The organism is Pseudomonas sp. R1-43-08 (assembly GCF_003852255.1).
GTDB lineage: Bacteria > Pseudomonadota > Gammaproteobacteria > Pseudomonadales > Pseudomonadaceae > Aquipseudomonas.
Genome location: NZ_CP027734.1, coordinates 3,777,981 through 3,893,323, shown reverse-complemented (window position 1 = coordinate 3,893,323; position 115,343 = coordinate 3,777,981). Strand labels below are relative to the sequence as shown.

At 61.5% G+C, this 115,343-nt stretch carries 99 protein-coding genes and 4 pseudogenes (2 of these 103 cut by a window edge); 62 read left to right on the top strand and 41 right to left on the bottom strand.

Features of this window, described 5'->3' with window-relative positions:
- The 17 genes and pseudogenes from flhB to yegS all read left to right on the top strand — a co-directional run.
- Positions 1 to 1,076, top strand: the 3' portion of a protein-coding gene (gene flhB / locus C4J87_RS17770; protein ID WP_124363769.1) for a flagellar biosynthesis protein FlhB. The gene continues 61 nt to the left of window position 1, outside the view; the window shows 1,076 of its 1,137 coding nt (coding positions 62-1,137); its start codon lies beyond the left edge, outside the window; its stop codon occupies positions 1,074 to 1,076.
- A gap of 533 nt (positions 1,077 to 1,609) precedes the next feature.
- Positions 1,610 to 1,822, top strand: coding sequence for a hypothetical protein (locus tag C4J87_RS17760; protein ID WP_256657507.1), 213 nt, complete (start codon positions 1,610 to 1,612; stop codon positions 1,820 to 1,822).
- Between the two features lie 258 nt (positions 1,823 to 2,080).
- Entirely contained in the window at positions 2,081 to 4,195 is a 2,115-nt protein-coding gene (flhA, locus tag C4J87_RS17755; RefSeq protein ID WP_124369002.1) for a flagellar biosynthesis protein FlhA, read from the top strand.
- A gap of 12 nt (positions 4,196 to 4,207) precedes the next feature.
- On the top strand, positions 4,208 to 5,524 hold the full coding sequence (flhF, locus tag C4J87_RS17750; protein WP_124363767.1) for a flagellar biosynthesis protein FlhF: 1,317 nt from the start codon (positions 4,208 to 4,210) through the stop codon (positions 5,522 to 5,524).
- 105 nt (positions 5,525 to 5,629) lie between these two features.
- The gene (fleN, locus tag C4J87_RS17745; protein ID WP_003192912.1) at positions 5,630 to 6,463 is read left to right on the top strand and encodes a flagellar synthesis regulator FleN; all 834 of its coding nucleotides are present in this window, start codon (positions 5,630 to 5,632) and stop codon (positions 6,461 to 6,463) included.
- The gene (gene fliA / locus C4J87_RS17740) at positions 6,460 to 7,200 is read left to right on the top strand and encodes an RNA polymerase sigma factor FliA (RefSeq protein WP_124359259.1); all 741 of its coding nucleotides are present in this window, start codon (positions 6,460 to 6,462) and stop codon (positions 7,198 to 7,200) included. Before fleN ends, fliA begins: the two co-directional genes overlap by 4 nt.
- A gap of 167 nt (positions 7,201 to 7,367) precedes the next feature.
- Positions 7,368 to 7,742 carry a chemotaxis response regulator CheY gene (locus C4J87_RS17735; protein ID WP_005790040.1) on the top strand — a complete coding sequence of 125 codons (375 nt, stop codon included), beginning with the start codon at positions 7,368 to 7,370 and terminating at the stop codon, positions 7,740 to 7,742.
- Between the two features lie 18 nt (positions 7,743 to 7,760).
- Entirely contained in the window at positions 7,761 to 8,549 is a 789-nt protein-coding gene (locus C4J87_RS17730; RefSeq protein ID WP_124367838.1) for a protein phosphatase CheZ, read from the top strand.
- 11 nt (positions 8,550 to 8,560) lie between these two features.
- Positions 8,561 to 10,768: a chemotaxis protein CheA gene (locus C4J87_RS17725; RefSeq protein ID WP_124367837.1), complete on the top strand. Its 2,208-nt coding sequence runs from the start codon at positions 8,561 to 8,563 to the stop codon at positions 10,766 to 10,768.
- 48 nt (positions 10,769 to 10,816) lie between these two features.
- Positions 10,817 to 11,944, top strand: coding sequence for a chemotaxis response regulator protein-glutamate methylesterase (locus C4J87_RS17720; RefSeq protein WP_124367836.1), 1,128 nt, complete (start codon positions 10,817 to 10,819; stop codon positions 11,942 to 11,944).
- Positions 11,944 to 12,684 (top strand): flagellar motor protein, encoded by a 741-nt coding sequence (locus C4J87_RS17715; protein ID WP_124363763.1) that lies wholly within the window; start codon positions 11,944 to 11,946, stop codon positions 12,682 to 12,684. Before C4J87_RS17720 ends, C4J87_RS17715 begins: the two co-directional genes overlap by 1 nt.
- Before the next feature lie 187 nt (positions 12,685 to 12,871).
- Positions 12,872 to 13,759 carry a flagellar motor protein MotD gene (gene motD / locus C4J87_RS17710; protein WP_124363762.1) on the top strand — a complete coding sequence of 296 codons (888 nt, stop codon included), beginning with the start codon at positions 12,872 to 12,874 and terminating at the stop codon, positions 13,757 to 13,759.
- 50 nt (positions 13,760 to 13,809) lie between these two features.
- Positions 13,810 to 14,598 carry a ParA family protein gene (locus C4J87_RS17705; protein WP_124367835.1) on the top strand — a complete coding sequence of 263 codons (789 nt, stop codon included), beginning with the start codon at positions 13,810 to 13,812 and terminating at the stop codon, positions 14,596 to 14,598.
- The gene (locus tag C4J87_RS17700) at positions 14,598 to 15,389 is read left to right on the top strand and encodes a CheW domain-containing protein (RefSeq protein ID WP_124367834.1); all 792 of its coding nucleotides are present in this window, start codon (positions 14,598 to 14,600) and stop codon (positions 15,387 to 15,389) included. The genes C4J87_RS17705 and C4J87_RS17700 overlap by 1 nt, the downstream gene beginning before the upstream one ends.
- 79 nt (positions 15,390 to 15,468) lie before the next feature.
- Positions 15,469 to 15,951, top strand: coding sequence for a chemotaxis protein CheW (locus tag C4J87_RS17695; RefSeq protein WP_124363759.1), 483 nt, complete (start codon positions 15,469 to 15,471; stop codon positions 15,949 to 15,951).
- On the top strand, positions 15,952 to 16,344 hold the full coding sequence (locus tag C4J87_RS17690) for a DUF2802 domain-containing protein (protein WP_124363758.1): 393 nt from the start codon (positions 15,952 to 15,954) through the stop codon (positions 16,342 to 16,344). It begins immediately after the preceding gene.
- Positions 16,345 to 16,655: 311 nt separating this feature from the next.
- Positions 16,656 to 17,575: pseudogene (gene yegS, locus C4J87_RS17685) on the top strand (lipid kinase YegS).
- Here the strand turns inward: yegS and C4J87_RS17680 are convergent.
- From C4J87_RS17680 to C4J87_RS17670, 3 genes and pseudogenes are all read right to left on the bottom strand, one after another.
- A pseudogene (locus tag C4J87_RS17680) lies at positions 17,534 to 18,192 on the bottom strand (response regulator). The pseudogenes yegS and C4J87_RS17680 overlap by 42 nt on opposite strands.
- Entirely contained in the window at positions 18,189 to 19,082 is an 894-nt protein-coding gene (locus C4J87_RS17675) for a sensor histidine kinase (protein ID WP_124369001.1), read from the bottom strand. The pseudogene C4J87_RS17680 and the gene C4J87_RS17675 overlap by 4 nt, the downstream one beginning before the upstream one ends.
- 322 nt (positions 19,083 to 19,404) lie before the next feature.
- Positions 19,405 to 19,854 carry a hypothetical protein gene (locus C4J87_RS17670; protein WP_177412752.1) on the bottom strand — a complete coding sequence of 150 codons (450 nt, stop codon included), beginning with the start codon at positions 19,852 to 19,854 and terminating at the stop codon, positions 19,405 to 19,407.
- A 547-nt stretch (positions 19,855 to 20,401) separates the two neighbouring features.
- On the opposite strand from C4J87_RS17670, the gene C4J87_RS17665 reads away from it, so the two are divergent.
- A complete protein-coding gene (locus tag C4J87_RS17665) occupies positions 20,402 to 21,337 on the top strand; it encodes a chemotaxis protein CheV (RefSeq protein WP_124367833.1) in 936 nt (311 codons plus the stop codon).
- A 40-nt stretch (positions 21,338 to 21,377) separates the two neighbouring features.
- A complete protein-coding gene (locus tag C4J87_RS17660; protein ID WP_124367832.1) occupies positions 21,378 to 22,181 on the top strand; it encodes an MOSC domain-containing protein in 804 nt (267 codons plus the stop codon).
- Between the two features lie 49 nt (positions 22,182 to 22,230).
- Here C4J87_RS17660 and C4J87_RS17655 read toward each other — a convergent pair whose 3' ends face one another.
- The gene (locus tag C4J87_RS17655) at positions 22,231 to 22,512 is read right to left on the bottom strand and encodes a pyrimidine/purine nucleoside phosphorylase (protein ID WP_124367831.1); all 282 of its coding nucleotides are present in this window, start codon (positions 22,510 to 22,512) and stop codon (positions 22,231 to 22,233) included.
- Between the two features lie 200 nt (positions 22,513 to 22,712).
- Positions 22,713 to 23,255 carry an exonuclease domain-containing protein gene (locus C4J87_RS17650; protein WP_057700884.1) on the bottom strand — a complete coding sequence of 181 codons (543 nt, stop codon included), beginning with the start codon at positions 23,253 to 23,255 and terminating at the stop codon, positions 22,713 to 22,715.
- A gap of 187 nt (positions 23,256 to 23,442) precedes the next feature.
- Here C4J87_RS17650 and C4J87_RS17645 point away from each other — a divergent pair, with 187 nt between their 5' ends.
- Both C4J87_RS17645 and C4J87_RS17640 read left to right on the top strand, forming a co-directional pair.
- The gene (locus C4J87_RS17645; RefSeq protein WP_124367830.1) at positions 23,443 to 24,066 is read left to right on the top strand and encodes a TetR/AcrR family transcriptional regulator; all 624 of its coding nucleotides are present in this window, start codon (positions 23,443 to 23,445) and stop codon (positions 24,064 to 24,066) included.
- A 90-nt stretch (positions 24,067 to 24,156) separates the two neighbouring features.
- Complete coding sequence (locus C4J87_RS17640; protein ID WP_124363750.1) at positions 24,157 to 24,945, top strand: ABC transporter substrate-binding protein; 789 nt, start codon at positions 24,157 to 24,159, stop codon at positions 24,943 to 24,945.
- 122 nt (positions 24,946 to 25,067) lie between these two features.
- Here the strand turns inward: C4J87_RS17640 and C4J87_RS17635 are convergent, their stop codons facing one another.
- A complete protein-coding gene (locus C4J87_RS17635) occupies positions 25,068 to 25,619 on the bottom strand; it encodes an RNA polymerase factor sigma-70 (protein ID WP_124363749.1) in 552 nt (183 codons plus the stop codon).
- Between the two features lie 301 nt (positions 25,620 to 25,920).
- On the opposite strand from C4J87_RS17635, the gene C4J87_RS17630 reads away from it, so the two are divergent.
- The 4 genes from C4J87_RS17630 (at position 25,921) to C4J87_RS17615 (ending at position 45,460) form a co-directional block, all read left to right on the top strand.
- Positions 25,921 to 26,673 carry a thioesterase II family protein gene (locus C4J87_RS17630; protein ID WP_124367829.1) on the top strand — a complete coding sequence of 251 codons (753 nt, stop codon included), beginning with the start codon at positions 25,921 to 25,923 and terminating at the stop codon, positions 26,671 to 26,673.
- A 51-nt stretch (positions 26,674 to 26,724) separates the two neighbouring features.
- Positions 26,725 to 39,621 carry a non-ribosomal peptide synthetase gene (locus tag C4J87_RS17625; RefSeq protein ID WP_124367828.1) on the top strand — a complete coding sequence of 4,299 codons (12,897 nt, stop codon included), beginning with the start codon at positions 26,725 to 26,727 and terminating at the stop codon, positions 39,619 to 39,621.
- A gap of 151 nt (positions 39,622 to 39,772) precedes the next feature.
- Positions 39,773 to 42,466 (top strand): hypothetical protein, encoded by a 2,694-nt coding sequence (locus C4J87_RS17620; RefSeq protein WP_124367827.1) that lies wholly within the window; start codon positions 39,773 to 39,775, stop codon positions 42,464 to 42,466.
- A 276-nt stretch (positions 42,467 to 42,742) separates the two neighbouring features.
- Complete coding sequence (locus C4J87_RS17615) at positions 42,743 to 45,460, top strand: hypothetical protein (protein WP_124367826.1); 2,718 nt, start codon at positions 42,743 to 42,745, stop codon at positions 45,458 to 45,460.
- A gap of 69 nt (positions 45,461 to 45,529) precedes the next feature.
- Here the strand turns inward: C4J87_RS17615 and dsbG are convergent, their stop codons facing one another.
- The 3 genes from dsbG to dsbD are packed head-to-tail and all read right to left on the bottom strand — an operon-like array spanning position 45,530 to position 48,839.
- Positions 45,530 to 46,291 carry a thiol:disulfide interchange protein DsbG gene (gene dsbG, locus C4J87_RS17610; protein WP_124367825.1) on the bottom strand — a complete coding sequence of 254 codons (762 nt, stop codon included), beginning with the start codon at positions 46,289 to 46,291 and terminating at the stop codon, positions 45,530 to 45,532.
- Positions 46,267 to 47,112, bottom strand: coding sequence for a TlpA disulfide reductase family protein (locus tag C4J87_RS17605; protein WP_124367824.1), 846 nt, complete (start codon positions 47,110 to 47,112; stop codon positions 46,267 to 46,269). The genes dsbG and C4J87_RS17605 overlap by 25 nt, the downstream gene beginning before the upstream one ends.
- Entirely contained in the window at positions 47,112 to 48,839 is a 1,728-nt protein-coding gene (dsbD, locus tag C4J87_RS17600) for a protein-disulfide reductase DsbD (protein ID WP_124367823.1), read from the bottom strand. The genes C4J87_RS17605 and dsbD overlap by 1 nt, the downstream gene beginning before the upstream one ends.
- Positions 48,840 to 49,015: 176 nt before the next feature.
- Here dsbD and C4J87_RS17595 point away from each other — a divergent pair, with 176 nt between their 5' ends.
- From C4J87_RS17595 to C4J87_RS17575, 5 genes are all read left to right on the top strand, one after another.
- Entirely contained in the window at positions 49,016 to 49,696 is a 681-nt protein-coding gene (locus tag C4J87_RS17595; RefSeq protein ID WP_124367822.1) for a response regulator, read from the top strand.
- Positions 49,696 to 51,015, top strand: a complete 1,320-nt coding sequence (locus tag C4J87_RS17590; RefSeq protein ID WP_124367821.1) for an ATP-binding protein — start codon at positions 49,696 to 49,698, stop codon at positions 51,013 to 51,015. The genes C4J87_RS17595 and C4J87_RS17590 overlap by 1 nt, the downstream gene beginning before the upstream one ends.
- Before the next feature lie 120 nt (positions 51,016 to 51,135).
- Positions 51,136 to 51,903 carry an N-acetylmuramoyl-L-alanine amidase gene (locus tag C4J87_RS17585; RefSeq protein WP_124367820.1) on the top strand — a complete coding sequence of 256 codons (768 nt, stop codon included), beginning with the start codon at positions 51,136 to 51,138 and terminating at the stop codon, positions 51,901 to 51,903.
- Between the two features lie 246 nt (positions 51,904 to 52,149).
- Positions 52,150 to 53,550, top strand: a complete 1,401-nt coding sequence (locus C4J87_RS17580; protein WP_124367819.1) for an aspartate aminotransferase family protein — start codon at positions 52,150 to 52,152, stop codon at positions 53,548 to 53,550.
- 82 nt (positions 53,551 to 53,632) lie between these two features.
- Positions 53,633 to 53,854: an MbtH family protein gene (locus tag C4J87_RS17575; RefSeq protein ID WP_124367818.1), complete on the top strand. Its 222-nt coding sequence runs from the start codon at positions 53,633 to 53,635 to the stop codon at positions 53,852 to 53,854.
- 272 nt (positions 53,855 to 54,126) lie between these two features.
- On the opposite strand, the gene C4J87_RS17570 is transcribed toward C4J87_RS17575, so the two are convergent.
- From C4J87_RS17570 to minC, 7 genes are all read right to left on the bottom strand, one after another.
- Complete coding sequence (locus tag C4J87_RS17570) at positions 54,127 to 56,298, bottom strand: mechanosensitive ion channel family protein (protein WP_124367817.1); 2,172 nt, start codon at positions 56,296 to 56,298, stop codon at positions 54,127 to 54,129.
- 72 nt (positions 56,299 to 56,370) lie between these two features.
- On the bottom strand, positions 56,371 to 56,547 hold the full coding sequence (locus tag C4J87_RS26165; protein ID WP_164487669.1) for a hypothetical protein: 177 nt from the start codon (positions 56,545 to 56,547) through the stop codon (positions 56,371 to 56,373).
- 224 nt (positions 56,548 to 56,771) lie between these two features.
- Entirely contained in the window at positions 56,772 to 58,061 is a 1,290-nt protein-coding gene (locus C4J87_RS17565) for a M18 family aminopeptidase (protein ID WP_124367816.1), read from the bottom strand.
- A 181-nt stretch (positions 58,062 to 58,242) separates the two neighbouring features.
- Complete coding sequence (locus C4J87_RS17560; RefSeq protein ID WP_124367815.1) at positions 58,243 to 58,878, bottom strand: RluA family pseudouridine synthase; 636 nt, start codon at positions 58,876 to 58,878, stop codon at positions 58,243 to 58,245.
- A 201-nt stretch (positions 58,879 to 59,079) separates the two neighbouring features.
- Positions 59,080 to 59,334 (bottom strand): cell division topological specificity factor MinE, encoded by a 255-nt coding sequence (minE, locus tag C4J87_RS17550; protein WP_003175252.1) that lies wholly within the window; start codon positions 59,332 to 59,334, stop codon positions 59,080 to 59,082.
- 3 nt (positions 59,335 to 59,337) lie between these two features.
- Positions 59,338 to 60,150: a septum site-determining protein MinD gene (gene minD / locus C4J87_RS17545; RefSeq protein ID WP_124363734.1), complete on the bottom strand. Its 813-nt coding sequence runs from the start codon at positions 60,148 to 60,150 to the stop codon at positions 59,338 to 59,340.
- Between the two features lie 199 nt (positions 60,151 to 60,349).
- Positions 60,350 to 61,087, bottom strand: a complete 738-nt coding sequence (minC, locus tag C4J87_RS17540; protein WP_124363733.1) for a septum site-determining protein MinC — start codon at positions 61,085 to 61,087, stop codon at positions 60,350 to 60,352.
- A gap of 118 nt (positions 61,088 to 61,205) precedes the next feature.
- On the opposite strand from minC, the gene C4J87_RS17535 reads away from it, so the two are divergent.
- Both C4J87_RS17535 and C4J87_RS17530 read left to right on the top strand, forming a co-directional pair.
- Positions 61,206 to 62,141, top strand: coding sequence for a lipid A biosynthesis lauroyl acyltransferase (locus C4J87_RS17535; RefSeq protein WP_124367813.1), 936 nt, complete (start codon positions 61,206 to 61,208; stop codon positions 62,139 to 62,141).
- Between the two features lie 29 nt (positions 62,142 to 62,170).
- Entirely contained in the window at positions 62,171 to 63,301 is a 1,131-nt protein-coding gene (locus tag C4J87_RS17530) for a patatin-like phospholipase family protein (RefSeq protein ID WP_124367812.1), read from the top strand.
- Positions 63,302 to 63,410: 109 nt separating this feature from the next.
- On the opposite strand, the gene C4J87_RS17525 is transcribed toward C4J87_RS17530, so the two are convergent.
- The 7 genes from C4J87_RS17525 to puuE all read right to left on the bottom strand — a co-directional run bounded on the left by C4J87_RS17525 (position 63,411) and on the right by puuE (position 70,344).
- Positions 63,411 to 64,196 carry an outer membrane protein OmpK gene (locus C4J87_RS17525; protein WP_124367811.1) on the bottom strand — a complete coding sequence of 262 codons (786 nt, stop codon included), beginning with the start codon at positions 64,194 to 64,196 and terminating at the stop codon, positions 63,411 to 63,413.
- Positions 64,197 to 64,424: 228 nt separating this feature from the next.
- Positions 64,425 to 65,771, bottom strand: coding sequence for a nucleobase:cation symporter-2 family protein (locus tag C4J87_RS17520; protein ID WP_124367810.1), 1,347 nt, complete (start codon positions 65,769 to 65,771; stop codon positions 64,425 to 64,427).
- 175 nt (positions 65,772 to 65,946) lie between these two features.
- Positions 65,947 to 67,230 carry a urate hydroxylase PuuD gene (locus C4J87_RS17515; protein ID WP_124367809.1) on the bottom strand — a complete coding sequence of 428 codons (1,284 nt, stop codon included), beginning with the start codon at positions 67,228 to 67,230 and terminating at the stop codon, positions 65,947 to 65,949.
- A gap of 51 nt (positions 67,231 to 67,281) precedes the next feature.
- Positions 67,282 to 67,785, bottom strand: coding sequence for an ureidoglycolate lyase (locus C4J87_RS17510; RefSeq protein ID WP_124363727.1), 504 nt, complete (start codon positions 67,783 to 67,785; stop codon positions 67,282 to 67,284).
- Positions 67,786 to 67,868: 83 nt separating this feature from the next.
- Positions 67,869 to 68,864: an allantoicase gene (gene alc / locus C4J87_RS17505; RefSeq protein WP_124367808.1), complete on the bottom strand. Its 996-nt coding sequence runs from the start codon at positions 68,862 to 68,864 to the stop codon at positions 67,869 to 67,871.
- 41 nt (positions 68,865 to 68,905) lie between these two features.
- A complete protein-coding gene (gene uraD / locus C4J87_RS17500; RefSeq protein ID WP_124367807.1) occupies positions 68,906 to 69,421 on the bottom strand; it encodes a 2-oxo-4-hydroxy-4-carboxy-5-ureidoimidazoline decarboxylase in 516 nt (171 codons plus the stop codon).
- Complete coding sequence (puuE, locus tag C4J87_RS17495; protein ID WP_124367806.1) at positions 69,418 to 70,344, bottom strand: allantoinase PuuE; 927 nt, start codon at positions 70,342 to 70,344, stop codon at positions 69,418 to 69,420. The genes uraD and puuE overlap by 4 nt, the downstream gene beginning before the upstream one ends.
- A gap of 77 nt (positions 70,345 to 70,421) precedes the next feature.
- Here puuE and C4J87_RS26160 point away from each other — a divergent pair, with 77 nt between their 5' ends.
- Both C4J87_RS26160 and uraH read left to right on the top strand, forming a co-directional pair.
- Positions 70,422 to 70,736, top strand: a complete 315-nt coding sequence (locus tag C4J87_RS26160) for a hypothetical protein (protein ID WP_164485267.1) — start codon at positions 70,422 to 70,424, stop codon at positions 70,734 to 70,736.
- Between the two features lie 47 nt (positions 70,737 to 70,783).
- Positions 70,784 to 71,137 (top strand): hydroxyisourate hydrolase, encoded by a 354-nt coding sequence (gene uraH, locus C4J87_RS17485; protein WP_124367805.1) that lies wholly within the window; start codon positions 70,784 to 70,786, stop codon positions 71,135 to 71,137.
- 80 nt (positions 71,138 to 71,217) lie between these two features.
- Here uraH and C4J87_RS17480 read toward each other — a convergent pair whose 3' ends face one another.
- Both C4J87_RS17480 and C4J87_RS17475 read right to left on the bottom strand, forming a co-directional pair.
- Entirely contained in the window at positions 71,218 to 71,859 is a 642-nt protein-coding gene (locus C4J87_RS17480; RefSeq protein WP_124367804.1) for a LysE family translocator, read from the bottom strand.
- Between the two features lie 64 nt (positions 71,860 to 71,923).
- A complete protein-coding gene (locus tag C4J87_RS17475) occupies positions 71,924 to 73,270 on the bottom strand; it encodes an NCS2 family permease (protein WP_124367803.1) in 1,347 nt (448 codons plus the stop codon).
- Positions 73,271 to 73,578: 308 nt separating this feature from the next.
- Here C4J87_RS17475 and C4J87_RS17470 point away from each other — a divergent pair, with 308 nt between their 5' ends.
- A complete protein-coding gene (locus tag C4J87_RS17470; RefSeq protein WP_124367802.1) occupies positions 73,579 to 74,181 on the top strand; it encodes a glutathione S-transferase family protein in 603 nt (200 codons plus the stop codon).
- Positions 74,182 to 74,224: 43 nt separating this feature from the next.
- Here the strand turns inward: C4J87_RS17470 and C4J87_RS17465 are convergent, their stop codons facing one another.
- The gene (locus tag C4J87_RS17465; protein ID WP_124367801.1) at positions 74,225 to 75,121 is read right to left on the bottom strand and encodes a LysR family transcriptional regulator; all 897 of its coding nucleotides are present in this window, start codon (positions 75,119 to 75,121) and stop codon (positions 74,225 to 74,227) included.
- 126 nt (positions 75,122 to 75,247) lie between these two features.
- On the opposite strand from C4J87_RS17465, the gene C4J87_RS17460 reads away from it, so the two are divergent.
- Genes C4J87_RS17460 through C4J87_RS17450 form a run of 3 tightly spaced genes read left to right on the top strand, consistent with a single transcriptional unit; the run spans position 75,248 to position 78,184 of the window.
- Entirely contained in the window at positions 75,248 to 76,540 is a 1,293-nt protein-coding gene (locus tag C4J87_RS17460; RefSeq protein ID WP_124363718.1) for a CitMHS family transporter, read from the top strand.
- A 1-nt stretch (position 76,541) separates the two neighbouring features.
- Entirely contained in the window at positions 76,542 to 77,867 is a 1,326-nt protein-coding gene (locus C4J87_RS17455; RefSeq protein ID WP_124367800.1) for an acyclic terpene utilization AtuA family protein, read from the top strand.
- Positions 77,864 to 78,184 (top strand): hypothetical protein, encoded by a 321-nt coding sequence (locus tag C4J87_RS17450; RefSeq protein ID WP_124367799.1) that lies wholly within the window; start codon positions 77,864 to 77,866, stop codon positions 78,182 to 78,184. Before C4J87_RS17455 ends, C4J87_RS17450 begins: the two co-directional genes overlap by 4 nt.
- A gap of 108 nt (positions 78,185 to 78,292) precedes the next feature.
- Here C4J87_RS17450 and C4J87_RS17445 read toward each other — a convergent pair whose 3' ends face one another.
- The 5 genes from C4J87_RS17445 to C4J87_RS17425 form a co-directional block, all read right to left on the bottom strand.
- Entirely contained in the window at positions 78,293 to 78,664 is a 372-nt protein-coding gene (locus C4J87_RS17445) for a glutathione S-transferase N-terminal domain-containing protein (RefSeq protein WP_124363715.1), read from the bottom strand.
- Positions 78,665 to 78,764: 100 nt separating this feature from the next.
- Entirely contained in the window at positions 78,765 to 79,310 is a 546-nt protein-coding gene (gene folE / locus C4J87_RS17440; protein WP_124363714.1) for a GTP cyclohydrolase I FolE, read from the bottom strand.
- 78 nt (positions 79,311 to 79,388) lie between these two features.
- Positions 79,389 to 79,946, bottom strand: a complete 558-nt coding sequence (locus C4J87_RS17435) for a Smr/MutS family protein (protein ID WP_003175227.1) — start codon at positions 79,944 to 79,946, stop codon at positions 79,389 to 79,391.
- Between the two features lie 75 nt (positions 79,947 to 80,021).
- Positions 80,022 to 80,342, bottom strand: coding sequence for a hypothetical protein (locus C4J87_RS17430; protein ID WP_124363713.1), 321 nt, complete (start codon positions 80,340 to 80,342; stop codon positions 80,022 to 80,024).
- A gap of 141 nt (positions 80,343 to 80,483) precedes the next feature.
- Positions 80,484 to 81,074 carry a cysteine hydrolase family protein gene (locus tag C4J87_RS17425; protein WP_124363712.1) on the bottom strand — a complete coding sequence of 197 codons (591 nt, stop codon included), beginning with the start codon at positions 81,072 to 81,074 and terminating at the stop codon, positions 80,484 to 80,486.
- Positions 81,075 to 81,313: 239 nt separating this feature from the next.
- Between C4J87_RS17425 and prmB the strand changes: the two genes are divergently transcribed.
- A complete protein-coding gene (gene prmB, locus C4J87_RS17420) occupies positions 81,314 to 82,222 on the top strand; it encodes a 50S ribosomal protein L3 N(5)-glutamine methyltransferase (RefSeq protein WP_124367798.1) in 909 nt (302 codons plus the stop codon).
- Positions 82,223 to 82,348: 126 nt separating this feature from the next.
- Here prmB and C4J87_RS17415 read toward each other — a convergent pair whose 3' ends face one another.
- A complete protein-coding gene (locus C4J87_RS17415) occupies positions 82,349 to 83,152 on the bottom strand; it encodes a hypothetical protein (protein WP_124367797.1) in 804 nt (267 codons plus the stop codon).
- Between the two features lie 99 nt (positions 83,153 to 83,251).
- Entirely contained in the window at positions 83,252 to 84,214 is a 963-nt protein-coding gene (locus C4J87_RS17410; protein ID WP_124367796.1) for an alpha/beta hydrolase, read from the bottom strand.
- Between the two features lie 143 nt (positions 84,215 to 84,357).
- Between C4J87_RS17410 and aroC the strand changes: the two genes are divergently transcribed.
- The 4 genes and pseudogenes from aroC (at position 84,358) to C4J87_RS17390 (ending at position 87,624) form a co-directional block, all read left to right on the top strand.
- Complete coding sequence (gene aroC / locus C4J87_RS17405) at positions 84,358 to 85,449, top strand: chorismate synthase (RefSeq protein WP_124367795.1); 1,092 nt, start codon at positions 84,358 to 84,360, stop codon at positions 85,447 to 85,449.
- A gap of 10 nt (positions 85,450 to 85,459) precedes the next feature.
- A pseudogene (locus C4J87_RS17400) lies at positions 85,460 to 86,619 on the top strand (MFS transporter).
- A complete protein-coding gene (locus C4J87_RS17395; protein WP_124367794.1) occupies positions 86,616 to 87,146 on the top strand; it encodes an acireductone dioxygenase in 531 nt (176 codons plus the stop codon). The pseudogene C4J87_RS17400 and the gene C4J87_RS17395 overlap by 4 nt, the downstream one beginning before the upstream one ends.
- A gap of 208 nt (positions 87,147 to 87,354) precedes the next feature.
- Positions 87,355 to 87,624 carry a response regulator transcription factor gene (locus C4J87_RS17390; protein ID WP_124367793.1) on the top strand — a complete coding sequence of 90 codons (270 nt, stop codon included), beginning with the start codon at positions 87,355 to 87,357 and terminating at the stop codon, positions 87,622 to 87,624.
- A 60-nt stretch (positions 87,625 to 87,684) separates the two neighbouring features.
- Here C4J87_RS17390 and C4J87_RS17385 read toward each other — a convergent pair whose 3' ends face one another.
- Entirely contained in the window at positions 87,685 to 87,963 is a 279-nt protein-coding gene (locus C4J87_RS17385) for a DUF3509 domain-containing protein (protein ID WP_003172952.1), read from the bottom strand.
- Positions 87,964 to 88,393: 430 nt separating this feature from the next.
- Between C4J87_RS17385 and C4J87_RS17380 the strand changes: the two genes are divergently transcribed.
- The 4 genes from C4J87_RS17380 (at position 88,394) to C4J87_RS17365 (ending at position 92,294) form a co-directional block, all read left to right on the top strand.
- Positions 88,394 to 88,909: an ankyrin repeat domain-containing protein gene (locus C4J87_RS17380; protein ID WP_124367792.1), complete on the top strand. Its 516-nt coding sequence runs from the start codon at positions 88,394 to 88,396 to the stop codon at positions 88,907 to 88,909.
- 41 nt (positions 88,910 to 88,950) lie between these two features.
- Entirely contained in the window at positions 88,951 to 89,481 is a 531-nt protein-coding gene (locus C4J87_RS17375) for a hypothetical protein (protein ID WP_124367791.1), read from the top strand.
- A gap of 67 nt (positions 89,482 to 89,548) precedes the next feature.
- Positions 89,549 to 89,740: a PLDc N-terminal domain-containing protein gene (locus C4J87_RS17370; protein WP_003172956.1), complete on the top strand. Its 192-nt coding sequence runs from the start codon at positions 89,549 to 89,551 to the stop codon at positions 89,738 to 89,740.
- A 466-nt stretch (positions 89,741 to 90,206) separates the two neighbouring features.
- Positions 90,207 to 92,294 carry an LTA synthase family protein gene (locus tag C4J87_RS17365; RefSeq protein WP_124367790.1) on the top strand — a complete coding sequence of 696 codons (2,088 nt, stop codon included), beginning with the start codon at positions 90,207 to 90,209 and terminating at the stop codon, positions 92,292 to 92,294.
- A gap of 61 nt (positions 92,295 to 92,355) precedes the next feature.
- Here C4J87_RS17365 and C4J87_RS17360 read toward each other — a convergent pair whose 3' ends face one another.
- Complete coding sequence (locus C4J87_RS17360; protein WP_003192767.1) at positions 92,356 to 92,508, bottom strand: DUF3309 family protein; 153 nt, start codon at positions 92,506 to 92,508, stop codon at positions 92,356 to 92,358.
- Positions 92,509 to 92,837: 329 nt separating this feature from the next.
- On the opposite strand from C4J87_RS17360, the gene C4J87_RS17355 reads away from it, so the two are divergent.
- Both C4J87_RS17355 and csrA read left to right on the top strand, forming a co-directional pair.
- A complete protein-coding gene (locus C4J87_RS17355; RefSeq protein WP_124367789.1) occupies positions 92,838 to 93,653 on the top strand; it encodes an SDR family oxidoreductase in 816 nt (271 codons plus the stop codon).
- 127 nt (positions 93,654 to 93,780) lie between these two features.
- Positions 93,781 to 93,984, top strand: a complete 204-nt coding sequence (gene csrA, locus C4J87_RS17350; protein WP_124367788.1) for a carbon storage regulator CsrA — start codon at positions 93,781 to 93,783, stop codon at positions 93,982 to 93,984.
- Positions 93,985 to 93,992: 8 nt separating this feature from the next.
- Here csrA and C4J87_RS17345 read toward each other — a convergent pair whose 3' ends face one another.
- From C4J87_RS17345 to mnmC, 5 genes are all read right to left on the bottom strand, one after another.
- Positions 93,993 to 94,220 carry a YheU family protein gene (locus tag C4J87_RS17345; protein ID WP_124367787.1) on the bottom strand — a complete coding sequence of 76 codons (228 nt, stop codon included), beginning with the start codon at positions 94,218 to 94,220 and terminating at the stop codon, positions 93,993 to 93,995.
- Positions 94,221 to 94,279: 59 nt separating this feature from the next.
- Complete coding sequence (locus C4J87_RS17340) at positions 94,280 to 95,479, bottom strand: osmoprotectant NAGGN system M42 family peptidase (RefSeq protein ID WP_124367786.1); 1,200 nt, start codon at positions 95,477 to 95,479, stop codon at positions 94,280 to 94,282.
- Between the two features lie 136 nt (positions 95,480 to 95,615).
- Positions 95,616 to 97,361 (bottom strand): N-acetylglutaminylglutamine synthetase, encoded by a 1,746-nt coding sequence (ngg, locus tag C4J87_RS17335; protein ID WP_124367785.1) that lies wholly within the window; start codon positions 97,359 to 97,361, stop codon positions 95,616 to 95,618.
- A gap of 3 nt (positions 97,362 to 97,364) precedes the next feature.
- Complete coding sequence (locus C4J87_RS17330; protein ID WP_124367784.1) at positions 97,365 to 99,137, bottom strand: N-acetylglutaminylglutamine amidotransferase; 1,773 nt, start codon at positions 99,135 to 99,137, stop codon at positions 97,365 to 97,367.
- Positions 99,138 to 99,261: 124 nt separating this feature from the next.
- Positions 99,262 to 101,280 (bottom strand): bifunctional tRNA (5-methylaminomethyl-2-thiouridine)(34)-methyltransferase MnmD/FAD-dependent 5-carboxymethylaminomethyl-2-thiouridine(34) oxidoreductase MnmC, encoded by a 2,019-nt coding sequence (gene mnmC, locus C4J87_RS17325; RefSeq protein ID WP_124367783.1) that lies wholly within the window; start codon positions 101,278 to 101,280, stop codon positions 99,262 to 99,264.
- Between the two features lie 162 nt (positions 101,281 to 101,442).
- On the opposite strand from mnmC, the gene pap reads away from it, so the two are divergent.
- Positions 101,443 to 102,957 (top strand): polyphosphate:AMP phosphotransferase, encoded by a 1,515-nt coding sequence (gene pap / locus C4J87_RS17320; RefSeq protein ID WP_124367782.1) that lies wholly within the window; start codon positions 101,443 to 101,445, stop codon positions 102,955 to 102,957.
- Between the two features lie 254 nt (positions 102,958 to 103,211).
- On the top strand, positions 103,212 to 104,396 hold the full coding sequence (locus C4J87_RS17315; RefSeq protein ID WP_124367781.1) for a thiolase family protein: 1,185 nt from the start codon (positions 103,212 to 103,214) through the stop codon (positions 104,394 to 104,396).
- A 144-nt stretch (positions 104,397 to 104,540) separates the two neighbouring features.
- On the opposite strand, the gene C4J87_RS17310 is transcribed toward C4J87_RS17315, so the two are convergent.
- Positions 104,541 to 105,410 (bottom strand): LysR substrate-binding domain-containing protein, encoded by an 870-nt coding sequence (locus tag C4J87_RS17310; protein WP_124367780.1) that lies wholly within the window; start codon positions 105,408 to 105,410, stop codon positions 104,541 to 104,543.
- Positions 105,411 to 105,521: 111 nt separating this feature from the next.
- On the opposite strand from C4J87_RS17310, the gene C4J87_RS17305 reads away from it, so the two are divergent.
- The 11 genes and pseudogenes from C4J87_RS17305 to C4J87_RS17255 form a co-directional block, all read left to right on the top strand.
- Complete coding sequence (locus C4J87_RS17305) at positions 105,522 to 106,289, top strand: TSUP family transporter (RefSeq protein ID WP_124367779.1); 768 nt, start codon at positions 105,522 to 105,524, stop codon at positions 106,287 to 106,289.
- A gap of 444 nt (positions 106,290 to 106,733) precedes the next feature.
- On the top strand, positions 106,734 to 107,255 hold the full coding sequence (locus C4J87_RS17300; protein ID WP_124367778.1) for a fimbrial protein: 522 nt from the start codon (positions 106,734 to 106,736) through the stop codon (positions 107,253 to 107,255).
- Between the two features lie 51 nt (positions 107,256 to 107,306).
- Positions 107,307 to 107,867 (top strand): fimbrial protein, encoded by a 561-nt coding sequence (locus C4J87_RS17295; RefSeq protein ID WP_124367777.1) that lies wholly within the window; start codon positions 107,307 to 107,309, stop codon positions 107,865 to 107,867.
- Between the two features lie 20 nt (positions 107,868 to 107,887).
- Positions 107,888 to 110,490 (top strand): annotated as a pseudogene (locus C4J87_RS17290) (outer membrane usher protein).
- Positions 110,487 to 111,248, top strand: a complete 762-nt coding sequence (locus C4J87_RS17285) for a fimbria/pilus periplasmic chaperone (RefSeq protein ID WP_124367776.1) — start codon at positions 110,487 to 110,489, stop codon at positions 111,246 to 111,248. Before C4J87_RS17290 ends, C4J87_RS17285 begins: the two are co-directional and overlap by 4 nt.
- A gap of 17 nt (positions 111,249 to 111,265) precedes the next feature.
- Entirely contained in the window at positions 111,266 to 111,847 is a 582-nt protein-coding gene (locus C4J87_RS17280; RefSeq protein ID WP_124367775.1) for a fimbrial protein, read from the top strand.
- A gap of 10 nt (positions 111,848 to 111,857) precedes the next feature.
- Entirely contained in the window at positions 111,858 to 112,340 is a 483-nt protein-coding gene (locus C4J87_RS17275; RefSeq protein WP_124367774.1) for a fimbrial protein, read from the top strand.
- Positions 112,341 to 112,383: 43 nt separating this feature from the next.
- Positions 112,384 to 112,863, top strand: a complete 480-nt coding sequence (locus tag C4J87_RS17270; RefSeq protein WP_124367773.1) for a fimbrial protein — start codon at positions 112,384 to 112,386, stop codon at positions 112,861 to 112,863.
- 11 nt (positions 112,864 to 112,874) lie between these two features.
- Positions 112,875 to 113,411: a fimbrial protein gene (locus C4J87_RS17265; protein ID WP_124367772.1), complete on the top strand. Its 537-nt coding sequence runs from the start codon at positions 112,875 to 112,877 to the stop codon at positions 113,409 to 113,411.
- Between the two features lie 38 nt (positions 113,412 to 113,449).
- Positions 113,450 to 114,418, top strand: a complete 969-nt coding sequence (locus C4J87_RS17260; RefSeq protein ID WP_124367771.1) for a fimbrial protein — start codon at positions 113,450 to 113,452, stop codon at positions 114,416 to 114,418.
- Positions 114,419 to 114,562: 144 nt separating this feature from the next.
- On the top strand, positions 114,563 to 115,343 hold the 5' portion of the coding sequence (locus C4J87_RS17255; RefSeq protein WP_124367770.1) for a fimbrial protein. 176 nt of this gene lie beyond the right edge of the window; only the first 781 of its 957 coding nucleotides appear in the window; its start codon is at positions 114,563 to 114,565; its stop codon lies beyond the right edge, outside the window.

Here is a 115,343-nt window from a genome sequence, read left to right as displayed (position 1 = left end):
ACTCCAGGGAAAAGGGCGAGATCGCACGCTCCAAGGAGCTCAATACCGTTGCGACCATGATGGCCGGTGCCGGCGCCTTGCTGATCTATGGCGGTGGCCTGGCGCTGGACTTGCTGGAGCTGATGAAGCACAACTTTACCTTGCCCCGCGAGGTGTTGCTCAACCCGGATTCCATGGGGCTCTACCTGCTGCATTCGGGCAAGATCGCGCTGCTGGCGGTGCAACCGATCCTGATCACCTTGCTGCTCGCCGCGCTGATCGGCCCGGTCGCCCTCGGCGGCTGGCTGTTTGCCGCCAGCAGCATGGCGCCCAAGTTCAGCCGCATGAACCCGGCGGCCGGGCTCAAGCGCATGTTTTCCACCAAGGCCCTGGTGGAGCTGCTCAAGGCCTTGGCCAAATTCATCCTGATTCTGTTCGTGGCGTTGTCGGTGTTGTCGTCCGACATCGACGACCTGCTGCGCATCGCCCATGAACCGCTGGAGTCGGCGATCATCCACAGTCTGCAAGTGGTGGGTTGGAGCGCGTTGTGGATGTCTGCCGGGCTGATCATCATCGCGGCGGTGGACGCGCCGATCCAGCTGTGGGAAAGCCACAAGAAACTGCTGATGACCAAGCAGGAAGTGCGTGACGAACACAAGGACCAGGAAGGGCGCCCGGAGGTCAAGCAACGCATCCGCCAACTGCAGCGGGAAATGTCCCAGCGCAAGATGATGGCCTCGGTGCCCGACGCCGATGTGATTATCACCAACCCGACCCACTACGCCGTCGCCCTCAAGTACGACCCGGAGAAGGGCGGCGCGCCGATGTTGCTGGCCAAGGGCAGCGACTTTACCGCGCTCAAGATTCGTGAAATCGCCGTGGCCAACGACATCCTGCTGCTGGAATCACCGGCGCTGGCGCGGTCGATCTTCTATTCCACCGACCTCGATCAGGAAATCCCCGCCGGGCTGTACCTGGCCGTGGCGCAGGTATTGGCCTACGTCTACCAGATCCGCCAGTACCGGGCGGGCAAGGGCAAGCGGCCCGATCCGCTCAAGGACCTGCCGATTCCGCCGGATTTGCGTCGCGACTCCTGAAAACGCGCTTTTATGTCTGCCTCTGTAGGAGCGAGCTTGCTCGCGAAAAACTCCGAGTCGCCGCGTTCATCCTGATTTGCGCGTTATCGTTACCCACCTTCGCGAGCAAACTCGCTCCTACAGGAGGGTGCCCATTACCTGTCAACTTTGACAGTAGCCAATGCGCCGCCTTCACTGTTTGATACAGCGATGAGCTGCGCAGCCATGCGCGGCTCGGGAGGCGGTGATGGATAGGACTACGGTCAAGTGGTTCGATGCGGTCAAGGGCATTGGTTTTATTGCCCGGGATCGTGATGGCAACGCGGTTGCCGTGCAGTCGACAGATGCCAAGTGCGGTGAAGTCCCGCCAGCCGCTCCCACCTTGCGAAAGCCCCGCAAGCGGAAAAAAACACCGAAAGCCCCTCGCTAGCACCCATGGTCGTTTACGTCTACCTGTCAACTTTGACAGTAGCCAGCGCCAGCGTCTCACGGTTCTATTGCACCAGGCACTGCGCGCAGGCTGTGAACGAGATGCAGGGAGAACGGTATTGAAAGTGACGACGGGTACAGTCAAACGTGAGCTGGCCAGGGGCAAGTGGCTGATTGCGCTGGATGACGGGCATGACTGCGTCTTTATCGATTGGAGCGATTGGCGGGGGGCTGCACTGTCGATTGGTAAGAAGTTAACGTTTCAAATGATCCATAAACCCCAGGGCGTTTATGCGCTCCCCGTCAGTGCGCGCAACGATACCGGGACGGGTCCATAAGTGTGTGGAGAGCGGCAAGTGTTCAGGCCTCGAATATACGGCCTATTTAAAGACCACCCCGGGTGCAAATGTGGGAGGGGGCTTGCTCCCTCCCACCTTTGACCTGAGTCACACCCGCTAGGCTGCGTCGCTTCCAAGGTCATCCCGGGCCCAAAAGCAAAGTTGGAAGGCTTCTTGCAATACCGCCTGCAGGACGCGCCCCAGCGTCAAAACTTTGCTTCAAGGACACGAGGAAGACCGGTGGTAGATCGCTCTCAAATGCTCAGCACGGCCCGTGGCACCCTGACTGACCTGTCGCGGGGCAACCTGGGTGTGCCATTGTTGTTGCTGGTGATGCTGGCAATGATGATGTTGCCGATGCCGCCGTTCCTGCTCGACGTGTTTTTCACCTTCAACATCGCCCTGTCGGTGGTGGTGCTGTTGGTGTGTGTGTACGCCCTGCGGCCGCTGGATTTCGCGGTGTTCCCGACCATCCTGCTGGTGGCGACCCTGCTGCGCCTCGCGCTGAACGTGGCGTCCACCCGCGTGGTGATGCTCCACGGCCAGGACGGTCACGCCGCCGCCGGTAAGGTGATCCAGGCCTTCGGTGAAGTGGTGATCGGCGGTAACTACGTGGTCGGTATCGTGGTGTTCGCGATCCTGATGATCATCAACTTCGTGGTGGTCACCAAGGGCGCCGGGCGGATTTCCGAGGTGAGCGCGCGGTTTACCCTGGATGCGATGCCCGGTAAGCAGATGGCTATCGACGCCGACCTCAATGCCGGCCTTATCGACCAGAACCAGGCCAAGAGCCGTCGCCTGGAAGTGGCCCAGGAAGCCGAGTTCTACGGCTCCATGGACGGCGCCAGTAAGTTTGTGCGCGGTGACGCCATCGCCGGCCTGCTGATTCTGTTCATCAACCTGATCGGCGGCATGGCCGTGGGCATTTTCCAGCACGGCATGACCTTCGGCGATGCGGGCAAGGTCTACGCCTTGCTGACCATCGGTGACGGTTTAGTGGCGCAATTGCCATCACTGTTGTTATCCACAGCTGCTGCGATCATGGTGACCCGTGCTTCGGGCTCCGAAGACATGGGCAAGCAGATCAGCCGGCAGATGTTCGCTTCGCCCAAGGCGCTGGCCGTGGCCGCCGGCATCATGGCCGTCATGGGCATCGTGCCGGGCATGCCCCACGTTTCGTTCCTGAGCATGGCGGCCATGGCCGGCGGCGCGGCCTACCTGTTCTGGAAGAAACAGAATGCGGTCAAGGTCCAGGCCCTGCAGGAAGTCGCCCGCCAGCAGGAATTACTGCCATCCCCGGCCCGCGCCCAGGAAACCAAGGAACTGGGCTGGGACGACGTGACCCCGATCGACATGATCGGCCTGGAAGTCGGTTACCGCCTGATCCCGTTGGTGGACCGCAACCAGGGCGGCCAACTGCTGGCGCGGATCAAGGGTGTGCGCAAGAAGCTGTCCCAGGACCTGGGCTTTTTGATGCCCACCGTGCATATCCGCGACAACCTCGACCTGGCCCCCAGCGCCTACCGCCTGACCTTGATGGGCGTGATCCTGGCCGAAGCCGAGATCTACCCGGACCGCGAACTTGCGATCAACCCAGGGCAAGTGTTCGGTTCGCTCAACGGCATCACCGCCAAAGATCCGGCTTTCGGCCTGGAAGCGGTGTGGATCGAAGTCAGCCAGCGCAGCCAGGCGCAGTCCCTCGGTTATACCGTGGTGGACGCCAGTACCGTGGTCGCTACCCACCTCAACCAGATTCTCTACAAACACTCCCACGAGCTGATCGGCCACGAGGAAGTCCAGCAATTGATGGGTTTGCTGGCCAAAGCCTCGCCAAAACTGGCCGAAGAGCTGGTGCCGGGCGTGCTGTCGTTGTCGCAGTTGCTCAAGGTGCTGCAAGCCTTGCTCGCCGAACAGGTGCCCGTGCGGGATATTCGCAGCATCGCCGAGGCCATCGCCAACAATGCCGCCAAGAGTCAAGATACTGCCGCTCTGGTGGCGGCGGTACGGGTCGGTTTGTCCCGCGCCATCGTGCAAAGCATTGTAGGCGTTGAGCCTGAGCTGCCTGTTATCACCTTGGAGCCAAGGTTGGAACAGATATTGCTCAATAGTATTCAGAAGGCAGGGCAAGGCCAGGAAGAGGGCGTTCTGCTGGAGCCAAGCATGGCTGAAAAGCTGCAGCGTTCGTTGATCGAAGCCGCGCAGCGCCAGGAAATGCAGGGCCAGCCGGTGATTCTGCTGGTGGCCGGTCCGGTCCGCGCGATGTTGTCGCGCTTCGGGCGCCTGGCAGTACCGAATTTGCACGTGTTGGCTTACCAGGAAATTCCTGACAATAAGCAAGTGACTATCGTCGCGACAGTAGGGCCCAACGGCTGAGGGTAGTGGGTTATGCAAGTAAAGCGTTTTTTCGCCGCCGATATGCGTCAGGCCATGAAGTTGGTCCGCGATGAGCTGGGCGCCGATGCCGCGATTATCGGTAACCGTCGTATCGCTGGCGGTGTCGAGCTGACGGCTGCCCTGGATTACACACCTCAGGCCCTGGCTCCGCGTGTGCCGAACATGGAACTCGAAGACGAGCTGCGCAAGACCGCTTCGCGCATCGTCTCGGCCCAGGCCGAACTGAGCATGCGCGGTGACAGCGACGCCACCACCAACCGCCAATTGTTCGCCGGCCTGCCACTGACCGCCGCCGAGCCGCTGGTGGAACCTACGTTTGTCGAGCCGCCACGTCCTGCAGCGCCAGCCCCGGCCGCCGCAGTCGACCAGCGTGTGTTCGATTCGATGCGCTTTGAACTCAACGGCCTGCGCGAGCTGCTCGAAGTGCAGCTGGGCTCGCTGGCCTGGAGCCAACTGCAAGGCAGCAAGCCGCAACAAGCCAACCTGTGGCGCCGGCTGCAGCGCATCGGCCTGTCCGGGCCGTTGTCCCGCGACCTGCTGGCGCTGACCGCCGAAGTCGAAGAGCCGCGCCAAGCCTGGCGCATGCTGCTGGCGCACCTGGCGCGGATGATTGCCACCCCGGAAATCGAACCCCTGGAAGAGGGCGGTGTGATCGCCATGGTCGGCCCCGCCGGCATGGGCAAGACCACCACCCTGGCCAAGCTGGCCGCGCGTTATGTGCTCAAGTACGGCGCGTCGAATATCGCGCTGGTGAGCATGGACAGCTACCGCATCGGCGCCCAGGAACAGCTCAAGACCCTGGGCCGTATCCTCAATGTGCCGGTGACCCACGTCGACCCGGGCCAGTCCCTGGCCAATGCCCTCGACCCGCTGCTGCGCAAGCGCGTGGTGTTGATCGATACCGCCGGCCTGCAAGCCAGCGACCCGGCCCTGCGCATGCAGCTTGAAAGCCTGGCCGGACGCGGCATCAAGTCGAAAAATTACCTGGTGCTTGCAACCACCAGCCAGAAACAGGTTCTTACCGCTGCCTATCACAGCTACAAACGCTGCGGCCTGGCCGGTTGCATCCTGACCAAACTGGATGAAACCGCCAGCCTCGGCGAAGTGCTGAGCCTGGCGATCAGTCATGAATTACCGGTCGCCTACCTGACCGACGGGCCGCGGATCCCGGATGATTTGCATCTGCCGCGCCGTCATCAGTTGGTCAGCCGTGCTGTCAGTGTGCAAATGCAAGACGAGCCTAGCGAGGAAGCGATGGCCGACATGTTCGCCGACCTTTATCACAACCCGGCAAAGCGGGTGGGATAAGGCAGGATGAACACCGTGAAATGTACCTACATCGATGGTCTGCAAGCGATACACGCGACCAAGCCATGTAGCCTGCGTCTAAGCAAGACAAGGTAAAGAAATAAAATGGGCAGCATGCATCCCGTACAGGTGATCGCGGTGACCGGCGGCAAAGGTGGCGTCGGCAAAACTAACGTGTCAGTGAATTTGTCCCTGGCCCTGGCAGAGCTTGGCCGTCGCGTCATGCTGCTGGATGCTGACCTGGGCCTGGCGAACGTGGACGTTCTGCTGGGGCTGACACCCAAACACACGCTCGCCGATGTGATCGAAGGCCGCTGTGAGCTGCGCGATGTGCTGCTCCAGGGCCCCGGTGGTATCCGCATCGTGCCGGCCGCCTCGGGCACCCAGAGCATGGTGCACCTGAGCCCGGCGCAGCATGCCGGCCTGATCCAGGCCTTCAGCGATATCGGCGACAACCTCGACGTGCTGGTGATCGACACCGCCGCCGGGATCGGCGAGTCGGTGGTCAGCTTCGTACGCGCCGCGCAAGAAGTGCTGCTGGTGGTCTGCGACGAACCCACATCGATCACCGACGCCTACGCCCTGATCAAACTGCTTAACCGTGACTACGGCATGAACCGCTTCCGCGTGCTGGCCAACATGGCCCAGAGTCCGCAGGAAGGGCGCAACCTGTTCGCCAAGTTGACCAAGGTCACGGATCGTTTCCTCGATGTCGCCTTACAATACGTTGGCGCAGTTCCCTATGACGAGTGTGTGCGCAAGGCCGTGCAAAAGCAGCGTGCGGTCTACGAAGCGTTCCCTCGTTCCAAGTGCGCACTGGCGTTCAAGGCGATAGCCCAGAAGGTCGATACCTGGCCGTTGCCTGCCAACCCTCGGGGGCATCTGGAGTTTTTTGTCGAACGATTGGTGCATCAGACGAGCGCGGGACCTGTGCTATGACATCCAGCGGCTACAACCTTTACAAAAAGTCGGCCCGTGACAGCCAGGGCGAATTGATCGAGCGCTATGCGCCACTGGTCAAACGCATCGCCTATCACCTGCTGGCGCGCCTGCCTGCCAGCGTGCAGGTGGAAGACCTGATCCAGGCCGGGATGATCGGCCTGCTCGAAGTGTCGACCAAATACGACGCAAGCAAGGGCGCGAGTTTCGAGACGTATGCGGGTATCCGCATCCGTGGCGCGATGCTCGATGAAGTGCGTAAAGGGGATTGGGCGCCGCGTTCGGTACACCGCAATACGCGCATGGTCAGTGACGCAATTCGTGCAATTGAAGCAAAAACCGGTCGTGACGCTAAAGATCATGAAGTTGCGGCCGAACTCCAATTGAGTCTCGACGATTATTACGGGATTTTGAACGATACCTTGGGCAGCCGCCTGTTCAGTTTCGACGACCTGTTGCAGGACGGCGAACACGAAGGGCTGCACGAGGACGGCGCGAGCGCGCATATGGAACCGTCGCGCGATCTGGAAGATGAACGTTTCCAGGGAGCGCTGGCGGAGGCCATTGCCAATTTGCCGGAGCGCGAGCGCCTGGTGTTGGCGCTGTACTACGACGAGGAGCTGAACCTCAAGGAAATCGGTGAGGTCCTGGGGGTCAGCGAATCGCGTGTCAGCCAGTTGCATAGCCAGTGCGCGGCCCGCTTGCGGGGGCGGTTGGGAGAGTGGCGCGCGCGCTGACAGGCAGTGTGGGGACACTGCAGACGCTACCGCGAAGGTTTCGGCCTTCGCGGGTTCGCTCCGTGGTGCCCTGGGCAGTCCTTTTTGTGTAACGCCTGTTGATTGAAGTGGCGCGTCCAGGTGCTGGGCGCGTTTAAGACTGCTTGGAGGTCGAATTGGACAAGAACATGAAAATCCTCATCGTTGATGACTTCTCAACGATGCGGCGGATCATAAAAAACCTGTTGCGTGACCTTGGGTTCACTAACACGGTCGAGGCGGATGACGGCATTACGGCGATTCCGATCCTCAACAGCGGGAGCATCGACTTTCTGGTAACCGACTGGAACATGCCCGGCATGACCGGCATCGACTTGCTGCGCCATGTGCGCGCCGATGAAAAACTGCGCAGCCTGCCGGTGTTGATGGTGACCGCCGAAGCCAAGCGTGAACAGATCATCGAAGCCGCCCAAGCCGGGGTAAACGGCTATGTGGTCAAGCCATTCACTGCCCTGGCCTTGAAAGAGAAGATCGAAAAAATCTTCGAACGCATCGGCCATTGATGCTGCCACGGGGGAGCTATGGACCATAACGAAACGTCACAGGGCGATTTTGAGTCGACCCTGAAAAAACATGCTCACCAGTTGGTCGAATGCCTTGAAAAGGGCCAGTTCGGCGATGCGGTGCAGTTGATCCATGAGCTTAACCAGACCCGTGACCGCGGCCTGTACCAGGAAGTGGGTAAGCTCACGCGTGAGCTGCACAGTGCGATCGTCAATTTCCAGATTGATCCGCGCATGCCCCAGGCCGAAGAAATTTCCCAGATCACCGATGCCACCGAACGCCTGTCCTATGTGGTCAGGCTGACCGAGGCTGCGGCCAACCGCACCATGGACCTGGTGGAAAACGCCACGCCTCTGGTCAATGGCATGGCCAATGAAGCCCAGGCCTTGAGCGTTGACTGGGGCCGCTTCATGCGCCGCGAAGTGGGGGCTGAAGAGTTCCGTGAACTGGCGCGTCGGGTCGACGGTTTTCTGTCGCGCAGCGAACAGGAAAACCGCACGGTGGCCGGCAACCTCAACGACATTCTGCTCGCCCAGGATTACCAGGACCTCACCGGTCAAGTGATCAAGCGTGTGACCCAACTGGTCACCGAAGTGGAAAGCAACCTGCTCAAACTGGTGCTGATGGCCGGCCAGGTCGACCGTTTTGCCGGCATCGAACATGACCGCGAAGCGATCCTCTCGGAAAAAGATCCACAAAAACACCTCGCCAAGGGTGAAGGTCCGCAGATTCATGCCGATAAACGTGAAGACGTCGTATCCGGTCAAGATGACGTAGACGATTTGCTGTCCAGTTTAGGCTTCTAAGGAGCACCCACATGAGCTTCGGCGCCGATGAAGAAATCCTTCAGGATTTCCTTGTAGAGGCCGGCGAAATTTTAGAGCAACTGTCCGAACAACTGGTCGAGCTGGAAAGCCGTCCGGATGATGCGAACCTGCTCAATGCAATTTTTCGCGGTTTTCACACTGTAAAAGGGGGCGCCGGCTTCCTCCAGCTCCATGAGCTGGTGGAGTGCTGTCACATCGCCGAGAACGTGTTCGACATCCTGCGCAAGGGTGAGCGTCAGGTTGACTCGGAATTAATGGACGTGATTCTCGAAGCACTGGATGCGGTCAACGCCATGTTCAGCCAGGTGCGTGAACGTGCACCGGTCACCGCCGCCACGCCGGAACTGCTGGCCGCCCTGGCGCGCCTGGCCGAACCGGCTGCGCAAGCACCGACTGTGCAAGCCGTGCCTGAGCCAGTGGTGGAAGCCGAGGCGGATGTGACTGACAGCGAGTTCGAGCAACTGCTCGACTCGCTCAATGCGGTCAAGGCCGAGGCTGAAGCACCGGCTGCAACGGCGCCGGTTGCCACACCGACCAGCGAAGACATTACCGACGCAGAATTTGAATCCCTGCTCGACCAGTTGCATGGCAAAGGCCAGTTCGCGGCCGACGCCGTGGCACCGGCGGCTGCGCCAGCGGCACCGGCGGCCAACGCCAGTACCGATATTACCGACGATGAATTCGAGGCGCTGCTCGACCAACTGCATGGCAAAGGCACGTTCGTCGCCGAAGCCTTGCCGCAGGTCGCTGCCACTGCCGCCGTCGCTCCGGCGGCCAGTGCAGCACCTGCCGGTGACGGGCTGATTTCGGATAACGAGTTCGAGGCCTTGCTGGACGAGTTGCACGGCAAAGGCAAGTTCACCGAAGTGGCCCCGGCTCCGGCCGCCGCCGCAGCGGTCGCTACAGCCGCACCGGTTGCCGCCGCCAAAGCCGCAGCGCCGGTCGCCAAGCCAGCGCCTGCACCGGCTGCCGCGCCAGCTCCGGCGCGTCCTGCCGCTGCGCCGGTTGCCGATAAACCTGCCACTGAAGCCGAAACCACGGTGCGCGTAGACACTGCGCGCCTGGACGACATCATGAACATGGTCGGCGAGCTGGTGCTGGTGCGTAACCGCCTGGTGCGCCTGGGCCTGAACAGTGGCGATGAAGCCATGCAGAAGGCCGTGTCGAACCTCGATGTGGTCACCGCCGACCTGCAAACCGCCGTGATGAAAACGCGGATGCAGCCGATCAAGAAAGTCTTCGGCCGTTTCCCGCGCCTGGTGCGCGACCTGGCGCGCCAGCTCAAGAAAGAAATCAACCTGGAACTGGTGGGCGAAGAAACCGACCTCGACAAGAACCTCGTCGAGGCCCTGGCCGACCCGCTGGTCCACTTGGTGCGCAACGCCGTCGACCACGGCGTGGAAACCCCGGAAGAACGCGAAGCCTCGGGCAAATCGCGGGGCGGCAAGGTGATCCTGGCGGCGGAGCAAGAGGGCGATCATATCCTGCTGTCGATCACCGATGACGGCAAAGGCATGGACCCGGCGGTTTTGCGCAATATCGCGGTCAAGCGCGGTGTGATGGACAAGGATGCCGCCGATCGCCTCACCGACACCGAATGCTACAACCTGATCTTCGCCCCCGGCTTCTCGACCAAGACCGAGATCTCCGACGTGTCCGGCCGTGGCGTCGGCATGGACGTGGTGAAGACCAAGATCAGCCAGCTCAACGGCTCGATCAATATCTACTCGACCAAGGGCCAGGGCTCGAAAATCGTCATCAAGGTGCCGTTGACCCTGGCGATCATGCCAACCCTGATGGTGATGCTGGGCAACCAGGCCTTCGCCTTCCCGCTGGTCAACGTCAACGAGATCTTCCACCTCGACCTGTCGCGCACCAACGTGGTGGACGGTCAGGAAGTGGTGATCGTGCGTGACAAGGCCCTGCCGCTGTTCTACCTCAAGCGCTGGCTGGTGGCATCGGCCAAGCATGAAGAGCAGCGCGAAGGCCATGTGGTGATTCTGTCGGTGGGCACCCAGCGCATCGGCTTTGTGGTCGACCAACTGGTGGGCCAGGAAGAAGTGGTCATCAAGCCGTTGGGCAAAATGCTGCAGGGGACCCCCGGCATGTCCGGCGCGACCATCACCGGTGACGGTCGCATCGCATTGATTCTCGATGTTCCGAGCATGCTCAAGCGTTACGCCGCACGGCGTATTTGATTCTGGCGGGGCAGGGCGGTAGCGCCCGCCCCGTCTAACGGAGTGTTTATGGTAGTCAAGGTCCTGGTGGTGGACGATTCGGGTTTCTTCCGCCGCCGCGTCTCGGAGATTCTTTCCGCCGATCCAACGATCCAGGTAGTCGGCACGGCCACCAATGGCAAAGAGGCGATCGATCAAGCCATTGCGTTGAAGCCGGACGTGATCACCATGGACTACGAAATGCCGATGATGGATGGCATCACGGCCGTGCGTCACATCATGCAACGCTGCCCCACACCGGTATTGATGTTCTCCTCGCTGACCCATGAAGGCGCCCGGGTCACCCTGGATGCGCTGGATGCCGGCGCGGTGGATTTCCTGCCGAAGAATTTCGAAGACATCTCGCGTAACCCCGATAAGGTCAAGCAGATGCTGTGCGAGAAGGTGCACAGTATTTCGCGCAGTAACCGCCGCAGTCTGTTCAGCGCGCCCGCGCCGACTCCTGCGCCTGCACCCGTGGCCGCGCCGACATCATCGTTCAGCCGCCCGGCGCCCGCACCCGTCGCTCGGCCCGCGCCGACAACGCCTACCCGCGCTACTGCATCAAGCGCCCATTCGCCCGCGCCCAAGCGCAAGGCCTACAAACTCGTGGCGATCGGTACGTCCACCGGCGGGCCGGTGGCCTTGCAGCGTGTATTGACCCAACTGCCGGCCAACTTCCCGGCGCCGATCGTGTTGATCCAGCACATGCCTGCCGCGTTCACCAAGGCCTTTGCCGAGCGCCTGGACAAGCTGTGCCGCATCAGCGTCAAGGAAGCCGAGGATGGCGACATCCTGCGCCCTGGCCTGGCGCTGCTGGCCCCGGGTGGCAAGCAGATGATGGTGGATGGCCGTGGCGCGATCAAAATCCTGCCGGGCGACGAGCGCCTCAACTACAAGCCGTGCGTGGATATCACCTTCGGTTCGGCGGCCAAGTCCTACGGTGACAAAGTTCTGGCGGTGGTGCTCACCGGCATGGGTGCCGATGGCCGTGAGGGCGCGCGCCTGCTCAAGCAGGGCGGCAGTGCAATCTGGGCCCAGGACGAAGCCAGTTGCGTGATCTATGGCATGCCCATGGCGATCGTCAAGGCTGACCTGGCCGACGCGATCTACAGCCTGGACGACATCGGCAAGCATCTGGTGGAGGCCTGCCTCTGATGGATGTCTTGAGCCTGATCGGCATCACCCTGGCGTTTGTCGCCATTATCGGCGGCAACTACCTCGAAGGCGGCCACCTCGGCGCCCTGGCCAACGGCCCGGCGGCGCTGATCGTGATCGGTGGCACCGTAGGCGCGGCGTTGTTGCAGGCGCCGGTGAGCTCGTTCAAGCGCGCCATGCAGATCCTGATTTGGATCATTTTCCCGCCACGGGTCGACCTGCCAGGCGGCATCGACCGCGTGGTCAACTGGAGCCTCACCGCACGCAAGGAAGGCCTGCTGGGCCTGGAAAGCGTGGCCGATGCCGAGCCCGACAGCTACGCCCGCAAAGGCCTGCAACTGCTGGTGGATGGCGCCGAGCCGGAGGCGATCCGCAGCATCCTCGAGGTGGATTTCTACACCCAGGAAAGCCGCGACATCAACGCGGCCAAAGTCTTTGAAAGCATGGGTGGCTACGCGCCGACCATCGGCATCATCGGTGCGGTAATGGGCCTGATCCACGTGATGGGCAACCTGGCCGACCCTTCGCAACTGGGCAGCGGCATTGCCGTGGCATTTGTCGCCACCATCTACGGTGTGGCGAGCGCCAACCTGGTGTTGTTGCCGGTGGCGAGCAAGCTCAAGTCGATTGCCATGCGCCAGTCCCGTTACCGCGAGATGTTGCTCGAAGGCATCCTGTCGATCGCCGAGGGCGAAAACCCGCGGTCCATCGAATTGAAGCTCCAGGGCTTCATGGATTGATGCACATGGGCATGGGCATGTGGCGAGCGAGCTTGCTCGCGCTGGGCTGCGAAGCAGCCCCACTCCAGGCAACACGGTCTTTCAGACAGGTCGCAGCGTCTGGGTTCAGGGCCGCTTCGCGCCCCAGCGCGAGCAAGCTCGCTCGCCACAATGAAGTGTTCGCTGTTGGTCAGAGAGGGAAGTGCCTGTGAGCCGTCGCCGTCGCGAGCCTGAAGAGCACGTCAACCATGAACGCTGGCTGGTGTCCTACGCGGACTTCATCACCTTGCTGTTTGCGTTTTTCGTGGTGATGTACTCGATCTCGTCGGTGAACGAAGGCAAGTACAAGGTTATTTCCGAAGCGTTGATCGGGGTGTTTTCCGACTCTGATCGCGCGCTCAAGCCTATTCCTATAGGCGATGAACGACCCAAGACGGTGACCCCGGCCAAGCCGTTGGTCAACGACAGCGATGAAACCGCCGCCGGTGTCGGCGGCACCAGCGACCCGCTCAAAAGCATTGCCGACGATATCAGCGCCGCATTTGGCGACCTGATCAGCTCCAACCAGATGACCGTGCGCGGCAATGAACTGTGGGTGGAGATCGAGCTCAACTCCAGCCTGTTGTTCGCCAGCGCCGATGCGCTGCCGAGCGACCAGGCCTTCACCATCATCGACAAGGTGGCAGCGATCCTCAAGCCGTTTGAAAACCCGATCCACGTCGAAGGCTTTACCGACAACCTGCCGATCAGTACGGCGCAGTACCCGACCAACTGGGAACTGTCCTCGGCCCGGGCGGCGAGCATCGTGCGCATGCTCGCGATGCAGGGCGTGAACCCCCAGCGCCTGGCGTCGGTGGGCTACGGTGAATTCCAGCCGGTGGCCAATAACGCCACGCTCGAAGGCCGCGCGCGCAATCGGCGGGTGGTGCTGGTGGTGTCGCGCAACCTGGATGTACGCCGCAGCCTGACCGGCACCGGCACGGCGAATGCAACACCGGATGCGGCGTTGAGGCGCGCTGGCACACAAACTGCACCGGCCCCTGCAAAGCCGCTGGTGCGGGCCAGCTCCGTCAATTCTCCGTCACCGGCTCACTAACCTATGCAATGTCTCGGTCGCGCTTGTGCCCACCGGGAGGAATCAACCGAATGAGAGTCTGGGCAGTTGCCAATCAAAAGGGTGGAGTCGGCAAGACCACCACGTCCATCGCGTTAGCCGGCTTGCTGGCCGAGGCGGGCAAGCGCGTGGTCGTGGTCGACCTGGACCCCCACGGCTCCATGACCAGCTATTTCGGTTACGACCCGGATGCGCTGGAACACAGCTGCTACGACCTGTTCCTGCACAAAGGCAGCGTGCCCAGCGATTTGCCTGGGCAACTGCTGCTGCCCACCAGCAGCGACAGTATTTCGCTGTTGCCGTCCAGCACCGCTCTGGCCACCCTTGAGCGCCAGTCGCCGGGCCAGAGCGGCCTGGGCCTGGTGATCGCCAAGACCCTGGCGCAACTGTGGCAGGACTTCGACTACGCGATCATCGACAGCCCGCCCTTGCTCGGCGTGCTGATGGTCAACGCCTTGGCGGCCAGCCAGCAGTTGGTGATCCCGGTACAGACCGAACACCTGGCCGTCAAAGGCCTGGAGCGCATGGTCAGCACCCTGGCGATGATCAACCGTTCGCGCAAGCAGGCGTTGCCGTACAGCATCGTGCCGACCTTGTTTGACCGGCGTACCCAGGCCTCCCTCGGCACCCTGCGCGTACTGCGCGATGCCTACCCGGACACTATCTGGAACGGCTACATCCCGGTAGACACGCGCCTGCGTGACGCCAGCCGCGCCGGGCTCACGCCGTCGCAATTCGACGGCAAGAGCCGTGGCGTGCTGGCTTATCGGGCGTTGCTCAAGCACCTGCTGTCCCAGCAGCTTGTGGCGCAGGTGGCCTGATGAACCGTCCCCTCGACTTCAAGACCCGGCCGCAACTGGCACTGGAATCCTACCTGGATGCCTTGCTGCAGGATGCGACCGCCGAGGAACTGCCGGAACCGATCCTGGTGCTGGAGCCGGCCGTCGAGCCTGACGCTGCGCTGGATGAGTTCCAGTTGGCGGTGCTTGAGGAGCAGGCCCGCGATGCACACGTGGAAGTGGCGCCGGTGGTGGTGCCGATCACGCCTGACGTGATGGCGCCGGTGGTGGTCGAGCCGATCGTGGAAGTGCACCTGCCGCCGAGCATCACGCCGCCGCCGGTGACCGGCGATGGTCGCCCGTCGTGGGCCGCCGAGCCGTTCGAATGCCTGCTGTTCGACGTCGCCGGGTTGACCCTGGCGGTGCCGCTGGTGTGCCTGGGTTCGATCTATTCCCTGGAAGGCCAGGAGCTGACGCCGTTGTTCGGGCAACCGGAGTGGTTCCTCGGCATCCTGCCCAGCCAGGCCGGCAATCTCAAGGTGCTGGACACCGCGCGCTGGGTGATGCCCGACCGCTACCGCGACGACTTCCGCCAGGGCCTGCAGTACGTGATCTCCGTGCAGGGCTACGAGTGGGGGCTGGCGGTGCATCAAGTCAGCCGCTCGTTGCGCCTGGACCCGAACGAAATCAAATGGCGCAGCCACCGTGGCCAACGGCCGTGGCTGGCGGGCACCGTGATCGAACACATGTGCGCGTTGCTTGACGTCGCCGAACTGGCCGAGTTGATCGCCAGTGGCGCGGTCAAGGAAATGGCGCAGAACAAACGCAGTTGATTGAACAATAAAGGTCGTGCGGTTGCGCGGCCCATTAGCACACACGCCGTCGATAGCGGCATTTGAAGGGGTCAGAAGCATGAACAAGTCAGCGTCCGCACAAGGTTTGGATGATCCGATCCTGCAATGGGTGACCTTCAAACTGGACAACGAGTCCTACGGCATTAACGTGATGCGCGTGCAGGAAGTGCTGCGCTACACCGAGATCGCCCCGGTACCGGGTGCGCCGAGCTATGTGCTGGGCATCATCAACCTGCGCGGCAACGTGGTGACGGTGATCGACACGCGCCAACGCTTCGGCCTGGCGCCGACCGATGTCAACGACAACACGCGCATCGTCATCATCGAAGCCGACAAGCAAGTGGTCGGGATCATGGTCGACAGCGTGGCCGAAGTGGTCTACCTGCGCCAATCGGAAGTGGAAACCGCACCGAACGTGGGCAACGAAGAATCCGCCAAGTTTATCCAGGGCGTGTGCAACAAGAACAACGAGCTGTTGATTCTGGTTGAGCTGGACAAAATGATGAGCGAAGAAGAGTGGTCGGACCTGGAGAGCATCTGATTGTTCCTTGAGGCGGCGGTGATCGTCCTGGCCCTGTTGTGGGCCGGGACTTTGGCGTTTGTGCTGCGCTATGTGCGCCAGCAACGGGAGTTGGCCTTGCAACAGGCCGAGCGCGATGCGGTGCGTGACCGGCGCATTCTGGAGTTGGTCAAGCGTGTCGATCATTTCCAGCAGAGTGCGGTGCGGGTTGGGGATGAAGTGCATGAACTGCGCGCGATTCTCGGGCCGTTGCCGGACAAGTTGGTGCAGTTGGAACAGCGTGATCCTGCGAACCTGTCGTTCGCCCAGGCCGCCAAGCTGGTGGGCATGGGCGCGACGGTGGATGAGCTGACCCAGTCGTGCGGGTTGACCCAGGCCGAGGCGCAGTTGATGAGCAAGTTGCACAAGAGCTGATCAGCGCCGGGCGCAATGTGGGAGGGGCTTGCCCTAATGCCAGTCAGTTAAGGCTTTTTGTAGGAGCGAGCTTGCTCGCGAAGAACTCACAGGCACCGCGTTTATTCAGGAAGCACGCGTTATCGTTGACGTTTTTCGCGAGCAAGCTCGCTCCTACAGACGGCGGTGTACGCTTAACTGACTGGCATTAGGGCAAGCCCCCTCCCACATTTTGATCTCCGTACATCTGCCAAATTTGTCCAGCCACAGACTTTTCCTCATCCCCAAGGGTCAACATCCTGCAAGCACCTTGACCCAGGAGAGTTCCCCAAATGACCACCGCCAGAGCCCTGTTGATCCTCCACGGCAAACAAGCCCTCAACGAGGACGTGCGCGCGGCTGTGCTGGCCCGGCGTGAGCAGGGTTGGGAGCTGGCAGTGCGGGTGACGTGGGAAGGTGGCGATGCCCAGCGCCTGGTCAATGAAGCCCTGGCCGACGGTTACACCCACATCATCGCCGGCGGTGGCGACGGCACCTTGCGCGATGTGGCCGAAGCCATGGCTCACGCCAATACCGATGCCAGCCTGGTGCTGATGCCGCTGGGCACCGCCAATGACTTCGCCAAGGCCGCCGGCGTGCCGTTGGAGCCGGCTGGTGCGCTGGCGTTGCTGGATGTTGAACCGAGGGCGATTGACCTGGGCCAGGTCGGCGGGCAGATATTCTTGAACATGGCCACCGGCGGTTTCGGCAGCCAGGTCACCGCCAACACCTCCGAAGACCTGAAGAAAATCCTCGGCGGTGCCGCCTACCTGTTCACCGGTTTGTCGCGTTTCAGTGAATTGAAGGCTGCCTACGGTGAGCTGGAAGGCCCGGATTTCCATTGGAAAGGCGAACTGCTCGCGCTGGGGATCGGCAACGGGCGCCAGGCCGGGGCGGGCATGTGCTGTGCCCGGGTGCGCTGGCCGATGATGGCCTGCTGGACATCAGCATCCTGCCGGCGCCCCAGGAGGTGGTCGGCACCTTGCGCGAATTGATGAGCAACGGCTGGGGCCTGGACACCATGTTCGTGCGGGCACGCCTGCCGTGGGTCAATATCAAGGTGGCGCAGGGCTTGTACATCAATCTCGATGGCGAGCCGCTGGAAGGCGATGATCTGCATTTCGAGGCCTTGCCCAAGGCCCTGCGCGTGCACCTGCCGCTGGGTTCGCCCTTAGTCGTCCAGGCTGATGATCTGCTCGCGCACAGCGAATAACACCAGGCCCGCCACGTCGAAAATCTGCAGGCGCTTCATGATCTGCGAGCGATGCGCTTCTACCGTCTTGATGCTCAGGCCCAGGCCGTGGGCGATTTCCCGGGTGGACTTGCCGCGCACGATCAGGCGCAGGATTTCCAACTGGCGCGCCGTCAAGTTGTGGCTATGGGGCGCGGGCGTCGCAGGGCCGTTGCTGCGGATCAGTGCTTGATTGATCACGGTGTGGGCGATCGCCGGGCTCAGGTAGCGCTCGTTGTTGCGCAAGGCATGCAGGGCGTGTTCCAACTCGTTGGCGGTCATGTCCTTGAGCAGGTAGCCGTGGGCACCTGATTCCAGCGCGCGCATGATCAGGTCGGGGTCGGTGTGCATCGACAGGATCAGCACTTTGCTCAGGGGTAGGCGCCCTTGAGTTCCTGCAAGGCATCCAGGCCGCTGGTGTGTTTCATCGACAGGTCCAGCAGCACGATGTCCGGCTGCAGGGCGCGAAATTGCGCGAGCACTTGCGCGCCATCGCTGGCCTCACCGATCACGTCGTAGCCGGGCATGTCCAGGATCAGCGCACGCACGCCTGCGCGAATCAGTGCGTGGTCATCCACCAGGAGTAAATTGCAGGTCACTCGAAACCCTTAGGGGAACTGGCCCGTTCGAGGGCGCGGGGCGCCCAGGGGAAAAGCGCGTCGATCCGCGTGCCTTGGCCTGGCTGACTGCTGACCGACAAGGTGCCGCCCAGTTGGTCTATCCGCTCGGCCATGCCGGCCATGCCGCGTTGGCCCGCAAGGCCTGGGTCGGTAGCCGGCGAAAAGCCCTGGCCGTCATCGCAGATCATCAGCGACAAGCCTTCGGGCAGGCGTCGCAGGCGCACCCGCAGGTTGTGTGCCTGGGCGTGACGGAGCATGTTGGTCACCGCTTCCTGGGTGATACGAAACGCCGCCACGGCCATTTCTTCAGGAATACCGGTCAGGCGTTGCTGGCATTCCAGGCTCCAGCACACCGAGGTGTTTTCCAGGGTCTTGAGCAGGTGTGCGCGCAAGCTGGCTTCCAGGCCCAGGCTGGCCAACTGGCGCGGGTTGAGAATGGCCGACACGTCGCGCACTTTGGCCAGGGTTTCGTCGAGGGTGTTGCACAGCACGGTGCAGTGCTCGCGCAGCTCTGGCGGCAGGCGACGCTGCAGCCATTCGCTTTGCAGCTTGGCGGCGGTCAGCAGTTGGCCGATGTCGTCGTGCAGCTCGCGACTGAGGCGATGGCGTTCGTTTTCCTGGACCTGCAACAGTCGGTCGGCCAATTCCTGGGGTTGGAATTTGATGGATTTGCGCGAACGCCATTGGTGCAGGCCCACCACCGCCAGCGTGGCCAGGTTGACCAGCAGGATCAGCAGCGACCAGGGCGAAGCATGCGCGTAGGCCCACACGCTGACCGACAACGAACACAGGCACAGCGCAAGGACGATGCGGCGTGCGTTGCTGCGCGACACAGACCTTGAGAAAAGGGGCTTGAGGTTGGCGTACATAGCGGATGGAGCCACTGAGGGTTCGCTGCGGGGAGACCGGTTGGCCGGGCTCTGTTTGGAATACGCTGCCGAATCGTGTTTAACCATGATGAAGTTGAGTCACTTCGAGTGGGGCATAGTACCACCCCTGTTACCGTTGGTCGCCTGATTGGTTTATGGCCCGCGCAAATACTCTGGGGGGTAATCCCAGAGTTGAAAAAGTTGTATTAGTAAAGTTGGTTTGTATAGTTATTGCGTAGATGGCTAATTGATATTTCTGCCTTTCTCGCCGTTATCGGTCGTTTTTGGACAGGTCAGCTATCGTCGGTGACATGCTTGGGACTCAGGACGCATGATGCAACCGCTGCTGTGGTTTATGCCGGAAATCCTTTTGCGGAATCTGCAAGGTAACCGTCGCGATCAACGACGTTTGCTCGGTCTCGTCCAGGGCCAACTCGCCGGTGCGTGTGTCGATCAGCTCCAATTGCCAGGCCAGCAGCGTCAGGCAGTCATGTAACGCATCCAGTGCCTGGTCATGCAGTTGCATCGGGTTTTCGGCGTTGGCAATGAGGTCCTGCAGGTGCCGCGAGAACTCGCTGATCGCCTGCAGCGCCAGGCTGTCGGCCTTTTCAGCCAGTTTGGCGAGGCTGGTTTTCATGCAGTCGATGGCGTCGCTGTCGTTGCGGATCAAATGCAGGTGGCTCAAGCACTCTTGGGACTTGATCAGCAGCATTTCGGCCTCCAGCAGAAACTCGGGAAGTGCCGTTTGCCATTCTTTCGCGCTATTCATCATGCATGTCTCCGCAACTCAAGCTCGGGTGATGAGATGTCGCACCGGGTGAATAGCTTAAAACTAGCGCTGAAATATGATTTGAGCTTGTAGGCTGATTCCGATATTCCAGTAGGACATTTATTGAAATGCTCACGAAAGTCGTGCGTAGTCCCAGTTGAGCGGGATGACACGACTTCAGTTGCCGATACGTGAGTGCCTGGAAGGCCCATGGGCCTAGGGCGTGGGATGGCAAACAAAAGCCTGACTCCATTCATGCAATGAGAATGGCGTCACATTAATGGCTATTAGATATCGCGAATATCAGGTCGGGCCTGATTGCGCATAGGGGAATCCCCTACGTCATGGAACCGCACGCCGATTGGAGTGTCGTGCAAGGCCCACGCAGCCCGAGGACAGGGCTGATGCAGTAAAGCATGATGTCAGTGTGACATCAATGTATTTACATGGCATTTTAGCGGGGTCAAGGTCTGGCGCTTGCCGCCGATAACTTGCCTATACGAACTGCACACCCTCAGCGCGCAACCCATGTGCACACCAGGAGCTCTTAATGGCCGGCATTCTCGACACCGTAGATCAACGCACGCAATTGGTGGGTGAGAATCGCCTGGAGATTCTCATGTTCCGCCTGTTCGGGCGGCAGCTGTTCGCGATCAACGTGTTCAAGGTGCAGGAAGTGCTGCAGCTGCCCAAGCTGACCCTGATGCCGCAGCGCCATCCGTTTGTCTGCGGCGTGGTCAACCTGCGTGGCCAGACCTTGCCGGTGATCGACTTGTCCCAGGCCATCGGCATGCGCCCCCTGGTGCCAGGGCCCAACAGCACCATCATCGTCACCGAGTACAACCGTTCGGTGCAGGCGTTCCTGGTGGGCGGCGTCGACCGCATCGTCAACATGAATTGGGAAGCCATCCTGCCGCCGCCGGCCAGCGCGGGGCGCCAGCACTATCTCACCGCCATCAGCAAGGTCGATGACCAGTTGGTGGAAATCATCGACGTGGAAAAAGTCCTGGCGGAAATCGTGCCTTATAACGCCAAGGTCTCCCGGGAAAAGCTCGAGGACCCAGTGCTGGAACGCGCCCGTGGCCGTGAAGTGTTGCTGGTGGACGACTCCAACGTAGCGCTGTCGCAGTTGAAGGACACCCTGGGCCAGTTGGGCGTGAAGATGCACATCGCCAGCGACGGCCTCAAGGCGCTGAACATGCTCAAGGCCTGGGCCGACAGCGGCCAGGTGATGACCGACAAGCTGCTGATGATCTTCACCGACGCCGAAATGCCCGAGATGGACGGCTACCGCCTCACCACCGAAATTCGCAATGACCCGCGCCTGCGTGGCCTCTACGTGGTGCTGCACACCTCGCTGTCGGGGAGCTTCAATGACTCGATGGTCAAGAAGGTCGGCTGCGACAATTTCCTCTCCAAATTCCAGCCGGACAAGCTGGTGGATGTGGTGCGTCAACGACTGATGCTGGACGAAGTGCCTGCATGACACTAGGGTATGCCACTTTGTTCCCCAGGAATGCAGGCTCATGCTCCGTCTCAGCGCGTTGTACCGTTACCCCTTGAAATCCGGCAAGGCCGAGGCCTTGCAGCAGAGTGGCCTGGATAAACTCGGGCTGGCAGGGGATCGACGCTGGATGCTGGTGGACGAAGCCAGCGGGCGCTTCCTTACGCAACGCGCCGTGGCGAAGATGAGCCAGTTGACGGCGCTGTGGAACGCGGCGGGCGGCCTGACCCTCAGCTCGCCTGGCTATGGGACGCTCGACGTGGCATTGCCCGGCGCCGATGCATTGCGCGGTGTGACCATCTGGCACGACACCCTGCGCGTGCCGGACGCGGGCGATGCGGCGGCGGCCTGGGTCAGCGCCTTCATCGGCAAGCCCACGCGCCTGGTGCATATGCCCCTGGAGCGTGCACGCTCGACCCAGGCCGGTTTTGGCCGGGATGACGATCAAGTGGGGTTTGCCGACGGCTACCCCTTGCTGCTGATCGGCCAGGCTTCCCTGGACGATTTGTGCGCGCATATTGGCCGGCCGATGGAAATGCTGCGCTTTCGTCCCAACCTGGTGATCGAAGGCGGCGAGGCCTTTGCCGAGGATGGCTGGAAACGCTTGCGCATCGGCGATGTGGAGTTTCGCGTGGTCAAGTCTTGTTCACGCTGCATTCTCACGACCGTCGACCCCCAGACCGGCGAGCGCAGCCCGGACCGCGAGCCGTTCGCCACCCTGCAGGCCTATCGCAGCACCGAGAAGGGCGCGATGTTCGGTCAGAACCTGGTCAACGATGGGGTTGGCCAGTTGGAAGTCGGGATGCCGGTAACGGTGCTGGAATAAAAAATGCCCGTCTCGCAGGAGACGGGCATTTTTTTGCGCCGAGTCAGGCTCAGCTGCGGTATTCGCACAGGTAAGCGGTGTCTACGCCAACCTTCAACTGGAATTTGCTGTTGGCCGGGACGTTGAACTGGCTGCCGGCGGCGAAGGTTTCCCACTCGGCGTCAGGCAGTTTGACGATCAGCGCGCCGGAAACGACGTGCATGATTTCACGCTGGTCGGTGCCGAATTCGTATTCACCCGGGGCCATCACGCCGATGGTCGCCGGGCCTTCCTCGGTGCCGAAAGCGATCGACTTGACGGTGCCGTCGAAGTATTCATTGACTTTGAACATGAGTGAATCCTCGGAAAAAAGGGTCAGAACTTACGCCAACCACTGTAGGAGCGAGCTTGCTCGCGAAAAACCTGAGAGCACCCCGTCAAACCAGATGCGCTGCGTTATCGTTGGCGATCTTCGCGAGCAAGCTCGCTCCTACAGGTGGGCAGCATTAAGGCAAAAAGGTTGATCAGTATGCCCAAGCCTTTCAGAGCTGCCTAGACCGGCAAAATCAGCGGCAACAGGCGTGCGGTGTTGCGCGCATCCTCCAGCGCCCGATGCTGCTGGCCGTTGAACTGCATCCCCGCCAATTGCAGCGCGCCATTAAGCCCCAAGGGCTTGTCCAGCCGCCGGGCCTTGGCGAACCGTTGCTTGAGGTTGACATGGGGCGTCTGGCCGAGCGCGCTGGCCAGGCCATGGCGTTGCCATTCCAGCTCAAGTTGCACACGGTCGTAATCGCCCCAGCTGGCCCAGCCTTCCAGGCGTGCCTGATGCTGGCCCAGCCAGCGCTCGAACAGCGGCCACACCTCGGTGATCGGCGTTGCCGCGTCGATATTGGCCTGGGTGATATGGGTCAATTGGCGGCAAAAAGGCGTCAGCAGCGGCCGCCGCAGCGGTCGCACGAAGCGCTGGAAGTGATCCAGCTCGCGGCCCTGGCGATTGACCAGGCTCGCGCCGATTTCGATGACTTCCATCTCCGTCACGGGCCAGCCGCCGTCATCCGTGGTGGCTTCAAGGTCAATAATCAGCCAATGAGGCATGCGCAGGTTCCCGTACTGTTCCTGTCCTGATGGGGATAGAGCGTAGCCGGGCCTTGTAGTTCCGCCCAGGGGGCTGATTCGCCTGGTTGGTAAACCCCGTACACAAGTTTTACCCAAGCGCTTGCTCGGGTGGCGGCCACGGCCTAAATTGCCGCCCAAGACGATAGTAGACATGAGGGACAGCAGCATGGACGACCCCCAAGCCCTGCGGGTGATGCGCACCCTGGTCGACGCTGGACAATTGACCGACCCCGAGAGTGCCCGGGGCAAGTTGCTGCAAACCGCGGCGCACCTGTTTCGCAACAAGGGCTTCGAGCGCACCACTGTGCGCGACCTGGCCAGTGCGGTGGGCATTCAGTCCGGCAGCATCTTTCATCACTTCAAGAGCAAGGACGAGATCCTGCGCGCAGTGATGGAAGAAACCATCCTCTACAACACCGCGATGGTGCGGGCTGCGCTGGAAGCAGCGAGCACGGTGCGCGAGCGCGTGTTGGCGCTGATCCGCTGCGAATTGCAGTCGATCATGGGCGGCAGCGGTGAGGCGATGGCGGTGCTGGTGTACGAATGGCGTTCGTTGTCTGCCGACGGCCAGGCCCAGGTACTGGCCCTGCGTGATGTGTATGAGGACATCTGGCTGCAGGTACTGGGCGAAGCCAAGGCCGCCGGTTATATCAGGGGCGACGTGTTCATCACCCGGCGCTTCCTGACCGGCGCGTTATCCTGGACCACCACGTGGTTTCGCACCCAAGGCAGCCTGACCCTCGAAGAGCTGGCCGACGAAGCGCTGTTGATGGTGCTCAAGGCGGACTGAAGTGCGGCTATTAATTTGCGGGTGAACATTGTCTCCCCAGGGAAAAACGCCTAGCTTATCGCCATCATAGAATTCACGGTGTGTGCCTAGATGTTTTCGCCATGGCGGCTGGCTGCAGGACTGACATTTTGGGCATTGGGTACCGCAGGGTGGACGCAGGCCAGCGCCGCGCAGTTGGTGAGGATCGGCGCGGCACATTTTCCGCCGTATACCGTACGCCCTGAGCAAGGCGCCGATACCGGATTGCTGCCGCAATTGGTCGAAGCGCTGAACGCCGTGCAAAGCGACTATCAGTTTGTGCTGGTGCCCACTTCGATTCCCAGGCGTTTTCGCGATTTCGAGCAAGGCCGGGTCGACATGGCGATCTTTGAAAACCCGTCCTGGGGCTGGAAAGACGTGGCCCATACCAGCGTCGACATGGGCCTGGAAGACGCTGAAATCTTCGTCGCCGAGCGTGAGCCCGGTCGCGACCAAAGCTATTTCAGCGACCTTGCCGGCAAACGCCTGGCGGTGTTCAGCGGCTATCACTACGCCTTCGCCAACTTCAACCCCGACCCCAAGTACCTGGCCGAGCACTTCAACGCAACGTTGACGTACTCCCATGACAGCAACTTGCTGATGGTCGCCCGCAGGCGTGCTGATATCGCCTTGGTCACCCGTTCGTACCTGAGTGACTTCATGGTGCGCAATGCCGAGATGGCGGGGACATTCCTGGTGTCGGAGCGCATCGACCAGGTCTATCACCATTACGCGTTGCTACGGCCCAAAGCCCCGATCACCGGGCCTGCGTTTGCCGGGTTGCTCAAGCAGCTGCGGGATAATGGCCAGATGCTCAAGATCTTCGAGCCTTATCGCATCGATGTAATGCCAGTTCCCTGAGAGCGCAGGAAATCAAATGTGGGAGGGGGCTTGCCCCCGATGGCGGTGGGTCAGTAACAGATGTGTTTACTGACACTCCCCCATCGGGAGCAAGCCCCCTCCCACATTTGTTTCTGTTGCTTTCAGACCCTGCGCGCAAACGTATCGCTGTGGTTGCCCGACACCTTGCGGCAGTGCACCAGCGCATCGCGGATCATGAAGTTCACCAAGGTCGGCGAAACCCCGAGTTCCTTGGCGATATCCTTCTGCGGTACGCCGTGCAGGCGGTACATCTCGAAGGCGTAGCGGGTGCGCTGCGGCAGCTCGGTCAGGGCGTCGGCGATGTTTTCCAGGGTGTTGAAATTGATATGGGAAGTTTCCGGTGAAGCGCCGTGGATCACCACATTCAAGCCTTCCTCTTCGGTGCCGGAATACTTGAGTTCCAGGGCCTGCTTGCGGTAGTGATCGATCGCCAGGTTGCGCACGATCTGGAACAGATAGCTCAGTTGGGCCTTGAACGACGAAGTGATCGTCGGGGCCGACTGCAGCCGAAAATAAGCGTCCTGCACCACATCCTCGGCGCGGGAACGACAGCCGGTAATACGTGCCGCGATCTTCACCAGGATCAGTCGATTGTCGACGAACGCCTGGAGAAGTGGTGAGTCGCACCTGCCTGTGGATACTGGTTCCGTCATGGAAATCACCTGGTTGCAAAAGAGGTTAGGGGAGGGCGTCCTTGCTGAGGCCTCCTACACATCGGGCAACAAATTATGCTGAATGATAATGATTGTCAAATGAGAAGGCGAACTAATCTTATGCCTTCCGGTAAGGTGTGAACCGCGTCTCGCTCGCCCCCGGCGACTAATTATTTGCCGGGGCCGTCCGTTCTTCTGGGTGACAGGCCTGTAAACAAACGGCCAAGGATCAGCACCCGCAGGAGGGCGAAATGGGTTTTTATCGTGCACACAGCGTGTTTCAGCTTGGAGTCCTCGGGTGATGAGTACGCCAACGCCGCTGCGCCTGTTCTGCCTGCCCCATTCCGGCGCGAGCGCCTCGGTCTACGCACGTTGGCGCCGCGTGCTGCCGGATTGGTTGCAGGTGTGCCCACTGGAATTGCCGGGGCGTGGCATGCGCATGGGCGAGCCGCTACAGCGCGATATCAAGGCCTTGGCTGCCCAGCTCGCGACTGAAATCAGCCGCGACCTCAATGGTCCCTATGCGTTGTTCGGCCACAGCCTCGGCGGCCTGTTGGCGTTCGAACTGGCCCATGCATTGAAAGCGCGCAATGTGCCGGCGCCGCTGGCGTTGTTCGCCTCCGGCACCGCCGGCCCGGCGCGGCGCGATGTCAGCGAATACGCCATCGAAAAGACCGACGAACAACTGATCGCCCGCTTGCGCGAACTGCAGGGCACCTGCGACGCCGCGTTGGCCAATGCTGAATTGATGGAGTTGATGCTGCCGATCCTGCGCGCCGATTTCCTGCTGTGCGGCAGCTTCACCTATGGCGAGCGCGAGCCCCTGGGCGTGTCGATCCATGTGTTCGGCGGCAAGCAGGACAGCGTGCGCGCCGACCAATTGCTCGACTGGCAGCTTGAGGCCGCCAGCGGCTTTTCCCTCGACATGTTCGACGGTCACCACTTCTTCCTCGTGCAGCACGAAAGCGCCGTGCTGCGCTGTGTGCGCCGCTATGCCGACGAGCACCTGGCCCGCTGGCGCCTTGGCGCGGCGCGGCAACTGGCCGCCGGCTGAATCTCACCGACTTCCCGACTTTCCCGTAAGCCGATTTCAGGCAGGAACCCCATGATGGACGCCTTCGAACTTCCCCGCACCCTGGTCCAGTCCCTCCAACGCCGTGCCGCACAGACGCCGGACCAGATAGCCCTGCGCTTTCTGGCCGAGTCCGCCGAGCACAGCGTGGTGCTCAGCTACCGTGACCTGGACCAACGCGCCCGCACCATCGCTGCCGCCTTGCAAGCCGATGTCGCGATGGGCGAGCGCGCAGTGCTGTTGTTCCCCAGCGGCCCGGACTATGTCGCAGCGTTCTTCGGCTGCCTGTACGCCGGGGTAATCGCGGTGCCGGCCTATCCGCCGGAATCCACCAAGCGGCATCACCAGGAGCGCTTGCTGTCGATCATCAGCGATGCCGAGCCGCGCCTGCTGCTGACCATCGCCAGTCTCGGCGAAAGCCTGGCGCAGGTTGACCACGCACCACCGGTCTTGAGCGTAGACACCCTCGACGCACAGCTGGCCGATCACTGGGTCGCCCCCGCGCTGCAAGCCGACGACATTGCCTTCCTGCAATACACCTCCGGCTCCACCGCGTTGCCCAAGGGCGTGCAAGTCAGCCACGGCAACCTGGTGGCTAACGAAGTGCTGATCCGTCGCGGCTTTGGCATCGACCTCAACCCGCACGATGTCATCGTCAGCTGGCTGCCGCTCTACCACGACATGGGGCTGATCGGCGGCCTGCTGCAGCCGATCTTCAGCGGCGTGCCGTGCGTGTTGATGTCGCCGGCCTACTTTCTGGCGCGGCCGTTGCGCTGGCTGGAAGCGATCAGCGAATACGGCGGCACCATCAGCGGCGGCCCGGATTTCGCCTACCGCCTGTGCAGCGAACGGGTCAGCGAGTCGGCCCTGGAACGCCTGGACCTGAGCCAGTGGCGCGTGGCCTATTCCGGCTCCGAACCGATCCGGCTGGACACCCTGGAACGTTTTATCGACAAGTTCTCCGCCTGCGGTTTCACCTCAAGCAATTTCTTTGCTTCCTACGGCCTGGCCGAGGCGACCCTGTTCGTCGCGGGCGGCACCCGTGGCCAAGGCATCCCTGCGCTGCACGTCGATGAGCACGCGCTGGCCGCCAACCGCGCCGCGCCGGGGCAGGGCAGGGCCGTCATGAGTTGCGGCACTCAGCAGCCGGACCACGCCGTGCTGATCGCCGATCCCCACACGCTGAGCGAGTTGGCCGACAATTGCGTGGGCGAACTCTGGGCGAGCGGCCCGAGCATCGCCCAGGGTTACTGGCGCAACCCTGAAGCCACCGCCAAGACATTCGTCCAGCACGCCGGCCGGACCTGGCTGCGCACCGGCGACCTGGGGTTTATCCGTGACGGTGAGGTGTACATCACCGGGCGCTTGAAAGACCTGCTGATCGTGCGCGGGCACAACCTGTATCCACAGGACATCGAGCAAACCATCGAGCGTGAGGTCGAGGTGGTGCGCAAAGGCCGGGTGGCGGCCTTTGCGGTGAATGATCAGGGCCTGGAAGGCATTGGCATCGCTGCGGAAATCAGCCGCAGCGTGCAGAAAATCCTGCCGCCCGAAGCGCTGATCAAGGCGATTCGCCAAGCGGTGGCCGAGGCTTACCAAGAGGCGCCTAGCGTGGTGGTGCTGCTCAACCCTGGCGCGCTGCCGAAAACCTCCAGCGGCAAGGTGCAACGGGCGGCGTGTGCGCTGCGCCATGCCGATGGCAGCCTCGACCGCTATGCGCAGTTCCCCGAGGTGCAAGCGCCGGCGAGTGAGGTCGCGCTGGCGTCGGCCCTGCAACAGCAGATCGCGGCGATCTGGTGTGAGCAGCTGCAAGTGGCCACGGTTGCCGCCGATGATCATTTTTTCCTGCTTGGCGGCAACTCCATCAGTGCCACCCAGGTGGTCGCGCGCCTGCGTGAAACCCTGGGCCTGGAGCTGAACCTGCGCCTGCTGTTCGAGGCGCCCACCCTGCAAGGCTTTGCCGCCAGCGTCGCGCAGGTGCAGCAGGCCGGCGGCGTTGCACAAGGCGCAATGGATGCGCTGTCGCGCCAGCACGAGCTGCCGCAATCCCTGGCCCAGAACCGCTTGTGGATCACCTGGCAGCTGGACCCTCACAGCAGCGCCTACACCATCCCCGGCGCCCTGCGCCTGCGCGGCGCGTTGGATGAAGACGCGCTGCGCTCAAGCTTCCAGCACCTGGTCCAGCGCCACGAAGCCCTGCGCACGCGTTTCTATGAGCGTGACGGCGAAGGGTTCCAGCGCATCGAGTCCAGTGCGGTGTTCGACCTGCACACCATCGACCTCAGCGACCTGCCCGGCGCCGAGCGCGAAGCCCGTGCGCAGCAAATCCGTGAAGACCAGGCACGTACTTCGTTCGACCTGGAAAAAGGCCCGCTGCTGCGGGTGACCCTGGTGCGCCTGGATGAAGAAGACCACCAGTTGCTGGTCACCCTGCACCACATCATCGCCGATGGCTGGTCGCTGACTATTCTGATCGACGAGTTCTCCCGTCTCTACGCGGCCGCGTCCCAGGGCCAGCCCCTGGAGCTGCCGCCACTGAGCCTGCAATACGCCGACTACGGCAGTTGGCAGCGCCAATGGCTGGCCGCAGGTGAAGGCCAGCGGCAACTGGCGTACTGGCAGGCAACGCTTGAGGGCGATCACCCGACGCTCGACCTCGCCACTGACCACCCGCGCTCGGCGCAGCGTCTGAACAGCGCCTCGCGCCATACCGTACGCCTGAGCGCCAAGCTCAGTGACGCGATTCGCCAGACCGCACAGGCCCATGAAGCCACCCCCTTCATGCTGCTGCTGGCCGCGTTCCAGACGCTGTTGTATCGCTACAGCGGCCAGCGCGATATCCGCATCGGCGTGCCCAACGCCAATCGCTCGCGCCAGGAAACCCAAGGGCTGGTCGGGTTCTTCATCAACACCCTGGTATTGCGCGCCGAGCTCGACGGGCTCCAGCCTTTCAACCAGCTGTTGGCCGCGACACGCCAGGCTGCATTGGACGCCCAGGCGCATCAGGACCTGCCGTTCGAACAACTGCTGGAGGCCTTCCCCCAGGCGCGGGAACAGGGCCTGTTCCAGGTCATGTTCAACCACCAGCAACGTGACCTCAGCGCCCTGCGCCGCCTGCCGGGCCTGCTCGCCGAGGAACTGCCGTGGCACAGCCGTGAAGCCAAGTTCGACCTGCAACTGCACAGCGAAGCAGACCGCACCGGGCGCTTGAGCCTGGCCTTCGACTACGCCGATGAGCTGTTCGAGCCGGCAACCGTGCAGCGCCTGGCCGAGCATTACATCCACCTGCTGCAAGCGGTCTGCGAACAACCGCAGCAAGCCTTGGGCGAGCTGAAACTGACCGCAGAGGACGAGCAACAGGCATGGAGCCAGGCACCCTGCGCGCCGGCCCGGCAGTGGTTGCCCGAGCTGCTCAACCAGCACACTTCGCACGCCCCCGCGCTGGTCTGGCAAGCTGGCAGCCTGAGCTTTGCCCAGTTGCATACCCAGGCCAACCGTCTGGCACATTACCTGCGCGACAAGGGCGTCGGCCCGGACGTCTGCGTGGGCATCGCCGCCGAGCGTTCGCCGCAGTTGCTGATCGGCCTGCTGGCGATCCTCAAGGCCGGCGGTGCTTATGTGCCGCTCGACCCGGAGTACCCCGCCGAGCGCCTGGCCTACATGCTCGAGGACAGCGGCGTGCACCTGCTGTTGACCCAAACCGCACTGCTGGAACAACTGCCGACGGTGGCAGGCGTGTGTGTGATCGCCATGGACAGCCTGCACCTGGACCGCTGGCCGACCCAGCCACCGGGCCTGCACCTGCACGGCGACAACCTCGCCTACGTGATCTACACCTCCGGCTCCACCGGCCAGCCCAAGGGCGTGGGCAATACCCATGCGGCGCTGGCCGAGCGGTTGCAGTGGATGCAGGCCACCTACACGTTGGATGCCAGCGACGTGCTGATGCAAAAGGCGCCGATCAGTTTCGACGTGTCGGTGTGGGAGTGCTTCTGGCCGCTGATCACAGGGTGCCGTCTGGTACTGGCCGGCCCTGGCGAGCACCGTGATCCTCATTGCATCGCGCAATTGGTGCAGGAACATGGCGTGACCACGTTGCACTTCGTGCCGCCGCTGTTGCAGTTGTTTATCGATGAACCCTTGGTTACCGAATGCACCAGCCTGCGCCGGCTGTTCTCCGGCGGCGAAGCCTTGCCCGCGCAGTTGCGCAACCGCGTCCTGGCACGCCTGCCGGCGGTGCAGTTGCACAACCGTTATGGCCCGACCGAAACCGCGATCAACGTCACCCATTGGCACTGCGCCGTGGAGGATGGCGAGCGCTCGCCGATTGGCCGGCCACTGGGCAATGTGATCTGCCGGGTGCTGGACGAACAGCTCAACCCGTTGCCGGCCGGTGTGCCGGGTGAACTGTGCATCGGCGGCATCGGCCTGGCGCGCGGTTACCTCGGCCGTGCGGGGCTCACCGCCGAACGCTTTGTCGCCGACCCGCTGGGCGCAGCCGGGACGCGTCTGTATCGCACCGGTGACCGTGCGCGCTGGAGTGTCGATGGCGTGCTTGAATATCTGGGCCGTCTCGATCAGCAGGTCAAGCTGCGCGGCTTTCGGGTGGAACCGCAGGAAATCGAAGCCCGCCTGTTGGCGTTGGACGGCATCGCCCACGCCGTGGTGCAGGTACGGGACGGCCAGTTGATCGGTTACTACACCGGCCCGGCCGAACTGGATGCACAGGCAGTGAAAGCCGCCCTGGCCGTTGACCTGCCCGAGTACATGGTGCCTGCCTACCTCATGCGCCTGGACGCGATGCCCCTGAGCCCCAGTGGCAAACTCGACCGCCGCGCACTGCCCGAACCGGTGTGGCAAACCCGCGAACACGTCGAACCCGAAACGCCGTTGCAGCAGCAAATTGCCGCGATCTGGCGCGAAGTGCTCGGCCTGCCCCGTATTGGCCTGCGCGACGACTTTTTCGCCCTCGGCGGCCACTCGCTGCTGGCAACGCAAATCGTCTCCCGCACCCGCCAGGCCTGCGATGTCGAACTGCCGTTGCGCACCTTGTTCGACGCCAGCGAGCTGGGTGCGTTTGCCGAGCAGGTCGGGTTGATCCAGGCCTCGGGCCAACGCAACCAACAGACTGCAATCGCCAAGGTCGACCGCAGCCAACCCGTGCCGCTGTCCTATTCCCAGCAGCGCATGTGGTTCCTCTGGCAGATGGAACCGGACAGCCCGGCTTATAACGTTGGCGGCATGGCGCGCTTGCGCGGGGTGCTGGACGTGGGGCGTTTCGAGGCGGCGTTGCAGGCCTTGATCATGCGTCACGAAACCCTGCGCACCACCTTCCCGAGCGTCGATGGCGTGGCCTGTCAGAAAGTCTCGCCACAGACCGGCCTGCGCATGGACTGGCAGGACGTCTCGGCGCTGACTGAAACCGAGCGTCAGCAGCGTTTGCAGCAACTGGCGGATCAGGAAGCGCATACGCCATTCAACCTGGAAACCGGGCCGTTGCTGCGCGCCTGCCTGGTCAAGGCCGGCGAACAAGAGCATTACCTGGTGCTGACCCTGCACCATATCGTCACCGAAGGCTGGGCCATGGACATCTTTGCCCGTGAACTCAGTGCGCTCTACGAAGCCTTCATCGACGAGCGCGACTCACCGCTGGCGCCGCTGCCGGTGCAATACCTGGACTACAGCGTGTGGCAGCGCCAGTGGTTGGAAGCGGGCGAGCGGCAACGCCAGCTGGATTACTGGACCGCGCAACTGGGCAGCGAACACCCGCTGCTGGAGCTGCCTGGTGACCGCCCGCGCCCAGCGGTGCAAAGTCACCGGGGCGAGCTGTACCGCTTCGACCTGAGCGACGCATTGGCCACCCGTGTTCGCGCGTTCAACGCCGAGCATGGCCTGACTCTGTTCATGACCATGACCGCCACCCTGGCCGTGTTGCTCTACCGCTACAGCGGCCAGACCGACCTGCGCATCGGCGCGCCGGTAGCCAATCGGATCCGTCCGGAAAGCGAAGGGCTGATCGGTGCGTTCCTCAACACCCAGGTAGTGCGTTGCCAACTCGATGGGCAGATGAATGTCGCGCAGCTGTTCGAGCAGGTGCGTCACACCGTGATCGAAGGCCAGTCCCATCAGGACCTGCCGTTCGACCATCTGGTGGAGGCGCTGCAACCGCCGCGCAGCGCCGCATATAACCCGCTGTTCCAGGTGATGTGCAACGTGCAGCGCTGGGAGTTCCAGCAACGCCGCCAACTGGCCGGCATGAGCGTCGAGTACCTGGCCAACGATGCCCGCGCCACCAAGTTCGACCTCAACCTGGAAGTCACTGACCTCGATCATCGCCTGGGCTGCTGCCTGACCTACAGCACCGATTTGTTCGACGAGCCGCGCATTGCCCGCATGGCCGCGCATTGGCGCAACCTGCTGGAAGCGCTGATCGACAACCCGCAGCAACGCCTCAGCGAATTGCCCCTGCTCAGCGCCACCGAGCAGTGCGCCGTGCAGGACAGCCTCGGGGTGGAGGCCGGTGAGCATCGGCTCGACCAGTGCATTCACCCACTGTTCAGTGAGCAGGCGCGCAAGCGTGCCGATGCGCCGGCGCTGACCTTTGCCGGGGTGACGCTCACTTACGCCGAGCTTGACGCCCGCGCCAATCGCCTGGCCTGGATGCTGCGCGAGCGCGGCGTTGGCCCGCAGATGCGCGTCGGCCTGGCGCTGCCGCGTTCGCTGGAAATGGTCATCGGCCTGCTGGCGATCCTCAAGGCCGGCGGCGCCTACGTGCCGCTGGACCCGGAATACCCGCTGGACCGCCTGCATTACATGATCGAAGACAGCGGCATCGGCCTGCTGCTCAGCGATGCGCCGATGTTCGAAGCCCTCGGCCCGTTGCCGGCGAGCGTCGCGACCTGGTGCCTGGAACACGACCTGCCGCTGCTGAGCAACTACCCGGCCGGCGAGCTGCCGATGATCAGCCTGGCGCAACACCCGGCGTACCTGATCTACACCTCAGGTTCCACCGGCAAGCCCAAAGGCGTGGTGGTGTGCCATGGCGAAATCGCCATGCATTGCCAGGCGGTGATCGAGCGTTTTGGCATGCGCCCGGACGACTGCGAACTGCACTTTTATTCGATCAACTTCGACGCCGCCACCGAGCGCTTGCTGGTGCCGTTGCTCAGTGGTGCTCAGGTGGTTTTGCGTGCCCAGGGCCAGTGGGATGCCGAGGAAATCTGCGCGCTGATCCGCACCCACCGCATCAGCATCCTCGGGTTTACGCCCAGCTACGGCAGCCAGTTGGCGCAATGGCTGGCCACGCAACAGCAGACCCTGCCGGTGCGCATGTGCATCACCGGCGGTGAAGCCTTGACCGGCGAACACCTGCAGCGCATTCGCAGCGCGTTCCAGCCACAGGTGTTCTTCAACGCTTATGGCCCGACCGAAACCGTGGTGATGCCGCTGGCCTGCCTGGCGCCGGAGCAACTGGAAGAGGGCGCCGCCAGCGTACCGATTGGCAGCATCATCGGCGCACGCGTGGCTTACATTCTTGATGCCGACCTGGCCCTGGTGCCGCAAGGCGCAAGCGGTGAGTTGTATGTCGGCGGGGCAGGCCTGGCCCAGGGGTATCACCAGCGTGCGGGGATGACGGCGGAGCGTTTTGTCGCTGACCCGTTCGCGGCGAATGGCGGGCGTCTGTACCGCACCGGTGACCTGGTGCGCCAACGTGCCGATGGGTTGGTGGAATACTTGGGGCGTATCGACCATCAAGTGAAGATTCGCGGGTTCCGCATTGAGTTGGGCGAGATCGAAACCCGCCTGTTGGAACATGACGCCGTGCGCGAAGCGGTGGTGCTGGCGCTGGATTCACCGAGTGGCAAACAGCTGGTGGCGTATCTGGTCAGCGACGCTGAGCACGGCGCGTTGCGTGACGCGGTGAAGGCCCGGCTCAAGGCGCAACTGCCGGACTACATGGTGCCCGCCCATGTGATGGTGCTCGACAGCATGCCGCTGACCGCCAACGGCAAGCTCGACCGGCGTGCCTTGCCCGAGCCGGACCCCGAGGCGAATCGCCAACACTACGTGGCGCCACGCAACGCGTTGGAGCAAAGCCTGGCAGCGATCTGGTGCGCGGTGTTGAACCTGCAGCAAGTCGGCCTGGACGATAACTTCTTTGAGCTGGGCGGCGATTCCATCCTGTCGATCCAGGTGGTCAGCCGTGCGCGGCAGGCGGGCATTCATTTCAGCCCGCGTGACCTGTTCCAGCACCAGACCGTGCAAAGCCTGGCCGCCGTTGCCACGCGCGCCGAGCAGGTCAGCGCCGAGCAAGGTGTGATTACCGGAGCTTCGGGCCTTACGCCGATCCAGCAGTGGTTCTTCGACACTGACATTCCGGCGCGTCAGCACTGGAACCAGGCGCTGCTGCTCAAGCCGCTGCAACTGCTCGACCCACACCGCCTGGAGCAGGCCCTGCTGGCGGTGCTGGAGCATCACGACGCGCTGCGCCTGAGCTTCACCCGCCGCGACGCCCAATGGCACGCCGAACACCTGGCCGTGCCGCAAGGCGGCGTACTGATGCAGGCGCAAGTGCGCGACATGGCCGACTGCACCGCGCTGTGCACCGACACCCAGCGCAGCCTCGACCTGGAACACGGCCCGCTGCTGCGTGCCTTGCTGGTGGACGGCCCCCAAGGCCAGCAGCGCCTGCTGATCGTCATCCATCACCTGGTGGTGGACGGCGTGTCATGGCGCGTGTTGCTCGAGGACCTGCAAACTGTTTATCGCCAACTGAGCGATGGCCAGTCCGTCAGCCTGCCGGCCAAGACCAGCGCGTTGCGCGAGTGGGCGGCGCGTTTGCAGGCGTATGCCCACAGCGAATCCCTGCGCGAAGAACTGAGCCTGTGGCAAGCGCAGTTGGCGGGCCCGGCGCTGGCGTTGCCGGTGGCTCGCCCACAAGGTGCACGGCGCAACCGTGACGCCGAGACGGTCAGCGTGCGCCTGGATGCCGAACGCACCCGGCAATTGCTGCAACACGCGCCGAGCGCCTACCGCACCCAGGTCAACGACCTGTTGCTGACCGCCCTGGCCCGCGTGCTGTGCCGCTGGAGCGGCCACGATTCGGCGTTGATTCAACTGGAAGGCCACGGCCGCGAAAGCCTGTTCGATGACATCGACCTGACCCGCAGCGTCGGCTGGTTCACCAGTGCTTATCCGCTGCGCCTGACCCCGCAGGCGCAACCGGGCGATTCGATCAAGGCCATCAAGGAGCAACTGCGCGGCGTACCGCATAAAGGCCTGGGCTACGGCGTGCTGCGCTACCTGGCGGACGACCTGTGCAAACGCACCCTGGCGGCGTTGCCGAGCGCCGCGATTACCTTCAATTACCTCGGCCAGTTCGACCAGAGCTTCGGCACCGATGCGCTGTTCCATCCGCTGGATGAATCCGCCGGGCTCGCGCACGATCCGGACGCACCGCTGCCCAACGAGCTGAGCGTCGACAGCCAGGTGTACGGCGGCGAACTGGTGCTGCGCTGGACCTTCAGCCGCGAACGCCACGATCAAGACACTATCCGCGCACTGGCCGAGGCGTATCTGGCCGAACTGCACAGCCTGATCGCCCATTGTCTCGAAAACGATGCCGGCGGCTTCACGCCGTCCGACTTCCCGCTGGCCCAACTGACCCAGGCGCAGTTGGACAGCTTGCCAGTACCCGCCAACGTCATCGAAGACGTCTACCCGCTGACCCCGATGCAAGAGGGCCTGCTGCTGCACACCCTGCTGGAACCGGGCACCGGCCTGTATTACATGCAGGACCGCTACCGCATCAACAGCGCCCTGGACCCCGAGCGTTTCGCCGAGGCCTGGCAACGGGTGATCGCCCGCCACGAAGCCTTGCGCGCCTCGTTCTGCTGGAACGTCGGCGAAGACATGCTGCAAGTGATCCACAAGCCGGGCAGCACGCCGATCGAATACCTGGACTGGAGCGCCGATCCCGAGCACGAGCACGAACCGCGTCTGCAAGCCTTGCTCAAGGCCGAGCGCGAAGCCGGTTTCGATCTGCTCAACCAGGCGCCGTTCCACCTGCGCCTGATCCGTGTGGGCGAGGCGCGCTACTGGTTCATGATGAGCAACCACCACATTCTCATCGATGCCTGGTGCCGTTCGCTTTTGATGAATGATTTTTTCGAAATCTACAGGGCCCTGGGCGAAGGTCGCGATGCGCAACTGGCAACGCCGCCGCGTTACCGCGACTACATCGCCTGGCTGCAACGCCAGGACCTGAACGAAGCGCGCCAGTGGTGGCAGCACAACTTGCAAGGGTTCGAGCGCACCACGCCGATCCCGAGCGACCGGCCCTTCCTGCGCGAACATGCCGGCCACAGCGGCGGCATGGTGGTCGGCGATTGTTACACCCGCCTGGATGCCCGTGATGGTGCGCAATTGCGCGAGCTGGCCCAGGCCCACCAATTGACGGTCAACACCTTCGCCCAGGCGGCCTGGGCGTTGGTACTGCGGCGCTTGAGCGGCGAGCGTGACGTGCTGTTCGGCGTCACCGTGGCCGGGCGTCCGGTGCAGATGCCCGAGATGCAACGCACCGTCGGCCTGTTCATCAACAGCATCGCCCTGCGGGTAAAACTGCCGGCAGACGACCAGCGTTGCAGCGTGCGCGACTGGCTGAGCGGCCTACTCGACAGCAATATGCAATTGCGCGAGTACGAATACCTGCCCTTGGTAACGATTCAGGAACTCAGCGAACTGCCCAAGGGCCAGCCGCTGTTCGACAGCCTGTTCGTGTTCGAAAACGCCCCGGTGGAAAGCTCGGTGCTGAGCCACGCGCAAAGCCTGAAGGCTACCTCGGACTCCGGCCGCACCCACACCAACTTCCCGCTGACCGCCGTGTGCTACCCCAGCGATGATCTTGGCCTGCACTTGTCCTATGACCAGCGCTACTTCGATGAAAGCACCGTGCAAGGCATGCTCGGCGAGTTCAAACGGTTACTGCTGGCGCTGGTGCAGGGCTTCCATGGCGACATGGCCGAGCTGGCGCTGATTGGCGAGCAGGAACGTGAATTCCTGGTGCACGGCTGCAACCAGAGCGAACACGACTATCCGCTGCAGCGCAGTTATGTCGAGCTGTTCGAGGAACAGGTGGCGCAGCATCCGCAGCGTATCGCCGCCAGTTGTCTTGACCGGCAATGGAGCTATGACGAGTTGAACCGGCGCAGTAACGGCCTGGGGCATGCGCTGATCGCGGCGGGTGTCGGCCCGGACCAGCCGGTGGCGTTGCTGGCCGAGCGTAATCTGGAGCTGCTGGGCATGATCATCGGCAGCTTCAAGGCCGGTGCCGGCTACTTGCCGCTGGATCCTGGGCTGCCGAGCCCGCGCCTGCGCCGCATCATCGACCTGAGCCGCACGCCGTTGCTGGTGTGCAGCGAAGCCTGCCGGGAACAGGCCATCGAACTGCTCGAAGGCTTCGACTGCCAGTTGCTGGTGTGGGAGGAAGTACCGGCTCGTGGCGAGAATCCCGGTGTCTATAGCGCTCCGGACAACCTCGCCTATGTGATCTATACCTCGGGTTCCACCGGCTTGCCCAAAGGCGTGATGGTCGAACAGCGCGGCATGCTCAATAACCAGTTGAGCAAGGTGCCCTACCTGCAACTGAGCGAGACGGATGTGATCGCGCAGACGGCTTCGCAAAGCTTCGATATTTCCGTGTGGCAATTCCTCGCCGCGCCGCTGTTCGGCGCGCGGGTAGACATCGTGCCCAACAGCCTTGCCCATGATCCCCAGGGTTTGCTGGCTCACGTCCAGGCACAAGGCATTACTGTGCTGGAAAGCGTGCCGTCACTGATCCAGGGCATGCTCGCCCAGGACGCTGTCCGCCTTGACGGCCTGCGCTGGATGCTGCCGACCGGGGAAGCGATGCCGCCGGAGCTGGCGCACCAGTGGCTGTTGCGCTACCCGCACATCGGCCTGGTCAACGCATACGGCCCGGCGGAATGCTCGGACGATGTGGCGTTCTACCGTGTCGACCTGGCCTCGACGCGGGGCACCTATTTGCCGATTGGCATGCCCACCGACAACAACCGCTTGTACCTGTTGGACGGCGCACTGGAATTGGTGCCCCAAGGCGCTGTCGGCGAACTGTGCGTGGCCGGTATCGGGGTCGGTCGTGGTTACGTCAGCGACCCGTTGCGCACCGCACCGGTGTTCGTGCCGAACCCGTTCGGCGCACCGGGCGAGCGGCTGTACCGCACCGGCGACCTGGCACGGCGGCGCAGTGACGGCGTGTTGGAGTATGTCGGGCGGGTTGACCACCAGGTGAAGATTCGCGGCTACCGCATCGAACTGGGTGAAATCGAAGCGCGCCTGCACGAACAACCCGAGGTGCGTGATGCGGCGGTCGGTGTCCAGGAGGGCGTCAACGGCAAGCACCTGGTTGGCTATTTGGTGGCTGCGGATGAGGCGTTGAACCCTGGCGAACGCCTGGACCGTATCAAGCAACGCCTGCGCGCCGAACTGCCGGAATACATGGTGCCGCTGCACTGGCTCTGGCTCGAACGCCTGCCGCTCAACGCCAACGGCAAACTCGACCGCAAGGCCCTGCCGGCCTTGGAGATCGGCCAGTTGCACAGCCAGGACTACCTGGCACCGCGCAACGCGCTGGAAGCTACCCTGGCCGACATTTGGGCCGAGGTGCTCAAGGTCGAACGGGTAGGGGTGCAGGACAACTTCTTCGAACTGGGCGGGCACTCGCTGCTGGCCACGCAGATTGCGTCGCGGGTGCAGAAGACGCTGCAGCGGGATGTGCCGCTGCGGGCGATGTTCGAATGCAGCACGGTGGCGGAGCTGACCGAGTATATCGAGGGGTTGGCGGGGAATGAGATCAGTGCCGAGAAGGTGGATCGGTTGAGTGATTTGATGGCGGAGTTGGAGGGGTTGTGAGGCGGCCGTTGGTCTGGAAGATCGGGTTTTTCCAGCAGAACTGTCAATTCTGACAGTAGGCAGGATTTCTGATCCACGTGTTAGATAACCGCAGTTTCCGGCCCATCCGGCCGGGCCCGACGGTGATCTAACGCTGGACAGGAGTCTTATCGTGGCGAGCAAAATACCTGCAAAAAAAACCGGTTCCATTCAGACAGCTAATTCGCTGCCAGCCGTTGAAGCGGAACTGCCCTATGCGATTATCGAGCACGCTGCGAACAACAGCCTGCTGTATCCCATCGATGCAATCAATGGCACGAAGGCCACGCTGACGCTGCCGGCGAATGCCACCAACGTCATGTTCTATATGGCGGTCAAGGATCAGGACCAGCCAAGCTTCGAGCCGATCTCTGTGGAAAATGGCATCAATGTCGTCGACATTCCGGCACGGTGGGTCAGCTACTGCATCGGGCACACGGTATTGATCAAGTACACGGCCAATGCAGGGGGGCGTGCACTGGAATCCCTGACGCTGGAGTTGGAAATCCAACAGATCAGGGAGGAGCATCTCGTCGTCTCAAGGCCGGTGTTTACCCATGCCAAGGAGGAGTGGAGTACCTGGTACCTGCGCATGCAGGAGTTTACGGGGGATGAAATTGTCGCGATCAAGGCCTGGCCGATGATTCAACCCGGGCAGCGGTTGTTTGTCGTTGTTGCGGGTAACCAGCATGTCGCGCCTTATCGCTTCGCCTGGGTGGCCAGGGATCATGTGGTGCAGGAGCACGAAGCCCATCCAGACCATGTTTTCCGCTTTACGCTTTCGCGAGGCTGGCTGTCCAGGCTGGACGACTATTCGGCGATCACCGCTCACCTGGGCGTGATTTGGGACACCACCGCCCCGGTATACCCTGCGCCTGGCGATCCGCTTCTGGAGAATCCGCTCCCAGTGAACGCCGAGGATTTCCACCTGCGCACCACTTCGTTGTTGCTGGTCGACCCCGGACAGGAACTGAACCCACCGCACTTGAAGGAGTCGGTGGAGCTACCCCCAGGTCAATGGCAGGTCAACCCTACCAATACGGTCAACGGCGGGCATGCAATCGTCAGCTACGACGGCATGTTCGAGGGCGACCATGTCTGTGCCTATGCGTCGGGCCCGAATTACGCGCCGGTGGCCCTCGGCTGCCAGGACGTGAAGAAAGACGAGACGAGCCTGTCGTACGATGTTGCCCCCGATATCGTTGCAGCGCTATTCGACAAGACGCTGACGCTCAACTACAGCCTCCAGTTCAACAGTTATCTACCCCAATCTTCCCCTGATCGCCACATCAAAGTGCTTGCTCCGCACCTGACCACACCGGATATCGAAGAAGCGACGATGGGGACCGTTAATCTCACTACGTTCAACAACGATGCCACGGGTGTGGTACCTCTTTTTGACTATGCCAAAGAGGGCCAATGTTGCTGGATGTGGCTGACGGGCGTGGATGAGGACGGCGCGGCCTTGCAGTTGGATGTGTTGCAGGACGTGCCACTGAAGCCGCACTGGCTAATCGATGGCGTGGATACGTCCATCGCCCGGAATACTCTGAAAAAACTGGCGGATTGCAGCGACTTCAAGCTGCATTTTGCGGCGAGCTTCGATGGACAGTGCGATCGATCGACCGCCCGCGAATTCCCGGCTCGATCTTTCACCATCGTCCAGGAACAGCGAGTGCTCAAAGCGCCCACCGTGCATGAGGCTGTGGGCAACGAGCTGACCGTGTGGAATGGACGAAATGGCGTGCATGTCGAGGTGAGTTACCTCGGTAACCACCCCAATCACACCCTCAGTCTGTGCTGGACGAAGCCAGACGGAGCGTGCTGGCCGCTGGACTCCCAGCCGGGCAGCGCCAGCGGAACCACTACCTTTTTGGTACCTCGAGAGGCGGTGATCGAAAGCATCGGCAAAACGGTGAAGATCAGCTACACCGTCACCAGTGCTTGCAAGGTGCAGACTTCAGATGATTTGAATTTGCACATCAGCGTACCGGTGCGCCTGCCGACGCCGGTGGTGGAACAGGCCACGCCACGCGCTACTCAATACGGCATTCTCGATCTGGCTACCTTCCCCGCAGATGCTCTAATCACAGTTGAAACCTGGTGGTTTGCGCTGGCCGGGCAACGTGTCTGGCTCAAATGCACGGGTATCAAAAAAGATGGCACTGAGCATACTTTCTATGTGGTGAAGGGCCTGCCGCTTACCGCTGAGGAGTCCCAAGCGGGGCTCTCTCAAACGATGAGTCGATCAGATATTTTGCTGTTAAAACATAATTCTCCCCTGACCGTCACCTGCATTACAACGCCAGATAGCAACGATTCAGAAAGGGATTCCATCACTTTTCCAGTGTTGAACCTGATTGTGAAGCGCCAACTGATCTGTCAGGAAGAGCGCTTTGAGGGACTGGCGCAGGGGACGTTTGCCGCAGGCGGCAGTGTTCAGACGAAGTTGATGAAAATAACCTTTCAATCGGGGGCGGGTCTGGCAGGTATAGCGACCTATGGTAATGACAACTATTACTCAGGTAACCACTTTGTCATGTGCCAACATTCCGATCATCAAATTCCACCACAGCTGCATCGATTTGATTTCAGTCGTGAGCTGGAATCTGTCAGGTTCAGTTGGTCCTGGAAACAACGCCCAGGGACAGTCACCTTTTATGGCCCCACCGGTAATGTGGTCCGGCAAGAGACCTATACCGAGGATTGGCGAGGCGGTTTCTGGGTCGAGTTGGCAACGTCGCCTGGGACCTCGGTAGCGTGGATGACGGTACTTGTACAGGACTACTCGTTTATCGATAACTTCAGCATGTGCTACCGCGAATAAGCTGTGTTTGCTGATATACAGTTAGCGAACCCCATGAGTTGTTGTTCTAGGTGAGTGCCCGCCCAATGCGGGTATTCTCCTGGCTGAGTTGGCGTTGCATGGATGGCGCATTGGCGGGGCTTTGAGACGGCCGCTGGTCTGAAACGCCTAGGCTGTCCAGCAGAACTGTTAATTCTGACAGTAGGCAAGGTTCTTGATCCAAGGGTTAGATAACCGCAGTTTCCGGCCCATCCGGCCGGGCCCGACGGTGATCTAACGCTGGACAGGAGTCTTATCGTGGCGAGCAAAATATCTGCAAAAAAAACCGGTTCCATTCAGACAGCTAATTCGCTGCCAGCCGTTGAAGCGGAACTGCCCTATGCGATTATCGAGCACGCTGCGAACAACAGCCTGCTGTATCCCATCGATGCAATCAATGGCACGACGGCCACGCTGACGCTGCCGGCGAATGCCACCAACGTCATGTTCTATATGGCGGTCAAGGATCAGGACGAGCCGAGATTCGAGCCAGTTTCTGTCGAAAATGGCGTGAATGTCGTCGACATTCCGGCACGGTGGATCAGCTACTGCATCGGGCACACGGTATTGATCAAGTACACGGCCAATGCAGGGGGGCGGGCATTGGAGTCCTTGACGCTGGAACTGGAAATCCAACAGATCAGGGAGGAGCATCTCGTCGTCTCAAGGCCGGTGTTTACCCATGCCAAGGAGGAGTGGAGTACCTGGTACCTGCGCATGCAGGAGTTTACGGGGGATGAAATTGTCGCGATCAAGGCCTGGCCGATGATTCAACCCGGGCAGCGGTTGTTTGCCGTTGTTGCGGGTAACCAGCATGTCGCGCCCTATCGCTTCGCCTGGGTGGCCAGGGATCATGTGGTGCAGGAGCACGAAGCCCATCCAGACCATGTTTTCCGCTTTACGCTTTCGCGAGGCTGGCTGTCCAGGCTGGATGACTATTCGGCGATCACCGCTCACCTGGGCGTGATTTGGGACACCACCGCCCCGGTATACCCTGCGCCTGGCGATCCGCTTCTGGAGAATCCGCTCCCAGTGAACGCCGAGGATTTCCACCTGCGCACTACCTCATTGCTACGGGTCGACCCTGCGCTGGATCTGAAACCGCCGCACTTGCGCGAGTCCGCGCATTACAACGGTGAGTGGTGCCTCAATCCTGAAAACACCCAGGAGGGAGGGGAGATCGTTATCCAGGGGCTGGACACTTACAAAGGTGACGAGGTGCGGTTTAGTGTAAGCGGGCCCGGTTATGCGAAAAAGCCGTTGGGGGATTACACGGTTGAACAGGACGGCGAGATGCCTGTCGTCAAACTGCCGGCCTGTGTGGTGGCATGTTTCTTCAACAAGCAGATGACGTTGAGCTATGACCTCGCCGTCAGTGGCACGGTACAGCCGTCCCCAGTAAGGGTGATCAACGTTTTAACAGCCGAATTTGAGCGCCCGTTGATTGAAGAAGCGAACCCGGATCGGTTGTTGTGCCTTGATAACTTTTCAGGGGATGCAAACGTGATAGCGCCCTTGGGGGCATATGGTCAGTGCGCGAGCCATTGCTGGATGTGGATCGATGCTAAACATGCAGACGGCAGCGCTTACCGCTTGGATATCCTGGACGGTGAAGTTGTCACGGACGCTTGGAAAAGCGACGGCGTCAGGGCTGATATTCCAAGGGTTGCATTGGAGAAGATCGGCGATTGCTCCAAGTTCGAACTGCGCGTCAAGGCCAGCTTTTGCGAGGCGAGCGAACTGAAGGACGCCCTCGAATTCCCACCCGCAACATTCACAATTTACCAGCAACCCCTGACGCCACGGGCACCCACAGTCAGGGAGGCACAGGGCGGTGTTTTGGTGGCGTGGAACGGTCGCGAAGGGGGGCATGTCGAGGCGGTTTACGATGGCTATCAACCGAGCCATCAGCATACTGCCCAATGGTGCTTGAAAGGGGAGGACAGTTGCTGGTCACTGCCTTTGCAGCAGGGCACGTCCGACCCGGTCACTTTCCTTGCCTCCCGCGAACAAGTGATCAACAGCTTGCGCAAGACGGCACTGATTTCTTATACCGTAATCAATGCCTGCAAGCAGATGGTGTCCGAGACACTGGAGTTGCAGGTTGGTGAGCCCATCATGGCGCGGCGTCCTCGTCCCGTGGTGAGGCAGGCCACTGGCAACATCCTGGATCTGCGTACCTTCCCAGGGAAGGATGCAGAGGTCATCGTCAAGAGCTCCGATGTCGACGTCGATTTGGCGTGGTGGTTTTTCATGGAGGGGCATTTCGGGGTTATGACGCTTGAAGGAACTGCAAAAGATGGCTCTTCGACCACCGTACCGATCATGGCGAGGCGCCTCGAAAGCAGTGATAGGTACGAATTGTCGTGCTTGATCCCACGCTCGGATTTGGAGAAGTTAGCAAGTAATACGCAGATCACCATTAACTTTTCGCATTTCATAGGCCCAGATCCGGTTAAAAGCGTCGAGATCAAGTTTCAGCCGTTGACGTTGAACTTCATCACAGCGCTTTACGACCTCACTGATTTTGACCCATCCGGCAAAGGCTGGAATGGTTGGCAGAGAGGCTTAGGTGCATTAGACCCCAACGATCTGGAGTTGAGAGATGATCCGTGGGGCGGCTGGATTGGTTACTGGTTGCGTGACTACAGTTATACAGATACATCCAACCCTGCTACTGAGAGCGAGAAAATGTTTAAGATTTTCACCGATCTGGAACCGGGGCGCTCATATCATTTCTCAGCCTTGGTCTGTAATAGTAGTGGTCAAGGCGCCTCCCCCCTCATGGCGTTAGCCGTTGATAGAAAAGATATAACCGCTGTGATACAGCCTCCGACAACCTGGCAGACACTTGAGGGCGTATTCGTAGCTACTTCAAGGACCGCAAGGCTTAGCGTTAATAATCACCAAATGGGTGCGGTCCGTGGTAACGATTTTGGAGTCACTATGCTCAAGCTCAACGAAGTCCAGCAATAGTTAACTGAGGTGGATCAAGCATAAGGCCTTCGATGTTCGGAGGCCTTATCCATAACGTATGCGCGTTGCTTATTTGGGCCCCAGTATCTTCACCAACTTCTCCGGCGACGGCGCCCCTTGCTGTTGCTGCAAGCCCCCCTTGTCATCCAGATAGAAAATCGCCGGCGTCGCCGACAACTCCAGTTCCTCCATCAACTTCATATTGGCATCGAGCTTGGCCTCGATATCCGCCGGGATTTTGGCCAGTGCCTGCAACTTGCTGCCCTTGCCGGCGCCTTCGTGTTCTTCCAGGGCTTTTTGCGGGTCTTTGGCGGCTAACAGCGCTGCGGATTTGCCTGGGCTGTCTTCGCGGATGATGCCGACCATGATGTGGCGCAACTGCACCTTGCCGGCTTTTACCCAAGGGCGGGCTTGTTCCCAGAACATGTTGCAGTACGGGCAGTTGGGGTCGCTGAACAGGTAGACGGTGCGCGGTGCATTGACGTCGCCGTCCTGGATCCAACTGCTCTTTTCCATCTTGGCCCAGACTTCCTTGGACATCGGTGCGTACACCAGTTTTTCCAGGGGCGCGCTGCTCAGGTCGTTGCCCTGGGCGTCGTACAGGTTGCCGGCGATCACGCTTTTGCCGTCGGCGGTCAGGTACAGCGCCATGCCGCGGTTCTGGTATTGCGCGGCGTAGCCGGTGAGGCCGCTGGGGGCGTCGAATTTTCCGAGGATTTTAGCGCCCTTGGCTTCGATCTGTTTGATCGGGGCCGGCCAGTCTTCGGCCTGGGCCAGGGTGGCGGCGAGCGTCAAAGGCAGCAGGGTCAGCAGGTGGCGGAGGCGAGGCATGTGGGTTTCCTTTGTGGGACGGTGTCGAAGGGTTCCATGGCACGGGCCAGGCTGGCTTGGGACAGCTCACCCAGGTGACTGTTGATCAGGCGCCCGTCGGCTGTGTAGAACAGGGTGGTGGGCAGGGCCATGGAACCCACGGCCTGGCCGAGGCGACCGCTGGCGTCAAACAGCACGTTATCCAGGTTCAGGCCCTGAGTGGCCAGGTACGTGCTGACGCTTTGCATGCTCTCGGCCTGGTTGACGAACAGGAAGGTGACGTCCGGGCGTTGGTGCTGCGCGCGTTCCAGCACCGGCATTTCCCGACGGCACGGCGGGCACCAGGTGGCCCAGAGGTTGATCACCAGCGGGCCGCCTTTGTAATCGGCCAGTTGCACTACATTGCCATTGGCATCGCGCAAGGTGATGTCCGGCAGTTGCGAGCCCTTGTCGTAAAGGTGCAGGGACAGGCTGGCCATGCCCCAGAACACCAGGCCGCTGATTACCCCGGCACTCAGTGGCTTGCGCAGGGCCGGGCGCCGCCAGCCGTAGGCCAGCGCTCCCAGCACCAAGGCGATAACGCCGGGCCAGGCGAGAAAGCCGCCGTCGCGCAGGTCGACCATCTGCAGCCAGTCGTTGCGGTAATCGCTCCAGTACATCAGTACAAAGCTGACGCGCGCGGTCAGCATGCCGAGCAGGAACAGGCTGAACAGCACCGATTCGGGGTTTTCACCGCCACGTTTGGCCACGCGCCAGCCCACCAGGGTGGCAAGAATCAGCGCGCTGATCAGCAGGATATGATTCAGCGCGATGGCGAAGGTGCCGATGGTGAGGGTCAGCATCAGCGCGCGTCTCGGGTTTGCGTCCAGCGTTGCAGGAAGGCGGCGGCATCCACTTCGCCGGTGATGCGCTGGGCACGACGTTCTTCACCGTCCGGGCCGATCCACACGAAGCTCGGTGGCCCAGGGACTTTGTAACGGCCAAGCAGTTCGCGGCTGGCGGCGTTGTCGGCGGTAACGTCCAGGCGCAGCAGGCGCACGTCTTTCAAGGCATCCATCACTTCAGGTCTACCGAACACCTGTTTTTCCATGATCTTGCACGACACGCACCAGTCGGCGTAGTAATCCACCAGCACCCATTGGCCCTGGGCCCTGGCGCTGTCGAGCTGGCTTTGCAGGGCGGCGGGGTCGTTGATGGTCACGAACGCATCGTGCGCGCTGGCGGTGGCCGAGACCTGCGCGCCGCTGTAGACCTTCAGCGGTTGCCACAGCTCATCGCTGCCACCCGCCGCGCCCACTACCAATATCGCGCCCCACAGTCCCAGCAGCAGGGAACCGGCGCCACACACCTTGGCGGCCAGGCCGTATTCACGGGCCAGGGCCCAGCCACAATAGGCCATGACCAGCGCCAGTGCGCCCCACAGGCCGATCCACAGGCTTTCGTCGACCACCGGGCGGATCATCAGTACGGCGGTGCCGAGAAACAGGAAGCCGAAGATGCCCTTGAGCACGTTCATCCAGGTGCCCGGCTTGGGCAGGAACCGGTTGCCCACGGTGACCAGCAGCAACAGCGGAATGCCGATGCCGATACCCATGACAAACAGGATCAGGCCACCGTGCAGCGCATTGCCGCTCTGGGCGATATACAGCAAGGCGCCGGCCAGGGGCGCGGTCATGCACGGGCCCACCAGCAGGCCGGACAACGCGCCGAGAATACCGGCACCGACCAGGCTGCCACCGCTTTGCTTGCGGCTGACATGGTCCAGGCGATCGCGCAGGAAGGCCGGCAGTTGCAGTTCAAAGAAGCCGAACATCGGCAGGGCAAGGAGCACGAACAACGCGGCGAAACTGCCGAGGATCCACGGGGTTTGCAGCAGTGCGGCAAGGTTGCCGCCGAGCAACGCGGCCATCACGCCCAGCGCGGCATACACCAGGGCCATGCACACCACGTAGCTGCTGGCCAAGGCAAAGCCGCGACGCGGGCTGGCACCGCTGCCCACCACCAGCCCGGCGAGGATCGGCAGCATCGGCAGCGAACAGGGCGCAAACGCCAACAACAGGCCCAGGCCGAAAAAGATCAACAGGCTCCAGCCCAGGCTGCGCTGTTGCAGGCCGCTGGCCAGGCTCTGGTCCTGGGCCTCGGCGGTGGCGGCGCCTGCCGGGGTGCCGCCCAGGTCCACGGTGATCGATTGCGGCGGATAGCACAGGCCGGCATCGGCGCAGCCCTGCCAGCCCAGTTTGACCTGGCCGGTGGCGCCGGCCGGGATCTTCACTTCCAGGCCCTGGCGATACACTTGCTGTTCGCCGAAGAACTCGTCGCTATGGGCTTCGCCCTGGGGCAACACAGGCTTCTCGGCCAGGCCGTCGAATTTCATGCGCTGCTGGTACAGGTAGTAACCGTCGGCAATCTGCCAGTACAGCTGGGTCTCGCCGCTTTCAAGACGTTCGGAGGTAAAGGTGAACGCTTTGCCCACCGGCAGGAAATCAGGTTTGGTCTCGAAAGGGTTGCCCGGCGCGGCCTGGGCCAGCCCCGCGAACAACACCAGCAGAAAGGTCAATAGATGCCGCATGGTCCAGCCTTAGTTCGATACAAGTGAGACACACAATGTGTGGCGTTGATTAACCGATGATTAACCGGGCGCTATTCTAGAGTGTAGAGATTCTATGGTGTTGCGAAGTTCGCGGCATAATGCGCGCTTAATCCGTGCCTTTTCTAATCACCCGCATCTTTCATGAAGGGTTCAGCATGCACGTACTGGTCTGTGAAGACGACGAACTGATCGCCAGCGGCATCGTGGCCGGCCTCACCGCCCAGGGTTTCACGGTCGAACGCGTGGGCACAGCGGCGGCGGCCAGGGCGATGCTCAGGGCGGCGACCTTCGACATCATGGTGCTCGACCTTGGCCTGCCCGACGAAGACGGCCTGAAACTGCTGCAACAACAGCGCAGCCAGGGCCTGGAAATTCCGGTGCTGATCCTCACCGCGCGTGACTCGGTGACCAACCGCGTCGACGGCCTGCAGGCGGGTGCCGATGACTACCTGCTCAAGCCCTTCGACCTGCGCGAACTCGCCGCCCGCCTGCAAACCCTGCTGCGCCGCGTGGCGGGGCGCAGTGTCAACCTGATCGAACATGGCCGCCTGGCGTACGACCCCAGCAGCCGCGAGACTTTCCTGGGCGGCCAGCCGGTGGACCTGTCGCGCCGTGAACAAGCGCTGTTGCAGGCCCTGCTGCACAACAAGGGCCGTGTGCTCTCCAGCGAGCAGCTCAAGGACAGCGTCTACGGGTTCAACGACGAACTGGAAAGCAACGCGCTCAATGTGCATATCCACCACCTGCGGCGCAAATTGGGCAATGGCATCGTCGAGACCGTGCGCGGCCTCGGCTATCGCCTGGGCCCGGCCGATACGGGAGAGGATGCTCCGTGATGAGCCTGCGCCTGCGCCTGACGTTCAAGCTCGGCGCCGCGTTTGTGTTGATCTGGGCCCTGGCGGCGGCCTGGATGCTCAACGACCTGCGCAACCAGATGATGTTTTCCCTCGACCAGCGCCTGGTCGCCTCGGCGCGTATGGTGGCCGGGCTGACCGAACAGATGCCGGGCCTGGCCAGCGTCGGTGCCGGCACCCATTTGCGCACCGAACAACTCAATGTACCGGGGGGCATGGCCTGCCAGGTCAGTTCCCTGCATGGCGAAATCCTGGCGCGCAGCCATACCACGCCGGAGGAGGGGCTGGAGTCGCGCAAGAGCGGTTTTCGCGACCAGATGATCGATGGCGTGGGCTGGCGCAGTTTCACCCTGTCCCGTGGCGACCTGCTGATCACCACGGCCGACCGTCAGGTGGAGCGTGAGGCGCTGAACCTGTCGATCCTGCTGGCGGCCTCAGTGCCGGTCGGCGTGGCCTTGTTGGGGTGCCTGTGCTTGCTGTGGCTGGGCATCGGCCAGAGTCTGGTGCCGCTCAATCGCATGCGGGACGCCTTGATGCGCCGCAGCGCCGACTCGCTCGAACCGCTGCAGATCCACCCGCTGCCCAGTGAACTCAAGCCGTTGCTCGACACCCAGAACCAACTGTTGCAACGCATCGCCAAGACCATCGAGCGCGAACGCCGCCTGACCGGCGACGCCGCCCATGAACTGCGCAGCCCGTTGACCGCGATCAAGACCCACCTGCAAGTGGCCCGTATGACCGAAGGCGCGGCCCGTGACCAGTCCCTGGCCCACGCCGAGGAAGGCGCCGACCGCTTGCATCGCACTCTGGAGCAACTGTTGCTGCTGGCGCGCGTAGAGGGCAGCTTGTCGTTCGATGACGGTTTGCAGTCCAGCGCCGAGGACGTTGCCAGGCTGGCGATCCAGGACGCCAACGCCGGGGACAACTCGCGCATCGACCTGGTCCTGGCGGACAGCCTTGCCGCCACACCGGTGGACATGCCCGTGGGCCTGGCCGTCGCGGCCTTGCGTAACCTGCTGGACAACGCCTTGCGTCACACCCCGGCCGATACCCGGGTGGAGCTGAAGGTGTCGTCCAGCGCTGACAAGGTGATATTCCGCGTGCGTGACCATGGCCCGCAGATATCCAGCGAAGACCTGCAATACCTCACCCAGCGCTTCTGGCGCAACGGCAGCAGCGACGGCTGTGGCCTGGGCCTGGCGATCGTTCAAGCGATCGTCCAGCGCTGCGCTTGCTCGTTGACATTCGACAGCCAGGCGGATGGCCTGCGGGTTGAATTGGGCATGCCGCTGCGACGCTGACTTTTCTGCAAGTGCCAAATAGTTACCGCCCGCTTGAAGCTCACGCCTTCAGGATGGCGGTAATTTTTTTGCGCTTGAAAGGGCCGAATGATTCGGCCCGTACTGAAAAGGACGGATCTTATGTTGGTCATCGATACCAGTTTCCCTGCCAGGGACTTCAACGAACGTAACGGCGAGCCGGTGGGGCAAATACTCTTGCATTACACCGCGGCGCCCTTTGTCTCGTCCTTGCGCACCCTGACCCAGAACGGGGTCAGCGCTCACTATCTGCTGCCCGATCCTGACGAACCGGCCTACCGCGCCGCCGGTTATGAAGAACTGCGCGTGTTTCGCCTGGTGCCCGAGGACAAGCGCGCCTGGCATGCCGGGGCGAGCCATTGGGATGGGCGGGATAACCTCAACAGTCGCGCGATTGGCATTGAAATCGTCAACCTGGCGCGCGATGACAAAGGCGTGTTCACCTTCCCGGCGTATCGCGAGCAACAGGTAGAGGTTTTGATTACGCTGGTGCGCGATATTCTGGAGCGTTATCCGCAGATCGGACCGGTGGATATTCTCGGGCATTCGGATGTGGCGTACTGGCGCAAAAGCGACCCGGGGCCCGAGCTGCCTTGGCGCTGCCTGTATGAGGCCGGAGTAGGCGCCTGGTTTGACGAGGCAACCCGAGCGATGTACCAACGCCGGTTTTGCCTGGGGTTACCGCCGGAGGTGGAGGTAGAGCGGGCCTTTCAGCGGTATGGGTACAAACCAGCGTGGAACCGCCAAGCCTTTGAACAGCGGACCCGGGCGTTTCAAATGCACTTTCGGGCGCGGGATTACGGTGGGCTTCTGGATGCCGAGACTTGCGCGATCCTGTACGCGCTCAACGACAAATACCGCGGGCTTTGAAACCAAACGCCATTCAAATGTGGGAGGGGGCTTGCTCCCGATAGCGGAGTGTCAGCTAACCATTGGCTGCCTGATACACCGCCATCGGGAGCAAGCCCCCTCCCACATTTGATTTGCACACGTCTGTAAATCTGACCAGGTCCCTAAATCCCCCCGCACCTGATGCGTCTTCAGAACATGAAGTCCGTGCGCATTCCCCGCCCCCCACGGATGACCACCATCACCCGCGTATTGAGGGATCGAGAGATGTCAGTCGCCACCAGCCCCATCGAAGCCGCGCCTGTGCACGTCAGCGAAACGCTCTACCAGTTCGACGACAGCCCGTTGCTGGCCCGCCAGCGCCAGCAGGAGTCCAATGCCCGCAGCTACCCGCGGCGCATCCCCCTGGCGCTCAAGCGGGCCAAGGGTATTTATGTCGAAGATGTGGAAGGCCGCAGTTTCATTGACTGCCTGGCCGGCGCGGGCACCCTGGCGCTCGGCCATAACCACCCGGTGGTGATCCAGGCCATTCAACAAGTGTTGAGCGATGAGTTGCCGTTGCACACCCTGGACCTGACCACGCCGGTCAAGGATCAGTTCGTGCAGGATTTGTTCGGCCTGCTGCCGCCGGAACTGGCGCGCGAGGCGAAAATCCAGTTCTGCGGCCCCACCGGCACCGATGCGGTGGAAGCGGCCTTGAAGCTGGTACGCACTGCCACCGGGCGCAGTACGGTGTTGTCGTTCCAGGGCGGTTATCACGGCATGAGCCAGGGCGCGTTGAGCCTGATGGGCAGCCTCGGGCCGAAGAAGCCGCTGGGCGCATTGCTTGGCAACGGCGTGCAATTTCTACCATTCCCCTACGACTACCGCTGCCCGTTCGGCCTGGGTGGCGCGCAGGGCGCGCGGGTCAACCTGCATTACCTGGAAAACCTGCTCAACGATCCCGAAGCCGGCGTGTTGCCGCCGGCAGCGGTGATTGTCGAAGTGGTGCAGGGTGAGGGCGGCGTGGTCCCGGCCGATCTCGACTGGCTGCGCGGGCTGCGGCGTATCACCGAACAGGCGGGCGTCGCGCTGATCGTCGATGAAATCCAGAGTGGCTTTGGCCGCACCGGCAAAATGTTTGCCTTCGAGCACGCGGGGATCATCCCGGACGTGGTGGTGATGTCCAAAGCCATTGGCGGCAGCCTGCCGCTGGCGGTGGTGGTGTACCGCGACTGGCTCGACACCTGGTTGCCGGGCGCCCATGCCGGGACCTTCCGTGGCAATCAGATGGCAATGGCGGCGGGATCGGCAGTGATGCGCTACCTCAAGGAGCACGACCTGGCCGCGCATGCGGCGGCGATGGGCGAGCGCCTGGCTGAACATTTGCGCCTGCTGCAGCGCGACTTCCCGCACCTGGGCGATATTCGAGGGCGTGGGCTGATGCTCGGCGTGGAGCTGGTTGACCCGGATGGCGTACGCGACATCCAAGGCCACCCACCGGTGCATCGTCAGCTCGCGCCGTTGGTACAACGTGAATGCCTCAAGCGCGGCCTGATCCTGGAGCTGGGCGGGCGGCATGGCGGCGTGGTGCGTTTCCTGCCGCCGCTGGTGATCACCGCCGCCGAGATCGACCGGGTCGCCGAGATCTTCGGGCGCGCCGTGGCAGCGGCGCTCGCCAGCCTCTAATTTTCCAGGTCCCTGAAACGTTTCTAGAGATATCAGCGCTGCGCATGGTGCGCGGCCAGCCTTTGAGCGACGGAGAACCGCAATGACCTCAGTATTTGACCGCGACGACATCCTGTTTCAGGTAGTGGTCAACCACGAAGAACAGTATTCGATCTGGCCCGACTACAAGGCCGTGCCGGAAGGCTGGCGAACCGTGGGCAAGAGCGGCATGAAGAAAGAGTGCCTGGCCTATATCGAAGAGAACTGGACGGATATGCGCCCGCTGAGCTTGCGCCAGAAGATGGATGGCGCTGCAATCGCGTAAGCGCCGCGCTTCAAATGTGGGAGGGGGCTTGCCCTAATGCCAGTCAGTTAAGGCTTTTTGTAGGAGCGAGCTTGCTCGCGAAAAACTCACAGGCACCGCGTTCATTCAGAAAGCACGCGTTATCGTTGACGTTTTTCGCGAGCAAGCTCGCTCCTACAGACGGCGGTGTACGCTTAACTGACTGGCATTAGGGCTTGCCCCCGATAACGGTCTGTCAGTCAGCTTATTTTTCAGCTGACCCACCGCCATCGGGGGCAAGCCCCCTCCCACAGTTAATTTGTACTGTCCTGCGGTTTGTCTTTCTCCAGTCCCCCCGTCACCACCTGCACACTCAAGCGCGGTGTCGCCAGATCGAGCCCGGCTTCATCCAGATGCCGCTTGAGTGACAGGTTGAACGCCCGCGACACTTCCCACTGCTTGATCGGCGCCGTCTTGAACCGTGCGCGCAGGATCGCGCTGCCCGATTCAAAACTCTCCACGCCCTGAATCTCCAGCGGCGACCAGATATTGCGGCGTTGCAGTGGGTCATTGCGCATGGCGTGGCCGACATCGCGCATCAGCTTGATTGCGTCGTCGATCTCCATGTTGTAGGGGATCGCCACGCGAAAGATCGCGTAGCCGAATTCCCGCGAGTAGTTCTTGATGCTCTTGATCTCGCTGAACGGAATGGTGTGCACGATGCCGTCGATATCGCGCAGGCGCACGGTGCGGATGGTCAGCCCTTCGACGGTGCCGAGGTGACCGCCGACGTCCACGTAGTCATCGATGGCCAGGGAGTCTTCGATGATGATGAACAGGCCGGTGATCAGGTCGGCCACCAGCGACTGCGCACCGAAACCGATCGCCAGGCCGATCACACCGGCACCGGCCAGCAGTGGCGTGACGTTCATGCCCATGTTCGCCAGGGCGACGATGGCGGCGATGATAAAAATAGTCACGAACAGCACGTTGCGGATCAACGGCATCATGGTTTGCGCACGCGCGTTGGCCAGGCCTTTACGCGAGCGGGTCAGGGCATGATGGATCGCGGTGTCGCTGAGAATCCAGATCAGCCAGGCAAACAGTAAAGTCCCGCCGAGGCTGAACAGCTTGACGCTGATTTCATGGCCATCGCCTTCGGTGAAGCGAATCAGTGACAGGCCCCACACGCGCAGGCCCAGTTCGATAAACACCAGCCACACCAGCAGGTGCGCCAGGGTGTAGACGAAGCTTTTCAGGCGGTCGGAGTACAGCGCATGGCGCTTGTGCCCGCGTTGCGGCTTGAGGGCGTGGCGCCGCACCAGCCCGTTGATCACCATGCACAACACCAGCAACACGGTGCACAGCAGCGACTGGCGCAGGGCGGTGCTGGTGTCGCCGGCGGACAGGAAGGTGGCGAACAGCGAAATACCCACCAGCAACAATGCCGGCAAGTACCAGAAAGTGCCGATGATCGACAGGGTATCGGTGAGGGCGCGACGCGTCAGGCGGCGCGACAGTGGTTGGTTACGGATCAGGTGAGCGATCGGCCGACGGAAGCGCAGGATGAACACGCCAGTGGACAGCGCCGCCATCACGTTGGCCACGGTTGCGGCCGTATGAGCCAAGTGCTGGCCGAGCGCCGTGACCAGTCGCGGGTCGCTCAAGGCTTCACCAAAGGCGGCGAAACTGCCGATCCACCACAGCGGGCGAAAGGCCTGATGGCGCAGGATATACAGAGCGCGGTGGCGGTGCGGGCCGTCCAGCAGGGAAAACGCAATCACGCAGATCGCCGAGAAACAGGTGCCGACGACCAGGGCGTAAGCCAGCACCATCGCCAGGGATTTGCCCAGGGACGAGGGCAGGGCGTAGCTCAGGTAAACCGTGATCACCAGAGCGATCAACCACGGGCCGAGTTTGCGCAGGGCGAAGCGCAGCATGTCCCAGGTGCGTGGGTGTTGCGGAAGCTCTTCAGGCAGGCCGAAGCGTTCGCGCACGCGGTGACTGAGCCAGATCAGCGCGGCGGCCAGCAGGCTCCATACCGCCAGGATCACCGCAAAACCAAAGATGATCGGCAGCCATTCAGTGGCCGGCAGCATCAGTGCGCTGAGTTCGTCCCTGGCCAGGTCGACTTCATTGGACCAGCGGCCCAGTGGGCTGTCGGCGCCGGAGAACTGCTGTTCAAAGCCAGACAGCGTGCTGCCGATCAGGCCGAGCACACCGAGTTCGGCCGCCGGTTGGGCTTTTTGCGTGGCGGCGCGCAGTTTCTTCAAGTCGCTCAGCAACTGGGTGCGCTGCTGATCGTTCTCCAGGGTCTTGATCACCTCGTCCAGCGACTGCCCCAAAGGCACCTCGGCCTGGGGTTGGGCTTTGTTGGAACTGCCCAGCATTCCGGGCAAGCCCACGGCTTGGGCGCAGGTGATAGGCAGCAGCGTGAGCAGGGCGATGAGCAGGTAGCAGGGCAGGGCAAACAGACGGGAAAGCACGAGGCAGTCAACCTTGAAAACGACGAATTGGCCGAGTGTACGAGGCCGCTATGCCAGATGCGAGCGCATTTGTTATTCCGCCAGTTTGGCGAGGATCTTGTATACCACGGTGCCCAGGATCAGCAGCATGCCGACCCACATGCCGAACACGCCAAGGGGTTTGTCGCGAAAGTTGAAGCCTACGGCGAGCAGGAGCATGCCGATCATGATCGGGATAAGCATGGCGTGGAACGAGGACATGGGGATCATCAGGCGACGGCCTTGTCGGAGTGGGAGTTCTGACAAGTCTAGGTCGGATTATTAAAAGTGCCGGTGATGCAGATCAGGTGTACGCCAAACCTAATGTGGGAGGGGGCTTGCTCCCGATGGCAGAGTGTCAGTCAATGTATTTTTGACTGAAGCACCGCAATCGGGGGCAAGTCGAATCGTCGCACCGCCCCTCCCACATTTTTGAGCGCATTCAGCCTGGCAAATCAGGGCAGGTCGCGGCTGGCGTAGAACGCGCCCAATACCTTCACCAGATGTGCCAGGTCATGGCTACCGCACAGTTCACGGATGGAATGCATGGCAAATGTCGGCAGGCCGATGTCCACGGTGCGCACACCCAGGTGGCTGGCGGTGATCGGCCCGATCGTCGAACCGCAGCCCATATCGCTGCGCACCACAAAGCTCTGCACCGGCACTTCCTGGGCCATGCACAGGTGGCGGAAGAACCCGGCGGTTTCGCTGTTGGTCGCGTAGCGCTGGTTGCTGTTGACCTTGATCACCGGACCGGCGTTGAGCTTGGGGCCGTGGTTGGCGTCGTGTTTTTCAGCGTAGTTCGGGTGCACGCCATGGGCGTTGTCCGCAGACACCAACAGGGATTTCTGAATGGTGCGTACGAACTCTTCACCTTCGGGCAGCAGGCGGCGCAGGGTCTGTTCGAGCATCGGGCCATCGGCGCCGCAGGCCGAGCAGGAGCCGACTTCTTCGTGGTCGTTGCACACCAGCACGCAGGTCTCCTCGGTGTCGCTGGTGAGCAGGGCTTGCAACCCGGCGTAGCACGACAGCAGGTTGTCCAGGCGCGCACCGGCAATGAAGTCGCCATTGAGGCCAATCACCGCAGCGCCTTGGGTGTCGTAGAAGCTCAGCTCATAGTCGAGTACCACATCGGCGTTCAGCCCATGCTCGCGAGCCAATTGTTCGGTGAGCACGGCGCGAAAGTCCACGCGCTCGTCACCGGCAAACTGCGCGAGGATCGGTGGCAGTTCGGTCTGGGCATTGATCGCCCAGCCCTGGTTGGCTTCACGGTTCAGGTGAATGGCCAGGTTGGGAATGATGGCGATCGGCAGCTTGAAGTCGATCAGCTGGCTTTCGACCTTGCCATCGCGGCGGAACGTGACGCGGCCAGCCAGGGACAGGTCGCGGTCGAACCACGGGGCCAGCAAGGCGCCGCCGTAGACTTCCACGCCCAACTGCCAGAAACCCTGGCGTTGCAGCTCGGGCTGCGGCTTGACCCGCAGACACGGGCTGTCGGTGTGGGCGCCGACCATACGGATGCCGTCTTGCAGCGGCGAATGGCGGCCCAGTTTGAACGCGATGATCGAGGAATCGTTACGGGTCACGTAATAGCGACCGTTGGCTTCGGTGGCCCAGGTGTCACGCTCGTCGAGACGCTGGTAACCGGCCGCTTCCAGGCGCTGGGCGAGGGCGGCAGTGGCATGAAAAGGAGTAGGGGAGGCCTTGAGGAAGTCGATCAGGCCTTGATTCAACGCATCGCGCATAAATAGCTCCAGACAGCAATGCGCGGAGTTTACCGTATTGGTTTGACTCGGTGGCGAGAACTGATGCAGAACTAATGTGGGAGGGGACTTGCTCCCGATGGCAGTGGGTCAGTCACAGATTCAGTGACTGACACTCCGCCATCGGGAGCAAGCCCCCTCCCACATTTACTGTATTTGCAGCTTAGAACGGCGCCGGGCACTCGAAGCGCAAGCGCTCGTGGCTTTGCGGGTGAGTGAAGCTCAGCATGCTCGCGTGCAGGCACAGGCGCGGCCAGGCGGCGAGGGCCTGTTCGTGGGCATACAGGCCATCGCCGAGCAGCGGGTGGCCGATGGACAACATGTGCACGCGCAACTGGTGCGAGCGCCCGGTGATCGGCGTCAGTTCGACGCGGCACCAGTCGCCGCAACGTTCCAGCACCTTCCAGAAAGTCAGCGCGTGCTTGCCGAACTCATGGTCGACCACATGGCGCGGCTTGGTCGGCGGGTCATAGCGCAAGGGCAGGTCGATGCTGCCGCTGTCCAGTTCCGGCTGGCCCCAAGCCAAGGCGGTGTAGGCCTTTTCTGTTTCGCGGTCGTGAAACTGGCGGGACAGTTCGCGGTGGGTATCAGCGTCCCGCGCCAGCAGGATGATGCCCGAGGTTTCCCAGTCAAGGCGATGGACGATGCGGGCTTCGGGGTAGCCGTTTTCCTGCAGGCGGGTGATCAGGCAGTCCTTGTTGTCGTCGGCGCGGCCGGGCACCGAGAGCAGCAGGGTCGGCTTGTTCACCACCAGGACAGCGTCGTCCTGATGCAGGATATGGATGTTGGACAACGGCATTAAACAGCCTCGTAACAAACGCCAACGGCGGCTCCACTGACTGCCCCTCACCCTGTAGGAGCGAGCTTGCTCGCGAAGAACCTGAGGCCACCGCGTTTCGCCTGAATGAACGCGGTGCCGTCGAGTTTTTCGCGAGCAAGCTCGCTCCTACAGCAGTGCAGGGGCCAAGTCGCAGAGCCGCCGTGGCGGCCGCCTGTTCGATCAACGATCAGGCAGGGTGATATTGAGTTCCAGAATCGAGCAGCTGCCGTCATTTTCCAGGGCGACATGCACGTCATCGTTGCCGATATTGACGTACTTGCGGATCACCTCGACCAGTTCCTTCTGCAAGGCTGGCAGGTAATCCGGGGTGCTGCGTTGGCCGCGTTCGTGCGCCACGATGATCTGTAGACGCTCTTTCGCGACCGACGCGGTACTTGGCTTTTTGTTGGCGCGAAAGAAGTCGAGAAATTTCATTGTTCAATTGCCTCCAAAGATACGCTCGAAGAATCCCTTCTTCTTGACATCGAGGAAGCGGTGTTCCACGGTCTTGCCCAGCAGGCGATCCACAGCATCGCTGTACGCCTGGCCGGCGTCGCTCTGGTCGTCGAGAATCACCGGCACGCCCTGGTTGGACGCTTTCAGCACGGCCTGGGATTCCGGGATCACACCGAGCAGGGTCACCGCGAGGATGTCCTTGACGTCTTCAACGCCGAGCATTTCGCCGTTGCTGACGCGCTCAGGGTTGTAGCGGGTCAGCAGCAGGTGTTCCTTGATCGGCTCTTCGCCTTTTTCGGCGCGCTGGGACTTGCTGGCCAGCAGGCCGAGCATACGGTCCGAGTCACGTACCGAGGACACTTCCGGGTTGGTCACCACGATGGCTTCATCGGCGAAGTACATCGCCAGGTGAGCACCGGTTTCGATACCGGCCGGGGAATCGCATACCACGTATTCGAAGGTTTCTTTCAGTTCGGCGAGGACTTTGCCTACGCCTTCCTTGGTCAGCGCGTCTTTGTCACGGGTCTGGCTGGCGGCCAGCACATACAGGTTCTCAAGGCGCTTGTCCTTGATCAGGGCCTGTTGCAGGTTGGCTTCGCCGTTCACCACGTTGACGAAGTCGTATACCACGCGGCGTTCGCAGCCCATGATCAGGTCGAGGTTACGCAAACCCACGTCGAAGTCGACGATGACTGTCTTGTGGCCGCGCAGAGCGAGGCCGGTACCGATAGCGGCGCTGGTGGTGGTCTTACCCACACCACCCTTGCCGGATGTAACCACGAGAATCTTGGCCAAGGTGTTTCACCCCTAAGGAAAAAGGACTTTTGGTCCCTGAAAAACATCTCTTGAAACTCGCTGCAGGCGGACAGCCTTTGTAGGAAGAAGCCAGGGTTTTTCCGGGGAAAACGCCAACTTCAACTAGTCCTACGCAAGTATTGCCGGTTTCGCTTTGCTATCAGAGCCTAGAGATGCTTGGAAAATGCGGCAGTATCCGTTAAAGACGGATGATGTTCAACACATCGCCCGACAGGTTGACCTGTACCGAAGCCCCCCACAGCGGATCACGGCGCAAGTCTTCGGACACCTTGTACTGACCCGCGATGGAAACCAGCTCAGCGGTCAACTGCTGGCAGAAAATACGCGCCTTGGTATCACCCTTGATGCCGGCCAGGGCACGTCCGCGCATCGGGCCGTATACATGGATATTGCCATCGGCGAGAAGTTCCGCGCCGGGGCTGACCGAGGACACCACCACAAGGTCGCCGCCCTGGGCGTAAATCTGCTGCCCGCCGCGCACGGGCGAGGTAATGATCTTGGTCGGCCGGATCGTGGGTTCCGGGGGTTTTTCCGGTTTTTTCTTCTGTTCACCGACCAATGGTTCGAGCGGACGCTCGCGTGCGCCGGACGGCGGCAGTACTGGCAGTTCAATGGCGATGGCCGCGGCAATGTCTTCGATACGGCTGGCGCGAATCGCCAGGGTACGCAGGCCGTGGGAGCGGCACACGCGCATCAGCCCGGGCAGGTCGATGACGCCCTGGCCGGCCGGCAGCTTGTCCAGGGCCAGCACCAGCGGGGCATTGTTGAAGAAATTCGGCGCCAGGGCGACCTTGGCGGCCAGTTGGCGGTCCAGGGCGTCGAGGTCATTGCGGGCCAGTTCCAGCACGGTAATGGCGAGCATGCTGCCTTTCAGCTGGAACACGGGATCTTGGTCTAGCGGTTCGGTTTGGCTCATGGTCGGCAAAGCGGCTTGTCACGAAAAGTGTCGAGACTTATAACGAGAACACTCACCCGCCGCAAGCCGAGTCGAACCGTTGTAGAATGCGCGGCCCTTGTCTTTACCGGAATCTGTAATGGATCGCCCGCGTTTTCGAGCTGTATTTCTTCACCCGCGTTTTTGGCCATTATGGCTGGGGCTGGGCCTGCTGTGGCTGGTCACCCAACTGCCGTACTGCGTGCTGCTGACCATTGGTCGCCTGCTGGGCGCGGGCATGTATCGCGTGGCCGGTGAGCGCCGCCGCATCGCCGCGCGCAACCTGGAGTTGTGCTTCCCGGAAAAATCCGCCAAGGAGCGCAAACGCCTGCTCAAGGAAAATTTCGCCTCCACCGGTATCGCCTTCTTCGAGATGGCCATGAGTTGGTGGTGGCCCAAACCGCGCCTGGCGCGCCTGGCCCATGTGCAAGGGTTGGAGCATCTCAAGCAGGCGCAATTGGACGGCAAGGGCGTGATCCTGATGGCCTTGCACTTCACCACCCTGGAAATCGGCGCTGCCCTGCTCGGGCAAAAGCACACCATCGACGGCATGTACCGCGAGCACGGCAACCCGCTGTTCGACTTTATCCAGCGCCGTGGCCGGGAGCGCCACAACCTCGATTCCCTGGCGGTGGAGCGCGACGACGTACGCGGCATGCTCAAGCTGCTGCGCGCCGGCCGGGCGATCTGGTACGCGCCGGACCAGGACTACGGCGCCAAGCAGAGTATCTTCGTGCCGCTGTTCGGCATCCAGGCCGCCACTGTCACGGCCACCAGCAAGTTCGCGCGCCTGGGCAAAGCCCTGGTGGTGCCTTTCACCCAGGAACGCCTGGCCGATGGCAGCGGCTACCGACTGGTGATTCATGCACCCTTGACGGATTTCCCCGGCGAGACTGACGAAATCGACTGCCTGCGCATCAACCAGTGGGTCGAAGCTTCGGTGCGCGACTGCCCCGAGCAATACCTGTGGACCCACCGCCGCTTCAAGAGCCGGCCACCGGGTGAACCCAAGCTGTACGAAAAACGCCGCCGGTAAGACTTACCTTTCCCATATGGAGTGACGCAATGCGCCCAGCTGAACCGGTCACAGGCTTGATTCTTTCCGGCGGCGGGGCGCGAGCGGCGTATCAGGTTGGAGTGTTGGCGGCGATTGCCGAATTGCTGCCGCCGGGGGCGCCGAATCCGTTTCCGGTGATCGTCGGCACGTCGGCCGGGGCGATCAATGCGGTCACCCTGGCCAGTGGCGCGACGGACTTCACCGCTGCTGTCCAGCGCCTCACCGCATTCTGGCAAGGCTTTCGCAGCCACCTGGTGCTGCGCAGCGACTGGCCGGGCGTGGTCCGCCAGGCCAGTCGCTTCCTGATTCATAGCCTGTTGGGCCTGGGCAGGCAGCTCCCGGTGGCGTTGCTCGACAGTTCACCGCTGCGCGATCTGCTGCAGGACAAGCTGCATCTGGCCGGCATTGACGACGCCATCCGGCACCGGCATCTGCACGCCGTGGCGGTCACCGCGTTCGGCTATGAATCCGGGCAGGCGGTGACCTTCTATCAAGGCGGCGGCACCATCGAACCCTGGCTGCGCCATCGGCGCATTGGTGTGCCGACGCCACTTACGGTGGAACACTTGCTGGCCAGTTCGGCGATTCCCTTGCTGTTTGCCCCGGTGAAGCTCGATCAGGAATACTTCGGTGACGGCGCCGTTCGCCAGTCGGCCCCGATCAGCCCGGCTCTGCACCTGGGCGCGAGTCGCGTGCTGGTGGTGGGCGTCAGCGGTAACCCGCGCGGCAATGAACCCTCGATGCAACGCACCTACACCGGCCAGGAACCGACGCTGGCGCAGATCGGCGGGCACATGCTCAACAGCACGTTCATTGACAGCCTGGAAAGCGATATCGAATTGCTGGAACGCTTGAACCAATTCAGCCATGTCTCGCCGGGGGTGGCGGCCGTGGAGGTGCTGGTGATTGCGCCCAGCCAGCCGATCGACGAAATCGCGGCCCGGCATCGGCAGGAATTACCAGCGGCATTGCGCTTGTTTTTGCGCGGGCCAGGGGCGACCAAGACCAGTGGGGCAGGGGTGTTGAGTTACTTGCTGTTCGAGGCGGGGTATTGCAGTGAGTTGATTGAGTTGGGCAGGAAAGATGCGTTGGCAAAGCGCGAGGAGATCACCCGGTTCTTAGGCCTGCCACTTATCTAAATGTGGGAGGGGGCTTGCTCCCGATAGCGGTGGTTCAGTCACTGATAGGTTGACTGACACACTGCTATCGGGAGCAAGCCCCCTCCCACATCGGTTATGCGCCGTTCAATCAGAAGTGATACTTGACCAGGAAGCTTGCGGTGTCCTGAGTCGTCTTGAAGGCGCCGCTGTCCTCGATCCCGTACTTGTTCTTCCAGTAGTCGTATTCAAACCCCACATACAACTGTTTGTCGCCCCAATGCAGCGCCTTGCCCAGGTCGTATTTGACCTGCGGGTTGAAGTGTAGGTTGGCGTGATAGGTGCCACGGGCGTTTTTGTCGTTATCCACCACCCAGTCCATGAAACCGTCGATCAACACATCGGAGTTGCCCACGGGAATGGTGTACGACCACACCGGCGTGATTTGCCACACGCCGTCGCCGGGGCGATTGCCTTCGGTCTGGCGCTGGTAGAAGTTCAACTGGAAGTAGTCGAACCCCGGAATATTAAAGTCAATCGCCGGGCCCAGCAGGTACGACTCGTTATCGCCTTCGCCGAACTCGTAAGTGAAGGCCAGCAATACATCTTTGATCGGGCCGAATGACAGGTCCTTATCCAGAATCTTGCCGAACGACAAACGTGGGCTGAACTCGCCGTAGTAAGTATTCGGACCGACGTTGCCGTCTTCCTTGCCGTTGTAAAAGATGCGGTCAAGGAAGAAGAAGTTGTCACCGTACTTCCACGCGTCGGCATGTTCGAACGTGACGGTTTGCTGGATCTGCGGGTTGACGGTAAAGCTCTTGCCCCACAGATACGTCAGGCTGTTGTTCTGCCACTGCAGCAAATCACCGGCCACGGCTTGGCCACCGGCCAGCAGGGATCCCGCCAGCATCAGGCCTTTGAACATAGGTTTCATTCGGTGCTCCCGAGTTAAAGTTTTATGTTTTTCTAATCTGGCGCTCTGGTGTGGCGCCTTTGGATCTGCTGAAGAACTCGTCTGATTGGTCAACTTTATGGCTGTAGCAAAAGCCGCGCCAAGGCGGTAAAAAAACCGTCGGTTCAAGCGGGCGCGGAGAATACTGGCTCCAACGTCTGGGCTCAAGTGCGCCGTTACAGCGCGCACAGGGCGACGATGGGGCGTGCGTCAGGGGTGGGCGTGCTCGACGGCGGGGCGTTCAGCACCGCCGAGAATGTTGAACAGTATGTTCAACGACAACGCGCTCAGGGTGGCCATGGCGATGCCACTGTGGGTTATCGGGCTCATCCACATTGGCAATTGCGCGAAGAACTCCGGACGCACCACCGGGATCAAGCCCATGCCGATGCTCACCGCCACCAGCAACTGGTTGCGCCGGTCGGCGATATCGGCTTCCTGCAGGATCTTGATGCCGGTCGCCGCGACCATGCCGAACATGGCGATCGCCGCGCCGCCCAGCACCGCCGGTGGAATCGACGCCACCAGGTAGGCGGCCTTGGGCAACAGGCTCAGCACAATCAGAAACGCTCCGGCCATGATCGTGACCGAGCGGCAACGCACGCCGGTCATCTGCACCAGGCCGATATTCTGCGCGAACGAGGAGTGGGTGAAGGTGTTGAAGAACCCGGCAAAGAATGACGCGCCGGCATCACAGAGCAAACCGCGACGCAGCATCTTCGGCGTGACGTCCTGGCCGGTGATCTTGCCCAGGGCGAGGAACATGCCGGTGGATTCGACAAAAATGATCACCACCACCAGGCACATCGACAGGATCGGCGCCAACTCGAACCTGGGCATGCCGAAGTGCAGCGGCGTCACCACTTGCACCCAAGGCGCCTGGGCCAGGCCGCTGAGGTCGACCATGCCGAGCGTGCCGCACAAGGCGTAGCCCAGCGCCATGCCGATCAGTACCGAGATGTTCACCCAGAAACCGCGCATGAAACGGTTGATCAACAGAATGGTGGCCAGCACCAGCGCAGCGACCGCCAGGTACACTGGCGAGCCGAACGTCGCGGCGGCGCTGCCGCCACCGGCCCAGTTCACGGCCACGGGAAACAGCGAAAGGCCGATGGCGGTAATCACGGTACCGGTCACCAGCGGCGGGAAAAAACGTACGACCTTGGACATGAACGGCGCGATGAGCATGCCGAAGAACCCGGCGGCGATGGTCGCACCGAAGATCCCCTGCAAGCCGATACCGGGCATGCCGGCCATGGCGACCATGCTGCCGACGGCGGCGAAACTGGCGCCCATCATCACCGGCATGCGAATACCCACCGGGCCGATGCCGAACGACTGCACCATCGTGGCGATGCCGGCGACCAACAGGTCGGCGTTGATCAGGAAGGCGATTTCTTCACGGCTCAAGCCTGCGGCCTGGCCAATGATCAGGGGCACGGCGACAGCACCGCCGTACATCAGCAAGACGTGTTGCAGGCCTACCAGAATCAGTTGCAAGAGGGGCAGCCGCACCATGGCGGGTGCGGCAGGGTTCTGCGTTTCTAACTGGGACATGCAACACCTCGGATCTTTTTATTTTTGTGTTGTGTGGAACGCGATCTTCAAAACACGGCAGTCCACCTGTGGGAGGGGGCTTGCTCCCGATAGCGGTGTGTCATTCAAAGTATCTGTGACTGAGCCACCGCCATCGGGAGCAAGCCCCCTCCCACATTGGATCTCTGTGAATCAATCAGTTGGTACGCGCCCCCTGGTTGATCCAGGTGCCAATCAAATCCCGCTCCTGCTGGGTCATCTGGGTGATGTTGCCCAGCGGCATGATCTGGCTGGCCACGGCCTGCGCCTGAATGCGCGCCGCCTGTTGCTGGATCTGCGCCGGCGTGTCGAACATCACTCCGGCCGGTGCGGTGCTGAACAGCGGGCTGGTGGGCTTGGCCGAATGGCAGACGGTGCAACGCTGCTCGATCACATGGTGCACCTGGCCAAAGTCGGTGCTGGCTTGGGCAGGTGCCGGTTCAGCTGCCGGGGCTGCAGGCGCAGCCGGTTTCACGCCGCCGCCCAGGGCAGTTTCCGGCAACGGCTGGTACTCGATCGCCGTCGGTGCCTTGGCCACTTCCGGCGCCGGCGTGGGCCCGGTCACGTAGGCCAGGCTGATCATCGCCAGCGCACCCACCGGCAAGGTCCACGCATACTTCTGGCTGTTATGCCGGGTGTTGAAGTAGTGCCGTACCAACACTGCCGCCACCGCGATCCCGGCCAGGATCAGCCAGTTGTAGTGGCTGCCATAGGTGCTCGGGAAGTGGTTGCTGATCATGATGAACAGCACCGGCAAGGTGAAGTAGTTGTTGTGCCGTGAGCGCAGCAAACCCTTGGCCGGCAGCGCCGGGTCGGGTGTGCGGTTCTCGGCGATGGCCGCCACCAGCGCGCGCTGGGCGGGCATGATGATGCGGAACACGTTGCCGACCATGATCGTGCCGATCACCGCACCCACATGCAGGTAGGCGCCACGGCCGCTGAACACCTTGCTGAAGCCGTAGGCCGCTGCAATCAACAGCACGAACAGGATCAAGCCGAGCAGGGCAGGGCGCTTGCCCAGGGCCGAGTCGCAAAGAAACGAGTAGACGAACCAGCCGACGAACAGTGAGCCGATGCCCAGCAAGACGCCTTCGGTGCCGCTCAGGCTGCTGCCGGGGGCGAGCAGGTACAAGGTCGGATTCCAGTAGAACACCACGCACAGCAGCGCAATGCCCGACATCCAGGTGAAATAGGCTTCCCATTTGAACCAGTGCAGGTTGTCCGGCATGGTCGGCGGGGCCAGTTTGTATTTTTCCAGGTGGTAGATGCCGCCACCGTGGATCGCCCACAAGTCACCGGCCAGGCCGCTCTTGGGGTTGACGCGATTGAGGTTGTTTTCCAGCCAGACGAAGTAGAAAGAAGCGCCGATCCAGGCGACGCCGGTGATCATGTGAACCCAGCGCACGCTCAGGTTCAGCCATTCCATCAAATGTGCTTCCACAGTCTTTACCTCTCGCCTGTCGCCCTTGTTGTCGGGTGATCAGACCTTCTCTTATTGGTGGGGGGCGAGGATCAACCGCTCATCCTCTTTGAAAAAATGCTCATCGCAGTTATTGCCTGTGCCACTGCGATCAACCACCAGGAAGTCATCCCGCTTTTCGATCGTCAGCACCGGGTGGTGCCAGACGCCGCGATGGTAATTGATGCCCTGCCTGCCGTTGGTGACGAAGGCGCGGACCAAGCCTGATACAGGTGCATCGCCAAGTGGCGCGACCACGATCAGAAAGGGGTTGCCGAGCAGCGGAATGAAGGCCTGGCTGCCCAGCGGGTGTCGCTCCAGCATGCACACGGTCAGCGGCATGTCCTGCGCGTCGGCGCGGAAGATGCTGATGATGGCGTGGTCTTCAGGCTGTGCTGTTTCGACCGTCGCCAGTTTGTGAAAGCGCATGGTCGACCCGTTGTTGATCATGAAGTGATCGCTGCCATCGGTTTCGATAACGTCTCCGAAGGGGGCGAAGGCTTCTTTGGTCAGGGGTTCGATCGTCAGTGTGCGCATGGCTGTCTTCTTTTCAGTTGGATCGTTCCCACGCTCTGCGTGGGAACGCTGCCCTGGACGCTCTGCGTCCGCTCTTGGTTCGCTTATTTGGCTACCTTGCCCAACACCCGCAGGCGACTCACGCCCCCATCCGGGAACACGTTCAAGCGGATGTGGGTAATCGGCCCCAGCGCCTTGATCTGCTCGGCGAAGGTGTGTTCGGCGTGCATTTCCAGTTTCTGTGCCGGCAGCAGTTCACGCCAGAACAGTGATTGGGTTTCGATCTGACTGTCGGTGCCGCCCTTGACGAACGCGCCCTGGATCGAGCAGGTGTCCGGGTAGTTGCCCTTGAAGTGCAGGGTGTCGACGATGATTTTCTCGATTTCGCCAGGGTGGCCCAGCGCGACGATCACCCAGTCATTGCCCGGCGTACGGCGACGTGCGGTTTCCCAACCATCGCCCATGTTGATGCCACGGCCTGGGTTGAGGATGTTGCTCATGCGCCCGAAGTGTTCATCGGAGCAGGCCAGGGCACGCCCGCCATTAAGCGCGGCGGCCAGGTCGACCTGTTCGTTGTCGCCCACCGCAGACCAGTCGCGGAACGGCACACCGTACACGCGCAGACGGGCCACGCCGCCATCCGGGTAGATGTTGAACCGCAGGTGGCTGAACGCCTGCGTGTTGTGGATCTCGTGGTAATGGTGGCTGTTGCCTTGCAGCTCGACGGCCGACAGCACTTCCACCCACTGGGTGTTGGCATCCGGCTCGCCCGAGGCGAGGAAGCAGGCTTCCAGGGAGGCCGACGGCGGGTAGTTGCCGGTGAAGAATGAGGTGTCGATGTCCACGCCCTTGATCGAGCCCGGCACGCCCAGGCGGATCACCGCGCTGTCGTAGCCTTCGAAGCGCTTGCGGCGTGACTCCCAGCCGTCCATCCACTTGCCGTTGTCATCGAAAACGCCCTCCTTCCACACGGCCGGGGTCGGCTGGAACAGGCGGTTGGCGTCGGCGAACCAGTCATCGGTGACTTCGATGATCTTGGTGCCCAGGCGGGCGTCGGCGAGGTTGACGAACTTCTCGAAAGGTACGGGTTGCGCTTTCATTCTTCTTGTCTGCCTTGGATAGAGTGGCTGGGGATGGTCATTCAGAGGGTCAGTAATCGGAACAACGCGATCTTGTTGATCTCAGCCAGCGCGCAGTTGAACTCGGCTTCAGCCGAGTTGTGAATACGCGTTTCGAACGCGGCCAGGATCTGGTGCCGGTTGCTGCCTTTTACCGCCATGATGAAGGGAAACTTGAACTTGGCCTTGTAGGCCTCGTTCAGCTCGGTGAAGCGCGAGAACTCTTCGGCCGTGCATTGGTGAATACCCGCGCCGGCTTGTTCATCGGTGCTGGCTTGGGTCAGTTCGCCCTGGACGGCAGCTTTGCCGGCCAGGTCCGGGTGAGCGTTGATCAGGGCCAGCTGGCTGGCGTGATCGGCGCTCAACAGGATATCGCTCATGCGCTGGTGCAGGCTTTCGATCTGGTCGACCGACGCATCCTGGCCAAGGTCGAAGGCCTTTTCGGCCACCCATGGCGAGTGTTCGTAGATATCGGCGAAGGCGGCGACAAATTCATCGCGGCTCAGGCTCGACGGTTCAAGGGTTTGGAACGCAGTCATTTCGCCGCTCCCGTGCAGGGGTGGGTGTGCTGCCAGTGCCGGGCGATGTCGACGCGGCGGGTGAACCACACCTGTTGATGGCTTTTGGCGTACTCGATAAAGCGCTTCAACGAAGCCAGGCGCGCCGGCCGGCCAATCAGGCGGCAATGCAGGCCGATGGAAAGCATCTTCGGCGCCTCGGCCCCTTCGGCATAGAGCACGTCGAAGGCGTCTTTGAGGTACTCGAAAAAGTCGTCGCCCTTGTTGAAACCCTGCACCTGGGTGAAGCGCATGTCGTTGGTATCCAGGGTGTAAGGGATGACCAGGTGCGGCTTGCCGGTGGGCGTGTTGGGTTCCCAGTAGGGCAGGTCGTCGTCGTAGGTGTCGCAGTCATACAGGAAGCCGCCTTCCTCCATCACCAGGCGCCGCGTGTTGGGGCCGGTGCGGCCGGTGTACCAGCCCAGCGGGCGTTCACCGGTCAGCTCGGTGAGGATGCGGATCGCTTCGAGCATATGCTCGCGTTCCTGGGCCTCGTCCATGTACTGGTAGTCGATCCAGCGGTAACCGTGGCTGCAGATCTCGTGGCCGGCGGCAACCATGGCGCGGATCACGTCCGGATGGCGCTGGGCGGCCATGGCCACGGCGAAGATGGTCAGCGGGATGTCGAATTCCTTGAACAGCTTGAGGATGCGCCACACCCCGGCACGGCTGCCGTATTCGTACAGCGACTCCATGCTCATGTTGCGCGCGCCCTGCAGCGGTTGCGCCGAGACCATTTCCGAGAGGAAGGCTTCGGACTCTTTATCGCCATGCAGGATATTGCGCTCGCCGCCTTCTTCGTAATTGAGTACGAACGACAGCGCGATACGTGCATTGCCCGGCCAGTGGGGGTGAGGAGGGTTACTGCCGTAACCGATCAGGTCGCGTGGGTAGTCAGCGCTCACTGCAGTCTTCCTTCTTGTTCGTGGTAGCAAGTGTGTGTGGCGGCCGGGCAGCGGAAAGACTGGGTGGCGTCACAGCGATGAGTGATTGTATACAACTTATCGCTCACTTTGTAAGCCTGCATTTCTGCATTTTTTCTGCAGGTATCTTTGCAGGGCCGTTGCAAGAAACTTGCCTAACCGGTCAGCTAACCACAAAAAAATTCACTGTAGGAGCGAGCTTGCTCGCGAAAAGCCTGAGTGCGCCACTTTTCTACCTGGAACTTCGCGTTGGCGTTGAGCTTTTTCGCGAGCAAGCTCGCTCCTACAGAGGTTTAGAGTCTGTTGAATTTATTGTGTACAATTTTTTTGAAAAATGTCTTAATCAGCTCTCGCCGGCTTTTTCGATGCCCTGAAAGAGTGCGGGTTCTTTATGACTGACTTCGGGAGGCGCATAAACGCCATGGGACGTTTGACCACACACGTTTTGGATGCCGCGCACGGCTGCCCCGGCAGCACAATCAAGGTTGAGCTATACCGCGTCGACGGCGCGCAACTAACGCTGGTCGCCACCGCCGTGACTAACGACGACGGTCGCTGCGACGCACCGTTGCTGCAGGGCGACGACTACCGCAGCGGTGTCTATCAACTGCAGTTCAGCGCCGGCGACTATTACCGCGCCCGTGGCGTGCAGTTGCCGGAGCCGGCTTTCCTCGATGTGGTAGTGCTGCGGTTCGGCATCAGCGCCGAGCAGGATCACTACCATGTCCCGTTACTGATTTCGCCTTACAGCTATTCCACCTATCGCGGTAGCTGAGCGTCACCTCGCTTCATACCCCCAAGCTCTTCGTTGGTTTTTTGCCCGCCCACACTGCGGGCTTTTTTTCGGCCGTGCGTTCAACCCAGTGGCGCTCGAGCCTTGATCAGCGAGGCCACGCCGGCGCAGCCGAACAAGGCGGCGCTGATGCGGTTGAACCAGCTCTGGCCCGAGCCGCTACGCAAATACCGCGCGGCGCTCTGCGCACCCAGGCCGTAACCAAGCTTGCACAGCAGGTCGAGCACGGTCCAGGTGGCGATCATGGTCAACAGCTGCGGCAGGAATGCCTGATCCGCGCTGAGAAATTGCGGCAAGAAGGCGGCAAAGAACAGGATGTCCTTGGGGTTGCTGGCGCCCAGCACAAAGGCGCGACCGAACAGCACGCGAAAACGTGGGGTCGACGCCACCTGTGGCACATCAGCGCCCTCGGCCGGCCGACGTGATTGCTGCCAGCTCTGCCAGGCCAGGTAAAACAAGTACATCGCGCCGACGATTTTCAGCGCGCTGAATACTTGCTCGGATGCCAGCAACAGCGCGCCAAGGCCCAAGGCCGAGGCGCTCAGCAGGCAGATCGAAGCAAATACCCCGCCCAGGAACGCCGGGTACGAACGGCGCAGGCCGTAGTTCAAGCTGTTGCTGATCATCAGCAGGGAAAGAGGGCCAGGGATCAGGATCACCACCAGCGCCGCGCCGCTGAACAGCAGCCAGGTTTCCAGGTTCATTGCAGTCCTCCAATCGTACAAAAGCCCCACCCGACGGGGTGAGGCGCGGTGCAGCCGTGGGGCCTTACAGGAAGGCGAACTTGGCGATAAAAATCACGCACAGCACCCACAGGCTGACGGAAATTTCCTTGTGCTTACCGGTGCCGGCCTTCAGCGCGACATAGGTGATAAAGCCCAGCGCGATGCCGTCGGCCACCGAGAAGGTCAGCGGCATCATGATCGCCGTGACGATGGCCGGAATGCTGTCGGTGGCCTCGTCCCAATTGATATGCGCCATGCTCGCCATCATCAGCATCGCCACGTAAATCAACGCGCCCGCCGTGGCATAGGCTGGAATCATGCCCGCCAGCGGCGCAAAAAACATCGCCGCCACGAACAAAATACCCACCGTCACCGCCGTCAGCCCGGTGCGCCCGCCGGCAGCCACCCCGGCGGCGCTTTCCACGTAGCTGGTCACGGGCGGCACGCCGACCATGGCCCCGAACACGCTGGAGGCGCTGTCGGCTTTCAACGCACGGGACAGGTTATCGATCTTGCCGTCGGCATTGACCAGCCCGGCCCGTTGCGCAACGCCCATCAGTGTACCGGCAGTGTCGAACATGTGTACAAAAAGAAAGGCAAATACCACGCTGATCATGCTGACATTGAACACACCCTTGACGTCCATGGCCATCCAGGTTGGCGCAAGGCTGGGCGGGGTGGAGAGAATGCCGTTGTAGTGCACTAGGCCCAGGCCCCAGCCGGCCAGGGTCACGGCGATGATGCTGATGAGGATCGCGCCGAACACGCGGTGGTAACTGAGGATCGCAATCAGCAGGAAGCACACCGCTGCCAGCAGGGGCGCGGGCTCGTGCAGCGAACCGAGCTTGATCAGCGTGGCGGGGCTGTCGACGATAATGCCGGCGGTCTTCAGGCCGATCACCCCGAGAAACAAGCCGACACCCGCGCCCATGGCGTGGCGCAGGCTCACCGGAATGCTGTTGAGCAGCCATTCGCGCACGCGGGACAAGGTGAGGCCCATGAACAGCACGCCCGAGATAAACACCGCACCCAGCGCAGTTTCCCAGTGGTAGCCCATGGTGCCGACCACGGTGTAGGTGAAAAACGCGTTCAAGCCCATGCCCGGCGCCAGGCCCACCGGCCAGTTGGCGTACAGGCCCATCAACAGGCAACCCAGCGCGGCGGCGATGCAGGTGGCGACGAAGGCCGCGCCGTGATCGATGCCGGCGTCGGCCATGATGTTGGGGTTGACGAAGATGATGTAGGCCATGGTGATGAACGTCGTGAGGCCGGCGATCAGCTCGGTCTTCACTGTGGTGCCATGCAAACGCAGTTTGAACAGGCGTTCCAGCCAGCCGCCTTGGGGCGCGGCGAGATCCAGCGTAGGGGCTTCGGTTTTGCGGCTATCCACAGCGAGTACTCCTCAATCGTTTTATTGTTATTTCCAGCGCCGGTCACATGAGTGGGCAACAGCGCTTTGAGGTACTGGCGGGTTTTGTTGACCATTAGGTCAGGAACTCGCACGAAGCGAATTATGCTTTTGTATACAAATAAAGCAAATAATGTTTTCGATTATCTTGGCGGAAAGGGATGAAAGGCTGCTTCCAGCGCAGTCGGCCAGATTTATTCTGCCCCACGCCTTGAAACAATCCCTCGATACCCGCACTTTGATGGCGCAAGCGTTCGCTCAGAGCGCGCGAAGCGGCATAAGGGGAGCCCATGTACAAGGTTTATGGCGATTACAGATCGGGCAATTGCTACAAGGTCAAATTGATGCTCAGCCTGTTGGGCATCCCGTACCAATGGATCGATATCGATATTCTCAAGGGTGACACCCAAACCCCTGAATTTCTTGTCAAGAACCCCAACGGCAAGATCCCGGTGCTGGAACTGGAAGACGGTACCTGCCTGTGGGAGTCCAATGCGATCCTCAACTTCCTCGCCGATGGCAGCGAGTTTTTACCCAGTGAGCCGCGCTTGCGCACCCAGGTGTTGCAGTGGCAGTTCTTCGAGCAATACAGCCACGAGCCGTATATTGCGGTGGCGCGGTTCATTCAGTTTTACCTGAACATGCCGCAGGATCGCCTCGAAGAATACAAGACCACCCACAAGGGCGGGTACAAGGCACTGAAGGTCATGGAACGTCAGCTGCTAGCCACGCCGTATCTGGTGGGCGAGCAGTATTCGATTGCCGATATCGCGTTGTATGCCTATACCCATGTGGCCCATGAAGGGGGCTTTGACCTGGCGCCTTATCCGGCGGTGCAGGCATGGTTGCAGCGCGTGGCCAGTCATCCAAACCATGTGGCGATGCTGGGCTGAGCCACCATTCGAATGTGGGAGGGGGGCAAGCTCCCTCCCACATTTAGCCGGATGGTGCGTCAGATAATTCTTCAGTGAGCAGTTCAAAGCAGCGCTGCGCCGCCGGGCTCAATGCCATCCCGCTACGACTGATCAAGCCGATCTCCCTGTTCACCCCAGGATGGTCGATGTTGATCCGCTTCAACCCCTCCAGGCTGTCCGCCGCCGACTCCGGCAGCACGCTGATCCCCAATCCCTGGCGCACCAGCGCCAGCACCGTGGACATGTAATTGGCCTCCATGCCCGCATTGAGCGTCAGCCGCGTTTCATCGAACAACGCATCCACCTGTTCGCGCACGCTGCTGTCGCGACCGGTGAGGATAATCGGCTGGTCCGCCAGTTGTTCCAGGGTCAGCTGCCGGTGGTGGGCGAGGGCGTGATCCAGCGGCACGAACGCGCAGAGCCGGTCATTGAGGACCGGCACGAAGTCCAGGCCGTGGCTCAGGCGCGCGCGCACGCCGATACCGAAGTCCACTTCGCCGGAACGCACCTGGGCCTGGATGCGGTGGGCCACCAAGTCATGCAGGCGCACTTCAATCCCGGCGAAGCGTTCGCGAAACAGGCGCAACACCGGCGGCAGGCTGCCGGCGCACACTGAGGGCAGGGCGGCGATCGTAACGACGCCACGGCGCAGCGCCGCGAGATCGCGCGAGCCGGTGACGATGTTGTCCAGGTCCAGCAGCAGTTTTTCCATGGGGCCACGCGCGTCGTGGCCGGCGGCGGTGATAGCCACATGGCGCGGGCTGCGGTCGAGCAGGGCGACACCCAGCCACTCTTCCAGTTGTTGCACCTGCACGGTCAGCGCCGAGGGGGACAGGTTCAGCTCGCTGGCGGCCTTGGTAAAGCTGCCCGTGCGAGCAACGGCGAGGAATGCCTGGATGTGTTGGATGCTGTTTTTCATACGGGCGGCTTCATTTTGTTTTTTCGAACACCGGTGTCTGAATATTCCAATTTACAAAGCCTAACCTGATTCCAATACTCCAGGGAAAACAATAACCGGCCCATCAAGGCCGCTCTGGAGTAACCCATGCTCGCTACCCTGGGCGTCATTACCATTCTGTGTCTGCTTGCTGCCGTCATGAGCAAGCGCCTCTCGCCGCTGGTGGCGCTGATCGCCCTGCCGATCATCGCCGCGTTGCTCGGCGGCTTCGGTCTGCAAACCAGCGCCTTCATCATCACCGGCATCAAGAACGTCGCCCCCGTGGTGGGCATGTTTGTGTTCGCCATTCTGTTTTTCGGGATCATGACCGATGCCGGCATGCTCGACCCGATCATCGAGCGGATTCTGCGCACGGTAGGGACGCGTCCTACGCGAATTGTCGTCGGTACTGCGACCCTGGCGCTGCTGGTGCACCTGGACGGGTCCGGCGCGGTGACCTTCCTGGTCACGGTGCCGGCGATGCTGCCGCTGTATACGCGGCTGGGCATCGACAAACGCATTCTGGCGTGTGTCTGCGCGATGGCGGCCGGGGTCAATTTCCTGCCGTGGACCGGCCCGGTGCTGCGCTCGTCGGCCGCCCTGCATGTGCCGGTGGCGGACCTGTTCCAACCGTTGATTCCAGTGCAGATCGTCGGGCTGATCTTTGTGTTCGCCTGCGCCTGGTGGCTGGGCCATCGTGAAGAAAAACGCCTGGGCCTGGGGGCCGGCTCCAGCGTGGACGCGGTGCCGCAACGGGTGCTCAGTGACGCCGATATCCAGCTGCGTCGGCCACGGTTGTTTTGGGTCAACCTGATCCTCACTGTGCTGGTGATGGTGGTGATGATCGCCGGCTGGGTCGACCCGGTGGTGATGTTCATGCTCGGCACCGTGGTGGCGCTGTGTATCAACTACCCCAACGTCGACGCCCAGCGCGCCCGTATCGACGCCCATGCGAAAACCGCCCTGACCATGGCCAGCATCCTGCTTGCCGCCGGCGTGTTCACCGGCATCATGCAAGGCACCGGCATGCTCAAGGCGATTGCCGAAGTGGCGGTGGCGCAGATTCCCGCGGGTCATGGCAAGTTGATCCCTGCGGTGGTGGGCTTCATTTCCATGCCGTTGAGCATGCTGTTCGACCCCGATTCCTACTATTTCGGCGTGATGCCGGTGATTGCCGAAGTTGGTAAGGCGCTGGGTGTCGACCCGCTGCAAGTGGCCCAGGCCTCGTTACTGGGCGTGCACACCACGGGCTTTCCGGTCAGCCCGTTGACCCCCGCGACTTTCTTGTTGGTGGGCCTGTGCAAGATCGAGCTGGCCGATCACCAGCGCTTCACCATTCCTTTTCTGTTCGCCGCGTCGGTGTTGATGACCCTGACCGCGCTGCTCCTGGGAGTTATCTGAGATGAAAACCTTGCGCATCGGTGCCGGTGCCGGCTACTCCGGTGACCGTATCGAACCCGCCGTGGAACTGGCTGAACGGGGCGACCTGGATTACCTGGTGTTCGAATGCCTGGCCGAACGCACCATCGCCCTGGCCCAACAGGCGCGCATCAGCGATCCGGCAGGCGGCTATGACCCTTTGTTGAGTGAGCGCATGCGCCGGGTGCTGCCCTTTGTCGGGTTGCACGAGGGCCGCCGCCGTTTGCGCGTGATCACTAATATGGGCGCGGCCAACCCGGTGTCGGCCGCCGTGGAAGTGCGGCGCATCGCCCGTGAACTGGGGGCGAACCTCAAGGTGGTGGCTGTGGTGGGCGATGACGTGTTGGCGGCATTGCAGCCCGAGCAGTTGCTGGACAACGGCCAGACCCTGGGCGCGCTGGGTGAGCGGCTGATTTCGGCGAATGCCTACCTGGGCGTGGACGGCATCCTAGAAGCCCTGCGCGCCGACGCCGATGTGGTGATTACCGGGCGTGTGGCCGACCCGTCATTGTTTCTCGCGCCGCAGATGTTCGAATTCGCCTGGGCCGCCGACGATTGGCAGCGCCTGGGCAAGGGCACCCTGGTCGGGCATTTGCTCGAATGTGCCGGGCAGGTCAGCGGCGGTTATTTTGCGGACCCAGGCCTCAAGGATGTGGATGACTTGGCGCGCCTGGGCTTTCCGTTGGCCGAGATCGCCGCCGACGGCACTGCCTTGATCACCAAGGTCGCGGGCTCCGGGGGGCAGGTCAGCCGCGCCACCTGCAGCGAACAACTGATCTACGAAGTGCACGACCCGCAAGCGTATTTGACCCCGGACGTCACGGCCGATTTTTCACAGGTGGGGTTTGTCGAGGAGGGCGTTGATCGGGTGCGTGCCCACGGCGCCACGGGGCGGGCGCGGCCCGAACAGCTGAAAGTCAGCGTCGGTTATCTTGATGGTTGGATCGGTGAGGGGCAGATGTCCTACGGCGGCCCGGGCGCTGTCGCACGGGCGCAACTGGCGCGCGAGGTGGTGCTCAAGCGTCTGGAACTGACCGGTGTGAAGATGCAGGAAGTGCGCGCCGAGTTGATCGGCATGGATGCCTTGCATGGCCCGCGCAGCAATGCCGAGCCTTGGGAAGTGCGCCTGCGGGTCGCCGCCCGGTGTGAAGAACGCAGCGACGCCGTGCGCATCGGCAATGAAGTGGAAACCCTCTACACCAACGGCCCCGCTGGCGGTGGCGGGGCGAGCAAGAGCGTGCGCCAGGTGGTGGCGGTGGCGTCGTTGCTGCTACCTCGTGACAGGGTCAAACCGAGGATAGAAACATGAAGTTGCATTCACTGGCCCATTCCCGCACCGGGGATAAGGGCGATACGTCGAACATCTCGATCATTGCTTATCGCGCCGAGGATTACCCGTTGCTGTGTGAACAGCTGACCGCCGAGCGCGTCGCCGCGTTTTTCGCAGACCTGCTGGAGCCTGGCGCGGCGCCGGTGCAACGTTACGCATTGCCCAACGTACAGGCGCTGAACTTCGTGCTGCCGGGCATTTTGCGCGGCGGCGTCACGCGTTCGCTGGCGCTAGATGCCCACGGCAAGTGCCTGGGCTCGGCGCTGCTTGATCTGGATGTGCCGACACCGAACTAAATGTGGGAGGGGGGTTGCCCCCGATTGCGGTCGGTCAGTTGAAAAATTGCTGACAGGCACACCGCCATCGGGAGCAAGCCCCCTCCCACATTGGATCGCACAGGTCAATCAGATCGCGGCGAAGCGCTTGTCCAGGTAGTCGATGATGACCTTGGAGTCATACATCCAGGTGGTCTGGCCGTTTTCTTCGATTCGCAGGCACGGCACTTTGATCTTGCCGCCTTGCTCCAGCAAGGTCTGGCGGTCGTGCTCGTTGTTCTTGGCGTCCTTGAGTGCGACCGGCACATTCAGGCGATGCAGGGTGCGGCGGGTTTTCACGCAGAAGGGGCAGGCGTGGAACTGATACAGGGTCAGGTCCTTGGCGGCTGCGTTGACCTTGGCCTGTTGTTCGGCCGGGCGCTGCTTTTTACGCGGACGGGTCAGGAAGTCGCCGGCGATGATGATCTGGCCGAGGCCCACTCGAAGTGCTTTGACGAACATGGCTGAAAGCCTCTTGCCCATGAAGAAGGGGTCGCAGCTTACCTGAATTCTGCAGGCGAAAAAAACCGGCGATGAACGCCGGCTTTTCCTACACAGCCACTTACTTGATCAAGCTGAGAAATTCGCTGCGGGTGGCCGCGTTTTCGCGGAACTCACCGAGCATCACCGACGTGATCATCGACGAGTTCTGTTTTTCCACACCGCGCATCATCATGCACATGTGCTTGGCTTCGATCACCACCGCCACGCCCAGGGCGCCGGTCACTTGCAGCACCGCGTCAGCGATCTGGCGGCTGAGGTTTTCCTGGATCTGCAGGCGACGCGCATACATGTCGACGATCCGCGCGACCTTCGACAACCCCAGCACTTTGCCGCTCGGGATGTAGGCAACATGGGCCTTGCCGATAAACGGCAGCAGGTGGTGTTCGCACAGCGAGTACAACTCGATGTCCTTGACCAGCACCATTTCGCTGTTGTCGGAGCTGAACAAGGCACCGTTGGTGACTTCTTCCAACGTCTGTTCGTAACCGCGGCAGAGGTACTGCATCGCCTTGGCGGCACGCTTTGGCGTGTCGAGCAGGCCCTCACGGGAGATGTCCTCGCCGAGTTGGCCGAGAATCTCTGTGTAATTCTGTTCCAGGGACATGAAACTACCTGTGGGATTTTCGCAAAGCGCAAGGTTACGGGGGCGGACACATCGCTGCAAGCCTGACGATGGCACTTGTTACTCGTCGCGGCCTTCCATCATGGTGCGCTTGAGCATTACATACACCGCGCCGGCGCCGCCGTGGCGGGCCTGGCACGAGGTGAAGCCAAGGACCTGGGCATGCTGGCGCAGCCAGGTGTTGACGTGGCTCTTGATCATCGGCCGCTTGCCGTCCAGCCGCACGGCCTTGCCGTGGGTGACGCGCACGCAGCGGATTTCGAACTTGGTGGCTTCGGCAAGAAAAGCCCACAGTGTTTCCCGGGCTTTTTCCACGGTCATGCCATGCAGGTCGAGGCTGCCTTCGAACGGGATCTGGCCGGCCTTGAGCTTGCGCATCTGGCTTTCCTGTACCCCATCACGCGCCCACATCAGCTCGTCTTCGGGGCCTACGTCGATCACGAACTGGTCCGACAAGCCATCCACGGTGGTGGCATCGGTGCGCACGGTCGCGGCCTGGCGCAGCTTGGCGATCTGCGCCCGATCAGCCTTGGGTTTGCCGGTGTCGGCGCGGTCGTGCTTGATCGGCTTGACGCCGCGCAGCTCGTTCTTGAACAGGGAAAAATCGTCGTCTTGCATGTCAGCCTCCGCGAAGGGCGGGCAGTTTACCTAAATCGCGGCGGACAGGGCGCAGCAAATGCTATCCAAGCGCCATCAGTCGTGTTTTTTCATCAGGTGCGAAGCGATGTTCAACGACAGCGGCTGGCGCATTCTGCGCCGGCTGCGGCGCCACAACCACACGCCCAGCCACACCACCAGCAGGCCGATGCCCAGCAGGATCGCCGAGCCGCCAGGGCTGGCATTCAGCTCGCCCAGTGCTGGCGAATGCCCAAACAGGCCGGCGCCACCTGCGCCCGCCAGCGCCACACCTACAATCGCCAGCAGCGCGGCAATGCCCGCCACCAGGCGCAGACGCCAGTTGCTCGGGCCCTTGGGGCGCAAGCGACGAGCATCAAAACCATCGGATATCTTCATTCCGACCTTTCCTCCAGGGTATCGGCCCTTCGACCGGAAGATACACAGGTTGTTCCTGTGCCCGGGGTAAATGCGCGAAATGAACACGTTTTGCGGATGAGCGGGGCAGTCAACAGGGCGCACCGCTCATCCCAGAGACGATCAGATCAGATCTTTGGTCAACGCGAGGGTGGCGAAGTTGTCAGCCATGATGGCCATTTCGGTTTGCTGCACATGCTCGGCACTGAGCACGCCGCCTTTGTAGGGCAAATCGCGGGTGGCGCAGGCATCTTCCACCAGGGTGCAGCGAAAGCCGAGGTTCTTGGCGGCGCGCACCGTGGTGCTGACGCTGGAGTGGCTCATGAAACCGCAGACGATCAGGTCCAGCGAACCCAGGTCCTGCAGGTGTTTTTCCAGGCCGGTGCCGTGGAAGGCGCTGGGTAGCAGCTTGCCGATGATGGTTTCGTCGCCTTCAGGTTCCAGGCCGGGGATGAATTCGCCGCGCTCGCCTTGGGGATCGAACAGGCCGCCCACGGTACCCAGGTGACGCACATGCACGATCGGCCGCCCGGCGTTGCGCGCAGCGGCCACCAGTTGCTTGATGTTGCCGACCGCCGCGTCCATGCCCGAGAGGGCGAGTGGGCCGCTGAGGTACTCCTTCTGGGCGTCGATGATCACGAGCGTCGCATGGGCAAGGTTGGCAGCTGCGTAACCACGACCGCTGAGTTGAAACATCGTCTTTGGAACGGACATTCTGGGGCTCCTGTCAGGGGGGCTTTTGTGACATTGTCCACTGGCTGAGCGGTTCTGTGAATCGCTACCATCGTAAGGTACGCCGTTGTTGACGTGCAGCCCTGTCAAGTGGGTGAGTTGTTTAACCCAATGGTGGCAATTTGGATGAAATCCGACGTATGGCAAAGGCGTTTCGTACATCGTCGGTACAGGTGAACGCTGTTAGAATCGCCAGTCGTTTTTTCCAGGAGTCTGCCCCCGTGATCACTTCCCGCCTGCGCACCTTGCGCGACCATATCCGTTGGGCTGTCAGCCGTTTCCATGGGGAAGACCTGTTTTTTGGCCATGGCACCGACAATGCCTGGGACGAAGCCCGGCAACTGGTGCTCGGCGCCCTGCATCTGCCGTGGGAAATTGCCGACAGCTACCTGGACTGCAATCTGGAAGAAGAGGAGATCTCCCATGTGCAGCGTTTACTGCATCGTCGCATCCATGAGCGTATTCCCACCGCGTACTTGCTGAAAGAAGCCTGGTTCTGCGGCATGTCGTTCATTGTCGATGAACGCGTGCTGATTCCGCGTTCGCCGATTGGCGAGCTGATCGAAAACCGCTTTGAACCCTGGCTGGCCCAGCCGCCGGCGCGCATTCTGGACCTGTGCACCGGCTCCGGTTGCATCGGCATCGCCTGTGCCTACGAGTTCCCGGACGCCGAGGTGATGCTGGGCGACTTGTCCTTCGAAGCCCTGGAAGTGGCCAACCAGAACATCGAGCGGCATGGCGTCGATGAGCGCGTGTACACCGTGCAGGGCGACGGCTTCGAGGGCCTGCCGGGGCAGCGCTTCGATTTGATCGTGTCGAACCCGCCTTATGTGGATGCCGAAGATTTCGCCGACATGCCGGATGAATACCAGCACGAACCCGAACTGGGTCTGGCCTGCGGCGATGATGGCCTGAACCTGGTACGGCGGATGCTGGCCGAAGCGGCGGACCACCTGACCGAGAAGGGGTTGCTGATTGTCGAAGTGGGCAACAGCCAGGTACACGTCGAGGCGCTGTACCCGGAAGTGGACTTTGCCTGGCTGGACTTCCAGCGCGGTGGGCATGGGGTGTTCATGCTCACGGCTGAGCAGTGCAGGGAACATCAGGCGGTGTTTGCCGCCAGGGTATAACGGGAGCCATGTGGTCAATGTGGGAGAGGGCTTGCTCCCGATAGCGGTGTGTCAGCTACAGATGCAGTACTGACACACCCTTATCGGGAGCAAGCCCCCTCCCACAGGTTGATCGCATTTCACCTGCTAGCGGTGCGTGGCGATCCAGATCAACAGTCCCGCCTGAAACACGGTAAACGCCACCAGGCAGGTGATGGTAAAGCGCAACCCGCTGTCCTCGCGCTTGAACTTGGTGACCTTTTCCTCTTCCTTGCGCAGTCTCACTTCGTGCTCGGCCAGGTTGTGCTCGGCCTGTTGCAGCATCTGCGCGGCTTCGAGGATTTCGACGAATTGCACCTTCTCGGTGTTCCAACTGTCCAGCACCTCGCTGACCTTGCCCGGCTGCACGTTACCCTTGAGGTGTTGTACGTCGGCGTAGGCCACGTCAAAACCCTGGATGCGCAGGAAGTGATCGCGGCGCAGGCGCGTGGCTTCGTTGAGCGCGTCCTTGTTGGCCAGGTCCACGCCGTCGACGCGGTAGTGTGACCACTTCTTCTTGGCCCAGGCAGCGGCCTGGGCGACCAGAAAGCGGCCGAGACCGCGGTTGACCGGTTCGATTTCCAGGCTGTTACCCGGGCCGAAGTGCACGCGATGTTTATCGTGATCTACCCAGATATCCAGCTGGTTCTGCTCGCGGCGTACGCGCTGGCCGGGCAATTGGATGACCATGCGCAACAGGCTGTGATGCGAGTCATGGCGCTCGGCATAACCGAATTGCACAAAGCGCAATGGCCGCGCGCCGGTCGCACGGTCGGTGGCCAACGGAGCGAGGCGCAGCATCTTGAAATGTTCGGCGTGCACGTCCGCCCAGGGCAGCGCCGCTGCTGCGGCGGCCTCGGTTTCTGCCGGGGTATCGGCGGTGGTTTCTGGGGTTGCTTCAGTGGTTGTCATGCGGCGCGATCCTGTCCAAGCCCTGCGAGCCGACCGTCTTTTTACGGTCGACTCTGGGCTTATCGGCCGCTTTCTTCAGGACTGGAGGCCAATTGCCGCTTAACGGGGAGCAAGTCCGTCGATAAAGCGCACTATCCGCTCGCCCAGTTCGGCGGCGAGGGGCAATTTCGGGTCGTTGTAGGACGCCAATTGCTGCTTGACGTTGTTGGGCACGATGCGCATGACATGGTTCATGCCTTCGATCACCGTCAACTGCGCATCCGGCTTGGCCTTTTTCAGCTGCTGGGCATCGCCGACGCCGACCTGGATGTCGTTGGTGCCCTGAATGATCAGGGCGGGCATGGTCAGCCGTGCAAAGGCCGCCGACGGATCGGCGCGGAACAGGCTGATCAGATAAGGCTGCACGCTGGGTCGGAAGATACCTTCCAGCGGGCGCGGCACATCGGCGTCCACCTGGCCGGCCTTGAGGTGGTCGAGAATTTCGTTACTGCGCAGCAGCAGGGCCGGGGGCAGGTGATCGGCCAGTTGCTGGCGAATGACTTGATCGACCGGGCGGGCGCTGCCGGACAGGGAAATCACCCCGGCCGGACTCAATTGCGGCGCGGCGAGGGCGGCGACCAGCGCGCCCTCACTGTGGCCCAGCACGATCAGCGGGCCCATGCGCTTGTCGGCCTTGAGCAACTTGCCCCAGGCCACGGCGTCGGACACGTAGGCGTCGAGGGTCAGGTTGCGCTCGTCAGGGGTCGCGGCAAGGCTGGCGGCCACGCCGCGTTTGTCATAGCGCACGCTGGCGATATTGTGCCGGGCCAGTATCCAGGCCAGGCGCTTGAGGCTGTCGTTGCGCGCGCCGTCGGCGCTGTTGCCGTTGCGGTCGGTGGGGCCTGAGCCGGCAATGATCAGCACCACCGGCACGGGTTGCTCGGACTGCGGCAGTAGCAGCGAGCCAAACAGCTCACCGCTGCCGGTGTCCAGGCTGATCGGCCGTTGCAGTACGACAGGGGAGGCGGCCTGGGCCGCGACGGTAAACAAGGTGAGGGTGAACAGCAAAACTCGCAGCATCATCGCGCCATCATTGGAGAGGTGCCGGTTGGACCAACGTCTACCGGTAAGGTTTCGAGGATGAACTAGTGGGTTAGCCTGCGTATACTGGCCGCCTTAAGTTATTACGGTTGACTTGTTTCAACTGACTTCACGGAGCGCCCTGCATGTCCGGCAATACCTTCGGCAAGCTGTTCACTGTCACCACCGCGGGCGAAAGCCATGGCCCGGCGTTGGTCGCCATTGTCGACGGCTGCCCGCCCGGCCTCGAGCTGTCTCTGCAAGACCTGCAGCGTGACCTGGACCGTCGCAAGCCCGGCACCAGCCGTCACACTACCCAGCGCCAGGAACCCGATGAAGTCGAGATCCTCTCCGGTGTGTTCGAAGGCCGCACCACCGGCTGCGCCATCGGCCTGCTGATCCGCAATACCGACCAGAAGTCAAAGGACTACTCGGCGATCAAGGACCTGTTCCGCCCGGCCCACGCCGACTACACCTACCATCACAAATACGGCGAACGCGACTACCGTGGCGGCGGCCGCAGCTCGGCGCGCGAAACCGCGATGCGCGTGGCGGCCGGTGCCATCGCCAAGAAATACCTGGCGACCCAGGGCATCGTCATCCGTGGCTATATGAGTCAGCTCGGCCCGATTGAAATCCCGTTCAAGACCTGGGACAGCGTCGAAGACAACGCCTTCTTCTGCCCCGACCCGGACAAGGTGGCGGAACTGGAAGCCTACATGGACCAATTGCGCCGCGATCAGGATTCGGTCGGTGCCAAGATCACCGTGGTGGCCGAGGGCGTGAAGCCGGGCCTGGGCGAGCCGATCTTCGACCGTCTCGACGCCGAACTGGCCCACGCGCTGATGAGCATCAATGCGGTCAAGGGCGTGGAAATCGGCGCCGGTTTCGCCTGTGTGGCCCAACGCGGCACCGAGCATCGCGATGAGATGACCCCGCAGGGTTTCCTCAGCAACAACGCCGGCGGCATCCTCGGCGGTATCTCCTCGGGCCAGCCGATCGTGGCGCACCTGGCGCTCAAGGCCACGTCGAGCATCACCACGCCGGGCCGCTCGATCGATGTGCATGGCAACCCGGTGGACGTGATCACCAAAGGCCGCCACGACCCATGCGTCGGCATCCGCGCCACGCCGATTGCCGAAGCCATGATGGCCATCGTGTTGATGGACCACCTGCTGCGCAACCGCGGGCAAAACGCTGATGTGCAGGTGAGTACGCCGGTCCTGGGCCAGCTGTGAAGGGCTGAAGGTGACAGCCCTCCCTTATTGGCGCCTCTCCAGCTTTTACCTGTTCTACTTCGCCCTGCTCGGGGCGACGGCGCCATTCCTGGCGTTGTACTTCGATCACCTGGGCTTTTCCAGCGCGCGTATCGGCGAGCTGGTGGCCATCCCCATGCTGATGCGCTGCGTGGCGCCCAATCTCTGGGGCTGGCTGGGCGATTACACTGGGCGACGCCTGGCCATCGTGCGCTTTGGCGCGGTGTGCACGCTGTTGAGTTTTTCGCTGATTTTCGTCAGCAAGAGCTACGCCTGGCTGGCCCTGGTCATGGCCTTGCACGCGTTCTTCTGGCACGCGGTACTGCCGCAGTTCGAAGTGATCACCCTCGCTCACCTGCAACAGCAAACCTCGCGCTATAGCCAGATACGCTTGTGGGGCTCCATCGGCTTTATCCTCACCGTCGTGATCATGGGCCGCCTGTTCGACTGGCTGAGCGTGGATATCTACCCGGTGGTGGTCGTGGTGATCATGGCCGGTATCATCGGCGCCAGCCTGTGGGTGCCGAACGCGCAGCCCGCCAGCCACGGCAAGCGCCTGGCCGGTGACGGGTTTATCCGCCAATTGCGCAGTCCCGGCGTGCTGGCCTTCTATGCCTGTGTGGCGTTGATGCAGCTGAGTCACGGCCCGTATTACACCTTCCTCACGCTGCACCTGGAACACCTGGGCTACAGCCGTGGCGTGATCGGCCTGCTGTGGGCGCTCGGGTGGTGGCGGAGGTGTTGATGTTCCTGGGCATGAGTCGCATCCTGACGCGCTTTTCCGTGCGCCGGGTACTGCTGGCCAGTTTCCTGCTGGCAGCACTGCGCTGGTTGCTGCTCGGTGCGTTTGCCGAATTTTTCTGGGTGCTGCTGTTGGCGCAAGTGCTGCATGCCGCCACGTTCGGCAGTTTCCATGCGGCGGCCATCGCCTTCGTGCAGCGCAGTTTCGGCGATCGTCAGCAAGGCCAGGGCCAGGCGCTTTACGCCGCGCTGGCCGGCACCGGCGGTGCGCTGGGCGCGCTGTATGCCGGTTATAGCTGGAACCTGCTGGGCCCGACCCTCACCTTCAGTATCGCCAGCATCGCGGCCCTGGCTGCCGCCGTTATCATTGGCCTTCGATTGCAAGAGCCGAACCAAGGAGCCGTGCAATGAGCTACGTCGCTGTCTACCCCCTCACTACACCCGACACCCCGAACAAAGTGCTGACCCACTTCGACGACATTCAGTCGACCCTGGCCGAAAAAGGCGTGCGCTTTGAGCGCTGGCAGCCCGGCGCGCTGGAAAAGGGCGCCAGCGAGGCGCAGATGATTGCGGCGTATCAGTCGCAGATCGAGGCGCTTGGCTACGCCCGTTTCAAAGTGATCAGCGTGACCGGTGATCATCCCCATAAAGACGCGCTGCCGGCCGAGCGCCTGAGCGAGCACACCTGCCGTGAAGATCAAGCGCACGGCTTTATCGCTGGCCAGGGATTGTTCTCGTTGCGCATTGGCGATTATGTCTACAGCGTGCGGTGTGAGAAGAACGACCTGCTGATCGTGCCCGCCGGCATGCCCCATTGGTTCGACATGGGCGAGAACCCGCACTTTGTCGCGCTGCATATGTTCAACACCGCAGAGGGTTCGGTGCCGACCTTGACCGGTAATGACATCGCCCGTGACTTTGCCAAGCTGGACGACTAATACAAGACTTTTAAATGTTCAACCCCGGCACGTTGGAATGTGCTGTGGGAAGAAGCCTAAATACATGTAGGGCTTGGCTGTTTATCCTCGGCCTTGCTCTCTCATTTCGCCAGTTATGTAACTCTCTCCTCGTTCAATGTTTATGTCGCTGTCTATAGGAAGAATCCGAAGGGTGACAGCGCATCAGCATATAAAAAAGGAGAAAGTAATGAATCGCCCCGAGGAGTTATCTCAGCCGTTGGACGTTTTGCCGACGGTTATCAGAAGACGCTTGAGTTTGCTCGGCAAGCCCCTGACCAAGACGGAGCTGCAGATCCTGCGGTGGGCCTCCGAAGGTAAGACCATATGGGAGATGAGCAGGATTCGCTGCACCTCGGAGGCCACGGTCAAATTCCATCTGCGCAATATCTACGGCAAGCTCGATGTGAATAACCGCGTGCAGGCGATGAATGAGGCGGCGCGCCAGGGCCTGTGCTGACGGCATAAAAAAGGGCCGCGACGCTCAACGGCGTCGCAGCCCTCTGTAGCTGGGTGAAGCTTATGCCGAGTGGTAGGTCGGCAAGGCAAAGCGGTTCTGGCTTTGCAGCATCGAAATTTGCGGCAGTTCACTGGCTTGTTCGGCCAGGTCGCGACGGATCGCGCTGATCACCCAAGTGAGTTGGTCGGCGGTGTGCAACTGCTGATACGAGATCGAGCGTTTCACCTGCTTGCCTTCGCTGTTGCGCAGGGTCAACAGGATGCCGCCGTCCGGACGTGGCTGGGTGGTGACGTCGTAGTTGGAAAATACCGAAGCGAATTTATCTTGGATCAGGCTCATGTCTATCAGCTCCATTGGCTCAAGTGGGCAAGCATGGAGTGATAGGTGCAGTGATTGTGCCAGTATTGAGTGTCTTAAAAAATCCTTATAAATCAATAAGTTATAATTTTTCAGGATTTTCGTTTTCGTGCAATTTGCATGAAGGGCTATCGTGCATCCTGCATTTTGCGTTATCCAACCGGTTACTTTTTGCGCGCAATGCGTTTTTCCTACCGATTATGACCGTGGGTTTCGCGGATAAATTCCATTCAGGCCGCAGGCGCTAATCGGGAGACGACTCAGTTTAAATCCCGCGTGTACAGCTAAAGAAGGGCTGGCACCACGTTCGCTATTGATTGTGCCTATCGGCATTTTTGACAAAAAAGCCATGACAGCAGGGAACTCCATCGCGACACTGGGCGCCATATACAGCATCACACAGGAGCCCTACATGTCGACTCAGCCCAAACAGATGACCGAAGACGAAGCCGCTGAATTCGCCGAGCAAGTCTTCGACGTCGCCCGCAAAGGCGACGCCGCCATGCTCGCAGTGCTCTTGACCAAAGGCTTGCCGGCCAACTTTCGGAATCACAATGGCGACACGCTGCTGATGCTCGCGGCCTACCACGGCCATGCCGAGGCAGTAAAAGTGCTGCTGGAGTTCAAGGCCGATCCGTTGATTGCCAACGATAAGAACCAACTGCCGATTGCCGGTGCGGCCTTTAAGGGCAACCTGGCCGTGGTCAAGGCGCTGATCGAGGGCGGAACCCCGGTTGAAGCGGCTTCTTCGGATGGGCGCACGGCATTGATGATGGCGGCCATGTTCAACCGCGTCGAAATGCTCGAATACCTGCTCGGCCAAGGGGTCAATCCCAAGGCTACCGATGCCCAGGGCGCGACGGCGCTGGCCGCGGCGCAGACCATGGGGGCCGTGGATACGGCGGCGTTGTTGCAAAAACTGGTGTAGGCTACGCGCCCTCGAAAACCCGCCCGTCACAGGACCATCCCATGAGAACCGCTCTCGTCGAACTCATCAGCAAAATCAGCGCCGGCGTCATGGCCGAGGACGAGGTGGCGCGTATTGCCGACGAAGCGGCTCAGGCCTACGCGGACCCTGCGGCTTTTCTGGCGGCCAATCCGGATATCAACTACGACGATACCTTCCCGATTCCGCTGGGGGAGTGGGTGGTAATCGGCAGCCTGCCGGACACTGTGTTGTTCCAGGCTGACAGCTACGCCGACCTGTTTGCCCAGATCGTCGCCTCGTTTGGTCCGGGCGTGGCGTTCAACCTCAAGCCCAAGCAACTGGCGAAGACCGAAGACCTGACGGCCCTCAACCGCATCCAGATCCAAATGAGCGCTCTGAGCCCGGAAGACGGCGGCTATGTGCTGCTCAACTTCAGCCAGTTGCTCGATGACGAAATCCAGGCCGTGCTGGTGTTCGGCAATGACCTGCCGCGCGTGCTGGAGCTGTGCGCCGAGGTCGGCATCCAGGCCGAACCGTCGCTGGAAGCCCTGAAGATTGCCGTACACGTCTGAAATAAAACGGAACCCCGGCCAGGGCTGACTATCCTACAAGGGCATGCCCTCACTTAGGAGCGACACCATGGGTTCCACTTTCAACGGCCTGATTGGCCTGATCATCCTCGCGCTGGATATCTGGGCGATCATCAACGTGTTCAAAAGCGGCGCGAGCACGGGCGCCAAGGTGCTGTGGATTTTGCTGATCCTGCTGCTACCGGTACTGGGCCTGATCATCTGGGCGATCGCCGGGCCGCGCGGTAACGTGCGCATCTGATCGCTCGCTCACTTCAAATCCAGAGTGAGCACAATAATGTGGGAGGGGGTTTGCTCCATGTAGGAGCGAGCTTGCTCGCGAAGAACTCAGGGCCCCCGCGTTTATTCAGAATGAACGCGTTGCCTGGACGTTTTTCGCGAGCAAGCTCGCTCCTACAAGGAGCAAGCCCCCTCCCACAGTTGTTTTCGGTATGCCTGGGAGATTTGTGTGTCGAAATATTCGCTGCACGAAATTTTCACATCCCATCCAAGACAATTCGCCCGCTTTATTCCGCTGCCACGGCTCTATCCCCTAGTTCCTATAAAGGCAGGCCGACGGCGCTCGTTAAGTAATTTATAGCGTTGATGCCGTTGATCGGGCACCATTTGCCCCACCGCGTTAACCGCCCACCCCGGCCAGCCTGGGCGAGGGACGGACGCCACTGCATTATTTCGCAACTTCAACTTCCAATGGGTCCTAAAACGACATGGCAAACCCGGACGCCCTGAATCAGCCGCGCGCTTCAAATCGCCTGCTGCAACCGACCGTCAAATCCCATCTGGCGTACACGCTGCTTTGCGCACTGGTCATGATGGTGATGTTCTCCCTGCTGCGCCTGGCGTTGCTGGTCTACAACCGCGAGATGATCCTCGACACACCGGCCTCGACCTTCCTGGAAGCGTTCGCCAATGGCCTGCGCCTGGATATCCGCCTGGTGATGTACCTGCTGATCCCGCTGCTGCTGGCGTTGTTCAGCGTACGGGCGATGGCGGCGCGTGGGTTCTTCCGCTTGTGGTTGACCGTCGCGTCCAGCATTGCGCTGTTCCTGGGCCTGATGGAGATGGACTTCTACCGTGAGTTCCACCAGCGCCTCAACGGCCTGGTCTTCCAGTATGTGAAGGAAGACCCGAAAACCGTGATGAGCATGCTCTGGTACGGGTTCCCGGTGGTGCGTTACCTGTTGGCCTGGGCCGTGGGCACGCTGATCCTGAGCATGGCCTTCAAGGGCGCCGACCGCGCAACGCGCCCGCGTGGCCCGTTCAGTGGCGGCAGCATCGGCACGCGCCCGGTGGCGCCGTGGTACAGCCGCATCGCGGTGTTCGTGGTGTGCCTGCTGGTCGCGGTGGTTGCCATCCGCGGCACCCTGCGCCAGGGTCCGCCGCTGCGTTGGGGGGATGTCTACACCACTGATTCGAACTTCGCCAACCAGCTTGGCCTCAATGGCACGCTGTCGCTGATCGCCGCCGCCAAGTCGCGCTTCTCCGAAGAGCGTTCCAACATCTGGAAGGCCACCCTGGAGCAACCGCTGGCCACCCAGACCGTGCGGGACATGCTGGTGCTGCCGAGCGAAAAACTGGTGGATACCGACACCGCTGCCGTGCGCCGTGATTTCACGCCACCGGCCGAGAAGACCCTGCCGATCAAGAACGTGGTAGTGATCCTGATGGAAAGCTTCGCCGGTCACTCGGTGGGCGCCCTGGGCCGTCCAGGCAACATCACGCCGTACTTCGACAAGTTGTCCAAGGAAGGCCTGCTGTTCGATCGCTTCTTCTCCAACGGTACCCACACCCACCAGGGTATGTTCGCCACCATGGCCTGCTTCCCGAACCTGCCGGGCTTCGAATACCTGATGCAGACCCCCGAAGGCAGCCACAAGCTGTCGGGCCTGCCGCAGTTGCTCAGCGCGCGGGATTTCGACGATGTGTATGTCTACAACGGCGACTTCGCCTGGGACAACCAGTCGGGCTTTTTCAGCAACCAGGGCATGACCAACTTCATTGGCCGCAATGACTTCGTCAACCCGGTGTTTTCCGACCCGACCTGGGGCGTTTCCGACCAGGACATGTTCAACCGTGGCCTGGAAGAACTGAAAGCCCGCGAAGGCGGCAAGCCGTTCTACGCGCTGCTGCAAACCCTGTCCAACCACACCCCGTACGCGTTGCCGACGCCATTGCCGGTCGAGAAAGTCACTGACCGTGGCAGCCTCAACGAGCATTTGACCGCCATGCGTTACTCCGATTGGGCGTTGGGCCAGTTCTTCGAGAAGGCCCGCAAGGAGCCGTACTTCAAGGAAACCCTGTTCGTGGTGGTGGGTGACCACGGCTTCGGTAACGAGCAGCAGATCACCGAGATGGACCTGGGCCGTTTCAATGTACCGATGCTGATGATCGCGCCGGGCATGCAGGAAAAGTTCGGCGAGCGTGACCACACCGTGGGCACACAGATCGATATTGTCCCGACCATCATGGGCCGCCTGGGCGGTGACACCCTGCACCAGTGCTGGGGCCGCGACCTGCTCAACCTGCCGGAAGGCGACAAAGGCTTCGGCGTGATCAAACCGTCGGGCAGCGACCAGACCGTCGCCCTGCTCACGGCTGACCGCGTGCTGGTCTTGCCCAAGGAAATGCCACCCAAACTGTGGCAATACGAACTGGGCGCCAACCCGACCGGCAAAGTAATCGCCGAATCGCCCGACGAAGCGGCGCTGAAGCAGAAACTCGAGTCGTTCCTGCAAACCGCCACCAAGAGCCTGCTGGATAACACCGCAGGCGTGGTAGACGGTAAGCCGGATTAACGGATCGGCAATAAAAAAGAGGCCTCATTGAGGCCTCTTTTTTTGTGCGTTGAAACGGTGTTTATATTTTGCCGAGTAACAACAGCACCAGCAGAACGACCAGCACTACGCCCAGGATACCCGACGGGCCATAACCCCAGTTACGCGAGTGCGGGAACACTGGCAGGCCGCCGACCAACAGTAGAATCAGGATAATGATCAGGATCAGGCTCATGGTTTTATTCCTTATAGGCCTTGCGTAAAGACCGGTTATTCAGCGGGAGTCTCGTCCACTTGATTATGGACGGCTTAACAACTCCGACTCTGTCACTTCACAGAAAATTCCGTATTTTTTTAAAGCAATTTGGTTGCTCGCTTATTTCTTTTAACACCTGCGAAAATACATCAACTTAGTTGAAAAATATTGAACTTAGGCTATGCGCGCGCATCCGACCGAGCCCACGGTTTGCCTGGAGCATTCATCACTCTGATGGTGCGTGGGCGCGGCAAAAACCTTCGCTACACTGCCGGTCACTCCACTGGTAAACCACAAGGCTACTTCCTATGCAAAACCGCATGATGATCACTGGCGCCGGGTCCGGCCTGGGTCGTGAAATCGCTCTGCGCTGGGCCCGCGAGGGTTGGCAGCTGGCCTTGTCGGATGTCAGCGAAACTGGCTTGCAGGAAACCCTCAGGCTGGTGCGCGAAGCCGGTGGCGATGGTTTCACCCAGCGCTGCGATGTGCGTGACTACAGCCAGCTCACCGCGTTCGCCCAGGCCTGCGAGGTAAAGCTCGGCGGCATCGATGTGATCGTCAATAACGCCGGCGTGGCGTCCGGTGGGTTCTTTGCCGAGTTGTCTCTCGAGGATTGGGACTGGCAGATCGCAATCAACCTGATGGGCGTGGTCAAGGGCTGCAAGGCGTTCCTGCCGCTGCTGGAAAAGAGCAAGGGGCGCATCATCAACATCGCCTCGATGGCCGCGCTGATGCAGGGGCCGGCCATGAGCAACTACAACGTGGCCAAGGCCGGTGTAGTGGCGCTGTCGGAAAGTCTGCTGGTGGAACTCAAGCAGCAGGAAATCGGCGTGCATGTGGTATGCCCGTCGTTTTTCCAGACCAATCTGCTCGATTCATTCCGTGGGCCGACCCCGGCGATGAAGGCGCAGGTGGGCAAGTTGCTCGAGAGTTCACCGATCTCGGCGACGCAGATCGCCGACTACATTTATCAGCGCGTGGCTGCCGGTGAGTTCATGATTCTGCCCCACGAGCAGGGGCGGATGGCGTGGACGCTCAAGCAGAAAAACCCGCAGTTGCTGTATGACGAGATGACGCTGATGGCCGATAAAATGCGCGCCAAGGCGCAGGCTACCAAAGCCTGATCTGGATGCGGTCTGTCAGGTAAATTACCTCTCCATGTAGGTGACGCCTGATTTGGCCGCGTGCCATTGCTGGTTACGCTTCAAGCGAGCAAGGTCGGGGGCCAGACACTCGAAAAGGACACCCGCCATGCTGGTCTTAAGCCGTGTTGTAGGCGAAACCATCGCCATCGGCGATGACATCGTCTTGCACATTCTCGAAATCAACGGGCGCCAGGTGAAATTTGGCATCGAAGCGCCCGTAGGGATCAGCGTGCATCGCGCTGAGGTCTACCGCAAAATCCTCGAACGCCAGGCCAGCGCCACTCATCCGGTGCCGGTACCTATCCCTTAGCCTCGCCGTCAGTCAAACAGGTGCTTGGGCACGTCGTGCTTGAGCATCAACTGGCATTGTTCGCTGTCCGGATCGAACACGATTAACGCCTGGCCCTTGGTCAGTGCCTGGCGTACGCGCAATACGCGGGTTTCCAGCGGTGTGTCGTCGCCATTGTCGGTGCCATCGCGGGTGACGAAATCTTCGATGAGGTGGGTCAGGGTATCGACTTCAAGCGCGTCGTAGGGAATCAGCATACAAGCCTCAGGTGTCAGGTCCCGGCGATGCTACTGTGCCGGGACCTTGGTTGCCAGTATCAGCTGTTGTCGGCGTCGGACTTCTGACCGACCAGGCTGTCCACCGACGGCACTCGGGTATCGCTCTCCATGTGCGTCTCATGCTCGATCTGATGGCTGAAGCGGTCCAGGGAGCCTTGGGCCGGTTGCGCATCGCTGGCAAAGACCGGTGGGCTGAGGATGTAGGCGCCGAGCAGCCGACTGAGGGCCGCCAGGCTGTCGATATGGGTGCGCTCGTAACCGTGGGTGGCATCGCAACCGAACGCCAGCAGGGCCGTGCGGATGTCATGCCCGGCGGTCACCGCCGAATGCGCATCGCTGAAGTAATAGCGGAACAGGTCACGGCGCACCGGCAGATCGTTATCCGCCGCCAGGCGCAGCAAGTGCCGTGACAGGTGATAGTCATACGGCCCACCGGAATCCTGCATCGCCACGCTCACCGCGTGTTCGCTGGAGTGCTGGCCGGGGGCGACCGGGGCGATATCGATACCGACGAACTCACTGACATCCCAGGGCAGGGCGGCGGCCGCGCCGCTGCCGGTTTCCTCGGTGATGGTGAACAGCGGGTGGCAATCGATGAGCAAGGGTTCGCCGCTGTCGATGATTGCCTTGAGCGCGGCGAGCAGGGCGGCGACGCCGGCTTTGTCGTCCAGGTGACGCGCGCTGATGTGACCGCTTTCGGTGAACTCCGGCAGTGGGTCGAACGCCACGTAGTCACCGATGCTGACCCCCAGGGAATCGCAGTCGGCGCGGGTCGCGCAGTAGGCGTCCAGGCGCAATTCGACGTGGTCCCAGCTCACCGGCATCTCATCCACGGCGGTGTTGAATGCATGCCCGGAGGCCATCAATGGCAACACGCTGCCGCGAATCACCCCGTTGTCGGTGAACAGGCTGACGCGGCTGCCTTCGGCAAAACGGCTCGACCAGCAGCCGACCGGCGCCAGCGTCAGGCGGCCGTTGTCCTTGATCGCCCGTACGGCGGCACCGATGGTGTCCAGGTGCGCGGAGACGGCGCGGTCAGGGCTGTTCTTCTGGCCCTTGAGGGTGGCGCGAATCGTGCCGCGCCGGGTCATTTCAAACGGGATGCCGAGTTCTTCCAGACGCTCGGCGACGTAGCGCACGATGGTGTCGGTAAACCCTGTGGGGCTGGGAATGGCGAGCATTTCCAGCAGGACTTTCTGCAGGTAGGCGAGATCCGGTTCGGGAATGGTTCGGGTCATGGAAACTCCTGATGGGTTGAGGGCGATCGTTCCCACGCTCTGCGTGGGAATGCAGCCCGTGACGCTGCGCGTCACAACAACGGACGCGGAGCGTCCCTTGAGGCATTCCCACGCGGAGCGTGGGAACGATCAGAGGTCAAGCGGCCGGCTGACTATGTGGAAACAACAAATCCACAAACTTCTCAGCGGTAGGTTGCGGTTCATGATTGGCCAATCCGGCCCGTTCATTGGCTTCAATGAACACGTAGTCGGGTTGATCCGCTGCGGGCACCAGCAGGTCCAGGCCGACCATGGGGATATCCAGCGCACGGGCGGCGCGCACGGCAGCGTCCACCAGGGTCGGGTGCAGGATCGCCGTGACATCTTCCAGGCAGCCGCCGGTGTGCAGGTTGGCGGTGCGGCGCACGGCCAATTGCACGCCGCGTGGCAGGACGCTGTGGTAGTCATAACCGGCGGCTTTCAGGGTGCGCTCGGTTTCCGCGTCCAGCGGGATCTTGCTTTCGCCGTCGGTAGCGGCCTGGCGCCGCCGGCTCTGGGCTTCGATCAAGGCGCGGATCGAATGCTGACCATCGCCTATCACTTCGGCCGGGCGGCGGATCGCAGCGGCGACGACTTCAAAACCGATCACCAGAATGCGCAGGTCCAGGCCTTCATGGAAGCTTTCGAGCAGCACCCGGCTGTCGAACTGGCGCGCCGCGTCAATCGCCGCTTGTACTTCCTCGATAGTCCGCAGGTCCACCGCCACGCCTTGGCCCTGCTCGCCATCCAGCGGCTTGACCACGATGCGTTGGTGCTCGTCGAGAAATTCCAGGTTGTCATCGGCGCTGCCTGCCAACTGTTGCGAAGGCAGCTGCAAACCGGCGGCCTTGAGCACCTTGTGGGTCAGGCTCTTGTCCTGGCACAAGGTCATGCTGATGGCGCTGGTCAGGTCGCTCAACGACTCTCGGCAACGCACGCGGCGCCCGCCGTGGCTGAGGGTGAAAAGCCCGGCATCTGCATCGTCCACGTGCACATCGATACCACGCCGATGGGCTTCTTCGACAATGATCCGCGCATAAGGATTGAACCCCGCCTGTGGCCCTGGGCCGAGAAACAGCGGCTGGTTGATGCCATTCTTGTGCTTGATCGCAAAGGTGGTCAGCGCGCGGAAACCGAGCTTGGCGTAGAGGCTCTTGGCCTGGCGGTTATCGTGCAGCACCGACAGGTCCAGGTAGCTCAAGCCACGGCTCATGAAGTGTTCCACCAGGTGGCGCACCAGCACTTCACCCACACCGGGGCGCGTGCATTGCGGGTCTACCGCCAGGCACCACAGGCTGCAACCGTTTTCCGGGTCGTGAAAGGCTTTCTGGTGGTTCAGGCCCATCACGCTGCCGATGATCGCGCCGCTGTCTTCGTCTTCTGCCAGCCAGTACACCGGGCCACCTTGATGGCGCGGGGTCAGGCGTTCAGGGTCGATGGGCAACATGCCGCGTCCCTGGTACAGCAGGTTCACCGCCTGCCAATCCGCTTCGCTTTGCACCCGACGGATACGGAAGCCGCGAAACACCCGGGTGGCGGGGCGGTAGTCACTGAACCACAGGCGCAGGGTGTCGGAAGGGTCGAGGAACAGCTGCTGTGGATCGATCCCCAGGATTTGCTGGGGCGCGGCCACATACAGCGCGATGTCACGCTCGCCGGGCTGTTCGTTGAGCAACTCCTGGGCGAGGCTGGCGGGGTCGGGAAAGGTATGCCCGATCAGCAAGCGGCCCCAGCCGCAATGCACGGCAATCGGGTCGGGGCCTTGGGCGCTGCCGTCTTCGGCAAGCCGGGCCTGCAGGCGCTCGTAGGTCGGCGCCTGGCCCTTGAGCAAGCGTTGGCTGTACGCCGCAGCATTAGGTTTCATCAATCAGATTCCTTGTTCGCTGAGCCACAGGTTCAACGCCGCCAGTTGCCACAGCTTGGAGCCACGCAACGGGGTCAACTGGCCCTGTGGGTCCGTCAGCAAGCGGTCGAGCATGGCGGGGTTGAACAGGCCACGGTCCTGGCTGGGGTCCAGCAACAGCTCGCGCACCCAGTTCAGGGTATCGCCCTGTAAATGCTTGAGGCCTGGCACCGGGAAGTAGCCTTTCTTGCGGTCGATGACTTCGCTGGGGATCACGCGGCGCGCGGCCTCCTTGAGCACCTGCTTGCCGCCGTCGGGCAACTTGAACTTGCCCGGCACGCGAGCCGAGAGTTCCACCAGGCGGTAGTCGAGAAACGGCGTGCGCGCCTCCAGGCCCCAGGCCATGGTCATGTTGTCGACGCGTTTGACCGGGTCGTCCACCAGCATCACCGTGCTGTCCAGGCGCAGGGCCTTGTCTACCGCAGCGTCCGCGCCCGGCATCGCGAAATGTTCGCGCACGAAGTCCCCGGCGGCGTCGTTGGCGGTCAGCCATTTCGGCGCGACGGTGGCGGCATAGTCGTCGTAGCTGCGGTCGAAAAATGCCGCGCGGTACGCCGCATACGGGTCGCTGGCGCCGTCCACCTGTGGGTACCAGTGGTAACCGGCGAACAGTTCGTCCGCGCCCTGGCCGCTCTGCACAACCTTGCAATGCTTGGCCACTTCCCGCGACAGCAGGTAGAAGGCGATGCAGTCATGGCTGACCATCGGCTCGCTCATGGCGCGAAAGGCCGCTGGCAGCTGCTCGATGATCTCGCTTTCGGCGATGCGCAGTTGGTGGTGGCGGGTGCCGTAGTGCTTGGCGATCAAATCCGAGTACTGGAACTCGTCGCCGCGCTCGCCGCCGGCGTCTTCAAAACCGATGGAGAAGGTCGACAAGTCTTCGACGCCCACTTCGCGCAGCAGGCCGACCAGCATGCTCGAGTCGACGCCACCGGAGAGCAGCACGCCGACGTCGACCGCCGCGCGTTGACGGATGGCCACGGCTTCGCGGGTGCTGTCGAGCACGCGGTCGGTCCAGTCTTCCAGGCTCAGGTTTTTTTCGTCATCACGGGGACCATAGGGCAGGGTCCACCAGGTTTGCTGTTCGGTCTTGCCGTCTGCATCGATGCGCATCCAGCTCGCTGGCGGCAGCTTTTCAATGCCCGCCAGCAGCGTGCGCGGCGCGGGCACCACGGCGTGAAAATTGAGGTAATGGTTGAGCGCGACCGGGTCGAGAATCGGGTTGATATCGCCGCCCTTGAGCAGCGCCGGCAACGCCGAGGCAAAGCGCAGGCGCTGGCCGGTGCGCGACAGGTACAGGGGCTTTACGCCGAGGCGGTCGCGGGCGATGAACAGCCGCTGGGCATCGCGCTCCCAGATGGCAAAGGCAAACATGCCATTGAGTTTGGGCAGCAGCGCTTCGCCCCAGGCGTGATAGCCCTTGAGCAGCACCTCGGTGTCGCCGCCGGAATAGAAGGCATAGCCCAACGCTTCCAGCTCTTGGCGCAGTTCCGGGAAGTTGTAAATCGCGCCGTTGAACGCCAGGGACAGGCCCAGTTGGGCGTCGACCATCGGTTGGGCGGAGCCGTCCGACAGGTCCATGATTTTCAGGCGGCGATGGCCCAGGGCAATCGGCCCTTGGGCATGGAAACCCCAGGCGTCGGGGCCACGAGGGGCGAGGTGATGCGTGATGCGTTCCACGGCTGCCAGGTCGGCAGGTTGATGATCAAAGCGTAACTCGCCAGCTAATCCACACATAAGTTCCTTACCGGTTTTTCCGTTGGGGAGGGGTCAATACTCAATACGCACCAAAAGGGCGCTTACCCAGAAACTGACCCAGGCACAACCCGGGAGTTTTAGAACGATAAGTTATAAGTGGACTTTAGCTAATGGCGCCGTCGCTTTCGCCGGTTCGCGCTCCGGGCGCTGGTCGCGCTTTGCCGCGAATCAATTCGCGCAGGGCAAACCGATTGGGATGGCAGGCCTGGGCAACGCTGACGGGCAACGGCAGCGGTTCGTTATCCAGCCACGCCGCCAGCAGTTGCGCCGATAAAGGCGCGGTGATCAGGCCGCGAGAACCATGGCCGCTGTTGATGTACACACCGTCCAGCCACGGGCACGGCGTATCGGGTACCTGGCGGGCGTCCTTGGCCAATACGCCATACGCTTCGGCAAACGCGCTTGCATCGGCCAGCGGGCCGACAATGGGCAGATAGTCGGGGCTGGTGCAGCGGAAGGCCGCTCGGCCCTCCAGGGTTTCAAGCGGCTGGGTGTCGGCGTGCAAGGCCTGCAGCAGGGCCGGGGAAATTTCCCGCAGCAGCGTCAGGTTATCGGCGTGTTCGGCGAGGGTAGGCGTGAGGTCCTCGCTTTTGAAATCGAAACTGGCGCCCAGGGTGTGTTCGCCCAAACGTGCCGGCGCAACATAACCTTGCCCGCACACCACCGTGCTCAACGCTCGGCTTTCGACGGTTTGCGCAAGGCTCGTGATTTGCCCGCGAATCCGCTTGAGCGGCAGCGCGGCGCTGAAGGGAAAGCGCTTGATCTCGGCGGCGCCGGCAAGCACCACCACGGGCGCGCTGGCGACTAGGGTGTCACCGTTGCGGGCCTGCCATTGGCCGTCGACGCGCTGCAACGTGAGCGCCTCCTGATGCAAGCGCACCTCCACGCCGGGATGACGCGCCTGCCACGCGCACAGGGCGGGCGGATTGACCCAGCCGCCTTCGGGGAAAAACAGCCCGCCCATCTCCAGCGGTATACCCGCGTGGGCTTGGGCCTGGGCCGCATCCACGCGGTGCAGCAGGTCCGGCGCGAAGGCCTCGGCCAGTTGAGCCTGGCGTTCGGCTTCCTTGGGATTGAACGCCAGTTGCAATACACCGCAGGCGTCCCAGTCCACCCCGCGCTGCAAATGCTCCAGCAGCCGACGGGTGTAGCCGAAGCCGCTGACAATCAACTGTGACAGCGCCGTGCCATGGGCCGACAGTTTCAGGTACAGCACGCCCTGCGGATTGCCCGAGGCTTCCTGGGCCAGGGCCGCATGACGTTCCAGCAGGCACACCTGCCAGCCGCGCGCGGCCAGACTGGCTGCGGTGCAGCAACCGGCCAGCCCGCCGCCAATCACCAAGGCCCGGCGTTCGCCCGGCTCCGGCGCCGGCCGGGCGAACCACGGCGCGCTGGTGACGGGACGCGGTGTGTGCTCGGGCCAACCGAGAAACTCCCCGCGCAAAATCTCCCACTTATGGCCAATGCCCGGCGTGCGTTTCATCTTGAACCCGGCGGCGTTGATCATCCGCCGTACCCAACCGGTGCTGGTGAAGGTGCTGATGGTCGAGCCCGGTGCTGCCAGGCGCGCCAGTTCGGCGAACAGCTCGGCGGTCCACATGTCTGGGTTTTTCGCCGGGGCGAAGCCGTCGAGAAACCAGGCATCGACCTGTGCATCCAGTTGCGGCAATTGCTCCAGGGCATCGCCGATCAACAGCGTCAGGGTCACGCGGCCGTGGTCCAGCACCAACTGCTGGAAGCCTGGATGGATGGCGATGTACTGCGCCAGTAATTGCTCGGCATAAGGTTCAAGCTCCGGCCACAGGGCCAGGGCGCGTTGCAGGTCGGCATGGCTCAGCGGGTATTTCTCCACGCTGACAAAATGCAGGCGTGCCCCGGCCACCGCGTGTTGGGCGAACAGCTGCCAGGCGCACAAAAAATTCAAGCCCGTGCCGAAGCCGGTCTCGCCGATGACCAGCCGCCCGCCCGCCGGCAAGGCGGCGAAGCGCTCCTGCAAACGGTTCTGTTCCAGGAACACATAGCGGGTTTCTTCAAGGCCCGACTGGGTGGAGAAGTACACGTCGTCGAACATCCGCGAATGCGGGCGGCCGTGGTCGTCCCAGTCGAGCTGGGCGTGGGCGATGGGGTCATGGGCGGCTCATAAATAAACAGCGGGCAAACACAGGCGGCCATTCTAGCCGATCGACACGCCATGAATTGAGCCATGGCAAGCCTCGGTGGAATTTCCTGCCGCGTGTCGCTGCCCAATCCGCTAATCTTGAGCCATCTTGAAACGGAGCTGCCCATGTTCGAATCCGCCGAAATCGGTCACGCCATCGACAAAGACACCTTTGAGGCCGCAGTGCCGGCCCTGCGCGAAGCCCTGCTGGAAGTGCAGTACGAGCTGCAACAGCAGAAGCGCTTCCCGGTGATCATCCTGATCAACGGTATCGAGGGCGCGGGCAAGGGCGAGACGGTCAAGTTGCTCAACGAGTGGATGGACCCGCGCCTGATCGAAGTGCGCACCTTCGACCAGCAGACCGACGAGGAACTGGCGCGCCCACCGGCCTGGCGCTACTGGCGGCAATTGCCGGCCAAGGGGCGCATGGGGATTTTCTTCGGCAACTGGTACAGCCAGATGCTGCAAAGCCGCGTTCACGACCAGATCAAGGACGCCCGTCTCGACCAGGCCATCGCCGGGGCCGAGCGCCTGGAGAAGATGCTCTGCGATGAAGGTGCGCTGATCTTCAAGTTCTGGTTCCACCTGTCCAAGAAACAGATGAAGGCGCGGCTCAAGGCGCTGGCCGATGACCCGCTGCACAGTTGGCGCATCAGCCCGCTGGATTGGCAGCAGTCCGAGACCTACGACAAATTCGTGCATTTCGGCGAACGCGTGCTGCGCCGTACCAGCCGCGACTATGCGCCGTGGCATGTGATCGAAGGGGTCGACCCCAATTACCGTGGGCTCACCGTGGGCAAGATTCTGCTCGAGGGCCTGCAAAATGCCTTGAAACTGCCCAAGGGCAAGGCCAGCGGCATGAACCCGGCGCCGTTGATCGCGTCGGTGGACCAGAAAAGCCTGCTCGACAGCCTCGACCTGAGCCTGCGCCTGGACAAGGACGATTACGAAGAACAGCTGATTACCGAACAGGCGCGCTTCTCCGGCCTGATGCGCGACAAACGCATGCGCAAGCATGCACTGGTGAGCGTGTTCGAGGGCAACGACGCGGCCGGCAAGGGCGGGGCGATTCGCCGTGTGGCGGCCGCGCTGGACCCGCGCCAGTACCACATCGTGCCGATTGCCGCGCCCAGTGAAGACGAGCGCGCCCAGCCCTACCTGTGGCGGTTCTGGCAGAAGATCCCGGCGCGGGGCATGTTTACCGTGTTCGACCGCTCCTGGTATGGCCGGGTGCTGGTGGAACGCATCGAAGGCTTCTGCACCCCGACGGACTGGATGCGCGCCTATGGCGAGATCAATGATTTCGAAGAGCAGTTGCGCAATGCCGGGGTGATCGTGGTCAAGTTCTGGCTGGCCATCGACAAGGACACCCAGCTGGAGCGTTTCCAGGCCCGCGAAGAGATTCCCTTCAAGCGCTTCAAGATCACCGAAGACGACTGGCGCAACCGCGACAAGTGGGATGACTACCGTGCGGCGGTGGGCGACATGGTCGACCGCACCAGCACTGAAATCGCGCCCTGGACCCTGGTGGAAGCCAACGACAAACGCTGGGCGCGGGTCAAAGTGCTGCGCACCCTCAACCGCGCGCTGGAAGACGCGTTTGCCAAGAGCGACAAGCACGACAAGAAGAAAAAGAAATGACCTGATCAGGGATGGTTGGTCGACCACCGTCCAAATGTGGGAGGGGGCTTGCCCCCGATAGCGGTGGGTCAGTTACTGATTTATTGACTGACACCCTGCTATCGGGAGCAAGCCCCCTCCCACATTTGATTTCCACACCCCAGGTAGACCGCATCCCGGCCTCATGCTTTTGCATCCATGCAGTGAATGATCATCGCGCCTGCCCAGGGCCCGGATCTATCCTCGATCCACAACCACAAGATCGAGGTAGCCCCATGCGTGAAGTAGTGATCGTCGACAGCGTGCGAACCGGCCTGGCCAAGTCTTTTCGCGGCAAGTTCAACCAGACTCGCCCTGATGACATGGCCGCCCATTGCGTCAACGCGCTGTTGAGTCGCAGTGGCATCGACCCGGCGTCGGTGGAGGACTGCATCGTCGGCGCCGGCTCCAATGAAGGCGCCCAGGGCTACAACATCGGGCGTAACGTGGCGGTGCTGTCACGCCTGGGCACCGGCACGGCGGGCATGACGCTCAACCGTTTCTGTTCGTCGGGCTTGCAGGCGATTGCGATTGCGGCCAACCAGATCGCCTCGGGTTGCAGCGACATCATCGTCGCCGGCGGCGTGGAATCCATCAGCCTGACCATGAAGAGCGTCAACACCGACCACCTGATCAACCCGCTGCTCAAAGAGCAGGTGCCCGGTATTTACTTGCCCATGGGCCAGACCGCCGAAATCGTCGCGCGGCGCTACCATGTCAGCCGCGAGGACCAGGACCTGTACGCCCTGCAAAGCCAGCAGCGCACGGCACAGGCCCAGGCTGATGGCCTGTTCGACGATGAAATCGTGCCGATGGCGGTCAAGTACAGCGTCGAAGACAAGCACACCGGCCAGGTGCAGGTACTCGATGGCGTGGTCGACCGCGACGACTGCAATCGCCCCGACACCACACTGGCCAGCCTCAGCGGCCTGAAGCCGGTGTTTGCCGAAGACGGTTCGGTGACGGCGGGTAACTCGTCGCAGCTGTCCGACGGCGCTTCGATGACCCTGGTGATGAGCCTGGAAAAAGCCCTGGCGCTGGGGCTCAAGCCCAAGGCGTTCTTTCGCGGGTTTACCGTGGCCGGTTGCGAACCGGACGAAATGGGCATCGGCCCGGTGTTCTCGGTGCCAAAACTACTCAAGGCCAAAGGCTTGCAGGTGGCGGATATCGACCTGTGGGAACTCAATGAAGCGTTTGCCTCACAGTGCCTGTACGCCCGTAATCGCCTGGAAATCGACAATGCCCGCTACAACGTCAACGGCGGCTCCATCGCCATCGGCCATCCATTCGGCATGACCGGCTCGCGGCAAGTGGGGCACCTGGTGCGGGAGCTGCAACGGCGTGATTTGCGCTATGGCATCGTCACCATGTGCGTAGGTGGCGGGATGGGGGCGACCGGGTTGTTTGAAGCCGTGCGCTAGGCTCCGTCAAAGGCAGGAGTCCTGGCACCCCGCGATCCAAATGTGGAAGGGGCGGTGCGACGATTCGACTTGCCCCCGATGGCTGCCTTGCAGCCGACCAGAATGTTGGATCAAGAATGGGCAAGTCATCCTGCATCGAAAAGATCAAAGGTTTTTAAACTGTTCCGTTAGCAAGGCTGCGAACTTGTCTTTTGCAGGATGAAACTTGACGTGTTTATTCCAGATGAAATAGTTCTTTATGGGTGGTAACTCACTGAATTCATAGCCGCTGATTCCACCCATTTTCCGAAACTGCTCATACATGCCCTTGGGCACTAACGACACTCCCGCTCCTGAACTGACGCACCCGAGTATGGTGCCATAACTGGCAATGCTTGTTATGGCGCTTGCTACGCCGCAATCAGCCAGCCAGTTTTCCAGCGACTTCCTGTAAGGACATCCTTCGGGCCACATGAATATGTTTTTCCCACCAAGATCCTGAGGTCCTCGGATTATCCCTGCAGACGCTGACGCAATTAATACGAGCTCTTCCTGATAGATTTCCACACATTCAATATCTGCGTGCTCAGGGCTCACAGCAATAATTGCACCATCCAGCTTAAGGTCAACCACATCATTAACCAACTGTGACCAAGTTGCCGTACTGAACTCCATTTGCACGGCAGGGTAGTGTTGATGATAGGCGGATAGCAGCTTGGGCAGTCTTCCTGTCGCAGCAGACTCTATTGCACCAATCTTCAATACCCCGCAAGCCACTGATGCAGGGTCAAGCGCTCGTCGAGATTCCTGGCACAGTGACAAAATTTTATTTGTGTATTCAAGAAACAATCGTCCGGAAGGGCTGATAACAAGCCCTCGGCCCTTTCGTATAAATAAGGAAGCGCCAAGCTCCTTCTCTAACGCTTTTATTCTGTTTGTTATGTTTGACGGAACGCAATGCAACAGTTCGGAGGCCCGAATGATACTGCCCTGATCGGCAACCACCTTGAACATAGTCAACTGTGAGAGTTCCATTGCATTGCTCACTAAAAGTGAATGATTGGCTCAGTATAAGTTACTTGTTGCAAGCTAATCAATAAATTATGTTATTGGCCCCTGAATCTGAATGCTGGCCGGAACTTTTATATGGGTGTTGAACAGGCTGCGATTGTATTAGGTTTTTTTGCTTTTTGCGGCGGGTTGATAGACGCTGCTGTTGGCGGCGGAGGGCTTGTACAATTGCCAGCGCTGCTTCACGCTTTACCTCAGTACAGTCTCGCCACGGTGTTTGGAACAAATAAGCTTGCCGTACTGGCGGGGAATTGTTCCTCTATATTCAGCTACCTGAAAAGGATAACGATCATATGGAAGTTAATGCTTCCCACCATGGTCTCGGCTTTTATTTTTGCGTTTGTTGGGGCCATGTCCGTCTCTATTATCCCTAAGAGGCTGATGGAGTACGTTGTGTTCTTTCTCTTGATAGCCATGGCAGGCTATACGTTTATCAAGAAAGATCTAGGATTGGCGAGCTCACACAAGCACTGCGGCACCAGGGAAGTTTTATTGGGCATTTTCTTCGGTGGTGTAATTGGTTTCTATGATGGCGTGTTCGGGCCCGGCAGTGGCAGTCTATTGCTCTTTGTGTTCGTTAAATATTTCGGTTTTGATTTTCTAAATGCCTCCGCTTCTGCAAAGCTGGTTAACTTAGGAACTTTCAGCGCGGCCCTTATATTTTTTGTGCCATCCGGCAACGTATTGTGGGCAATAGGCGGAGTGGTGGCCCTGTGTAATATTGCAGGTTCCCTGACCGGGGTTTTCCTGGCGCTAAGATATGGCAGCAGGTTTATCAGGGTGTTCTTTTTGATTCTGCTGATATTTTTAATAGGAAGAATGGGGCTGGCGCTCGGTTCGTAGCCCGTTGCCATCACCTATCCGTTCGGACATACCCCCCGCTCCGCAGCTATATTCTTCGGTTGCAAATCCCCAATAAAGTTTGTTGTTTGTTTAGTGCGTGTAGCCCTATTCTTACGGATATGCCCTGCGCTAAATTATTCGCATTAACTCGCGTGTAGTCCCATTCCTTCAGTCAATTTCAAAGTTTTGGCAAAGTGCCATAATTTTCCTGCAAGCCTTGATATCAAAGGCTACATCGTTAAAAGAAACAGCTGGCTTACTTCTTCAAGTGTGAAGCGGACACTTGCCCGGCGTTGAGTGTGGTCCTGAAATGCAATACAAAAAGTTGGAAAAGCAGCTCAGGAACACCCCCCTCAATGCATGGGTGAAACCGCCTTTTTAACCAGCCCTGCGCCTAACGGTGACAGGGCTTCTTAATGACACTTGTTAAGTGGGAATCTGTAGATGAAAACCAAAATGAAAGCTGTGCTGTTGTCTGTCGGTCTGCTGGCGGGTTCGGTGTCTATGGCGCACGCGGCAGATGGAACGGTTACGTTTTTGGGGTCGGTCCATTCGGGCGCTTGCTCTATCAAGCCTGACTCCGTTGATCAAACTGTTCGCCTGGGGGCAATTGCCAAGCATCAGTTGCAATCGGGCGGCAAGTCGGAGGCCCGGCGCGTGCTGATCGAACTGGAAGGGTGCGACCTGACGGGCCTCACTGACAATACGGTCACCACCACCTTCACCGGCGCGCCATCCGGCGCTGTACCGGGCGCGATCGGTACGGTCGGCGGTGCTGGCGGCGTGGGCATCATGATGACCCATGGCGGCGCGCCGGTTGAGTTGGGCGTACCTACCGCCCCGCAAATCATCGCCGCTGGGGATAACACCCTGGAATTCGGTGCCTATGTACAAGGCGCCGCCACCGCCCCGATCGTGCCCGGCGACTTCAGCGCGGTCACCAATTTCACCTTGGCTTATCAGTAAGTTGTGCCCCCGCCACCCGGTGTGGCGGGGGAACGCTGACGGGAGATCCAGGTGAACACATTCCTACGTCTGGCTATCGCCTCTTCACTGACGACGTTCATCAGCCCTTGCGTGGTCGCCCAGGCGTCTGCGCAAGGCGATGGGGTCGTGCAGTTGGGAGGGGAAGTGGTTGATTCCGCCTGCGGGCTGGAATTGGCCAGTATCGATCAAACCATCGAGATGCCGCCCGAACCGGTTGGCCGGCTCTTGCGCAACACACGGGGCGAAGACCATCCCTTCCAGTTGCGTCTGGTCAATTGCTCGTTGACCCGCCCCGACCCGTTGCGCCCAGGTGAAACCCTGCCGGACTGGGAGCACATGCGCGTGACGTTCGATGGCCCCACCGACAGGGCAGGGCTTTCCTTCGCGGTCTTTGGCGAGTCGCAGGGGGTTGCCCTGCACATCGTGGACGCTGCCGGCGAGGAAAGCCTTCCGGGGCAACGCATGGCGCCGGTGCCGCTGGCGGAGGGCGACATGACACTCAACTACCGGTTTTTCCTGGTGGGCAACGGCTTGCCATTGGCAGTCGGGGCTCACAGTGCCGCGGTGCGGTTCAAGTTGGAATACTTTTGAACAGTGATGGACAGGCTTGCATGTTGAATACGTCGAAAATCAAAAATACGCTCCGTCCCGGACTGTTGGGCGGGTTGATGTCACTGGCGGGCACTGCAATGGGCGCTGGCGATATCGAGTTCAATACCGACGTTCTCGATTTGGGTGATCGCACTAATATCGACTTGTCTCGATTTGCGCGCAGCGGCTTCATTCTGCCAGGCACTTACACAATGGCTGTGCAACTGAACGCCCAGCCTATTCCTGAACAATCGGTGGCGTTCTATCCCCCGATAACGATCCCAAGGGCAGCCAGGCCTGTTTGTCGCACAGTCTGGTCGAGCAACTGGGCCTGAAAGCCTCCGAAGCCGACAAACTGACCTGGTGGAAAGACGGCGAGTGCCTGGATATCACCAGCTTGCCGGGCATGGAGGTGAGTGGCGATCTGGCCACCTCGAGCCTGAGCATCAACCTGCCCCAGGCTTACCTTGATTACAACGCCCTCCATTGGGATCCGCCTTCGCGATGGGACGAGGGCGTGCCGGGGCTGCTGCTGGACTACAGCCTGACGGCGCAGTCCAACTACCAGAAGAATGACGGCCAGCGCAAAAATCTCAGTGGCAACGGCACCGTCGGGGCCAATGCCGGCGCCTGGCGCATAAGGGCCGATTGGCAGGGGCGGGTGGAGAGTGGCCGGCAAGAAGCGGCGGGGCCGCAAAAGCTGGAGTGGAGCCGCTACTACGCGTATCGCGCCATTCCTGCGCTGCAGGCGCGCCTGGTGGTGGGTGAGAGCTACCTGTATTCGGACCTGTTCGACAGCTTCCGCTTCACCGGCGCTTCGCTCAACTCGGATCAGAGCCAGCTGCCCCCCAACTTGCGGGGTTACGCGCCGGAAGTGGTCGGGGTGGCCAAGACCAATGCAAAAGTCATCATCAGCCAGCAGGGGCGTGTGCTCTACGAGACGCTGGTCGCGGCCGGTCCTTTTCGCATTCAGGACCTCAATGATGCGGTGACCGGCAAGCTGGATGTGCGCGTGGAAGAACAGGACGGTTCGGTGCAGACCTTCCAGCTCAACACCGCCGGTGTGCCTTACCTGACGCGCCCAGGCCAGGTCCGCTACAAGCTGGCGAGCGGGCGACCGTCCAATCTGCAGAACGGCTCCGATGGCAACGTCTTCGGCACCGGAGAGTTTTCCTGGGGCGTGAGCAATGGCTGGTCGTTGTTCGGTGGGGGGATCACCGATAACAACTATCGGGCGTTATCCGTGGGCGCGGGCCGCGACTTGCTGGCGTTCGGCGCCGTCTCGCTGGATGTCACGCAGTCCCATGCCAGCGTGTGGAACGAGACGCTCTCGGGTAAATCCTACCGCCTTCAATATTCCAAGAATTTCGAACAGTACGACAGCCAGGTGACGTTCGCCGGCTACCGCTTTTCCGAGAAGAACTTCCTGAGCATGAGTGAATACCTGGACGCCCGGTATTACGGGCTGAACGGCGAACTCGGCGGGCGAGGGGATTATCGGGACGCCAATGAGGGGTGGAAGCCGATCGGCGGCAGCAAGGCGCTGTATACGGTGACGGTCAACAAGCAGTTTCGTGACCTGGGCGCCACCGTCTACGCCAGTTACAACAAGCAAACCTACTGGGATCGGCCGGACACGCAGCGCTGGAACCTGTCGCTGTCGCGCTACTTCAATGTGGGCACGGTCAAGAACATGAGCCTGTCCCTGAACATGTACCGCACCCAGGAATACAACTATCAGGATAACGGCATGGCGCTGACGGTCAGCCTGCCGTTGGGGCGTACCGGCACGCTCTCGCTGGATGCCAGTCGAGCCGCCGGCAACAACAATGTTGCCACGCGCTACAGCGACCGCCTCGATGAGCGCAACAGCTATCAGCTCAGCGCGAGCGACACCTCCGCCAGCGGTTACCTGAGCCATATGGGCGACCACGCCGACATCGATGTGAGCGCCGGCAGGCAGCAGGGCGGTTCCGGCAGCCTCAGTGTCTCTGCGCGCGGCGGGGCCACGGTCACGGCCTACGGTGCCGCGCTCCATCGCACCACCAGTACTGGCGGCACTCGCCTGATGGTCGACACCACCGGAGTGCCCGATGTGCCCGTACGTGGTTATGGCGCGCCGACGCGCAGCAATGCCTTCGGCAAGGCCGTGATCTCGGATATCAGCAGTTATCAGCGTACCGCCGCCAGTGTCGATCTGGAGCGCCTGCCGAGCAACGTCGAAGCCACTCAGTCGGTCACGCAACTGACGCTCACCGAAGGGGCGATCGGTTATCGCTCGCTGGACGTGATCGCCGGCGAAAAAGCCATGGCGGTGCTGCGCCTGGCGGATGGCAGTTCGCCGCCCTTCGGCGCGACGGTGAAGAACCTCAAGCAACAAGACACCGGCATTGTGAATGACGGCGGCCACGTCTACCTGAGCGGCATCCAGGCCGGCGAGCAGATGTCCGTCAGTTGGGGCGGCGACGAGCGCTGCCTGCTCACGCTGCCCGCCACCTTGCCCGCCGATGGTTTGACCGACGCCCTGCAATTGCGCTGCCAAGTGGTAGCCGCTGACCCCTTCTTGCCCGAGCCCGCCGGGCTGACCGGCAAGCCTACCGATACGGAGAACACAGCCTCATGAGACCGACCACACGTTCCACATTCCCGGCCTTTGCACTGTTGGCCCTGGGCTTGAGCCAGAGCGCCAACGCGGCGGTGGGCCTGGACCGTACCCGGGTGATTTTCGACGGTGGCAAAGACGCCACCAGCGTGAACATCACCAACAACAACACCCAGCTGCCCTATCTGGCCCAGGGCTGGATCGAGGATGAAGCCGGTCAGAAAATCACCACGCCGTTGATCGTGCTGCCACCGGTGCAACGCTTGGAGCCGGGCAAACAGAGCCAGGTGAAAGTCCAGGCGTTGCCGGCGGCCAAGGCGCTGCCGCAGGACCGGGAGACGGTGTACTACTTCAACCTGCGGGAGATCCCGCCGCGCAGTGATAAGTCCAACACCCTGCAGATTGCCCTGCAAACCCGCATCAAGTTGTTCTACCGGCCGCAAGCCATTGCGCCGAGCCAGCAGGACCTGTCCAACCCCTGGCAGGAGAAACTGACCCTGACCCGTGAAGGCGATCAATACCGGGTAAACAACCCGACGCCGTATTACGTGACCCTGGTGGATGCGCGCAGCAGCAAGGATGGCAAAACCGTGCAGGGCTTCACGCCACTGATGGTGCCACCCAAGGGTGCGTTGACCCTGGGGGCCACGGCCAAGGCGCTGGGGACAAGCCCTTATCTGGCCTATGTAAACGATTACGGCGGGCGCCCGGTGCTGGCCTTCAGTTGCACGGGCGACACTTGCAAGGTGAACCCCCAGGCCGCGCCGGCGAACGAGTAATGCTGCTGGAGAACGTCATGAAGTCGCGAAAAGTGAAGGTCCTGGGCGGCCTGTTATGGGTCATGGCGATGGGGGCACAGGCGGCGGATGAGGAGGATATCGAAGGCATGAGCGGCATGCTCAATGTGCTCGGCTCCATGCATGAGTCGCCTTGCAGCCTGGAAATGAGCTCCCTGCACCAGACCGTCGATCTGGACGCGGTGTCGACCAGCCAGTTGCAACGCCCCGGCGACCAGGCGACCGCCAAGGCCTTTCAGCTGCGGTTCACCGATTGTCTGCGCACCGCCGGCCGCATACGCAATGAGCGTACGGGGAACCTGACCTGGAGCGCCTACCAACCGGTGCTGTCGGTGCTGTTCGAGGCGCCGGCCGATGCCGACGATCCACGGCTGGTCAAAGTGCAGGGCGTCACCGGCATGGGCCTGCAGTTGACCGACGCCCTCGGCCGGGACGTGCAACTGGGCACACGCGGTCAGCCGCTGTTTTTGCCCGTGGGCCGCAATACCCAGACCTGGAATGTGCGGCCCACGCGCACCGCTGCGCCGTTGACCAGCGGGGCATTCAGGGCCGTCGTGGAAGTCAGGCTCAATTATGAATAAGGGGGCAGCGATGGCTAAATCAATCGGTTTGATCGCCGGCGGCGTGTTGCTGGCGGTCTGCCAGGGCGTGCAGGCCGAGACCAGCTTGACCATTCGCGCGGTGATCATTGCGCCTCCGCCGTGCGTCATCAACGGTGGCAGCACCCTCGATGTGCCGTTTGGCAATGACCTGCAGACGTCACGGGTCGACGGGGTCAACTACCGTCGCGATGTGCCGTATACGGTCACCTGTGATTCGCCGTTCAGTAATGCGTTGACCCTGGAACTCAAGGGCACGGTGGCGTCGTTTGACAGTCGCGTGCTCTCGACCCGCAAGGCCGATCTTGGGGTCAGGCTGTTTGTGAATGGCGCGGACTGGCCGCTGAATACGGCAGTGAATTTTACCTACCCCAATTTCCCCGTGGTACAGGCGGTGCCGGTCAAGCGTGCGGGCAGCACGCTGACCGGCGGGGCCTTCGATGCCGCCGCGACCCTGGTGGTCGATTACCAATGATGGCTACCGATAAAACGGCTACGGATAACAAGAGGAACGACCCATGACAGCTTGGCAGCCGCGAGCGTTGCTCGCCCTGTGGGCCATCGGCCTGTGCAGTGGCGCGTCGGCCAACGTGACGTTCAGCGGCACGTTGAATGAGCCGCCGCCCTGCACCATCGATACGGGCAACACCATTGAAGTCGACTTTGGCGATGTCGGGGTAAAGCGCGTCGACGGCGTGAGGTATCGCAGGGGCGTCGGCTACGCGATCAACTGCGGCACCGACACGCTGCCGTGGGCGCTGAAACTGAGCGTCAACGGCACCCCCACGGCGTTTGATGGTGCAGCGGTGCAGACCAGCGTGCCTGCGCTGGGCATTCGGGTTTTTCAGAATGACCTGCCATTTTCACTCAATACGCCGCTGGATATCACCCTGTCGTCACCGCCGACATTGGAGGTGGTGCCGGTGCAACAGCCCGGCGCAACGCTGCCTCCCGCCAGTTTCACGGCGGTGGCCACGTTGTTGGCCGAATACCAGTAGGAGCTGAATCGATGCGATATCAACGGGTTCACAAGCACGGCCTGGCACTCCTGCTCATCTGCGGCCTGATACCCACGGGGCACGCAGCGGACAATCTGCGTTTCAAAGGCAACCTGGTCGAAGAGGCGTGCACCCTGCGCCCCGGCGACGAGGCAATTACGCTGGAACTCTGGGACCTGACCAGCAAACACCTCTATATCAACACGCGCTCGGTGGGTAAGCGTTTCAAGCTGCACCTGGAAGACTGCGACACCACGATCGGCAACTCGGTGACCATCACCTTCGGCGGTAGGGAAAACACAGAACTTCCCGGTCTGCTCGCGCTGGACGGTGGCAGCGGCGCCTCTGGCATTGGCGTCGGCATCGAGACCTTAAGCGATAAACCCTTGCCCCTGAATGCCGTCAGCGACAAGCAGCTGTTGAGCGACGGCAGCAATGCCATCGAGCTCAAGGCCTATGTGCAGGGCGAGCCGACAGCCATCGCGGATCAGACCATCGGGCACGGTGCATACACGGTGACCTCAACGTTCACGTTGGACTATCCATAGCGCTGGGCCTGGGTAGGGCAGAGGAATGAGAGCTCAAGATGAAACGATTATTTGGCACCACCGTGCTTCTGGTATCGACCGGTGTGAGTACCGCTGTGACAGCCGCCGATTGCCGTGTGAATGGTGGCAGGTGGGTGAATGTGGGTGCAGGCGGTACGCTGAACTTGCAGGTGCCCGTCATGGTGCAACCGGGTTCGGATAACTCGCGTATCTACCTCGAAGGAGCTCGGTTGGAATGCCGATTCACCCTGGGCCAGTCTTTCCCCACGTTCATGGACTTTTGGCGGACCGCCACACAGGCCGGGCCTCCGTGGACGCCCGGCGCCAAATTCACTCAGCTGGGCACCGGCTTGCGCATCAACGGTGCTTACCTCAATACCCCGGTGCCGTATGACATCCAGTTGGCGGTCATGCCCAACAACGGTGTGGGCGTCCCCATCGACGTCACGCCCTACATCCTGATACGCAACAACCCGACGAACCCTGTCGACGTGCGGATAGGGGATAACCTGGGCGTGCTGCGCCTGCGCCAGACAAACAACTACAACGGCACCAGCACGGTGCTTGCGCTCACGTACCTTGCGGCGAATAACTTTTCCGTGTCCCCCTCAACCTGCACGATCAACAACAACGCGCCCATCGAGATCGATTTCGGCAACGTGCATCAGCGGGCCATCGGCACGGACCCGCTGACGTCCTCCATCGTCAGCAACCGCAGGCTCACCTATTCATGCCCCGATGGCGGGATCAATACACCCATCACCATCACCTACAAAGGCAGCCCGTCTTCGTTCGACCCACGGCTGCTGCTGATGACCAATCCAGACGTGGGCACGGCGCTGATTCGCGCGGGCTCAGCGGTGCCTGTGAACGGTTCGTTCCGCACCCAGATCACCAATAGCGTAGGCGGGGACGATGTGACGTTTTCGCTCGTTCGGCGCACTGGGTCCCTGCCGGCCGCAGGGGCCCTGAGCGGGAGCGGTGTACTTGTCATGGGCGTGCCCTGATGCGTGCAGCTCCACATGCCGGCGCGAGCTTCTTCGCGAATACGGTGTGTCAGTTGATAACCACCTGACTGACCCACCGCATTCGCGAGCAAGCCCGCACTTACAGGGGCGTGCTCTCATTTCAGATGTTTGATGGAGTTCAAGATGCAACGACTATTTGGAGCCTTGGTGCTTCTCGTTCTGACGGGTGTAACCACGACCGCGCATGCTGTCGATTGCCGTGTCAACGGCGGCCCCTGGCAAAATGGCAACCCGAACCTGCAGGTCCCCGTTACCGTCACCCTGAGTGCCGACCGCAGCAGGATCATGCTGGAAGGCGCACGGCTGGAATGTCGATTCACCTATAGCGGCGGCCCCGCCTGGCACGCGGACTATTGGACAACTGGGAGTTCGGTAGGCACCGCCTGGACGCCGGGTCCAAAATTCGTAGGCGAAGGAACCGGGTTACGCATCAATGGCGCTTTCCTCAACACGCCGGTGCCGTCGGGTATCGGCATTGTCACCATCCCCAACAACGGGAGTGTTCATCTGATCAATGTCACCCCCTATATTCTGCTACGTAACTATCCCTCCAACCCGTTCGATGTGCGAATTGGCGACGACCTTGGTCTGTTGCGTCTCACCAGTTCGAACAACTACGACGGCACGCGGCCGCAGCTCACCGTCAGGTATACCGCTGCCAACAATTTCACCGTTTCCCCGTCTACCTGCACGATCAATAACAACTACCCCATCGAGATCAACTTCGGCAACGTGCACCAGCGGGCCATCGGCACCGACCCGCTGACATCCGCCATCGTCAGCAACCGCAGGCTGACCTATTCGTGCCCGGATGGCGGGATCAATACACCCATCACCATTACTTACAAGGGCACCCGCTCTTCGTTCGATTCACGCCTGCTGATGATGACCAATGGGGATGTGG

Bases quoted from the DNA above. Each gene is read 5' to 3' on its own strand.
- C4J87_RS17390 (WP_124367793.1), top strand. From the start codon at position 87,355: ATGAATCGCCCCGAGGAGTTATCTCAGCCGTTGGACGTTTTGCCGACG.
- C4J87_RS17455 (WP_124367800.1), top strand. From the start codon at position 76,542: ATGAAAACCTTGCGCATCGGTGCCGGTGCCGGCTACTCCGGTGACCGT.
- C4J87_RS17705 (WP_124367835.1), top strand. From the start codon at position 13,810: ATGAGAGTCTGGGCAGTTGCCAATCAAAAGGGTGGAGTCGGCAAGACC.
- C4J87_RS26160 (WP_164485267.1), top strand. From the start codon at position 70,422: ATGAGTGATTGTATACAACTTATCGCTCACTTTGTAAGCCTGCATTTC.
- C4J87_RS17735 (WP_005790040.1), top strand. From the start codon at position 7,368: ATGAAAATCCTCATCGTTGATGACTTCTCAACGATGCGGCGGATCATA.
- C4J87_RS17315 (WP_124367781.1), top strand. From the start codon at position 103,212: ATGCGTGAAGTAGTGATCGTCGACAGCGTGCGAACCGGCCTGGCCAAG.
- C4J87_RS17645 (WP_124367830.1), top strand. From the start codon at position 23,443: ATGGACGACCCCCAAGCCCTGCGGGTGATGCGCACCCTGGTCGACGCT.
- C4J87_RS17470 (WP_124367802.1), top strand. From the start codon at position 73,579: ATGTACAAGGTTTATGGCGATTACAGATCGGGCAATTGCTACAAGGTC.
- C4J87_RS17675 (WP_124369001.1), bottom strand. From the start codon at position 19,082: ATGTACGCCAACCTCAAGCCCCTTTTCTCAAGGTCTGTGTCGCGCAGC.
- C4J87_RS17565 (WP_124367816.1), bottom strand. From the start codon at position 58,061: ATGCGCGATGCGTTGAATCAAGGCCTGATCGACTTCCTCAAGGCCTCC.
- C4J87_RS17580 (WP_124367819.1), top strand. From the start codon at position 52,150: ATGTCAGTCGCCACCAGCCCCATCGAAGCCGCGCCTGTGCACGTCAGC.
- C4J87_RS17560 (WP_124367815.1), bottom strand. From the start codon at position 58,878: ATGCCGTTGTCCAACATCCATATCCTGCATCAGGACGACGCTGTCCTG.
- C4J87_RS17385 (WP_003172952.1), bottom strand. From the start codon at position 87,963: ATGAGCCTGATCCAAGATAAATTCGCTTCGGTATTTTCCAACTACGAC.
- C4J87_RS17700 (WP_124367834.1), top strand. From the start codon at position 14,598: ATGAACCGTCCCCTCGACTTCAAGACCCGGCCGCAACTGGCACTGGAA.
- C4J87_RS17300 (WP_124367778.1), top strand. From the start codon at position 106,734: ATGAAAACCAAAATGAAAGCTGTGCTGTTGTCTGTCGGTCTGCTGGCG.
- C4J87_RS17655 (WP_124367831.1), bottom strand. From the start codon at position 22,512: ATGTTCAAAGTCAATGAATACTTCGACGGCACCGTCAAGTCGATCGCT.
- C4J87_RS17725 (WP_124367837.1), top strand. From the start codon at position 8,561: ATGAGCTTCGGCGCCGATGAAGAAATCCTTCAGGATTTCCTTGTAGAG.
- C4J87_RS17310 (WP_124367780.1), bottom strand. From the start codon at position 105,410: ATGGAACTCTCACAGTTGACTATGTTCAAGGTGGTTGCCGATCAGGGC.
- C4J87_RS17265 (WP_124367772.1), top strand. From the start codon at position 112,875: ATGCGATATCAACGGGTTCACAAGCACGGCCTGGCACTCCTGCTCATC.
- C4J87_RS17285 (WP_124367776.1), top strand. From the start codon at position 110,487: ATGAGACCGACCACACGTTCCACATTCCCGGCCTTTGCACTGTTGGCC.
- uraH (WP_124367805.1), top strand. From the start codon at position 70,784: ATGGGACGTTTGACCACACACGTTTTGGATGCCGCGCACGGCTGCCCC.
- C4J87_RS17650 (WP_057700884.1), bottom strand. From the start codon at position 23,255: ATGCCTCATTGGCTGATTATTGACCTTGAAGCCACCACGGATGACGGC.
- C4J87_RS17670 (WP_177412752.1), bottom strand. From the start codon at position 19,854: ATGATGAATAGCGCGAAAGAATGGCAAACGGCACTTCCCGAGTTTCTG.
- C4J87_RS17425 (WP_124363712.1), bottom strand. From the start codon at position 81,074: ATGTCCGTTCCAAAGACGATGTTTCAACTCAGCGGTCGTGGTTACGCA.
- dsbD (WP_124367823.1), bottom strand. From the start codon at position 48,839: ATGCGGCATCTATTGACCTTTCTGCTGGTGTTGTTCGCGGGGCTGGCC.
- minC (WP_124363733.1), bottom strand. From the start codon at position 61,087: ATGAGCCAAACCGAACCGCTAGACCAAGATCCCGTGTTCCAGCTGAAA.
- C4J87_RS17360 (WP_003192767.1), bottom strand. From the start codon at position 92,508: ATGAGCCTGATCCTGATCATTATCCTGATTCTACTGTTGGTCGGCGGC.
- aroC (WP_124367795.1), top strand. From the start codon at position 84,358: ATGTCCGGCAATACCTTCGGCAAGCTGTTCACTGTCACCACCGCGGGC.
- C4J87_RS17625 (WP_124367828.1), top strand. From the start codon at position 26,725: ATGATGGACGCCTTCGAACTTCCCCGCACCCTGGTCCAGTCCCTCCAA.
- C4J87_RS17395 (WP_124367794.1), top strand. From the start codon at position 86,616: ATGAGCTACGTCGCTGTCTACCCCCTCACTACACCCGACACCCCGAAC.
- C4J87_RS17535 (WP_124367813.1), top strand. From the start codon at position 61,206: ATGGATCGCCCGCGTTTTCGAGCTGTATTTCTTCACCCGCGTTTTTGG.
- C4J87_RS17355 (WP_124367789.1), top strand. From the start codon at position 92,838: ATGCAAAACCGCATGATGATCACTGGCGCCGGGTCCGGCCTGGGTCGT.
- C4J87_RS17340 (WP_124367786.1), bottom strand. From the start codon at position 95,479: ATGACCCGAACCATTCCCGAACCGGATCTCGCCTACCTGCAGAAAGTC.
- C4J87_RS17585 (WP_124367820.1), top strand. From the start codon at position 51,136: ATGTTGGTCATCGATACCAGTTTCCCTGCCAGGGACTTCAACGAACGT.
- C4J87_RS17720 (WP_124367836.1), top strand. From the start codon at position 10,817: ATGGTAGTCAAGGTCCTGGTGGTGGACGATTCGGGTTTCTTCCGCCGC.
- C4J87_RS17665 (WP_124367833.1), top strand. From the start codon at position 20,402: ATGGCCGGCATTCTCGACACCGTAGATCAACGCACGCAATTGGTGGGT.
- C4J87_RS17260 (WP_124367771.1), top strand. From the start codon at position 113,450: ATGAAACGATTATTTGGCACCACCGTGCTTCTGGTATCGACCGGTGTG.
- C4J87_RS17365 (WP_124367790.1), top strand. From the start codon at position 90,207: ATGGCAAACCCGGACGCCCTGAATCAGCCGCGCGCTTCAAATCGCCTG.
- C4J87_RS17510 (WP_124363727.1), bottom strand. From the start codon at position 67,785: ATGCGCACACTGACGATCGAACCCCTGACCAAAGAAGCCTTCGCCCCC.
- fleN (WP_003192912.1), top strand. From the start codon at position 5,630: ATGGGCAGCATGCATCCCGTACAGGTGATCGCGGTGACCGGCGGCAAA.
- C4J87_RS17345 (WP_124367787.1), bottom strand. From the start codon at position 94,220: ATGCTGATTCCCTACGACGCGCTTGAAGTCGATACCCTGACCCACCTC.
- C4J87_RS17575 (WP_124367818.1), top strand. From the start codon at position 53,633: ATGACCTCAGTATTTGACCGCGACGACATCCTGTTTCAGGTAGTGGTC.
- C4J87_RS17460 (WP_124363718.1), top strand. From the start codon at position 75,248: ATGCTCGCTACCCTGGGCGTCATTACCATTCTGTGTCTGCTTGCTGCC.
- C4J87_RS17695 (WP_124363759.1), top strand. From the start codon at position 15,469: ATGAACAAGTCAGCGTCCGCACAAGGTTTGGATGATCCGATCCTGCAA.
- dsbG (WP_124367825.1), bottom strand. From the start codon at position 46,291: ATGCCTCGCCTCCGCCACCTGCTGACCCTGCTGCCTTTGACGCTCGCC.
- flhA (WP_124369002.1), top strand. From the start codon at position 2,081: ATGCTCAGCACGGCCCGTGGCACCCTGACTGACCTGTCGCGGGGCAAC.
- C4J87_RS17660 (WP_124367832.1), top strand. From the start codon at position 21,378: ATGCTCCGTCTCAGCGCGTTGTACCGTTACCCCTTGAAATCCGGCAAG.
- C4J87_RS17430 (WP_124363713.1), bottom strand. From the start codon at position 80,342: ATGAAGATATCCGATGGTTTTGATGCTCGTCGCTTGCGCCCCAAGGGC.
- minE (WP_003175252.1), bottom strand. From the start codon at position 59,334: ATGAAATTTCTCGACTTCTTTCGCGCCAACAAAAAGCCAAGTACCGCG.
- C4J87_RS17525 (WP_124367811.1), bottom strand. From the start codon at position 64,196: ATGAAACCTATGTTCAAAGGCCTGATGCTGGCGGGATCCCTGCTGGCC.
- C4J87_RS17380 (WP_124367792.1), top strand. From the start codon at position 88,394: ATGTCGACTCAGCCCAAACAGATGACCGAAGACGAAGCCGCTGAATTC.
- C4J87_RS17305 (WP_124367779.1), top strand. From the start codon at position 105,522: ATGGGTGTTGAACAGGCTGCGATTGTATTAGGTTTTTTTGCTTTTTGC.
- C4J87_RS17480 (WP_124367804.1), bottom strand. From the start codon at position 71,859: ATGAACCTGGAAACCTGGCTGCTGTTCAGCGGCGCGGCGCTGGTGGTG.
- C4J87_RS17445 (WP_124363715.1), bottom strand. From the start codon at position 78,664: ATGTTCGTCAAAGCACTTCGAGTGGGCCTCGGCCAGATCATCATCGCC.
- C4J87_RS26165 (WP_164487669.1), bottom strand. From the start codon at position 56,547: ATGATCCCCATGTCCTCGTTCCACGCCATGCTTATCCCGATCATGATC.
- folE (WP_124363714.1), bottom strand. From the start codon at position 79,310: ATGTCCCTGGAACAGAATTACACAGAGATTCTCGGCCAACTCGGCGAG.
- C4J87_RS17630 (WP_124367829.1), top strand. From the start codon at position 25,921: ATGAGTACGCCAACGCCGCTGCGCCTGTTCTGCCTGCCCCATTCCGGC.
- C4J87_RS17595 (WP_124367822.1), top strand. From the start codon at position 49,016: ATGCACGTACTGGTCTGTGAAGACGACGAACTGATCGCCAGCGGCATC.
- C4J87_RS17715 (WP_124363763.1), top strand. From the start codon at position 11,944: ATGGATGTCTTGAGCCTGATCGGCATCACCCTGGCGTTTGTCGCCATT.
- C4J87_RS17640 (WP_124363750.1), top strand. From the start codon at position 24,157: ATGTTTTCGCCATGGCGGCTGGCTGCAGGACTGACATTTTGGGCATTG.
- C4J87_RS17635 (WP_124363749.1), bottom strand. From the start codon at position 25,619: ATGACGGAACCAGTATCCACAGGCAGGTGCGACTCACCACTTCTCCAG.
- C4J87_RS17410 (WP_124367796.1), bottom strand. From the start codon at position 84,214: ATGATGCTGCGAGTTTTGCTGTTCACCCTCACCTTGTTTACCGTCGCG.
- C4J87_RS17605 (WP_124367824.1), bottom strand. From the start codon at position 47,112: ATGCTGACCCTCACCATCGGCACCTTCGCCATCGCGCTGAATCATATC.
- C4J87_RS17330 (WP_124367784.1), bottom strand. From the start codon at position 99,137: ATGTGTGGATTAGCTGGCGAGTTACGCTTTGATCATCAACCTGCCGAC.
- C4J87_RS17520 (WP_124367810.1), bottom strand. From the start codon at position 65,771: ATGTCCCAGTTAGAAACGCAGAACCCTGCCGCACCCGCCATGGTGCGG.
- C4J87_RS17465 (WP_124367801.1), bottom strand. From the start codon at position 75,121: ATGAAAAACAGCATCCAACACATCCAGGCATTCCTCGCCGTTGCTCGC.
- C4J87_RS17270 (WP_124367773.1), top strand. From the start codon at position 112,384: ATGACAGCTTGGCAGCCGCGAGCGTTGCTCGCCCTGTGGGCCATCGGC.
- C4J87_RS17370 (WP_003172956.1), top strand. From the start codon at position 89,549: ATGGGTTCCACTTTCAACGGCCTGATTGGCCTGATCATCCTCGCGCTG.
- C4J87_RS17530 (WP_124367812.1), top strand. From the start codon at position 62,171: ATGCGCCCAGCTGAACCGGTCACAGGCTTGATTCTTTCCGGCGGCGGG.
- csrA (WP_124367788.1), top strand. From the start codon at position 93,781: ATGCTGGTCTTAAGCCGTGTTGTAGGCGAAACCATCGCCATCGGCGAT.
- C4J87_RS17730 (WP_124367838.1), top strand. From the start codon at position 7,761: ATGGACCATAACGAAACGTCACAGGGCGATTTTGAGTCGACCCTGAAA.
- flhF (WP_124363767.1), top strand. From the start codon at position 4,208: ATGCAAGTAAAGCGTTTTTTCGCCGCCGATATGCGTCAGGCCATGAAG.
- pap (WP_124367782.1), top strand. From the start codon at position 101,443: ATGTTCGAATCCGCCGAAATCGGTCACGCCATCGACAAAGACACCTTT.
- C4J87_RS17275 (WP_124367774.1), top strand. From the start codon at position 111,858: ATGGCTAAATCAATCGGTTTGATCGCCGGCGGCGTGTTGCTGGCGGTC.
- C4J87_RS17450 (WP_124367799.1), top strand. From the start codon at position 77,864: ATGAAGTTGCATTCACTGGCCCATTCCCGCACCGGGGATAAGGGCGAT.
- C4J87_RS17435 (WP_003175227.1), bottom strand. From the start codon at position 79,946: ATGCAAGACGACGATTTTTCCCTGTTCAAGAACGAGCTGCGCGGCGTC.
- uraD (WP_124367807.1), bottom strand. From the start codon at position 69,421: ATGACTGCGTTCCAAACCCTTGAACCGTCGAGCCTGAGCCGCGATGAA.
- C4J87_RS17415 (WP_124367797.1), bottom strand. From the start codon at position 83,152: ATGACAACCACTGAAGCAACCCCAGAAACCACCGCCGATACCCCGGCA.
- alc (WP_124367808.1), bottom strand. From the start codon at position 68,864: ATGAAAGCGCAACCCGTACCTTTCGAGAAGTTCGTCAACCTCGCCGAC.
- C4J87_RS17280 (WP_124367775.1), top strand. From the start codon at position 111,266: ATGAAGTCGCGAAAAGTGAAGGTCCTGGGCGGCCTGTTATGGGTCATG.
- fliA (WP_124359259.1), top strand. From the start codon at position 6,460: ATGACATCCAGCGGCTACAACCTTTACAAAAAGTCGGCCCGTGACAGC.
- C4J87_RS17590 (WP_124367821.1), top strand. From the start codon at position 49,696: ATGAGCCTGCGCCTGCGCCTGACGTTCAAGCTCGGCGCCGCGTTTGTG.
- C4J87_RS17375 (WP_124367791.1), top strand. From the start codon at position 88,951: ATGAGAACCGCTCTCGTCGAACTCATCAGCAAAATCAGCGCCGGCGTC.
- ngg (WP_124367785.1), bottom strand. From the start codon at position 97,361: ATGAAACCTAATGCTGCGGCGTACAGCCAACGCTTGCTCAAGGGCCAG.